The 115,343-nt window shown below is 68.0% G+C and carries 84 protein-coding genes and 1 tRNA gene (1 of these 85 running past the window's edge); 49 read left to right on the top strand and 36 right to left on the bottom strand.

From position 1 onward, the window contains the following. On the bottom strand, window positions 1-1,164 hold the 5' portion of the coding sequence (locus tag G6O54_RS11770) for a proton-conducting transporter transmembrane domain-containing protein (protein WP_165225148.1). 186 nt of this gene lie to the left of the window's left edge; only the first 1,164 of its 1,350 coding nucleotides appear in the window; it begins with the start codon at window positions 1,162-1,164; the stop codon falls past the left edge of the window. 105 nt (window positions 1,165-1,269) lie between these two features. On the opposite strand from G6O54_RS11770, the gene G6O54_RS11765 reads away from it, so the two are divergent. Both G6O54_RS11765 and G6O54_RS11760 read left to right on the top strand, forming a co-directional pair. Then, window positions 1,270-2,127 (top strand): LysR substrate-binding domain-containing protein, encoded by an 858-nt coding sequence (locus G6O54_RS11765; protein ID WP_205678743.1) that lies wholly within the window; start codon window positions 1,270-1,272, stop codon window positions 2,125-2,127. Window positions 2,128-2,688: 561 nt separating this feature from the next. After that, window positions 2,689-4,068, top strand: coding sequence for a tetratricopeptide repeat protein (locus tag G6O54_RS11760; RefSeq protein WP_165225142.1), 1,380 nt, complete (start codon window positions 2,689-2,691; stop codon window positions 4,066-4,068). Between the two features lie 303 nt (window positions 4,069-4,371). On the opposite strand, the gene G6O54_RS11755 is transcribed toward G6O54_RS11760, so the two are convergent. Beyond that, window positions 4,372-4,956 (bottom strand): hypothetical protein, encoded by a 585-nt coding sequence (locus G6O54_RS11755; RefSeq protein ID WP_165225139.1) that lies wholly within the window; start codon window positions 4,954-4,956, stop codon window positions 4,372-4,374. 488 nt (window positions 4,957-5,444) lie between these two features. Between G6O54_RS11755 and G6O54_RS11750 the strand changes: the two genes are divergently transcribed. Genes G6O54_RS11750 through G6O54_RS11740 form a run of 3 tightly spaced genes read left to right on the top strand, consistent with a single transcriptional unit; the run spans window position 5,445 to window position 10,452 of the window. Further along, a complete protein-coding gene (locus G6O54_RS11750) occupies window positions 5,445-6,575 on the top strand; it encodes an HlyD family secretion protein (RefSeq protein WP_165225136.1) in 1,131 nt (376 codons plus the stop codon). Continuing rightward, window positions 6,572-9,328 carry a ribosome-associated ATPase/putative transporter RbbA gene (rbbA, locus tag G6O54_RS11745; RefSeq protein ID WP_165225133.1) on the top strand — a complete coding sequence of 919 codons (2,757 nt, stop codon included), beginning with the start codon at window positions 6,572-6,574 and terminating at the stop codon, window positions 9,326-9,328. The genes G6O54_RS11750 and rbbA overlap by 4 nt, the downstream gene beginning before the upstream one ends. Further along, window positions 9,325-10,452 (top strand): ABC transporter permease, encoded by a 1,128-nt coding sequence (locus tag G6O54_RS11740; RefSeq protein ID WP_165225131.1) that lies wholly within the window; start codon window positions 9,325-9,327, stop codon window positions 10,450-10,452. Before rbbA ends, G6O54_RS11740 begins: the two co-directional genes overlap by 4 nt. Window positions 10,453-10,493: 41 nt before the next feature. Here G6O54_RS11740 and G6O54_RS11735 read toward each other — a convergent pair whose 3' ends face one another. After that, on the bottom strand, window positions 10,494-11,240 hold the full coding sequence (locus G6O54_RS11735; RefSeq protein WP_250846841.1) for a 3-keto-disaccharide hydrolase: 747 nt from the start codon (window positions 11,238-11,240) through the stop codon (window positions 10,494-10,496). 320 nt (window positions 11,241-11,560) lie between these two features. Here G6O54_RS11735 and G6O54_RS11730 point away from each other — a divergent pair, with 320 nt between their 5' ends. Both G6O54_RS11730 and G6O54_RS11725 read left to right on the top strand, forming a co-directional pair. Next, window positions 11,561-11,914, top strand: coding sequence for a hypothetical protein (locus G6O54_RS11730; protein ID WP_165225124.1), 354 nt, complete (start codon window positions 11,561-11,563; stop codon window positions 11,912-11,914). Window positions 11,915-12,102: 188 nt separating this feature from the next. After that, window positions 12,103-12,191: transfer RNA gene (locus G6O54_RS11725), tRNA-Ser, on the top strand. Between the two features lie 149 nt (window positions 12,192-12,340). On the opposite strand, the gene G6O54_RS11720 is transcribed toward G6O54_RS11725, so the two are convergent. The 4 genes from G6O54_RS11720 to G6O54_RS11705 form a co-directional block, all read right to left on the bottom strand. Next, the gene (locus G6O54_RS11720; RefSeq protein ID WP_165225121.1) at window positions 12,341-12,850 is read right to left on the bottom strand and encodes a hypothetical protein; all 510 of its coding nucleotides are present in this window, start codon (window positions 12,848-12,850) and stop codon (window positions 12,341-12,343) included. A gap of 115 nt (window positions 12,851-12,965) precedes the next feature. Next, window positions 12,966-13,529 (bottom strand): helix-turn-helix domain-containing protein, encoded by a 564-nt coding sequence (locus tag G6O54_RS11715; protein ID WP_165225119.1) that lies wholly within the window; start codon window positions 13,527-13,529, stop codon window positions 12,966-12,968. Window positions 13,530-14,042: 513 nt separating this feature from the next. Beyond that, the gene (locus G6O54_RS11710) at window positions 14,043-14,303 is read right to left on the bottom strand and encodes a hypothetical protein (RefSeq protein ID WP_165225117.1); all 261 of its coding nucleotides are present in this window, start codon (window positions 14,301-14,303) and stop codon (window positions 14,043-14,045) included. 162 nt (window positions 14,304-14,465) lie between these two features. Next, window positions 14,466-15,812, bottom strand: coding sequence for a hypothetical protein (locus tag G6O54_RS11705; RefSeq protein WP_165225115.1), 1,347 nt, complete (start codon window positions 15,810-15,812; stop codon window positions 14,466-14,468). 446 nt (window positions 15,813-16,258) lie between these two features. On the opposite strand from G6O54_RS11705, the gene G6O54_RS11700 reads away from it, so the two are divergent. Then, window positions 16,259-17,128 (top strand): hypothetical protein, encoded by an 870-nt coding sequence (locus tag G6O54_RS11700; protein ID WP_165225112.1) that lies wholly within the window; start codon window positions 16,259-16,261, stop codon window positions 17,126-17,128. A gap of 335 nt (window positions 17,129-17,463) precedes the next feature. Here the strand turns inward: G6O54_RS11700 and G6O54_RS11695 are convergent, their stop codons facing one another. Together G6O54_RS11695 and G6O54_RS11690 are read right to left on the bottom strand one after the other, a co-directional pair. Continuing rightward, a complete protein-coding gene (locus G6O54_RS11695; RefSeq protein WP_165225110.1) occupies window positions 17,464-18,384 on the bottom strand; it encodes a sugar phosphate isomerase/epimerase family protein in 921 nt (306 codons plus the stop codon). Between the two features lie 49 nt (window positions 18,385-18,433). Beyond that, window positions 18,434-19,258 carry a sugar phosphate isomerase/epimerase family protein gene (locus G6O54_RS11690; RefSeq protein WP_165225108.1) on the bottom strand — a complete coding sequence of 275 codons (825 nt, stop codon included), beginning with the start codon at window positions 19,256-19,258 and terminating at the stop codon, window positions 18,434-18,436. A gap of 190 nt (window positions 19,259-19,448) precedes the next feature. Here G6O54_RS11690 and G6O54_RS11685 point away from each other — a divergent pair, with 190 nt between their 5' ends. Further along, complete coding sequence (locus tag G6O54_RS11685; protein ID WP_165225106.1) at window positions 19,449-19,931, top strand: hypothetical protein; 483 nt, start codon at window positions 19,449-19,451, stop codon at window positions 19,929-19,931. Window positions 19,932-19,961: 30 nt separating this feature from the next. Here the strand turns inward: G6O54_RS11685 and G6O54_RS11680 are convergent, their stop codons facing one another. The 4 genes from G6O54_RS11680 to G6O54_RS11665 all read right to left on the bottom strand — a co-directional run bounded on the left by G6O54_RS11680 (window position 19,962) and on the right by G6O54_RS11665 (window position 25,552). Then, the gene (locus G6O54_RS11680; protein WP_165225104.1) at window positions 19,962-20,723 is read right to left on the bottom strand and encodes a phosphorylase family protein; all 762 of its coding nucleotides are present in this window, start codon (window positions 20,721-20,723) and stop codon (window positions 19,962-19,964) included. A 55-nt stretch (window positions 20,724-20,778) separates the two neighbouring features. After that, on the bottom strand, window positions 20,779-21,780 hold the full coding sequence (gene hpnH, locus G6O54_RS11675) for an adenosyl-hopene transferase HpnH (RefSeq protein WP_165225101.1): 1,002 nt from the start codon (window positions 21,778-21,780) through the stop codon (window positions 20,779-20,781). A gap of 102 nt (window positions 21,781-21,882) precedes the next feature. After that, entirely contained in the window at window positions 21,883-23,907 is a 2,025-nt protein-coding gene (gene shc / locus G6O54_RS11670) for a squalene--hopene cyclase (RefSeq protein ID WP_165225098.1), read from the bottom strand. Between the two features lie 325 nt (window positions 23,908-24,232). Next, window positions 24,233-25,552 (bottom strand): BON domain-containing protein, encoded by a 1,320-nt coding sequence (locus G6O54_RS11665; RefSeq protein WP_165225095.1) that lies wholly within the window; start codon window positions 25,550-25,552, stop codon window positions 24,233-24,235. Window positions 25,553-25,811: 259 nt separating this feature from the next. On the opposite strand from G6O54_RS11665, the gene G6O54_RS11660 reads away from it, so the two are divergent. After that, entirely contained in the window at window positions 25,812-27,182 is a 1,371-nt protein-coding gene (locus tag G6O54_RS11660; RefSeq protein ID WP_250846840.1) for a peptidylprolyl isomerase, read from the top strand. A gap of 178 nt (window positions 27,183-27,360) precedes the next feature. Next, window positions 27,361-28,173, top strand: coding sequence for a DUF6655 family protein (locus tag G6O54_RS11655; protein WP_250846839.1), 813 nt, complete (start codon window positions 27,361-27,363; stop codon window positions 28,171-28,173). A 40-nt stretch (window positions 28,174-28,213) separates the two neighbouring features. Here the strand turns inward: G6O54_RS11655 and G6O54_RS11650 are convergent, their stop codons facing one another. Beyond that, window positions 28,214-29,815 carry a transporter family protein gene (locus G6O54_RS11650; RefSeq protein WP_165225091.1) on the bottom strand — a complete coding sequence of 534 codons (1,602 nt, stop codon included), beginning with the start codon at window positions 29,813-29,815 and terminating at the stop codon, window positions 28,214-28,216. Between the two features lie 278 nt (window positions 29,816-30,093). On the opposite strand from G6O54_RS11650, the gene G6O54_RS11645 reads away from it, so the two are divergent. Both G6O54_RS11645 and G6O54_RS11640 read left to right on the top strand, forming a co-directional pair. After that, window positions 30,094-30,621, top strand: a complete 528-nt coding sequence (locus tag G6O54_RS11645; RefSeq protein ID WP_165225088.1) for a GNAT family N-acetyltransferase — start codon at window positions 30,094-30,096, stop codon at window positions 30,619-30,621. Window positions 30,622-30,842: 221 nt separating this feature from the next. Next, window positions 30,843-34,877 carry a ThuA domain-containing protein gene (locus G6O54_RS11640; RefSeq protein ID WP_165225086.1) on the top strand — a complete coding sequence of 1,345 codons (4,035 nt, stop codon included), beginning with the start codon at window positions 30,843-30,845 and terminating at the stop codon, window positions 34,875-34,877. Window positions 34,878-34,940: 63 nt separating this feature from the next. Here G6O54_RS11640 and G6O54_RS11635 read toward each other — a convergent pair whose 3' ends face one another. Beyond that, the gene (locus G6O54_RS11635) at window positions 34,941-35,906 is read right to left on the bottom strand and encodes an NAD(P)H-binding protein (RefSeq protein WP_165225083.1); all 966 of its coding nucleotides are present in this window, start codon (window positions 35,904-35,906) and stop codon (window positions 34,941-34,943) included. 103 nt (window positions 35,907-36,009) lie between these two features. Between G6O54_RS11635 and G6O54_RS11630 the strand changes: the two genes are divergently transcribed. Continuing rightward, window positions 36,010-36,624, top strand: coding sequence for a DUF1990 domain-containing protein (locus tag G6O54_RS11630; RefSeq protein WP_165225080.1), 615 nt, complete (start codon window positions 36,010-36,012; stop codon window positions 36,622-36,624). Between the two features lie 287 nt (window positions 36,625-36,911). Further along, window positions 36,912-38,525, top strand: a complete 1,614-nt coding sequence (locus G6O54_RS11625) for a 2-isopropylmalate synthase (protein ID WP_165225077.1) — start codon at window positions 36,912-36,914, stop codon at window positions 38,523-38,525. Between the two features lie 36 nt (window positions 38,526-38,561). Here G6O54_RS11625 and G6O54_RS11620 read toward each other — a convergent pair whose 3' ends face one another. The 4 genes from G6O54_RS11620 to G6O54_RS11605 all read right to left on the bottom strand — a co-directional run bounded on the left by G6O54_RS11620 (window position 38,562) and on the right by G6O54_RS11605 (window position 41,491). Then, complete coding sequence (locus tag G6O54_RS11620; protein ID WP_165225073.1) at window positions 38,562-38,777, bottom strand: hypothetical protein; 216 nt, start codon at window positions 38,775-38,777, stop codon at window positions 38,562-38,564. A 108-nt stretch (window positions 38,778-38,885) separates the two neighbouring features. Further along, window positions 38,886-39,683 carry a glucosamine-6-phosphate deaminase gene (locus G6O54_RS11615; RefSeq protein ID WP_165225070.1) on the bottom strand — a complete coding sequence of 266 codons (798 nt, stop codon included), beginning with the start codon at window positions 39,681-39,683 and terminating at the stop codon, window positions 38,886-38,888. 102 nt (window positions 39,684-39,785) lie between these two features. Beyond that, the gene (locus G6O54_RS11610; protein WP_165225067.1) at window positions 39,786-40,781 is read right to left on the bottom strand and encodes a PIG-L deacetylase family protein; all 996 of its coding nucleotides are present in this window, start codon (window positions 40,779-40,781) and stop codon (window positions 39,786-39,788) included. 173 nt (window positions 40,782-40,954) lie between these two features. Next, entirely contained in the window at window positions 40,955-41,491 is a 537-nt protein-coding gene (locus G6O54_RS11605) for a cyclic nucleotide-binding domain-containing protein (protein ID WP_165225064.1), read from the bottom strand. 258 nt (window positions 41,492-41,749) lie between these two features. Here G6O54_RS11605 and G6O54_RS11600 point away from each other — a divergent pair, with 258 nt between their 5' ends. After that, window positions 41,750-43,789 carry a hypothetical protein gene (locus tag G6O54_RS11600; RefSeq protein ID WP_165225061.1) on the top strand — a complete coding sequence of 680 codons (2,040 nt, stop codon included), beginning with the start codon at window positions 41,750-41,752 and terminating at the stop codon, window positions 43,787-43,789. Here G6O54_RS11600 and G6O54_RS11595 read toward each other — a convergent pair. Continuing rightward, window positions 43,697-45,184: a sulfatase family protein gene (locus tag G6O54_RS11595; RefSeq protein ID WP_165225058.1), complete on the bottom strand. Its 1,488-nt coding sequence runs from the start codon at window positions 45,182-45,184 to the stop codon at window positions 43,697-43,699. The genes G6O54_RS11600 and G6O54_RS11595 overlap by 93 nt on opposite strands. Before the next feature lie 81 nt (window positions 45,185-45,265). Then, window positions 45,266-45,658: a hypothetical protein gene (locus tag G6O54_RS11590; protein WP_165225055.1), complete on the bottom strand. Its 393-nt coding sequence runs from the start codon at window positions 45,656-45,658 to the stop codon at window positions 45,266-45,268. Window positions 45,659-45,878: 220 nt separating this feature from the next. Between G6O54_RS11590 and G6O54_RS11585 the strand changes: the two genes are divergently transcribed. After that, the gene (locus tag G6O54_RS11585) at window positions 45,879-46,904 is read left to right on the top strand and encodes a prenyltransferase/squalene oxidase repeat-containing protein (RefSeq protein WP_165225053.1); all 1,026 of its coding nucleotides are present in this window, start codon (window positions 45,879-45,881) and stop codon (window positions 46,902-46,904) included. 255 nt (window positions 46,905-47,159) lie between these two features. Here G6O54_RS11585 and G6O54_RS11580 read toward each other — a convergent pair whose 3' ends face one another. The 3 genes from G6O54_RS11580 to G6O54_RS11570 form a co-directional block, all read right to left on the bottom strand. After that, complete coding sequence (locus G6O54_RS11580) at window positions 47,160-48,881, bottom strand: S8 family serine peptidase (RefSeq protein WP_165225050.1); 1,722 nt, start codon at window positions 48,879-48,881, stop codon at window positions 47,160-47,162. Between the two features lie 566 nt (window positions 48,882-49,447). Continuing rightward, window positions 49,448-50,536, bottom strand: a complete 1,089-nt coding sequence (locus tag G6O54_RS11575; protein WP_165225047.1) for a hypothetical protein — start codon at window positions 50,534-50,536, stop codon at window positions 49,448-49,450. Continuing rightward, on the bottom strand, window positions 50,533-52,461 hold the full coding sequence (locus G6O54_RS11570) for a DEAD/DEAH box helicase (RefSeq protein ID WP_205678742.1): 1,929 nt from the start codon (window positions 52,459-52,461) through the stop codon (window positions 50,533-50,535). The genes G6O54_RS11575 and G6O54_RS11570 overlap by 4 nt, the downstream gene beginning before the upstream one ends. 504 nt (window positions 52,462-52,965) lie before the next feature. Between G6O54_RS11570 and G6O54_RS11565 the strand changes: the two genes are divergently transcribed. Together G6O54_RS11565 and G6O54_RS11560 are read left to right on the top strand one after the other, a co-directional pair. Continuing rightward, a complete protein-coding gene (locus tag G6O54_RS11565) occupies window positions 52,966-54,330 on the top strand; it encodes an alkaline phosphatase family protein (protein WP_250846838.1) in 1,365 nt (454 codons plus the stop codon). 203 nt (window positions 54,331-54,533) lie between these two features. Continuing rightward, window positions 54,534-55,883 (top strand): alkaline phosphatase family protein, encoded by a 1,350-nt coding sequence (locus G6O54_RS11560; protein WP_165225044.1) that lies wholly within the window; start codon window positions 54,534-54,536, stop codon window positions 55,881-55,883. Window positions 55,884-55,902: 19 nt separating this feature from the next. Here the strand turns inward: G6O54_RS11560 and G6O54_RS11555 are convergent, their stop codons facing one another. Further along, window positions 55,903-56,391, bottom strand: coding sequence for an SRPBCC family protein (locus G6O54_RS11555; RefSeq protein WP_165225041.1), 489 nt, complete (start codon window positions 56,389-56,391; stop codon window positions 55,903-55,905). Between the two features lie 13 nt (window positions 56,392-56,404). Beyond that, window positions 56,405-56,761, bottom strand: coding sequence for an ArsR/SmtB family transcription factor (locus G6O54_RS11550; protein ID WP_165225038.1), 357 nt, complete (start codon window positions 56,759-56,761; stop codon window positions 56,405-56,407). A gap of 760 nt (window positions 56,762-57,521) precedes the next feature. Here G6O54_RS11550 and G6O54_RS11545 point away from each other — a divergent pair. From G6O54_RS11545 to G6O54_RS11520, 6 genes are all read left to right on the top strand, one after another. Beyond that, window positions 57,522-58,211, top strand: coding sequence for a hypothetical protein (locus G6O54_RS11545; protein ID WP_165225035.1), 690 nt, complete (start codon window positions 57,522-57,524; stop codon window positions 58,209-58,211). Between the two features lie 305 nt (window positions 58,212-58,516). Then, the gene (locus tag G6O54_RS11540) at window positions 58,517-60,154 is read left to right on the top strand and encodes an ABC transporter substrate-binding protein (RefSeq protein ID WP_250846842.1); all 1,638 of its coding nucleotides are present in this window, start codon (window positions 58,517-58,519) and stop codon (window positions 60,152-60,154) included. Window positions 60,155-60,169: 15 nt separating this feature from the next. Beyond that, a complete protein-coding gene (locus G6O54_RS11535) occupies window positions 60,170-60,766 on the top strand; it encodes a hypothetical protein (protein ID WP_165225029.1) in 597 nt (198 codons plus the stop codon). A 12-nt stretch (window positions 60,767-60,778) separates the two neighbouring features. Continuing rightward, complete coding sequence (locus G6O54_RS11530) at window positions 60,779-62,269, top strand: alpha/beta hydrolase (protein ID WP_165225025.1); 1,491 nt, start codon at window positions 60,779-60,781, stop codon at window positions 62,267-62,269. A gap of 57 nt (window positions 62,270-62,326) precedes the next feature. Next, window positions 62,327-63,031 carry an HAD family hydrolase gene (locus G6O54_RS11525; RefSeq protein ID WP_439650244.1) on the top strand — a complete coding sequence of 235 codons (705 nt, stop codon included), beginning with the start codon at window positions 62,327-62,329 and terminating at the stop codon, window positions 63,029-63,031. Window positions 63,032-63,358: 327 nt separating this feature from the next. Continuing rightward, the gene (locus G6O54_RS11520) at window positions 63,359-65,848 is read left to right on the top strand and encodes a hybrid sensor histidine kinase/response regulator (RefSeq protein ID WP_165225019.1); all 2,490 of its coding nucleotides are present in this window, start codon (window positions 63,359-63,361) and stop codon (window positions 65,846-65,848) included. A 10-nt stretch (window positions 65,849-65,858) separates the two neighbouring features. Here the strand turns inward: G6O54_RS11520 and G6O54_RS11515 are convergent, their stop codons facing one another. Together G6O54_RS11515 and G6O54_RS11510 are read right to left on the bottom strand one after the other, a co-directional pair. Next, on the bottom strand, window positions 65,859-67,535 hold the full coding sequence (locus G6O54_RS11515; RefSeq protein WP_165225015.1) for a serine/threonine-protein kinase: 1,677 nt from the start codon (window positions 67,533-67,535) through the stop codon (window positions 65,859-65,861). A gap of 27 nt (window positions 67,536-67,562) precedes the next feature. Beyond that, window positions 67,563-68,204, bottom strand: a complete 642-nt coding sequence (locus G6O54_RS11510) for a sigma-70 family RNA polymerase sigma factor (RefSeq protein WP_165225013.1) — start codon at window positions 68,202-68,204, stop codon at window positions 67,563-67,565. Window positions 68,205-68,334: 130 nt separating this feature from the next. On the opposite strand from G6O54_RS11510, the gene G6O54_RS11505 reads away from it, so the two are divergent. From G6O54_RS11505 to G6O54_RS11495, 3 genes are all read left to right on the top strand, one after another. Next, window positions 68,335-68,745, top strand: a complete 411-nt coding sequence (locus G6O54_RS11505; RefSeq protein WP_165225011.1) for a hypothetical protein — start codon at window positions 68,335-68,337, stop codon at window positions 68,743-68,745. A 23-nt stretch (window positions 68,746-68,768) separates the two neighbouring features. Beyond that, on the top strand, window positions 68,769-69,236 hold the full coding sequence (locus G6O54_RS11500) for a DCC1-like thiol-disulfide oxidoreductase family protein (RefSeq protein WP_165225008.1): 468 nt from the start codon (window positions 68,769-68,771) through the stop codon (window positions 69,234-69,236). A gap of 67 nt (window positions 69,237-69,303) precedes the next feature. Next, window positions 69,304-70,257, top strand: coding sequence for a D-2-hydroxyacid dehydrogenase (locus tag G6O54_RS11495; protein WP_165225005.1), 954 nt, complete (start codon window positions 69,304-69,306; stop codon window positions 70,255-70,257). A 198-nt stretch (window positions 70,258-70,455) separates the two neighbouring features. On the opposite strand, the gene G6O54_RS11490 is transcribed toward G6O54_RS11495, so the two are convergent. The 4 genes from G6O54_RS11490 to G6O54_RS11475 form a co-directional block, all read right to left on the bottom strand. Then, window positions 70,456-71,898 (bottom strand): hypothetical protein, encoded by a 1,443-nt coding sequence (locus tag G6O54_RS11490; RefSeq protein ID WP_165225002.1) that lies wholly within the window; start codon window positions 71,896-71,898, stop codon window positions 70,456-70,458. Then, a complete protein-coding gene (locus G6O54_RS11485; protein WP_165224999.1) occupies window positions 71,895-74,375 on the bottom strand; it encodes a hypothetical protein in 2,481 nt (826 codons plus the stop codon). Before G6O54_RS11485 ends, G6O54_RS11490 begins: the two co-directional genes overlap by 4 nt. A gap of 158 nt (window positions 74,376-74,533) precedes the next feature. After that, window positions 74,534-75,460: an ABC transporter ATP-binding protein gene (locus G6O54_RS11480; RefSeq protein ID WP_165225162.1), complete on the bottom strand. Its 927-nt coding sequence runs from the start codon at window positions 75,458-75,460 to the stop codon at window positions 74,534-74,536. A 590-nt stretch (window positions 75,461-76,050) separates the two neighbouring features. After that, window positions 76,051-76,560 (bottom strand): hypothetical protein, encoded by a 510-nt coding sequence (locus G6O54_RS11475; RefSeq protein WP_165224996.1) that lies wholly within the window; start codon window positions 76,558-76,560, stop codon window positions 76,051-76,053. Window positions 76,561-76,809: 249 nt separating this feature from the next. On the opposite strand from G6O54_RS11475, the gene G6O54_RS11470 reads away from it, so the two are divergent. From G6O54_RS11470 to G6O54_RS11440, 7 genes are all read left to right on the top strand, one after another. After that, window positions 76,810-77,379: an anthranilate synthase component II gene (locus G6O54_RS11470; protein WP_165224993.1), complete on the top strand. Its 570-nt coding sequence runs from the start codon at window positions 76,810-76,812 to the stop codon at window positions 77,377-77,379. 47 nt (window positions 77,380-77,426) lie between these two features. Continuing rightward, window positions 77,427-78,650: a molybdopterin molybdotransferase MoeA gene (locus G6O54_RS11465; protein ID WP_165224990.1), complete on the top strand. Its 1,224-nt coding sequence runs from the start codon at window positions 77,427-77,429 to the stop codon at window positions 78,648-78,650. Window positions 78,651-78,747: 97 nt separating this feature from the next. Then, complete coding sequence (gene lnt, locus G6O54_RS11460; RefSeq protein ID WP_165224987.1) at window positions 78,748-80,472, top strand: apolipoprotein N-acyltransferase; 1,725 nt, start codon at window positions 78,748-78,750, stop codon at window positions 80,470-80,472. 47 nt (window positions 80,473-80,519) lie between these two features. Beyond that, entirely contained in the window at window positions 80,520-81,134 is a 615-nt protein-coding gene (locus G6O54_RS11455; RefSeq protein WP_165224984.1) for a Uma2 family endonuclease, read from the top strand. Between the two features lie 144 nt (window positions 81,135-81,278). Next, window positions 81,279-82,553, top strand: a complete 1,275-nt coding sequence (locus G6O54_RS11450) for an efflux RND transporter periplasmic adaptor subunit (protein WP_165224981.1) — start codon at window positions 81,279-81,281, stop codon at window positions 82,551-82,553. Between the two features lie 12 nt (window positions 82,554-82,565). Continuing rightward, window positions 82,566-86,453, top strand: coding sequence for an efflux RND transporter permease subunit (locus tag G6O54_RS11445; protein WP_165224978.1), 3,888 nt, complete (start codon window positions 82,566-82,568; stop codon window positions 86,451-86,453). Then, entirely contained in the window at window positions 86,450-89,725 is a 3,276-nt protein-coding gene (locus G6O54_RS11440; protein ID WP_165224975.1) for an efflux RND transporter permease subunit, read from the top strand. The genes G6O54_RS11445 and G6O54_RS11440 overlap by 4 nt, the downstream gene beginning before the upstream one ends. Before the next feature lie 45 nt (window positions 89,726-89,770). Here the strand turns inward: G6O54_RS11440 and G6O54_RS11435 are convergent, their stop codons facing one another. Continuing rightward, on the bottom strand, window positions 89,771-90,823 hold the full coding sequence (locus G6O54_RS11435) for a cellulase family glycosylhydrolase (RefSeq protein WP_165224972.1): 1,053 nt from the start codon (window positions 90,821-90,823) through the stop codon (window positions 89,771-89,773). After that, window positions 90,820-92,391, bottom strand: coding sequence for a glycoside hydrolase family 172 protein (locus G6O54_RS11430; protein ID WP_165224969.1), 1,572 nt, complete (start codon window positions 92,389-92,391; stop codon window positions 90,820-90,822). Before G6O54_RS11430 ends, G6O54_RS11435 begins: the two co-directional genes overlap by 4 nt. Before the next feature lie 405 nt (window positions 92,392-92,796). Here G6O54_RS11430 and G6O54_RS11425 point away from each other — a divergent pair, with 405 nt between their 5' ends. The 8 genes from G6O54_RS11425 (at window position 92,797) to G6O54_RS11390 (ending at window position 106,153) form a co-directional block, all read left to right on the top strand. Then, window positions 92,797-96,477: a patatin-like phospholipase domain-containing protein gene (locus G6O54_RS11425; protein WP_165224966.1), complete on the top strand. Its 3,681-nt coding sequence runs from the start codon at window positions 92,797-92,799 to the stop codon at window positions 96,475-96,477. A 451-nt stretch (window positions 96,478-96,928) separates the two neighbouring features. Beyond that, window positions 96,929-97,786 (top strand): hypothetical protein, encoded by an 858-nt coding sequence (locus tag G6O54_RS11420; RefSeq protein WP_165224963.1) that lies wholly within the window; start codon window positions 96,929-96,931, stop codon window positions 97,784-97,786. An 85-nt stretch (window positions 97,787-97,871) separates the two neighbouring features. Then, the gene (locus G6O54_RS37850; protein WP_250846836.1) at window positions 97,872-98,057 is read left to right on the top strand and encodes a hypothetical protein; all 186 of its coding nucleotides are present in this window, start codon (window positions 97,872-97,874) and stop codon (window positions 98,055-98,057) included. A 319-nt stretch (window positions 98,058-98,376) separates the two neighbouring features. Next, window positions 98,377-99,321 (top strand): Rad52/Rad22 family DNA repair protein, encoded by a 945-nt coding sequence (locus G6O54_RS11410; protein WP_165224957.1) that lies wholly within the window; start codon window positions 98,377-98,379, stop codon window positions 99,319-99,321. 112 nt (window positions 99,322-99,433) lie between these two features. After that, a complete protein-coding gene (gene glgA / locus G6O54_RS11405; RefSeq protein WP_165224954.1) occupies window positions 99,434-100,915 on the top strand; it encodes a glycogen synthase GlgA in 1,482 nt (493 codons plus the stop codon). Between the two features lie 141 nt (window positions 100,916-101,056). Next, a complete protein-coding gene (locus tag G6O54_RS11400) occupies window positions 101,057-103,246 on the top strand; it encodes a glycoside hydrolase family 57 protein (RefSeq protein WP_165224951.1) in 2,190 nt (729 codons plus the stop codon). A 50-nt stretch (window positions 103,247-103,296) separates the two neighbouring features. Next, a complete protein-coding gene (locus G6O54_RS11395) occupies window positions 103,297-104,370 on the top strand; it encodes a galactose-1-phosphate uridylyltransferase (protein WP_165224948.1) in 1,074 nt (357 codons plus the stop codon). A gap of 31 nt (window positions 104,371-104,401) precedes the next feature. Continuing rightward, on the top strand, window positions 104,402-106,153 hold the full coding sequence (locus G6O54_RS11390; RefSeq protein ID WP_250846835.1) for an RNA polymerase sigma factor: 1,752 nt from the start codon (window positions 104,402-104,404) through the stop codon (window positions 106,151-106,153). Between the two features lie 22 nt (window positions 106,154-106,175). Here the strand turns inward: G6O54_RS11390 and G6O54_RS11385 are convergent, their stop codons facing one another. After that, complete coding sequence (locus G6O54_RS11385; RefSeq protein ID WP_165224944.1) at window positions 106,176-107,090, bottom strand: LysR family transcriptional regulator; 915 nt, start codon at window positions 107,088-107,090, stop codon at window positions 106,176-106,178. 179 nt (window positions 107,091-107,269) lie between these two features. Between G6O54_RS11385 and G6O54_RS11380 the strand changes: the two genes are divergently transcribed. The 3 genes from G6O54_RS11380 (at window position 107,270) to G6O54_RS11370 (ending at window position 110,776) form a co-directional block, all read left to right on the top strand. Beyond that, entirely contained in the window at window positions 107,270-108,256 is a 987-nt protein-coding gene (locus G6O54_RS11380; RefSeq protein ID WP_165224941.1) for a YybH family protein, read from the top strand. Further along, window positions 108,253-109,923, top strand: a complete 1,671-nt coding sequence (locus G6O54_RS11375) for a tetratricopeptide repeat protein (RefSeq protein ID WP_165224926.1) — start codon at window positions 108,253-108,255, stop codon at window positions 109,921-109,923. The genes G6O54_RS11380 and G6O54_RS11375 overlap by 4 nt, the downstream gene beginning before the upstream one ends. Window positions 109,924-110,053: 130 nt before the next feature. Next, on the top strand, window positions 110,054-110,776 hold the full coding sequence (locus G6O54_RS11370; RefSeq protein WP_165224923.1) for a hypothetical protein: 723 nt from the start codon (window positions 110,054-110,056) through the stop codon (window positions 110,774-110,776). A 34-nt stretch (window positions 110,777-110,810) separates the two neighbouring features. Here the strand turns inward: G6O54_RS11370 and G6O54_RS11365 are convergent, their stop codons facing one another. Continuing rightward, the gene (locus tag G6O54_RS11365) at window positions 110,811-111,218 is read right to left on the bottom strand and encodes a hypothetical protein (RefSeq protein WP_165224920.1); all 408 of its coding nucleotides are present in this window, start codon (window positions 111,216-111,218) and stop codon (window positions 110,811-110,813) included. 295 nt (window positions 111,219-111,513) lie between these two features. Between G6O54_RS11365 and G6O54_RS11360 the strand changes: the two genes are divergently transcribed. Genes G6O54_RS11360 through G6O54_RS11350 form a run of 3 tightly spaced genes read left to right on the top strand, consistent with a single transcriptional unit; the run spans window position 111,514 to window position 115,264 of the window. Further along, window positions 111,514-113,724, top strand: a complete 2,211-nt coding sequence (locus G6O54_RS11360; protein ID WP_165224917.1) for an alpha-amylase/4-alpha-glucanotransferase domain-containing protein — start codon at window positions 111,514-111,516, stop codon at window positions 113,722-113,724. An 11-nt stretch (window positions 113,725-113,735) separates the two neighbouring features. Then, window positions 113,736-114,668, top strand: coding sequence for a DUF58 domain-containing protein (locus G6O54_RS11355; protein WP_165224914.1), 933 nt, complete (start codon window positions 113,736-113,738; stop codon window positions 114,666-114,668). Then, complete coding sequence (locus G6O54_RS11350; RefSeq protein WP_165224911.1) at window positions 114,665-115,264, top strand: hypothetical protein; 600 nt, start codon at window positions 114,665-114,667, stop codon at window positions 115,262-115,264. Before G6O54_RS11355 ends, G6O54_RS11350 begins: the two co-directional genes overlap by 4 nt. The last annotated feature ends 79 nt before the right edge of the window (window positions 115,265-115,343 follow it).

The raw sequence follows: 115,343 nt of genomic DNA, 5'->3' as shown, positions 1-115,343 counted from the left end.
CTGCGGGCCGACCGCGGTGCCTGTCGCAAGCGCCATCTCGACGACCCGGACGCTCAGGCCGTACAGCCCGCCGGAGGCCAGGCCGGCGAGCGGAGCGAGGACGGCCCGGTGCCCGGCCAGGGGCTCCGCCAGCATCCCCCACGCCACTTGCGAGGCGGCCAGGAAGGCCAGCGCGGCCATGATGCAGGACGTGTCGGAAAGGCCCAGGCCGATCCCGCTCGCCCGAGTGAACGCCGCGGCGCCCAGCACGCCCGCCAGGCAGGCGATCAGGGCACCCGCGGGCGGCCGGCCGACGACGGAGGCCGGCCTCCGCTTCTCGTGCACCGCCGAGCCTGCCCCCAGGAAGAGGTAGGCCTTGAAGAGGCCGTGCCAGCAGAGGTGAGAGACGGCGGGAGCGAACAGGCCCATACCGCATTGCATGAGCATGAAACCCATCTGCCCCATCGTCGAGCAGGCGAGCATGCGCTTGACGTCGGCCTGGAGGAGCTTCCAGAAGGTGCCGACGACCGCCGCGACGACCCCGGCGAGGAAGATCGCCTGCAGCAGAGCCGGCCGGGCGAGATAGAGCGGGGCGAAGCGCACCAGGAGGAATCCGCCGCCGTTGACCAGCCCGGCATGCATCAACGCCGAGACGGGCGTCGGCGAGTTCAGGGACGACGTCAGCCAGCGGTGGAAGGGCCAGGCGGCGGACTGGATCATCGCCGCCAGCGCGATCAGCACCAGCCCCGCCGTGGCCCGGGGCGAATCGACCGCGGAGGCGGCGATCTCGCGAACTCCCGCGGTGCCCGTGCTCGCCGCGAGCAGCCAGAATCCGCCCCCGAGGAGCAGGAAACCGAGGCCGAAGGATTTCAGTGCGAGCCGCCCGGAGTTGCGTGCGGCGGCCCAGTCGTCCTTGTGGATCATCAGCCGGACCAGCAGCAGGTTGGCGGCCATCCAGGAGGCGAGCAGCACCAGCAGGTGATCGGCGAAGGCCATGCACAGCACGCAGCCGCCGAGCAGCAGCACGCCCCGCCGGTGGCGCCCCTGGTTGCGATCGCCGGCCAGGTAGCGCCCGGAGTAGGCCAGCACGTTGGCCACGACGAAGGCGATCAGCGCCGCCATGACCCAGGACAGGCTGTCTGCCTTGAAGAGACGCGAGACCGATTGCGTAGACTCGAGAATCATGGGCCCTCCTTTCACTTGAGCCGTTGCAGTCTATGCCCCGAAGTGTTATGAGTAAAATTGGTTCTTCTCATAGGACCAATGAGAAAATCAAATAGGAATCTTGCCGTGCCATTCGAGGTCGACAGCCTGCAGCTCAAGGGTTTCATCGCCATCGCCGACACGGGGACATTCGGCCAGGCCGCGGCGACGGTGAACCGGACGCAGTCGGCACTGAGCCTCCAGATCAAGAAGCTCGAGGAGCAGCTCGGCTGCTCGCTCTTCGACCGATCGGGGCGGAGGGTCTCGTTGACCCCGCAGGGGGAGCTCTTCCTGGGCTACGCCAGGCGGATGATCCAGCTCCAGTGGGAGGCGTACAGCCGGCTGCGAGAGCCGGACGTCCGGGGCGAGATCCGCTTCGGGACCCCGGAAGACTTCGCGACTCATTACCTGCCCGACGTCCTGGCGAACTTTCGGCAGCATCACCCCGCCGTCGAGCTCAACGTGTCCTGCGACCTGACGCTCAACCTGATCGAGGGCTTCCGGAGGGGGGACTACGACGTGATCCTGGCCAAGCGTGACCCGCAGCGTGTCAAGGGCGGCACCAGGGTCTGGCGCGAGCCCCTGGTCTGGGCGGCGGCGGACGGCTACCGCGCCGAGCAACCCCTGTCGCTGGTGCTCGCGCCGCAGCCCTGCATCTACCGCGATCGCGCGCTGGCCGCCCTCGACCGCGCCAGGCGGAGCTGGCACATCAGCTACACCAGCCCGAGCCTGGCGGGCACGCTGGCCGCCGTGAGAGCCGGCCTGGGCGTCACCATCCTCCCGAGCAACATGATCCCGGCGGGGATCCACCCGGCCCGCGCGGAGCTGAGGCTCCCCCAACTGGCCGATGCCGAGATCGCCCTCATGAAGCGGGACGAGTTGCCGAAAGCCGGCCTGGTCTTCGCCGAGCACATCGTGCACAGCCTGGAAGGGAAGCTCCGATGATCGAGGGAGCGGGCACGCTACCGTCGGACCGATCTCGAGACGATGGGAGACGACGGACGGGCCCCCATGGTTCGGCGGGCATCGCCTCGGCGCCGCGGGCAGTCGCGTCGGATGCGAGTGCGGTGGCCGGCGGGGCCACGGGCGGCGGCGTTTCCTCCCATGTCGGCTTGCAGACGGAGCCGAGGAAGACCATCACTCGAAGGATTTCAAGGCGGGGCGTCCGGGAGGGGCTGCGTCGCATGGACGTCGATCTCGGGCGATCAGCCCGATCCGGCTGGAAAAAACGACCGACCGGGCCTATCCTTGGCTGCGGAGCATCGGGTCCCTTCAATCCATTCGGGGCGGGACATATCGGCGCGCCATCAGGATCGGAGGATCCTGATCGGGATCCTCACGAGGGGAGGGCGAGGGCGCTTGGACGGCCGCGGCGTGCAAGGCCGGGCGCCGATCGTCACCACCGCTGATCTCGAGGCATTCAGCGATTTTCAATTCCTTGAGCGTCCACGCCTGATAAATGATGGCGTGGAGACGATACGTTCGTCGTCCTGGGGGGGGGTGGTCATGGTGGATCCTGCCTGGCGTGGGCGTCCCCTCGCCGAGGGCGTCGTCGCGGATCCGGTCATGTCGGAAGGGAGGGCCGTCCTCTGGGTCCCCGTGGACGCGGAGGGGGGTCGGGCCTGGGACCGGATCGGCGTGGATGTCCGCTCGGACGTCGGGCAGGACGCGGGGCTTGCGTGGGCCCCGGCCTCCGCCTTCCGGGTGGTCCCGCGGCCGTCGGACGGGTTCTTGCGGGGGATCGCGGCCCGGATCCGGGGGCGGGATGACGGCCCGGGATGGAAGCTTCCCGACGGGACGCCCGTGGAGCGTCAAGGCCATCGCCGGGCCGACCTGATCGCCGCCTGGTCCGCGGCAGGATCACCGCTCGACGAGGCGACGATTCGCGACCGATGGCCGGGCGCGTCCGCGATCCGACGGCTGGGCGAGGCGATCTTCCTCATCGAAGGCGTGGGCGACGCGAAGTCGGACGTGGCGGAGCCGCCGCCGGGCCTGGCCGAGCCACCCGCGGCGGAGTCCGCTCGCCGGATGCTCGACGAGGCGAGGCGTCGCGGGGACGGCCTCGGCGAGGCGGTCGCCCTGTCGGACCTGGGGACCGTCCTGGCCAGCGGCAGCCCCGAGGAGGCTGCTTCGGCCGTCGAGCTGCTCAAGCAGGCGGCGACCCTCTTCCGCACGCAGGGCGACGGCCCACGCGAGGCCGACGCCCTGGCGAGTCTCGGGCTCGCCTACCTGGGTGCCGGTCGTCCGCGTGAGGCCTTGCCCGCGCTGGAGGCAGCCCATGAAATCGCCACGCGGTCCGGCGATGTGTTCTCCCGCAAGTTGATCCTCGAGCGAGCGGCCATGGCTCGGTCGAATCTTGGCGATCCGGCCGGGGCGCTCGGGCTCCTGGACGAGGCGATTCGGTCGACGCGAGAGCTCGGCGACCGCCAGCAGGAGTGGCGGCTCCACTGGATCCGGGCGATCGCCCTGGCGGATCTGGGTCGACAGGACCTGGCGGCAATCGCGGCCGAGGAGTCAGTCTCGACGCTTCGCCATCTCGGCCGCCCGGAGGCGGCCTGGTTCGAGGAGCAACGGCGACAGTTCCGGGAGAAGGGGGCCGCCCTCCAGCCCGTCCCCTTCGGCGGGCCTCAGGGCAATCCGTTCCCCCGCGGAGTCCCGGCCGGGCCCGGCCTGCTCCGCATGGCCATCTCGGCGACGAAGGCGATGTCGGCGTTCATCGCCTCGGGCCTGAAGACCACAACTCCCGACGTGCGGACCGCTCGGCTTGCGACCTGCCGCAACTGCGAACACCACACCGGCCTCCGCTGCCGCATCTGCGGCTGCTTCACCGAGGCCAAGAGCCGGATGGCCCACGAGCGCTGCCCGCTCGGCCGATGGCCCGGATGATCCAGGCCCCACGTCGTGTCGAGCCCCTCCGGGTCGCAAGCTCCGGGGAAAATTCTCCGATTCTTCGAGTTCGGTGAAACTGGCCGGCCTCATTTCGGGATTGTACTGAATAGGCGATCGCGCGATTCCGCGCGCTCCATCCAGTGCACCCACGCGAGGGCGGCCGGCGATGAAGACCAGGGTTCAGGTCTCGGCGAGGGGTCGGAAGGTCAGAGCATTGCCGAAGGCCCGGGGCGTGGATTCCCGGGGCATCGAGCGGAAGACCGCCGACTACCTCAGGGACGCCGGCCTCGGTGCCAGCGATCATGAACGCGAATTGCTGGCAAAAGCCGCCGAACTCTCCTGGAAGATCGAGCAGGCGGAGAAGGCGGAATCCGCCTTCCTCGCAGGTGTTGCGGCGAAACCGAAGGGGCCGCGAAAGCGGTCGCCCGCGACGAACGAACCCAATCGCGACCGGGTCGAGGTCCTCACGAAAAAACTCCTGGCGTGGACCGGCTGGGTCGACGATCCGAGCGAGCAGGCCGCCGCGATCATCGCCGAGCTGGAGACCACCGAGGCGGGCCGGCTGACGCTCCGAGGCCACTGGCGGACACTCCGCGACTGGATCCGGCTGGGGGGCGAGATCGGCCTCGTCGAGCGGCACCAGTTCGTGCGATTCCTCGGCGGCGACTCCTGGGACACGACGATCGATCCCCTGATCAACGCCGTCTTCCGGGCCTGCAATGCGCTCGATCCGAAGGGCATGGCCGGCTGCGAGGCGTACTTCGCCTCGGCCAGGGAGAACGCTCGAGGATCGGAGGCGTTCCTGGTCGAGTCGCTCTCCTGGCGCGAGCTGGGGCTGCCACCGAAGTCGGCTGATGCGGCCTGGACGTTCCTGCTGCGGGTCATCGACGACGAGCTCGGGCGGATCGAGGCCCTGGACGGTCGTGCGGAAGAGTCCGGTGGTGACGAGGCCGCGGCCTTCCTCGCCGAAGCCGAGCTCGAGGGGCCGCGGCGGGAAATCGCGGCGATGAGCCGGGAGTTGATGGTGGTGCTCGACGAGCTCTGCCGGCTTCGAGCGGCGTCCCGGCCGGTGGCAAGCCCCGCGAGCGACGAAAACGCGGCGACGTCCGCACCAGAGAAAGACAACCAAGTCTTTGTTAAACCAGGACTTACGATCGACGCCACGGAACCGCGAGATAACGAACGGAGCCAATTCGGCGGCCTCCTCCAGGAGGACAACGTCACGTCCGATCGCTGCCCTTCCACGACGATCGAGGCGAGGGCCGGCGCCCCGGGCCCCCCTCCCGAGATTCGGGGTGAAGCCCACGCGCCTTCGGAGTGCCTTGTCGGTATCATCGGTGATCCAGATTCCCGGCACGTTCTCGAGAAGTGGCATGCAACAGTCGAAGTTGAGACGAGTCCTCCTGGGCGCGGTCCTGGCTGCGGCGGTGATCGCCGCGTGGCGAGCGTGGGTGGCGCATCAGACGCCGCCGTTGCCGAAGGGGATCGCCGCCGGCAACGGGCGGATCGAGTCCATCCAGGTCGACATCACGGCCAAGTATCCGGGTCGTTTGGTCCAGCTCCTGGTCAACGAGGGGGACCTGGTCCGGCCCGATCAGATCCTGGCCCGGATCGATACCAGGGAGATCGAGGCCCAGCTCGCCGGCGCCAGGGCGCAGGTCTCCCGGGCCGAGGAGTCGCTGGCCAAGGCGAAGGCCGACCTGATCGAGGGGGAGAGCAACCTCCGCTTCAGCGAGGCCGAGTACCAGCGAGGGCAGGTGCTCGTCAGTCGCAACGCGATCTCGCGCGAGGAATGGGACAAGATCCGCTCCAGCCGCGACGCCACCCGGGCGACCGTCGATGCCCGCAAGGCGAGCGTGAACGCGTCCCAGCATTCGATCGAGGAGGCCCTGGCGGAGGTGAGCCGGTTCGAGGTCCAGATCGCCGACTCGACGCTCCGCTCGCCGGTCCGCGGGCGGGTCCTCTACAAGCTCGCGGAGATCGGCGAGGTGCTCGCGTCCGGCGGCAAAGTCCTGACCCTGGTCAACCTCGGCGACATCTACATGGAGATCTATCTCCCGTCGCGCGAGGCGGCGCTGGTGCCCATCGGAGCCGACGCCAAGATCGTCCTCGACGTGGCCCCCCAGTACTCGGCCCCGGCGAAGGTCTCGTTCGTATCGCCCGAGTCGCAGTTCACCCCCAAGCAGGTGGAGACCCCCAGCGAGCGCGACAAGCTGATGTTCCGGGTCAAGCTGAAGATCCCGGAGGAGGTCGTCGACGCCTACATCGAGCGGATCAAGACGGGCGTGCGCGGCGTCGGCTACGTCCGGCTCGACGAGTCGGTCTCCTGGCCGGATCGGCTCAACACGCCGATGCCGCCCCGGCTGGCGGCCTCGAAGGAGGCGAAGCACCCGGAGGTCGAGGCCGCGAAGCCCCCGGTCGCGGAGGCTCCCAAGGGGGCCCACGAACCGAAGAAGGAAAGCCCGGCGCCCACTCCGGACGTCAAGAGCGGACCGAAGTCATGAGCGCCTCCGATGCCGCCGTCGTCTCGATCCGCGGCCTGACCCAGCGCTACGGCAAGACGCTGGCCGTGGACGGCCTGGATCTGGACATCCCGGCCGGCCGGATGGTCGGGCTGATCGGCCCCGACGGCGTGGGCAAGTCCACGCTCATGGGGGTGATCGCGGGCTCGCGGAAGATCCAGACTGGGTCCGTGAATGTCCTGGGGGGAGAGATGGCGGACTCGCGTCATCGCGCCAGGGTCTGCCCCCGGATCGCGTACATGCCGCAAGGGCTGGGGAAGAACCTCTACGGCGAGCTCAGCGTCTTCGAGAACATCGACTTCTTCGCCCGCCTCTTCGGCCAGTCGAAGGGGGAGCGGGTCGACCGGATCGCGAACCTGCTGAAATCGACGGGGCTCGACCCGTTCCCCGACCGGCCGGCCGGCAAGCTCTCCGGCGGCATGAAGCAGAAGGTGAGCCTCTGCTGCTCTCTGGTTCACGACCCCGACCTGCTGATCCTGGACGAGCCGACGACGGGCGTGGACCCGCTGTCCCGGCAGCAGTTCTGGGACCTCATCGACCGGGTCCGCGAATCCCGCCCGGGGATGAGCGTGCTGGTGTCCACGGCCTACATGGACGAGGCCCAGCGGTTCGCCTGGACGATCGCGATGGACGCCGGCCACGTGCTCGAGACCGGCACGCCCGCGGAACTTCAGGAGCGGACCGGGACGGAGGACCTGGAAGCCGCGTTCGTCCGGCTCCTGCCGCCGGAAAAGCGCGGGGCCGACCGTAAGCTGGTGATCCCGCCCCGCGTCGACCCGGCCGGACCTCCGGCCATCACGGCGAAGGGCCTGACCAAGCGGTTCGGGAGCTTCACGGCCGTGGATCACGTGAGCTTCGAGATCGCCCGCGGCGAGATCTTCGGCTTCCTCGGATCCAACGGCTGCGGCAAGTCCACGACCATGAAGATGCTCACCGGGCTGCTGCCGCCGACGGAAGGCGAGGCGAAGCTCTTCGGCGAGGCGGTGGAGGCCGGCAGCATCGCGATCCGCAACCGGGTCGGCTACATGTCGCAGGCGTTCTCGCTCTACGGCGAGCTGACGGTCCGCGAGAACCTGGTCCTGCACGCCCGGTTGTATCACCTTCCGCACGAGACGCGCGGGCCCAGGATCGACGAGCTGGTCCGCCGGTTCGGGCTCGGCCCCTACCTGGATCACGACTCCGAGGGCCTGCCGCTGGGGCTCCGGCAGCGGCTCTCGCTGGCGGTCGCGGTCCTCCACCAGCCGGAGATGCTGATCCTCGACGAGCCGACCTCGGGCGTGGATCCGGTGGCCCGCGACGAGTTCTGGGAGATGCTGATCGACCTCTCGCGCAAGGACGGCATCACGATCTTCGTCTCCACCCACTTCATGAACGAGGCGATGCGATGCGACCGGATCTCGCTGATGCACGCCGGCAAGGTGCTCGCCTGCGACGCCCCCCGGGCCCTGATCGACGCCCGCAAGGCACCCGACCTGGAGACCGCCTTCATCGCCTACATCGCGGAGGCCATCGGCCAGGCCGAGGTCAAGGAGGAGGCCCGCGAAGCGACGGCCTTCGGCACGTCGGACGCGTCCGACGGCCACGGCCGCGAGACTTCGATCGGGATCGTGAACCCGAATCGTCTGCTCGCCTACGCCCACCGCGAGATGCTCGAGATCGTCCGCGACCCGGTCCGGCTGGCCTTCGCCTTCGTCGGCTCCGCGTTGCTGATGCTCATCTTCGGTTACGGCATCACGACCGACGTCGAGAACATCCGCTTCGCCGCCTTCGACGGCGACCGGACCCCGGCGAGCCGGGGCTACGTCGAGGCGTTCGGCGCCCCCCGGCGATCGTTCCGGGAGCTAGAGCCGATCTCCAGCCCCGATTCCGCCAACGAACGACTTCGCGCCAATGACATCTCGATGGCCCTCGAGATCCCCCCGGGTTTCGGGCGGAACATCGAGCGCGGGCAGAATTTCGGGGCCTCCATCCTGGTGGACGGCGCCAATCCGTTCCGCGCCGAGACGATCAAGCAGTATGCCGAGGGGGTCAACCAGGTCTATTACACGGACCAGATCCGCCAGCGGCGAGGGGATGTGCCGTACTCATTCGCCTCGGACATCCGGACGCGGTTCACTTACAACCCGACCTTCGAGAGCGTCTACGCGATCGTCCCGAGCGTGCCGGCGCTCCTCCTGATCCTGATCCCGGCCGTGCTGATGGCGGTGAGCGTGGTCCGCGAGAAGGAGCTGGGCACGATGATCAACTTCTACGTCACGCCGTCCTCCCGGCTCGATTTCCTGCTGGGCAAGCAGCTCCCCTACGTCGCGATCGGCATGGTCAACTTCCTGATCCTCACGGCGATGGCGCTGGTCGTCTTCGGGATCCCGATCAAGGGGAGTGCGCCGATGCTGGCCGTCTGCGCGTTCGCGTACGTCGTGGTGACCACCAGCCTCGGCCTGCTCGTCTCGAGCTTCACGACGAGCCAGGTCGCCGCCGTCTTCGTGACGACGATCCTCACGATGGTGCCGACGATGCAGTTCTCCGGGATGCTCCAGCCGGTCTCCACGCTCCAGGGGAGCGCCCGGATCGTCGGCAGCCTCTGGCCCACGACCTACTACATGCGCTCGAGCGTCGGGGCCTTCACCAAGGGCCTGGGTGCCGGCGCGCTCGCGGTCGAGGCCGCGGCCATCGCCGCGTTCATCCCCGTCCTCCTCCTGGTCGCGGCATCCCTCCTGAGGCGACAGGAGCCATGACGAGGACACTCCTCAATATCCTCTGGCTCGGCATCAAGGAGCTGCGCAGCCTCCAGAGCGACGCCGTGATGTTCGTGTTCCTGATCTACGCCTTCACGGCGAGCGTGTACACCCAGGCGACCGGGACGTCCTCGGAGGTTTCCAACGCGTCGATCGCCTTCGTGGACGAGGACCGGTCGGAGCTCTCGCGCCGCCTCTTCGGCGCCTTCTACCCGCCGCGGTTCCGACACCCCGAGCGGATCGAGGCGAAGGAGGTCTCGGCGGCGATGGATGCGGGCCGGTACATGTTCGTGGTGGCCGTCCCGCCCCGGTACGAGGCGGATCTCCGCGCCGGCCGCCGCGCCGAGCTGCAGGTGAACATCGACGCCACCGCGATGCTCCAGGCCAGCGTGGGCGCCTCCTACATCCAGAACATCATCAACGACCAGGTCACCACGTTCCTGGGCCGCTCCGACCCGGAGGCCGCGGCGATCCCGACCCTGGTCGTCCGCAAGGCGTTCAACCCCAACGGAGAGACCTCCTGGTTCAACAGCATCGTGGCCATCATCAACCAGATCACGATGCTGACGACGATCCTCACCGGCGCCGCCCTGATCCGCGAGCGGGAGCACGGGACGCTCGAGCACCTGATGGTGATGCCCCTCTCGTCGATCGAGATCGCGCTGGCGAAGGTCTGGTCCAATGCCCTGGTCGTGCTGCTGGCGACCGGCCTCTCGCTGTTCCTGGTCGTCCGGATGCTGCTCAGCGTACCGATCGCCGGCTCCCCCCTGCTCTTCCTCTCCGGCGTGGTGCTGTACCTCTTCTTCGCGACCGCGCTGGGGATCTTCCTGGGCACGATCGCGCGGAGCATGGCGCAGTTCGCGCTGCTGATCATCCTGGTGCTGATGGTGCTCCAGCTCCTCTCCGGCGGGCAGACGCCGGTGGAGAGCCAGCCGCCCTGGCTCCAGCGGCTGACGCTCTTCCTGCCGTCGCGGCACTTCGTGAGCTTCTCGCAGGCGATCATCTGCCGGGGGGCCGGGATCGGGTCGGTCTGGCCGGAATTCCTCGCGGTCGCGGGGATCGGCGCGGCGTTCTTCGCCTTCAGCCTGGCGCGGTTCCGCGACTCGATCGCGGCGAGCCGCTGAGCCAGCTCCTCGCCGCGTCGCGGGTGTCATGGCCCTGGGATTTACGGCAGCTCACGAATACGAATGTCCTTGAACTCGACGGGAGAGCCCTCGGACTCCAGGCAGAGATACCCGCTGGCGGGCTCGCAGTGGTTCCCTCCGGAGACCTCCTTGCCGTTGACCCAGAGGCGGATCTCGCCGTTGATCCCCCGGACGTAATAGTGGTTCCACTCGCCGACCCCCTTCGACCGGTTCTCGCGGGGGAAGCTGCGCGAGCCGTCGGGAGAGAGTGGTGGGAAGGGCTTCATCCGGGAGCTGCCCACGGGGAAGACGTCGCCGTTGGTCGTGAACCAGTCGGGCTTCTTGCCGGTCTCCTTCTGGTACTGGTCGGCATACCCATGATCGAGCACCTGGACCTCGATGCCGCCCGGCGGCAGGTGGCCCGGCTTCAGGCCCTCGAGAGCCTTCTCCGGGGCCCAGACGAAGATGCCCGAATTCCCGCCCGGCGCCAGGTGCCGCCATCGCGCCACGAGCTCGAAGTTCGTGACCGGCTTGCGGGTCCGGATGACGCCCACGGGGGTCCCCTTGCAGTGACCGAGTCCCTCCTTCCAGGTCCAGGCTTCGGGCCCGAGGTTGACGTCCGTGAAGTCCTCGGCGGCGAGCGGCCGCCAGCCCGGCCCCTGGCCGTCGATGAGGGCCGGGGGGGGCGACTCCGGGCCGTCGAGGGCGGACGATCCGGGGGGCGCGGCCGTCACCGCAAGCCCCGCGATCAGCCCGAGGAGAATGGTCCGAAACCGTGAAACATGCATGCTCATATCCTTTCGAGAAGATGGCGATCGCTGGTGCTGCGCCGGCGCGACCTCGGAGTGGTTATACCGCGAGGGACGTCCCCGGGCGAGTACGCACCCCGGCCCGGGCCGCTCCCCGCTTGCAACGGCCGCGCGGAGGCTCCAAGATCGGGGGAGGTTGGCCCGCGGTCCCGATGGGCCGGCCGGGCCCGCCCGATTTGTCGCCTACCCGAGTTGAGCCGTCTCCGGCACCGTGCGAGTTCGACGGTCGGTCGGCCCTGTGTCAGGGTCACCGTCGCTCGCGGCCGGGACGACCGAAAGAGCCTGAAGGAGAGTTTTCCATGCAGTCTCGCCGCGGCCTGATCCTGATGCTGAGCGCCGGCCTTGCCGGGATTCTGTTCGTCACCGGCGCGGTCCTCGCCGACGAGCTCCTGGGCACGATCACCAAGGTCGACACCGACGCCAAGATCCTCACGGTCGTCCCCAAGGACTCCGACAAGGAGGTGAAGATCAAGGTCAACGACAAGACCGAGCAGATCAGCAAGAAGGGGGCCCGCAAGGTCGACGTCGCCAAGCTCAAGGAGCGGCTCGAGAAGGTGCAGGACAATGGGCAGAAGGGGATTTCCGCCAAGATCACCCACGAGGACGGCGTCGCCTCGAAGATCGAGTATGCGGCCAAGAAGAAGTCCGAGTGAGGGCGACTCCGCACGCCGACTCCGGCGAGCCTGAGTCGGGGTCGGAGTTCGGTCGCGACGAGCGTGGGGGATTCTCCTCACGCTCGACTCGACGCCGGCCACCCTCGGTTGACTCCCACCGTGCCCGCCTGGTATCCTCTTCGTGACGAACAACTCCCGCCCGGGTCCGGCGTCCTCGCCGAGATCAAGGAGAGGTGGCTGAGTGGTCGATAGCGACGGTTTGCTAAACCGTTAGACTCCGCAAGGGGTCTCGGGGGTTCGAATCCCCCCCTCTCCGCTTTCCTCGCTTCGGCGAGGCTGCCGAATCATCCGCAGTCGTGAGTGAGCCCGGGAATCGCTTCCCGGACCCTGCGGTGCCGGCGAACCAGGTCCGCAAGACGGCTCGAGATTCGGGGGCCCGGAGATCGCTGCGCGGGGGTGCCTCCGTCATCTCTGGTCGATCCAGTGCATGCCGCTCGACCAGGCCGGATTGCTCCGATCCACCCTGGGTCCGTAGTAGTAACTCCCCTGCGTGGGATAGACGACCGGAGAGACACCCGGCAGGTTCGGGGTGGAGCTCGAGGTCGCCCGAGACGCATACACCCGGCCGTCGTAGCCTCTCGTATAGGTCGTGATGGGGGCGGAGGTGGAACGGAGCGGAGACAACGGCCCGTACAGGCTCATCGACTGGTCCCCGGCCAGACCGAGCGGCGAATAGCCGCCGCCGGCGGGCCAGTTGCCGCGGACCATCAGGTAGGGCGTCGGCTCGAATGTCCCCAACGCCGCCGGCTCGCAAGGCTGGCAGGCCGGGGCGGCGGTGTAAGTCGGGACGGGGGCGCGTACGGGCCGCGGCCCGCCCGGTTGCTGACCGTGGGCCGTGCCCGCCGACATGGCCAGGGCTATCAGGGTGATCGCGAGACGACCCGGTCCGATCCCGGGCGGGGCAGGAATTCGCATGGTGCGGCCTCAAGGATGCAAGCTCATGGAGGGGTGGAGGTGACCTCTGTCGTCCTCACACCGAAGATCCTTGAGGAAATCTACCCGACAATCCGGGACCGGGCGGGAATTCTCGTCAACTTCCGTTGCGGTTCCGCTGGATCATGACGTGCAGGTCGTCGAGGATCCGCGCGACGCCGTTCCCCATCCTCGAATGGAGCAGGTCGTGGAGCTTGGACATGAGCTCCCCTTCTCGCATCAGGAGCGGATCATACCCGCGGGTCGTGGTCCGGCGAGAAAGATCCGGATCCAGTCGCCCCATATCGCCCCGGAGCTCGTCGAGGAACGCCGCCGAGTTTCCGGCTGCGTTGTAGTAGCCCCCCGCGGAGGCGGTCAGAGAGGCCCCCTCGGCGGCGATCCAGTTCTCCAGTTCCTCCGCCCTCGCGGAGTTTGCCATCTGCACGGCCGCCGTCCTGACGCCGGCGGTCGCCACCGCCGGGCCTTCGGCGAGGAGTTCATCCATGGGGACATCCAGGGCGACGGCGATCCTCCGGAGCGTTCCCGCCCGGGGCAACCCCGTCTTGCCGCTCTCGATCTGGTAGAGGGCGGTCCGGGAGATCTCCGCCCGGTTCGCCAGCTCATCCGGTCCCCACCCCTTGGAGTAACGCAGGTCTCGCACGCGCTGGGCCAATGACGTCATGGTACCAGTCTCACCGTTGAGTGTCATGACAGGTCCGAAAGACGACGGAGCTGGATGGCAACGAACGACCGTTCGCCATCGTTCATCCGGTCACAAAAAGCGGGCACCCTCGCCATCTCGAATGTACGAAACGCTTGATTGGCGGTCAACCGAACATCTCTGGAAAAAAAAGGCGTTGGATCGAGTCCTTCTCGCCGGCTCAACGGAGAAAGAAGGGCGCACGATCGGCAGAAATGAGCATAACCAGGGCTGTACGGCCTGATATGGCCAGGGTGCCGACGTGATAGAAACCCCGCCCTTGATGGCGCAGATGGCCGTTGGTGGCCTGTTCTCGATGAGGAGGCATGCGCGTGATACGGCCGACGAAACGGATCAGCCGAATTCGATCAGGGAGCCTCGGGATCGGCGCGGGACGCTGCATGGGCGCGAGGGGGCTGGAATGATCCCGCTCAAGCCATCGACCATGCCGCGACGAATGGACACGAATGGATATAAATCGCGCCTCACTCGGCTTCAGGAATGACGATCCAACTCGGCGAGGATGCCGACGAGCAACGATGGATCGCGGGCCTGCATGAGGTGGGCGATCCGGGACTCGGGGAATTCGAGCTTCCTCAGGCTCTCCTCGACGCGCTGCCAGAGGCGATCCTTCTTCTTCCCCTCGGCGAGGTAGAGCTCGGTCGCGAGTTCGGAGAGCTGCTGGTGTTTGATCGCGTCGAAGTTCCTGTAGTAGCGATCGATGATCTTCTTCTGGTAGGGCGTGTGGTCGGCCATGGTGGATGCCTCCGGGTTGGTCCATCCGGGTGGGTGTTCGGGGCGATTCTAGCGTGGGCGGGGAGAGGATGGCCAGGATTGCCTGCGAGGGATTCCCGGGCCGATGGCGGGGGGGCGCCATGGGCCCGGGACGTCGGCTTGGGCTCGAGATGGCGGCCGCGATCACCTCGCCCCGCCGGCCTGGCTCAGGTAGGAGTCCATGCTCGCCTTCAGCCGCCGCGAGACCTTCGACTCCTGAGCCTGGCTGGCGGCCGAGGCCCGGTTCACGGAGACCACGGTGCGGGGCGTGAGGACGGGGGTGGTGGTCCCGGTCCTCGAGACCTGGGTGGCGTAGTTGACCCGGAGCGCCTGGGCCGCCTGCCGCGAGGCCACCCCCACGTTCACCGCGGCCGACGTGGAAGAGGATGCGGTGACCTCGGATTTCGCCGCGGGATTCAGCCGCTTGTAGGCGCTCTCGTATCCCATCCGGGTCCGGAGATATCCCTTGGCACGCTCCGCGGCGTAGGGGATGTTCAGGACTTCCCGGGACGAGGTGATCTTCTGGCCGCTGGTCGTCTCGGCGGTGAAGGTGGCCGTGGTCAGGCCCGCGGGGAGGTTGATGTCCTTGGCGTTGAAGACGTAGGTGACGACCGGGAACTCGCTGTGGGGCCACCTCCGCGTGAAGTAGGTCAGCGGCTTCGCCCCGCTGAGGTCGACGGTGTTCGGGTCGATCGTGTTGACGTCGAACCCGGAGGTCCCGAAGACGTAGACCCGGACGAGGTCGCGATGGGTGGTGTCGAGGATCCGGTGCTCGTGGGGGTTGACCAGGATGGTCGGCGAGATCGGCGGGCAGGGATTCGGCAGCGTGGCCTTATCGATCGAGAACTCCTGCTGCGGGAAGAAGGCCTCGCTGATGCCGATGTCCTGGCCGGAGCCCCCGAACGCCCCCATGCTGATCAGGGACGTGGAGGTCATCGCCGTCCCGGTGACCTGCTGGTAGAGCTTGGAGAAGTCCTTGATGGAGAACTCCAGGCTCGGATGCGAGGTGGAGTTGACCAGGTACAGGTTCCCCTCGTACTGCGGCAGCTCGGTCCCGAACGCCGGCGCCGCGTTGGGTCCGGTGGGGATCGCCTGCGCCACCTGGAACGGCTTGGCGGCGTCGCCGGGCGCGGGGATGGCGGAGAACCCCGCGACGATCTGGGCCTCGCCGGTGCCCAGGAAGTCGAGGAAGATCCCCATGTGTTCGGTGCCGCCCATGTCCGCGACGTCCTGGAATCCCGCAAATCCGGGGGTGGATGTCACAGCGGGGTTGACGGTTCCCGAGTTTCCATTATTGTCAGCGTCGCCCGCGATCACGGTCCCGGGCTGGTTCTGACTCGCAGGCTGGCCGATCCCCACGCTCAGGGTATCATCCGACGCGTCGTAGCTGACCCGCAGCTCCTTCACGTCGAACCCGGAGACCTTCACGATCCCCGAAATCTGGGGAGCGATGGTGGGGTGCTGGACCAGGGCGTTGTCGGGGAGGACCACGACGCCTGGACTCGTTGTAGCGGGAAAATCGATTGGGACGTTTCCCGTGAAGTTAACGCTCAGGAGTTGTCGATGATCAAGCTGTTCCATGGCGATGCCGGCGTATCGGACGGTCTTCGGGCCACCCCGACGGCGGCGCCACGAGCGAACAGCTTGCAGCAGTCTTGCGAATAGCGACATCGCGCCATCGTCCTTTCTGGAAATCCCGCCTTCGCGGGCGGGATACTGGGGCGGCCTCGAGCCTCTCGGCGGAGCCGGGATCGCTGGGACCGTCACGGGGGGTGCGAACCGAATCGTCAACTGGACCATGTCGCGGCGTGTCTGTCGCTCGCCACGCGTTGGTCGCCGGATCTCTCTGGCCTGATCGTCCCGGCTGACGATGCCCTCGTCATGCCACGGCCGGCAACCTCGGGACGAACTAAACCATACGTGGAAGGAGACTCGTCATGGTGCTTCGCCGCTTGTTTTCTCGGACCGCGACGCCGCTCGTCGTCATGGGGCTCTTTTCGGCCGCCGCGACGGCGGCCCCGATTTCCCTGACCGGGAACGTTGCCACGGATTTCAGCCTCAGCGACCCCCTGGTCCGCAAAGCGGCCGTGAGCGACAACCCGCTGACCATCGGGCAATCGGACTGGATTACCAACCGGGGCTGGGTCTCCGGGTGGAGCATCCAGGACATCCGGCTTCGTTACGACCAGGCCACCGATACCCTCCAGGTCGGATTCAATACCTTCAAGAACGCGTCCGGGCAGTACGCCCCGTTCGGCCAGGCCAATGGCGACCCGAGCGGTACGGCGACCCCGTACGACGTGGCGCACCTCGCCGGAGATAAGTCCGTCGCGCTCGCCATCGCGCCGGTCAACACCGCGAACGTGAACTCGCCGGGGACGCCCGTCGTGATCGCCGGCATCCCGGCCGACAAGACCCTGGCGGGGACGGGGACCGATGGTTTCACCGTCAGCCAGTACGACGCCTCCAAGGCCTCGTCCGGGCTGGCCTACCAGTTCGGCAAGCAGCTCGCGGATTACACGGGGACGCTCGCCTACGATCCCTCGCCGACGCATCCCCAGCTCGAGTTCACCATCGCCAATTTCAGCAAGATTCCCGGCATCGACCCCACCCAGGGGATCTGGATCTCCAGCTACGCCGGCTCCAGCCTCGACGGCGTCGCGGGCGAGGCCTACCTCTCCTGGACGAAGATCTCCCCGCTCGCCGAGCAGAACACGCCGGAGCCGACCACCTGGCTGGCCTGGGCGGTCGCATGCGGCGCCGCCGCGATCCACTATCGCGGCCGCCGGAAGGACTCTCAGGCGTGAGGTTTGTTCCATCAAACCGATCATGATTGACGCATCCCTGCGCAACGCGGCGGCCCTGTCCGGGGTCGCCGCTTTGTTCATCGACTCCAGCCCCTGGCGCTGTCCTCCTGTTTTCCCCGGACTCCTTGCCCACGGCCGTCCCTCCTGATGCCTCCGCCCAGGATTACGGGACGCGTAATCTCAACCAGGACTGCCTTCTTTCCCCGATCGCGCGACTCTGCCGACGCGTGGATCCAGGCTTCGAAACGCCCGCGGGCCGGCGACACCCGCCTCGGGGAGTCGCCGGCCCGCCTCGATCTTCATGATGGTCTGCACCGTGGTCGGGCGCGAAATGCTCAGCCCGCGAGGATCTTGTCCAGGAGCTTCTTGGTCGCCCGGATCCCGTCCGGCTCGCTCAACCGTTCGCCCTCGTATTCTATGCCCACGAAGCCGGAATAGCCCGCCTTCTCCACGATCTTCATCAGCCGGGGATAGTCGAGCATCGTCTCGTTCCCCTGCTCGTCGAAATCATGGCTCTTGGCCGAGACTCCCTTGGCGTAGGGCATCATCCGCTCGACGGCGTCGTAGACGTCGATCGCATACTTGCCGTCGTCCCCCTTGGGGAAGTTGCCGAAGTCCGGGAGGGTGCCGAAGTTCTTATCGTTCACGGCTTTCATGAGGGCGATCAGGGCATTAGGGTCGCTGGAGGGGCCGCCGTGGTTCTCGCAGATCACCCCGATCTTGTGTTCGATCCCGTAGGCATTGAGCGCCGAGCAGGCATCGGCCACCGCGCCGACGTCCGACGGGCTGTAGTGCCCGCCCGTGTTGATGCGGATCGAGTGGCAGCCGAGCGCTGCCGCGGCATCGATCCACTTCTTGTGGTTCTCGACCGCCTTCGCGCGCTCCGCCTTGTCGGGATCGCTCATGTCGCCCTCGCCGTCGACCATGATGAGGACGCAGGTGACCCCGTGATCGTTCGCCCTGGTCTTGAGGTCCTTCAGGTAGGCCTCGTCGTGGGCCTTGTCCTTGAAGAACTGATTGACGAACTCCACGCCCGCGATCCCGTAGTCCTCGCGGGCGATCCTGGGAAAGTCGAGGTTCTTGATCGTGCCGGCGAAGAGGGCCTTGTGCAGCGACCACTCGGCGAGCGAGATCTTGAAGCCATCTCCCCTGGCGCCGGCGCGGGCGGCACGCGCCAGGGGCATGCCTCTGGCCAGCAGCCCCGCCGCCATGCCCCCCATGAGGAATCCCCGGCGGCTCGTCTGCGAACTGGACATCTTCGAATCTCCGCGGTTTCGTGTCGGGCCGGCCGGTCTGGCCGATGGGTCATGCGAACTCGATCTCTTGCTCAACCAGGATGGACCGCAGCGCCGTGGCCGCGTCGGCGAATCGCTCCGGGCCCGTGAAGCCGAACGACGCCTCGGCCACCACGAGGTGCGGCTCGAGCACGGCGAAGCCCTCGTAGCCGTCCCGGACGGCCCGGCCGAGGAGCTCCGGGATCAGGCCATCCCCGTGTCCCGCCGGGACATTCTTATGCGACTTCGCATCATAGTCCTTCACGTGAAAATGGCGGACCCTGGGCTGGAGGAGGCTCCATGCCTCGCGGACGTCCTGCCCGACCTCCAAGTAATTGGCCGGGTCGAACGCATGGGAGAGCCAGGGGGAGTCCACGACGTCCAGGATCTGGGACACCCGGGACGCGTGATCGCCGTAGATCCCCTTCTCATTCTCGAGGAAGAGCGAGACCCGACGACCCTCGGCGCGGGCGGCCAGCTCCCTCATCCGCGCGAGGACCTCGGCCCGGTGGATCTCCGGCTCGTCGCCCGGCGGGATGTAGAAGCTGAAGACCCGGACTCGGGGCGTGTCGTAGAAGGCGGCGAGGTCGAGCGCCCGCTCGAACCGATCGAGATGCGGCCCGAACGGCTCGGTGATCCGGATCTTGCCGATCGGCGAGCCGATCGCGCTGAGGCCGAACCCGGCGGCCCGAAGCAGGTCGCGGAACTCCTCATGCTGGGCGTCCGAGAGGTCCAGGACGTTGGTCCCGTGGATGGCGCGGAACTCGATGTGACGGATCCCGTGCCGGGCCAGGGTCTCGATCTGGGCCCTCGGATCCTGGGAGATCTCGTCGGCGAAGGCACTGAGGACGATCATCGGGACACATCCGGTGTTGCGCTGTCGGTTGGGGCGGCCCTCGCCATGATACCACCCCGATCGGAAAGCTCCAGGGGCCGGCGCGGGCGGTCCGTCATTCCGCGATGGTTTCCGCTCGGATACGATACGTGGGCGCGGCGTGGGATCCTATCGTGCGGTCGAGTCATCGCGACGACGTGAGGCGGACGACATGGCGACGTTGTGGGCGTTCCTGATCTACTGGCTGGTCGTCTTCGTCGGCTGCTTCGTGGTCATCGAGATCGCGCAGGACCAGCTCTACGACGAGGTCACGCCGCGAGTCGGCCTCAAGGTCACGGCCGGCTCGTTCCTGATCGCCGCGATGCTCGCGATCTTCTACCACCGCCAGGCCTCGGCCTCTTACGACACGATGTTCACGACGAACTTCATGTGGACAGTCCTGCAGGGGATCGTCTGGTTCGCCGTCTTCACGCTGATCTTCCAGTTCCACCCCTGGCACGCCCTCGGGCTCGGCCTGGCGACGATGCTCCTGATCCAGGGGCTGGCGACGATGGGGGTCAACAGCATCCTCAGCCCGGCCCCGGCGATCGTCAATCGCCCGGCCGCCGCGGTCTCAAAGCCGGTCCGCCAGTCGCTCGCGCCGGCACCCGTCGCGCCGCCCCCCAAGGCCGAGGCCGCGCCGAAGGCGAAGTGAGGATCGTGGGATCGCGAGGTCGATCCGATCCTACGGCAGCGATTCCAGCAGCCGGGTGATCCCCGAGGCGAGGCGATCGGCGCACTCGAGCGCCCTGGCATGCAGGCCCATGAAGTCCTTGATGGCGGCCGGGCGATTCCAGATCGCACGAAGGGCCACGCCAACGCGGTAGCTCCCCGATTTCGTGAGCATCCGGGCGACCTCTGGGGGGAGCTCGGTCGAGGCATCGTCGCTGATCACGCGGATCGAATAGAAAGGGATCGATCGAACGTGGGCCAGCCGGGCCACCGCCGCCGTCTCCATGTCCACGACGTCGGCGCCGTGAGCTCGGCCCAGGTCAGCCTTCTCCGCCGTGCTCGTGATCACGCGGTCCACGGTCAGGAGACGGCCGCCGACGCGGCGGATGCCCGGGATCTCGGGGACGTCCGGGTTCGCCTCGTGGAGCCCGCCCGCCGATCCGGCCACCTCGCGTGGCAGGACCAGGTCGTTCCTCGCCAGTGCCGGATCGAGGGCCCCGCCGAAGCCGGCCGAGATCAACCGCCGCGGGCGATGGCCGGCCACCAGGTGCTCCGTGCCTCGCGTCGCGGCCGCCTCCCCGGGGCCGGTCACGACCACCGCCACGACCTTCCCCGCGAGCTCTCCCTCGACGACGGCGTGCCTCCCCGCCGAGTATTTCCGGACCTTGCTCAGGGCATCGAGAAGATAGCCGGCCTCGATCGGCATGGCCATGACGATGCCGACGTCCGCGGGGGCGGGGGCGGGGGCGATTCGCTGCGTACCGGGGGTTTTCATTCAGGTGAGCGACGACCGGGGTTTCCGGTCGCCGATCTCGATCCTCGGCTCGGGCTCAGGAGAACTGCCATTTCACCATCTTGAGAGTATCCCCGAGCCGGCCGTTGACGCCAAGGGCCGCGGTCGTCTCGAAGCCGGAGTGCATCATGCAGTTCTCGCAGCGAGGGTCCTTGCCCGGCCCGTATTCCTCCCAGTTCGTCCGGTTCAGGAGGTCCGGGAAGGTCTCGTGGTGGGTATCCGTGATCAGGTAGCAAGGGCCCTTCCAGCCCTTGATGTTCCGCGTCGGGTTGGCCCAGGCCGTGCACGAGAGCTCGCGCTTGCCCATCAGGAATTCGAGGTAGACGGGCGAGGAGTAGAACTTGTACTTCCGGAACATCGCCTCGGCGGCGAGGAACTTGGCGCGGATGTCGTTGCGGGTCATGAAGATCTCCTTCGAGCCCACGGCCGCGTAGCTGTAGCCCGGGGAGATCAGGAAGCCGTCGACTCCGAGACCGGTGAGATGGCCGAAGAGCTCGTCGAGCTCGGCCATGTCGGTCTCCTGGAACACCGTGGTGTTCGTGCAGACCATGAAGTCGGACTCCTTGGCGGCCTTGATGCCGTCGATCGCGGCGTCGAAGACCCCCTCGCGCTCGACGGCGATGTCGTGGTTCTTCCGCATCCCGTCCAGGTGGACGTTGAAGAAGAAGCGGCGGTGCGGCTTGAAGTCGCCGATCTTCTTGCGGATGAACATCCCGTTGGTGCAGAGGTAGACGACCTTCTTCCGCTCGAGGATCTTGGCCACGAGCTCGCCGATGCCCGGGTAGATCATCGGCTCGCCGCCGCAGATCGAGACCACCGGGGCGCCGCACTCATCCACCGAGGCGAGGCATTCGTCGATCGAGAGCTTCTGCTTGATCGTCGAGGTGTATTCGCGGATCCGCCCGCAGCCGGTGCAGGTCAGGTTGCAGGCGTGGAGCGGCTCCAGCATCAGCACCATAGGGAACTTCTCGGCCCGCGTCACCTTCTTTCGGGCGATGTAGCCCGCGATGCGAGTGGTCATGGCCAGGGGGAATCGCATGCAGACTTACCTCCGGGAAAGCGGGCCGAGGCCCGTCGCGTCCGCCGCGACGTCCCCTTCCGGGGCCCGGCGGCGGTGAGAATGAGAATCCGTCCGGATCGATCAATCGAAGGGGAGCGGCCGGGCCGGCACGCGCGTCGCCAGGGCGGGCGTGGATTGGTTCGCACGCTCCGAAACGGCCACGCGATAGCGACCGATCGCCATCAGCGGGAAGTAGATCCGGTAGAGGTGGTACTTCAGGTAGAAGACCCGCGGGAAGCCCGTACCGGTGTAAGGCACCTCGTCCCAGGAGCCATCCGCCGCCTGGGTCTCGAGCAGGAAACGAATGCCGCGCCGGGCGGGGTCTCCGCCCTCACGCCCCGCGGCGATGAGGCCGAGCACGGCCCACGCCGTCTGCGAGGCCGTCGGCACCCCCTGCCCCTTCCGCGACGGGTCGTCGTAGCTGTCGCAGCCCTCGCCCCACCCGCCGCAATCCTGCTGCACCGACTCCAGCCAGTCGGCCGCGCGGACGACGGCGGGATGATCGGTCGGGAAGTCGATCGCCGCCAGTCCCTGGAGGACCTGCCAGGTCCCGTAGACGTAGTTCACGCCCCACCGCCCATACCAGCAGCCTTCCGGCTCCTGGGTCCGCCAGAGGTATTCGAGCCCCCGCGCGATCGACGGATGCTCGGCCCTGTGGCCGAGATGACCGAGCATCTCGATCACCCGTGCGGTGATGTCCGCGCAGCTCGGGTCGAGCATCGCGTTGTGGTCGGCGAACGGGACCTTGGTCAGGACCTCGTTGTCGATGTCGGCATCGAAGGCCGCCCAGCCTCCGTCGCGGTTCTGCATGGCCAGGAGCCACGTCGCCGCGCGACGGATGGCCGCCTGGATCGGCGGCGAATCGGCCTCGGGCGACCGCAGCAGGGCCATCACCACCATCGCCGAGTCGTCGATGTCGGGGTAGAACTCGTTGCGATACTCGAACGGCCAGCCGCTGGGCTCGATCCCCGGCCGGCGGACCTGCCAGTCCCCCGCCTTCCGGATCTCTCGGTCCAGGAGCCACTCCCCCGCGCGGGCGAGCGCGGCCTCGTCGCCGAGGTCCGCGTCCGACACGGCGATCGTCGCGATCGCGGTATCCCAGACGGGAGACACGCAGGGCTGCCAGCGGGTCCGATCCCCCTCGTCGATCCGAAGGTCGTTGAGGTCCTTCCACGCCTGGACGACCTCCGGCGCGTCGGCCCCATAGCCCAGGCAATCGAGCGCCAGGATCGCGTAGACCATCGGCGGGAAGATCGCGCCCAGGCCGTCGGAGTTCCTGAAATGGTCCAGCATCCAGTCGTGCGCGGCCTTCACGCCTCGCCGTCGCCATCGGCCCGGCAAGACCCGGTCGACCAACTTCAGCAGCCGATCGCCCGCGAGGAAGAAGCTCGACCAGGAGAGGAAGCCCTCGCTCTGATGCGCATGGCCCTTCTTGCCGTCGACGAAAAGCTCATCGATCCCGCGCCCGGGCTCGATCCGTTTCACCGGCTTGAAGTGCGAGATGATCGAGAGTGGGACGACGATGGTCCGCGTCCAGGAAGACATCGCCGCCAGGCTGAACTTCAGACCCGACGGGATCAGCAGGAGCTCCGGCGGCACGGTCGGGCACTCGTCGTAACTGATCTGGCCCAGGAGCGCCAGGTAGAACCGCGTGAAGCTGTTGCAGTGGCGGGCGCCGCCGGCGCGGAGGATGGCCTCACGGGCCCTGACCATCGCCGGCTCTTCGGGCGAGTGGCCCACCAGCTTGAGCGCGAAGTACGCCTTCACCGACGCGCTGACCTCGAGCGGCCCGCCGGGGTAGATCGCCCAGCCCCCTTCCGGGAGCTGGCGATCGAGCATGTATCGGGCGCAGGCCGCACAGACCGGCTCGTGCTCGCGGCCGAAATAGGCGAGGAGCAGGACATACTCCGATTCGAGGATCGTGTCCCCCTCGAGCTCACCGATCCAGTGTCCGTCGCCCTTCTGCTCGGCGAGCAGCCAGTCCCGGGTCCGCTCCGTGGCCATCTCGAGATCGCCGGGGGTGATCGCCTCTCGTCGCGAGGCCACCCGGCGCAGGATTGGATCCGCGGACCTGGGGGATACGCCTCCCTCCGTGTTGGCGATCATGCGATACCGACCCTCTCCCTCGATCCGAGGACTGGATGGCCCGATCAGGTCTTCATCCGTTCAAGTCAATGCGCCGAGAGGCCAGGGCACCGCCCCCCACGCTCGCGGCACATGGTAAGCCCGCTTCCGAGAAGCGATCAAGATCAAACTCCCCCAGGATCTTGCGCTTCTCCACCCAGCCGATCCCCGAGCCGGCCGGATATCTTCCCTAGATTCATCAGACACCCTGGACACCGCCGTCTCGGGCATTTCGGAGCCGCCAACGACGCAGTCAGGAATCGCGCGCACCGCGATCATGCATGGAGAAACGAGCGGCTCGCCTTGCTCATTCCACGTCGAACGAGGCGTCCACCTTGAAGTCGCGGAGGAGGGGCATGGAGCGGATGGTGGCCTCCGCCCGCTTGCGGTCGTCGGCCCGAAGGAGCGTGCCTTGCAGCTCGAGGCGGTCGCCTCGGACGTGGACACGGTCGATGTGGGCAATCTCGCCGAGGTGGCGACGGATCTGGGAGGTCAGGTAGGGTTCCAGGTCCTCGGGGCGTCCCCTGGCCAGCAGAGGATTGGGGTGATCCTCGTCGGGCACCTGGAACTGGAGCTTGTCGATGAGATCGCGGACGCCCGGGGTCTGCTCCACGGCCCGGTAGACGAGCATGGCTTCATACGCCGACGGCACCTTGCCGGCGATGGTGACCACATCGCCGCTCGAGGTCACGCCGACGGGAAGCGTGGCCAGCGATGGCCGGCGAGCGAGCGATTCCGCGACCCGGCGGGTCAGCCCGTGCGTGTCCCGAGCCATCGCCAGCACCGACGCGGCGGGGGCCGGAGCGGCCGCCCTGTCCACAGGGCCAGCCAGTCCCGGATCGGGGGGCGGTGGCACCGGGGCCGCACCCTTGGCCGAGCCGTCCGGGCCGGGATACGGCGTGGGCGGGGGCGGGGGCGCGTCGGAGGCCCTCCCGGCGACGCGTAGCTCACTGATGACGCGCGTCACGCCGGGCGTGTTGCGGGCCTCGGCCTCGATGATCCGCTTGTCTTCCTCGCTCGCGACCAGGCCGCTGAGGAAAACCTGCCCCGCCGCATCAACGGTCAATCGGAGCCGGCCCTTCTCGGGGCCGGGCCGTCGGACCGGCGCCGCGGCGGCGGCCTGTCCCCGTCCAGGTCCGGGCGTGCCCGCGGCCGCCCCGGCCTGCCACGGCGGCAAGCTCAGGAGCGGAGGCTCCATGCCGTAGAAGGGGTCGTCGACGCGGCCGAAGAGCGGCTCGGGATAGACGAAATAGGGCGACGACGTGGCCGTCACCGGCTCTCCGGGCGGCGCCAGGATCCCGTCGCGGATGGCCTGCTCCATCGCCACCCGGTGGGCCTCACCGGTGTCGATGACCAGGTCGTCGCGGATCGGGTAACCGAGCTCGATGACCGTCCGGACCGCGACGTCGTGGATCACGCTCGTGCCCACCTTCCCGCCCAGGACAATCCGCCCGCTATCCCAGCCTACTCGGATCGCATAGGGAGCCGTCGCCGGATTCGCGCGGAGGGCGGACAGCACGATGGCATCGGGTCGATTCTGCCTGGCCTCATCGGCGCCCGCCGGCATGATCGCCCAGGCGTGGAGGCCCACCAGCAAGATCCAATGGGGTGAACGGGGCCGGCTCATGGATGCGTCCTTCGCAAGGAAGTGCGGCCGGAGACGGGCGAGGTTGCCACCCGGAAGTCTACGGTGGGTGACCGCGGCGGACAAGACGCGGTTCGTCCGGAAGTCGGGCACGCATCGCCAACTCATCACGGGCAACTTCCGAGAACCGCGTCGAGGCTGAGGTTGACAAATCCCGGCCAAACCCTAGAGTCTCGGCCGGATCGTCGGGAAACTTGAGGAAATCTCTTCACGGGTTCAAGGATTGGGGAGACACCACGTGATGATCGCCAAGGATTGCGGTCGCAAGAGGTTCGGTTACGTGCTCGGCCTCGCGGTGGCCGGGCTGGCCGTGGGCGGGCCGGAGGCGATGGGCCAGGCGCAACCGCGACGCTCGCTATTCGGCGGGCAGAAGCCGGCCGCGACGGCCCCGAAGGCCGACGACAAGCCCAAGGCGGCGGACGCCCAGATCGACCCCAATAACAAGCTCACGCTGACGGCCGTCCCGGTCAACCCGACCGACCCGATCGCGATCGTCAACGACCAGGTCATCAGCCGGCAGCAGCTCGCCGATGAGTGCGTCGCCCGCGAGGGGAAGAAGGTCCTCGAGACCCTCATCAACCGGTCGATCGTCGATCAGGCCCTCAAGGCCCAGAAGAAGGAAGTCACGGCGGCGGAGATCGACGCCGAGATCACGATCGTCGCCCGCCGGTTCGGCATCAGCCGCGAGGCCTGGCTCCGCACCCTGGACAAGGAGCGGAACATCAGCCCGGCGCAGTACGCCAAGGACATCATCTACCCGACCCTCGCCCTGCGTAAGCTCTGCGAGGGGAAGGTGGAGCCCTCCAAGAAGGACATCCAGGACGCCTTCGAATCGCAGTACGGCGACAAGCTCCGCTGCCGGATGATCATGGTCGACAAGGTCGGCACGGCCCAGGCCATCTGGGAGGAGCTGCGGAAGAACCCGGGCGGGTTCGAGAAGATCGCCCAGGAGCGCTCGATGGACTCCGGCAGCCGGGCGATGGGGGGCCTGCTCGCCGAGCCGATCACCCGGCACGCCTACCCGCAGACTCTCTCCGACGCGGCCTTCCGCCAGCTCGTCGACGGCGATCCCGCGGACAAGGACCCGAACCACAAGCCCAAGAACGGCGACATCACCGGACCGATCCAGATGGCCGAGTCCACCTGGGTCATCTTCCGTCGCGAGGACGTCATCCCGGCCGTCGCCGGGGTCTCCCTCCAGGATGAGCGGATCAAGAAGAACACGTATGACATGATCTACGAGGTCAAGCTCAAGGAGATGATGGGCATCGTCTTCCAGGAGCTGGTCAAGTCGTCCTCGATCGACAACAAGCTCGTCGGCAGCGTCAAGCTGGCCAACGAGGAGCAGCAGGCGGACTTCAACACGGCCGACCGGAACCCGGCCGGCGCCAAGCCCGCCAATGGCGCGGGCGGCGACGCCGCGACCACGGACCCGAACGCCGTCCGGACCTCCTCGGACGCCGACGCGGCCCCCGGCAAGCTGAAGCTGCCGCCGCCGGTCGCCGCCTCGGCGGAGACGGTCCAGCAGATGGAGAAGATCCAGAAGACCCCGCTCCACACGAGCGACGGCAAGGCCGTGGCCCCGCAGCCGGCGGGCACCGACCCGAAGTGAGCCGAGCCCCGGGAGCCGGCGGCCGGTGCCCTGTTCCCGATCGACCCCATCTTCCGTGAAGAAACGACGGGACGCCCCTTCGGACGGAGGGGCGTCCCGAACCGTTATGGCCGGTCACGATCTCGTCGACGACGTGTCGGCGGCGGCGTGGCCCTCACGTCGAGGCGAGTCCGATCTCATGTCCACGACCCTCGATCGGCCCGGCCCCAAGGCCGTCGCACTGTTGCCGGCCCTGGCACTCTCCCTGGTCGTGTCCGGCTGCGGGACCGTCAAGACATCCGGCACCTCCCGGACGGGGACCGAGCAGCTCCTCCTCACCAACGCCTGGGATACCGCCCTGGCCAAGGTCGATTTCCGCCCGCTCACCGGCGTGCCCGTCTTCCTGGACACCACGAACGTCAGCGCGGTGGATCAGGGATGGGTCGTCTCCAGCCTCCGCCAGGCCCTCCTGACGCAGGGGGTCCTGCTCCGGCCGAAGGCCGAGCAGGCCCAGTGGGTCGTCGAGGCCAGGGTGGGGGCGTTCGGCACCGATGCCTACAGCGCGATGGTGGGCATCCCCCAGACCACCATCCCCCAGACCATCACGGGAATCCCGTCCGGGACGATCCCCGAGATGGCCCTGCTCAAGAAGAGCCACCAGGAAGGCGTGGCCAAGCTCGCCCTCTTCGCCTACGACCGGGCCAGCGGGCAGCTCGTCTGGACGTCCGGGACGTCCATGGCGACCTCGAGCGCCACCGACCGGTACGTCGGGGGCGTGGGGCCGATCCAGGGGGGGACCATCCGGGGTGGGACGAAGTTCATCGGCACCAAGATCCCGGTCCCGTATGACGCCCTGGGCACGTCGGCCCCCATCGTGGACAAGGGCAAGGGGACAGGCTCCGGTGCGGATGGGGAGAAGGACAGGGATCCGTCCACCGTCCCCTTCACGGCATCGCCGGTGCGGCCGGCGTCGACGCCCGCGGATCGCGAGCAGTTCGCCCCCGGCGGTTGACCGTGACCGGATTCCAGTCGAGTCGATCGACCCCGATCGATCAGAGGCTGGGCGGGGGCGTGACCGGCAAGGTCGACCGGGTCCGGCCATAGTAGAAGTTCAGGAACATGGCGAACTCCGAATTGAACGGCTGGGGGCTGCTCACGGGGGTGATCAGGGCCGTGGTCAGCGTGGCCGCCCCGTAGAACTGGAAGTTCAGGCCGTAGGTCAGATTGACCACGTCCGGCGCACCGGCGATGTCGAACCGGTTCTTCCAGTCCCGGTGCGTGAACGGCGTGTTCACGTGGACCTCGAACGTGGGGGCCACCGCGGTCAGGAAGCCGCCGGGATCCTGGGAGCGGAACAGGTAATAGCCGACGCCGAAGTCGTTGTACATCAGGGTCACGTCCTGGACACTGGCGGGGAAGTCGAACGCGCTGAAGCCCTGGAAGTACCACTTGTTGTAGTTGTAGATGTAGCCCAGGAACGGCTGGATCGTGACCGTATTGAGGCCGAAGAGCCAGGGGGCGCCGGCGAACCGGCCGGGGCCGGTCGGCGCGGTCACGGCAAGCCCGACGGAGACGAGGCTTCCCGTCCTCGGGTTCTGCTCCAGGATGTACTTGGTGAAGATGGCCAGGTTCCCCATGGCCGTGCTCGTCGGCACGTTCACCCGGGTGGTCCCGCCGGTCCCCTGGGCGAGGTTGCTGTCCCCCGTGACGTTGTTGATCGGGATCCGCAGGCCGATCGAGCCCTTGCCGTCGTTGAACGTCTGCTCCCACCCGAACAGGTAGCGATACGCCTGGATGTGATTGATGGGCACGCGATCATTCGTGTTGATCGTGTCGTTGACGTTGTTGTAGTAGTTGAAGTCGAAGAAGAAGCGATTCTGGGGCCGGGGCGACATGTTCTCGGCGATCTTGAATCCCCGCATCGAGGGATAGAAGAGCGACGCGGCCCGCGGGCCCGGGACCGGCGGGGGCTGCGGGACCGTGGCGCTCGCGCCGAGGCCCTGATAGGAGCGGAATCGGAACGGGCTCTGGTCGCCGATCATGGCGAAGCTCGATGCCCCGCCCTCACTGCCTCCGCCGAAATCGGGCCCCCCGGCCCCCATCGCCGCGTTGAAGGCATCCGCGGCCCCGCCCGCCCCGGCCGCCGGCTGGCCGGCGGTGGAGGCCGCAGGGGGCGCGGACTGCACCGCCTCGCCCGCGGCACCCGGGCCGGGCATGGCCGCTCCGCCGGGCCCGGAACCCGTCCCTGCCCCGTCGCCGTAACCGGTCGCCGGGGAGCCCGGGTAGGCTCCGGGTCCGGCCTGCATCGCGGATGGTGGGACCGGCGTCTGGGGGCTCGCATGGCCGAACAGGCCCTTCTTCCGCACCGGCGGACCGGACTCGAATGGATTCGAGAGCTTCGCCAGAGAGGCGTTGCCTCCCGTAGCCCGGATATGTCCGGAAGCCTGCCGGCTCGGATAGACCGTGGACGGGTAACCCGCCGGCGGAATTGGCATCTGCCCGCTCGCTCCGGGGATCGTCGACCCCTCAACCCGCTCGAGAGTGATGGCTTGCTGCGCCTGCGGAACCGGCTCCACGGCCTGCCCGCAGCTCGTGGTCGGCCAGAGCGAACAACCGATCAGGATCGGGAGCGAATACAAGAGTGGCCGTGCCATCACCATCGACTCCCCTCCCGCCGCCTGGCGAGGACCCTGAACTCCACGGCAACACCGGCAAGGTCCAGGCTGGACTTGCCCGTTCCCCGGCTCCTTAGTCGAAGACGGGTTCGCTCCTCACCGCAGACACGCAAGCACACATTCACCGCTTGCCGGTCGACTCATGCGAGATTTGCCGTGAAATTTATCGGTTCCGACGATTAATCTGCTTAGAGCAATCTTGCTGATTTGGGGAAAGACGACGGCAAAGCGAAACGGAGGTCGGAACGTCCGACATCATGGCCCTATCGAACTCGACGATCCGCGGCCTGATCGAGGTTGAGGAGGCTCAAATCGATGAGCTCAGCAACCTGCTGATCGACTGCGTCGAGGGGGGTGCGTCGGTCAGCTTCATGCGCCCGTTGGCGCGGGATCGTGCCGTCGACTTCTGGCGACGGGTGGCGACGGCCGTCTCGATGAGACAGCGGGTGCTGCTCGTCGCCGAGGACGGTGGCGGGATCTGCGGCACCGTCCAACTGATCCTGGACATGCCGGAGAACCAGCCTCACCGCGCCGAGGTCGCCAAGATGCTCGTCCACCGCCGCGCTCGCCGGCGGGGACTGGGAGCCATGCTCATGCGGGCCGCGGAGCAAGCCGCGCGCGATCACGGCCGGAGTCTCCTGGTGCTGGACGCCGTGAGCGGCGGCGACGGAGCCCGCCTCTACGAGCGCCTCGGCTGGCGACGCGTCGGCGACATCCCCAATTTCGCCCTGATGCCCGACGGTGCCCCGTGCAGCACGACTTATTACTACCGAGACCTGTCGTGACCGCACATCGAGCGGGACGCCTCAGGATCGGTCCCGGGCCCGCCGCGGCGAGCGGAGTCCCGCGGCAGGTGCTTGCCTACCGGTGACGTCGCCACTATACATCCTGAGATCTGCGCATCGACCTCGATGGCTCGCGGCGCCGTTTCGCCCGGAGTTCCGCCATGATCCTCGCCGGTCGTCTCCCTCGAATGCTTCCGCTCCTGACGCTGGGATTGTCTTGCGTGTCCGCCGCGGCAGGGTCCTCGACGTCTCCGGAGCCCTGGGCCGATCCGGGCCTGAAGGTGACGCGGGGGCTGTCGCTCTGGCTCGATGCGGAGAGGCTGAACGCGGCCCGCAAGGCCCATCATCTCGCCGAGATCGCCGACGGCGGCCGCGTCGAGATCTGGCACGACGCATCCGGCCGCGGACGCGATCTGGTCCAGGCTCGAGAGACCGCGCGGCCGCGACTGGTTGCCGGCGCGATCCGTTTCGACGGAGAGCAAACGTACCTGGAGCGCGGGGGGCCGGGGATGGAGATCCGGGACTGCACCCTGTTCGTCGTCGCCGCGCCGCTCTCCAACGCCGGAGGGTTCCGCGGTTTCGTCTCCTTCCACCAGGACGGGCGGGAGGATTTCACGACGGGCCTGAACGCCGACCTCGGCGCCGGGTACACCAATCGATTCGAGGTCTTCAACGTCGAGGGACCGGGCTTCGGCGGGATGGCCAACCTGATGGGGGAGCCCTCGAAGTTCGGCGTCGTCCGCCGCCTGACCGTCTCGACCAGGTCCGGCCCCGGAGGGACCGCGGTGCGCGTCGACGGGATTCCGGCCGGATCGCGAGCCAGGTCGGCGTCCACGTTGCACGCATATCGGCTGCTCGTCGGCGCCCGCCACTATGGAATCCCCCCCGCGGTCCACGGATTCCTCGACGGCGACATCATCCAGGTCCTGCTCTACGACCGGATCCTCGGCGATGACGAACGGAAGGCCGTGGAGGACTACCTCGCCGCCCGCCTCGGCAAGTCGCCGGCGCCAAGGCCCCTGCCCGCTTCCTCCGGCCATCGCCTCGTCCAGGTGGACAATCCCCCGCCAGTCCAGTTCCTCATCCCCGGATTCTCGACGCGGGAGCTGCCGATCCGGATCGCCAACGTGAACAACGTCCGCTATCGCCCCGATGGCAAGCTCGTCGCGCTCGCCTACGACGGCAACATCCACCTCCTCTCCGATGCCGACGGGGACGGCCTCGAGGAGAAGGACGAGCTCTTCTGGCGGAATGACGGCGGCCTCGTCGCGCCCATCGGCATGGCCCTGACGCCCCCCGGATCCCCGGCCGGAGAGGGGGTCTTCGTCGCCTCCAAGGGGAAACTCTCCCTGTTCCTGGACGCCGATCGCGACGGCAAGGCGGAGAAGGAGGTGGTCGTCGCGGGGGGCTGGAAGCCGCTGAACAACAACGTGGATGCGCTCGGCGTGGCCGTGGGCGGAGACGGGTCGATCTACTTCGGGCTCGGCACGACCGACTTCGGCAATGCCTACCTCGTCGATCCCGCCGGCCAGTCCCACTACGACCTCAAGGATGAACATGGGACCATCCAGAAGGTCTCGCCGGACTTCCGCCGGCGCGAGACGGTCGCCACCGGGATCCGCTTCTCCGTCGGCCTGGCGATCAACCGCCTCGGCGACCTCTTCGCGACCGACCAGGAGGGGGCCACCTGGCTGCCCAACGGCAACCCGTTCGACGAGCTGCTTCAAGTCGTCCCGGGCCGACACTACGGATTCCCGCCGAGGCACCCCAGGCACCTCCCGGGCGTCATCGACGAGCCGAGCGTCTTCGACTATGCACCCCAGCACCAGTCGACGTGCGGGATTGTCTTCAATGAATCGGTCAACGGCGGCCCGGTCTTCGGCCCGCCGTCCTGGGCCGGGGACGCCCTGGTCACGGGTTATTCGCGGGGCAAGCTCTACCGAACCTCGCTCGTGAAGACCCGGGCCGGGTACGTGGCCCGAAACCAGACGATGGCGATCCTGAGCATGCTCACCGCCGACGCCTGCGTGTCGCCTCGGGGCGAGCTGGTTGTCGCCGTCCACAGCGGGCTCCCCGACTGGGGAACCGGCCCGCGCGGTCAGGGGAAGCTCTACAAGGCCGCCTGGAGCGATCGCGACGCCCCCCAGCCCGTGGCGGCCTTCGCGGCCGGCCCGCAGGAAGTCCGCATCGCCTTCGACCGGCCGCTCGATCCGGAGCGGCTCCGCGAGCTCACGCGGAAGGCCTCGATCGAGTATGGCTGGGCCGTCGGCCCCGGAGATCGCTTCGAATCGCTGCGTCCCGGTTATGAGGTGGTCGGCCGTCAGATCGCGGCTCCCCGAAATGAGCTGGCCGTCCTTTCCTCCCGGGTCTCGGCCGATCGACGGACGCTCTCCCTCGCCACGCCCCCGTTACGGGAGACGGTGTCCTACGCCGTCCAGCTCCCGGTGCCGGGAGCGGAGAAGGCCCCGGCCGGATCGCTCCGACAATTCGCCGATCTGGACCTCGCTTTCGACCTCTCGGGCGTGCGCGCGACGTGGAAACCGGCCTCGGGCGACGGGGAGTGGTCGGGATGGCTCCCGCATCCGGATCTGGCGGTCGCCCGCGCCTTCACGGTCGGTAGCGCGGATCACGATCGCCTCTGGGAGGCGATGAGACGCGGGGGGAAGCTGACGCTGGAGACGAAGCTCGACCTCTGGCGAATGCTCCGCCCCGCCGTCCAGCCGGGGGGGGATCCCGGCTACAGCCTTCCGGCCGAGGAGGTCACCCTGGCATTCGAGGGGGCCGGCCTCCTCACCGTGAGGTCTCGATCACCGGGCCCCTCGATCGTGGGCGGAGGGCATCGAGTCCGGATCACGGCGTCGCCGGTGGAGAATCAGCCGTTGCCGCTCGAGATCACCCTGGATACCTCCGAGACAACGACCCTGGACGTATCCTGGTGGACGAAGGAAGATCCAACTCCCCGAGCCCTGCCGCTCCGTCGAGTGCTCCTCCCATGGGCCTTGCCGGGAACCTCGAATGCGGAGATGACCCGTCGCGAGTTCCCCGAGCTGAAGGGGGGCGACTGGTCCCGCGGCCGAGCACTCTTCCTCGGCGAGCAGGCGCGGTGCTCGTCCTGCCACGCGGTCCGCGGCCGAGGCGGGCGGATCGGCCCCGACCTCTCGAACCTGGTCCATCGCGATTACGCCTCCGTATGGCGCGATGTCCATTCCCCGAGCGCCGCGATCAATCCCGACTTCGTCGCGCATGTCGTCGCGCTCAACGACGGCCGCATCCTCCAGGGGACGCTACGCACCGACGGGAACAAGCTCGTGGTGGGAAGCACCGACGGGAAAGTCGTGGTCGTGGATCGTTCGGAGGTCGAGACCGTGGCCGCCTCGGCGGCGTCCATCATGCCGGAGGGCCTGGACACGACCCTCGGGCCGGAGAAGCTGCGTGACCTCCTGACATTCCTCCTCACCGACCCGCTGGCGCCGGCCCCGCTCGAACATGAAGGCGCACCGCCGCCGCGGCGTCGGGCGGAGCTGGATGCGGCCCTGAAGGGGAGCACGCCGCTCGAGAATCCCCGTCGACTCCGGATCGTCCTCTCCTCCGGCCCCAAGGATCACGGACCCGGGGAGCATGATTATCCTCTCTGGCGGACGCGATGGGCCGCCCTGTTCGCGACCGATCCTGGCCTCGGCGTCGAGACGGCCGACGGCTGGCCGAGCCCCGCCCAGCTCCAGACCGCGGACGCGGTCGTGATGTACTCGAACAACCCCGGTTGGGACGCCTCGCGGTCGGCGGATCTGGATCGCTTCCTCGCCCGCGGCGGCGGCCTCGCGATGATCCACTACGCGGTCGACGGCCATGCGGCGGTCCCGGAGCTGTCGGCGCGGATTGGGCTCGCCTGGCAAGGCGGCAAGTCGGCCTTTCGCCACGGCCCGCTGGTGCTCGATTTCGAGGGATCGAGGCACCCGATCGCCCGGGGCCTCGGAAAGCTCTCGCTGATCGACGAGAGCTACTGGAATCTGATCGGCGACCAATCGTCGATCGACCTGCTGGCCTCGGGCGTCGAGGACGGCAATCCCCGTCCCCTCATCTGGACCCGCCAGCTCGGGAAAGGCCGCGTCTTCGTGAGCATCCCCGGCCATTTCACCTGGTCGTTCGACGACCCCCTGTTCCGGCTGGTCCTCCTCCGCGGGATCGCCTGGGCGGCCGGCGAGCCCGTCGATCGCTTCAACGAGCTGTCGACGATCGGGGCCAGGATCGCGGACTGAGCGAGCCTATAGGCCTTACCCTTCCCGCCCGCGTCATTCGCCGGCGGTCTCTCGCCGTGGCCCTCATGACGGCCCGGTCGTCGCATCGGTCGCAGAGAGCGTGGAAGCGGCACCCTGAATCGCCCGACGAATGGCCTCCGCGACGCCGATCGGCCGGATCTTCGGGAAGGTGTCGAGGGCGACGCGCGAGCGGACGACCGTGGGGTTCTTCAGGCCCTCGATCAGGTGCCGGCCGACCTCGGATCTTGTGGGCGTGACCAGAGTCAGCCAGAGGCCGGAGAGATAGGGGGTCAGCACGGGCACCTTGATCAGGACGCGGCGGAGGCCCTTCTGGCGGGCGTACTCGCGGATCAGGTCCCGATAGGCAGAGACGTCCGCGCCGCCGATCTCGATGATCCGGCTATCTCCGGGAGGCAAGTCCTTCGCCGCGAGCAGGTAGGCGAGCAGGTCGTCGATGGCGATCGGCTGGCAGGCCGTCGAGAGCCATAGCGGGCAGAGCATCACGGGGAGTCGGTCGGTCAGCGATTTCACCAGGTCGAACGAGAGGCTACCCGCACCGATCACGATCGAGGCCCGGAACTCGATGGTCTCCACGCCCGAATCGCGGAGGACCTGGCCTACCTCATGTCGGCTTCGGAGATGGGGCGAGAGGCCCGGATCATCGTCGTCGCCAAGGCCGCCGAGGTAGATGATCCGGCGGACCCCCGCCCCGCGTGCCGCGGCGCCGAAGGCCTCTGCCGCCGCCCGGTCTTCCTTCGCGAAGTCCTGCGCGTTCGACATCATGTGGATGAGATAGTACGCCGTCTCGATCCCCGCGAGGGCCCGGTCGAGCGAGGCCCGGTCGGCCACGTCACCGAACACAACCTCGGTGGACGGCCCGACCTTGTCGCGGAGCTGCTCCGGCTTGCGGGCCAGCGCACGCAGCCTCGTCGCGTCCGCTTCGAGCCGCGAGATGAGCCGGCCGCCGACGTACCCGGTCCCCCCCGTCACCAGGATCCGCGGCAACTCCGTGTGCTCACCGTCGGGCATGGTCGAGACTTCCCGGGAGACTCGGAACGGGAATCGCGTTGGTTCGACGTAGAATCGTCTGAAGGCGAAAGCCGGTACGCAGATTTCGAGCCAAGAGGAGACGATGGTCTCATTGACGCAACCGTCCGCCGAGGTCATCCGCGCCTTCCTCGCTTCGCAGGCGAGGGCACCCCTGACGTACGGTGCGGTCGGCGGGACCGTGACCGAGCCACCGCCGGGATACGTCGTGGACCATACGCGGGCCGTCGTCGGCCGCGGCGATCTGGCTTTCGTCCGCGCCCGGACGGCCCTGGAGCGCTGGCGGCAGCTTAGCCTGGGTTGGGTCCAGGCCCGTCCCGATGACACGCCGATCCACCCCGGCGAAGACGTCGCGATCATCGCCCGCCGATGCGGGGTCTGGTGGCTCAGCGCCTGCCGGATCGTGCGGGTCGTGGACGAGCCGGGGCCGATCCGCCGGTTCGGCTTCGCCTACGGGACGCTCCCCGATCACGCGGGCATCGGCGAGGAGCGCTTCCTCGTCGAGCTCGACGAAGCCACGGGCGAGGTGACCTACGATATCCTCGCCTTCTCCCGCCCCAACTGGCTCGTGACCCGGATCTTCTACGGACAGATGCGGCACCTCCAGCGTCGATTCGGCCGGGATTCGGTCGCGGCCATGAAGCGGATCGTTAACGACCAGGGCACGACACTCGATGAGAGCGACGGCCGCCGCCATTGACCTCGCGCCGGTTCAAACGTATGATCGTCTCAACGTCCAAGGCATCCCGCCCGGGAGTTCCCCGAATGCGTTCCGCTCAGACGATCCTTCGACTTCTTATCATCCTCGGCCTTACCGGCCGGGCGAGGGTGGAGTCCTAGGGTTCGTCTTGTCGGTGCCTTGAAGCAGACAACGAAGCCCCGAGACTCGCCCTCACCGGCGGATCTCGGGGCTTTCTTCGTTGACGGGCCCACGAGTCGATCCGATACCATGGAATGAGTCCCCCGAGAGGACCGGAGAAAGTAGCCATGAGCGTCCAGCCCGCGACCACGAGTGATGCCGAGCCCGCCGCGGCCGACCCGAATCGGGTCCGGATCTTCGACACCACGCTCCGCGACGGCGAGCAATCGCCCGGGGCGAGCATGAACCTCGCGGAGAAGCTCGAGGTCGCCCGCGCGCTCGCCGGCCTTGGCGTGGACATCGTGGAGGCCGGTTTCCCGATCGCCTCGCCGGGCGACTTCGAGGCCGTCCGGGCCATCGCCGGGGAGATCACCGGGACCACGGTCTGCGGCCTGGCCCGCTGCAACGAGAAGGACATCACCCGCGCCTGGGAGGCCGTCAAGTACGCCCAGAGGCCGCGGATCCACGTCTTCCTGGCCACCTCGGCCATCCACCGCGAGCACAAGCTGCGGATGACCCCCGCGCAGATCGTCGAGCGGGCGGTGGCCAGCGTGAGGCTCGCCCGGAGCCTCTGCGCCGACATCGAATTCTCCCCCGAGGACGCGGCCAGGACCGAGATCGACTTCCTCTGCGAGGTCGTCGAGGCGGCCATCGAGGCCGGCGCCTCCACGGTGAACATCCCGGACACCGTCGGGTACGCGACCCCCGCCCAGTACGGCCACGTGATCCGGACGATCAAGGAGCGGGTGCCGAACATCGGCCGGGCCGTGATCAGCACCCACTGCCACGACGACCTGGGCATGGCCGTGGCCAACAGCCTGGCGGGCGTCGAGGCCGGCGCCCGCCAGGTCGAGTGCACGCTCAACGGCATCGGCGAGCGGGCCGGCAACGCCGCCCTCGAGGAGATCGTCATGGCGCTCCGGACCCGTCACGACTACTACGGCGTGACCACCGGCATCCGGACCGAGCGGCTCTACCCGGCCAGCCGGATGGTCACCACCATCACCGGGCTGGTCATCCAGCGGAACAAGGCCATCGTCGGACGCAACGCCTTCGCCCACGAGTCCGGCATCCACCAGGACGGGATGCTCAAGGAACGCTCCACGTACGAGATCATGCGCCCGGAGGACGTGGGCGTTCCCAAGACCGACCTGGTCCTGGGCAAGCACTCGGGCCGCCACGCCCTCCGGGACCGGGTCGCGGAGATGGGCTACAGCCTGTCCGAGGAGCAGCTCGAGATCCTGTTCAACGACTTCAAGGCCCTGGCCGACAAGAAGAAGGAAGTCTACGACGAGGACCTCGCGATCCTGGTCGAGAAGCACCTGGGCGACGTCCCCGCGCCCTGGCAGTTGCTCTCGCTGCACACCACCGCCGGCACCGGCGTCCTGCCCACGGCCACGGTCAGCATCCGCCGCCCCGATGGCGAGGTCGTCCAGGATGCCGCGATCGGCGACGGCCCCGTGGATGCCATCTTCAAGGCCGTCGAGCGCGTCACCGGCGTGCACGCGAATCTCCACGAATTCGTCGTCCGGAGCGTCACCCAGGGGAAGGACGCCCAGGGTGAGGTGACCCTGGAGCTCGAGGTCGAGAGCGGCGACCGCAGCTTCCGCGGCCGTGCGGCCTCCACCGACATCATCGAGGCGAGCGCACTGGCCTACATCAACGCGGTCAACGCCATCCAGACCATCACCGACCGCGGGCAGGTCCGAGAGGTCGTCGGCCGCCCCGGTGCGGGAGCCTGAGCATTCGATCGACAGGGGTCAGGGCCCGGCTCGTGCTCAGGGGCCGGGCCGGCGGCGACGCCGGGGCAGGTCCTTGAGCTCGATCCAGGCCCGGTTCGCGGAGAGGGGGGAGCGGGCGGCGACCTCCTCCGCGCGACGACGGGCGAGGTAGCGTTGCTCGGCCAGGGCGTCCGTCGCCGCCTCGACGCGCTCGCCGACAGCCTGGCCGAGGCGGCAGTAGGCGTCTCCCATCCAGCCACTGAACCGCTCCATGGCCCGCCCGACTCTGCGGCAAAGTCTCATGGGAGTACGCCCCTCGGTTCTCTCGGTGGATCGACGGGTACGGAATCGCGGCGCCCGGGGCGCGAGTCCTCGACGCGATCAGGATATCAACGAGGCGGCCAGCTCGTCCACCAGCCAGGTGACCTTCCCGCCCGCCGTCTGGAGCAGCGACGCGGGGAGGCCCGATCGCGGGTCGCCATTCAGCGCCGCGGCCACGGCATCCGCCTTGTGGGCCCCGGTCGCCAGCATCAGGATCGACCCTGCGGAGAGGATCGTCTTCACTCCCATCGTCAGGGCCCGGGGGATGACCTTGTCCGCGCCGCCGAACTCGCGGACGGCATCCGCCCGGGTGACGGGGTGAAGCTCCACCAGCCGGGTCGGCAGGGCGAGCGCCTCCTCGACCGGGAGTTCGGACGGCTCATTGAAGCCGATGTGGCCGTTGCGACCGATCCCCAGGAGCTGCACGTCGAGTCCGCCGTCGGCGGCGATCCAGCGCTCGAACTCGGCGCAATGATCCGCGACGAACGGCTCCGGGACCGTGCCGTCGAGAATGTGGGCCGCCTGCGGGGACAGGTCCACCAGGCTGAACAGGTGCCGGTGCATGTAGCACCGATAACTCTTGGGGTCCAGCGGCTGGATCGGATAATACTCGTCGAGGTTGTAGGTCACCACGTCCCGGAACGAGAGCTCGCCGGCCGCGTGCCATGCGGCGAGGTGCGCGTAGACCTTCTGTGGGGTCGATCCCGTGGCCAGCCCGAGGACGGCGCGGCGATCCGGTTTGGCCCCTCGGATCGCCTCGGCGATCAGGTCCGCGGCGGCCCGGCTCGCCGCCCCGGCGTCGGAGAACACCCGGATCGTCATGCCGGCACGCTGAAACGTTCGGTTCTCGTCGGGCATCGTCGTCTCGATCGGATAGCGAACAGGAGTTTGATCACGGCGGGACGACCCGGATCGCCTCCACCGGGTCGAATCCATCGGATCGGCCCGGTTCAGCTCGGGTCAGAGCGGGGTTGCGGAGCTGGTGCTAAGATTCCGAGCCGGGTCCGCGACGGCTCGCCGCGAGTCGCCCTGGTCGCCGGCCTCGGGCCCGATCGTTCCCCTCGGGATCTGTCCGCCGAGCATGCCGAGGGCGACCTGAATCGGGTCGCACCGGGGACTGTCGCAACGATCGGGGTCGAAGGTCTCGATCTGGTACATCTCCACCCCGACGAACCGGTCGTCGGTCCGGTGTGCCCGGCCGGCCAGGCTATGTCCCTCGGCCCATTCGCGGGCGAGTGCGGCGTAGGCCCGCCCCAGGTGAGAGCAGAACTGCGTGTAATCCGTGAGCAGGACCTGGGACGCATGGCAATGGATCGCCCACTCCTTGGTCCGTTCCGCCTCGCCGTCGTAGCTGAAATAGGCGTTGGTCTCCGGCAGCGGTCCCCAGGGGGTCCAGCCGGTCATGACCAGGGTGTCCGCGAGATTCGCCCCCACAAGGCCGATCGCCCCGAGCGCCCGAGTGACCCGATGGGCGGCGTGGGCATCGGTGGACGGCGGCAGGATGAGCGCCCCGGGCCGCCGCTTGACGAACCACTCCACGACCTTGGCAATGTCGGCCTGGGAGGGGATGTAGCCGGGGGCCCGGTACGCGTCCAGGTTCCAGCAGACGGCCTCCGCCCCCAGGACGCTGCACTCCAGCCGGAACTCGGCCTCTCGCACCGAGATCTTCTTCTGGTCGTTCAACCAGGGTGCCGCCACGTTCCGCTCGCCCGCGAAGACCAGCACCTCGATCACGGGCAGGCCCCGTCGAACCGCGTACTCGTGCAGGAGGCAGGCCGCGGTGATCGCGCCGTCGTCGGCATGCGGGCAGAGCATGACCAGGGGGCGATTCGGGCCCACCGCGTGACGCAGGGTCTCGCGAATGTCCACGACCTGGCCATGGCGCCCGAGGCCCTTGACGGTGTCCAGGATCCGCTCGATGTCGCCGGATGTCGTCTTCAAATCGGAACTGCTCATGATCGCTCGAATCGAGGAATCCAAAGGAATGCGCGAAATCCCGGGAGCTCCATTCTGAGGCCCCGGGCGGCCGGCGTCAACCTGGCGAACCGCGACCCGCGGGGCGACGGCCTCACGACATGCCTCTCCCCTCCGACCCCCAGGATCGGCCCAACTCTTCAGCGGGCAAGCATTCAGATCTTGTGCTGCTCGAAGAGTCGCGACCGGAAGCGGGACCACTCCGAAGCGGAAGCCGCCGGAGCATCGGGGTGCCTGGTGATGTAATCCGTGAACAGCTTGTCGAGCAGATCGAACCGCTCCGAGAGCGCCCGAACGACGGCAAGGGCCAGCGCCTCCGCCGCGTGCGGATGCTCCCGCCTCAATGCCTCATGCGCAGGATGATGCAATGTGAGCATCCAAACATCGGTCTTGGCTCGGACCGTCACCGTCGGGGGCTTCGGCTGGAAGAACGAGGTCGTCCCGAACACGGCCGGGGATGAGAGGGTGGTGAGGATCTCCTTTCGACCGCCCGAAAAAGTTCGATCCAGCTCGACCGTCCCCTCGATCAGGAAGGAGAGGTGATCGTTCGGCTGCCCCTGGGCCAGGAGCGTGCTGCCGGCCCCGGCTTTCTGCTCGTCGAGAGCGTTCAGGACCGCGCGCTTCGCATCCGGGTCCACCTCCGCCAGCCACGGCGCCGACATGAATCGCGCGGCCGCCTCCTCCTGGATCATGAGCCCTGCCCCCCAGCGTAGCGTTGGTGCGGGGCGGGCGACCCGTCCCGTTGACGAGTCCCGCGACCCGACGGCGACTTACCCGATTATACCGAATCTAGGTGCATTCTCGCGCACGCTCGGGGCGACTCCGACGAATTCAGCCCAGTGACCTGCGGGATCGGTCGATGGAAGACGACGGAGGATGTCCGCTCGTCGCCTCGGCGAGGCGAACGCGGCCACGGGCGGAAGTTGCAGGCCCTGGCGGAGGGAGTCGCCATGAAATCGTCGCCAAATCGCCGGTTCGTCTTACCGCTGCTGCTGATCGCGCTGAGCGGCCCCGGCTGTACGGGTATGCAGTCTCGCCTGGCGTGGCGTTCGAAGGGCCAGGACGAGCCCCGGATCGGCCAGCGCACCTCCCTCTTCCGACACATGCCGGACCCGGTTGACGCCGCGGGGGCCATGGCGACGGACGCGACGCCGCGATCGTCGGAGGCTGCCCCGGAAGCCCTGGCGCACGGCAACCGAGATTCGGAGGTCTGGCCGTCCCCCTCGCGACAGGGCCGACTGTCGCGCTGGTTCCCCCAACTCAGCTCGCGGAACTCGGCCCGGACCTCGGTCGAGACTGCCGACCCCTACGGTCGCTTCGCCTCGCCGCTCGCCGCCGCCGCCATCGGCCGTGGCCGCGATTCCGACGTCCGGACAACCGGCGGCGACGACCCCGACTCTCGCGACGTCCCGAGCGGGTCCGGCCTCGTCCTAGGCGATCCCGAGCCGCTCTCGGGAACGACGGCGCCCAGATCGGCGGTCCCGCCTCGACCCCGCCCCATGCCGCACGAGCTCCCCAGGCCGGCCGGCGACGTGGCGCTCGAGGTTCGGCCGGGAGACCTCCCGGCGACCGACGGCCCGGCCCTGGTCGAGACGCCCCCCGAGCTGTCTCCGGCGAACAACGATGAGGCGATCCGCCGGGCCGACGACCGCCAGCCCAGGCTGGAGGAGCACCTCCAGACGGTCTCGATCTCCGAGGTCGCGACGGAGGCCCCGGGCCCTGCCCTCGCAATGCCGGCGATACCGGCCGGTGGGACCACGGAAAGGCCGTTGGCGTCGCCGTCGGCAACTCCTCCCCTGGACGCCAGTGCACCCACGGAAAAGTCAGGCTCCGTTCCGGTGGCAGCTCCGTCCTTGCAGCCCCCGCCACTGACCCCGCGAGGCGATTCGCCTCCGCCGATCCCGGCGCCCCCCAGCGTCACTCCGCCGACGACACCGACGCCGAAGCCGCCCACGACCACGACTCCCAAGCCACCTGCCCCGGCACCGGCCCAGAGCGGACAGAAACCCACGGCCCCCCCTTCGGAGCCCAAGCCCAGCGCAGAGCCCGGCCCGAAACCGATCACTCCCGGGCAGGAGGCAACCACCCCGACGGCGCCGGCTCCGGCTGTACCGACCCCCGCTCCGGCCGCTCCGAATGCCTCGGAGGCGGCGGCCGACGTCGCGCCTCCGCTTCCCGCCATCCAGGTTCCGGCCGCGACGACGGGCCAGGCCACCGAACCGGCCGGTCCGCAGGCCGCGATTTCGCCCTCCAATCAATCACGCTCCATGCCCTACCCGACGACCTGGCGATCCCCGGCGGCCTCGGCTCAGGCTCCGTCGCCGCAGACCAGGCCGACGGCCTCCGCGCAGTCCGCGTCGGCGAAGCCCGCCGGACACGGGCATTCGTTCCTCTCCTGGCTGCACGACCTGAAGCATCCGAAGGGGACACACGCGGCCGCGCCCAGGTCCTCGCCGCAATCCGTGGCCGAGGCCTCACCCAGCCCCCAGCTCCCGGCGATCGTCCTGCCGACCAGCTACGGCAAGGCCCTCAACGCCCCCTGCCCCAGGCCGGCCACGACGGTTCTCGCGTCGCCGCAGTCCCCGCCGCCGGCGCCGGTCGCGAAGACGCCCTCCGCCTCGCCGCAATCGGCCGTCGCGACGTCAGGCCATCATGAAAAGGCCCACCTCTCCTGGTTGCACTGGGGGATCCTGTCGGAGACCGTCCACAAGATGAAGGGCAAACTCGGCGACGGTTGCTCCTGCTCGTGCCACAGCACGCACGGGCCGCTCCCCGGCAAGGGCTGCACCCCATGCAGCGGCCCGGCGGGCTCGTCGAAGTGCCGCGGCATCGCCTACCCGTGGGCATCGCCGCAGGGGAGCATCCGCCCCGCGAGCCCACAAGCGGCCACGGTCGGCTCAGGATCCCCCCAGGCGAGCCGCGTCCCGAAGGCCGGGGAGCTCGTCGATCGCATCGCGTCCAAGGGCCTCGACGAAACGCCGGAGCGCTAGCTCGAGCTGGTCGGCCGTCTCCTGGTACTGCTCGATCACGTCGTTCTGGTCCCAGCGGTCCTCCGGCTTCCGATAGAGCTCCGGCGACCGCGGCTCCTCGGGGTCGGAGACCAGCGGCAGGATGTAATGCCAGTGGTGGGTCCGGATAGCGAACTCCTCCGCGTCCATTCCCATGCAAGCATAATCGCGAACCTTGGTTTGATCGCCGCGAATGATGGGCAGCAGGTCGTGGCCGTGGATCGCGGGCTCGTCGTCCTTGCCGGCGGGGACGCCGAAGGCGCCCAGGATGGTGGGCAGCAGGTCCACCGTCTGGACGATCGGCTGGCGGCGGATCCCGCCGTGCTTGCCGCCGGGCATCCGGACGATCAGGGGCGTGTGCACGAGCTCCTCGTAGAGCCACGGGCGGAACCGGCGGACGTAGCCGTGCTCACCCAGAGGCTCTCCCTGGTCGCTCGTGAAGACGATCAGGGTGTCCTCCATCCGGCCCATCCGCCGGAGGGCGTCGAACAGCTCGCCCAGCCAGCGATCCACGAGCGTGACGGTCCCGGCGTAGGTCCGCCTCAGGCGGAAGAGTTCGGCCTCGTCCAGGACCTCCCCCACCGCGCCGGCGGGGACGTCGATCAGGACGGGTATCTCCTCGACGTCGATCTCCTCGTCCTCGGACTCCTCGACGAGGTCCCCTTCCTCGCCGGCCTCGAACTCGTCGGGCTCCTCGGTGGCGTACTGGTCGCGGTAGGGCTGGGGCGGATCCCACGGCCCGTGCGGGCTGAAGATGTCCAGCCAGAGGAGGAACTCGTCGGACTCCTTCCCGCGCCGCTCCAGCCAGTCGATGGCCGACCGCACGGTCCGGGCGACGCCCGTGTTTTCTTCCGAATCCGTCCCGAGCACGGCTCGGTTGCGTAGCAATTGCTCCCAGCGCGTCTTCCAGCGTTCGCGGTCCGGGTCGTCGTCGGGGGGAAGTCTCAGGCCCGGCTCGTCCTCCAGCCGAACGCCCTTCGCGCGGCGATCTGACGGGGGAATCAGCGGATCATATCCGCTCCCCCGGACCCAGATCACGTCATCGAAGCCCCGGCCGTACCCGAGCCCGATCTCGCGGAGGAGCGGCACGTCCGAGATCAGGGCCGTCCGGATTCCCCGGTCCCAGAGTCGATCCGGCAGGATCAGCTCGTCCGGTCGGAGGGGCGTCCATCCCTCGTCGGCGTCCGGAAACCCGTACCGCCCGGTCCACCAGGTCCGCCGCGTCGGCAGGGTGGTCAGGTTTTCCGGGAAGTGGTGATCGAAGGCCACCCCCTCGGCCGCCAGCCGATCGAGGTTCGGCGTCTCGATCCAGGCATTGCCATATGCACCAAGGAAGCCTAGATGCATGCTATTGCAGACCACGACGATGACGTTCATGGGCAGAGATCATCTCCCGCCGGTCGTCGGGGGCAGTGCCCGCGATGGCCGTCGTATCCCCGGACCGTAGTCCTTACCCGGTCAGCTCCCGGTCCTCTTCCTCGAGGCCCGATGAGTCCGGTTGGGCCGGACGATGCCGACGAGCGGCAGCCCCGCGACATCCCGGAGTTGCGCCGGTGTGACGCTCACCACGAAGGCCTCGGCCGCATCCAGTCGCACCACGTCCCGGGCCAGCCCGAGCGCGCCGAGGGCCTGCTGAAGCTGATCCATGGCCTCCCCGCGCCCCAGGTCCGGTCGCGTGCCGCGGGGAACGACCTCCGACTTTGGTGGCATGGCCCGCGAGGCCGGTCGGGCCGGGACCTTCAGGCCAGCCCCACAGAGCTCGACGATGACGCTCCGGCGCGACGTGCCGGACGCCGCCGCGAAGTCGCGGAGCTCCCCGAGATCGATCTTCGAGGCGTCCGGGTGGCTCATGATCGTCCATCCTATCGGCAAGGCGCCGGTGACGCAAAGCCGATCCTCGATGACCGCGGTCGGCCGGCCTCTCCTCGCCGATTTTCCTTGGACACGAAGGCGTCCCGGCTGTCCAATGTGGGTACGGTCGGCCCGTGTAGGACTCCGGGCGACGAGATCGACATGGCTCTGGGCTACCTCGGCCTTTGAGCTCGAGGCTCGACCCCATCGGAGTCGCCAGGTGAGCATTCGCATGTCTCGCGGATCGTTGGTCGTTGCTCTCCTCCTCGCCGCCCTGGTCGAGCCGTCGGGGGCTCGCGGTGGCACGCCGGGTCCGGAGGAGAACCGCTCGGCGGTCCGGCGGTCACTGCCACTGATCGCGCGGAGCGCGAAGGAGTACACCCGCCATCGCGATTGCTTCTCGTGCCATCACCAGGCCGTCCCGGTCTTCGCGTTGAGGCTGGCAAAGGAGCGGGGCTTCGCGGTGGATTCGTCGCTGATCGAGACCCAGTTGGAGCAGGCCGAGGCCGACCTGAGCTCCGCCGCGGAGAGCTATCGGAAGGGCGAAGGTCAGCCCGGTGGCGTCACCCGCGCGGGCTATGCTCTCTGGACGCTCAAGGCGGGAGGCTGGGAATCCGACGAGACGACCGCGGCGGTCGTCGAATTCCTCCTGAAACACGACGAGAAGCGGGGGTACTGGCACACCACCTCGAATCGTCCTCCCTCCGAAGCCAGCCCGTTCACCTCGACATACCTCGCGATCCGTGGCCTTGTCTCGTTCGGGCTCCCGGATCAGAAAGGGAGAATCACGGCCCGGATCGGGGCGGCCCGCGAATGGCTCTTGAAGGAGCCGGCCAGGGACAACGAGGATCGCGTGTTCCGCCTCTGGGGTCTCGAGGCCGCGGGGGCGACCCGTGACGAGGTGGAGACCGCGGCCAGGGCCCTGCGCGACACCCAGCGCCCGGATGGCGGCTGGTCGCAGCTCGACGGCCAGCCCAGCGATGCGTACGCGACGGGCTCCGCCCTCGTGTCCCTGCATCTGGCGGGGCGACTGGCCACCGACGACGCCAGGTATGTCCGGGGGCTCGCCTACCTCGAGACCACCCAACAATCCGACGGCTCGTGGCACGTGAGGAGCCGGAGCAAGCCCTTCCAGACCTATTTCGAGAGCGGCTTTCCCTACAAGGAAGACCAGTTCATCTCGATGGCCGCGAGTAGCTGGGCGACGGCGGCGATCGCCCTGGCGTGCCCGAAGCCCGAGAGCTGACTCCGGCGCCCGGAACCGACGAGAGCCTGGCGGTTCTTGAAGTCGATCGGCAGGACGTGGAACGACCGGCCTCACCTCCCGGGGCTGACCTTTTCCTCTGTGGTGCAGCCATCCCGCCTGCTCCGCTCATCCTGGCTCGGAGTGATCCGCTTCCAGGAAGTCGGGGACATGGTGCGGAACCGACCCGTGAAGGGTGGCTCCGCCATGGCGATCGGGCGGGACGTGGGCGGCCCGCTCGCCGGGCGAAGCCGGCTTCTACAACGGGGCTGAACCGCCCTGGAGGGAGCCAGGGCGAGGATCAGCCGGAGCGGCCACTCGATGTCGACGACGTCGCGAGGCCGGCCGGCCCATCGCTGTCGACCACTCTGGAGGCCCGTAGCCGAGCTCCACGGCGTAGCCGATGGCACGCAGGACGTCGATCCGGCCGAAGCCATGGCGGTGGTTCTGGCCGGCCTCGCCCAGCTCCTTCACGGTGCTGATCAGGAGCGTCTGCACCAGATTCGAACGAAGTGCCACGGGGACCTCGTGCAGCCCGGGGAGGGCGCCCAGCAGGATGGCCATCGCACCGGCGACGTGCGGCGTGGCCATGGACGTGCCGCTCCAGGTCTCCCAATCTCCGCCGGGGACGGCGGAGAAGATCTCCACGCCCGGCGCGGTGACCTCGGGCTTGGAGTAGACCAGGGGGAGGCTCTCGTCCGCCACATACCGCGAGCTCGTGATGATCTGGGTGCGGCCGCCGCTGAACCCTGCGGCGCGGTCGTCCACGTCCGTCGCGCCGACGGTGAACGCGAAGAAATCGTTACCCGGCGACCCGGTCGTCTGCGAGCCCTCATTGCCCACGGCCACCACCACCGGAATCCCCATCCGGTTCGCCGAGATGATGGTCCGGGTGTAAGTGTCCAGGACGTCGGCAGAGAGCCTCAGGCCGCCGAGCGACATGCTGATCACCTGGGCCCCGCAGCGTAACGCCCATTCCATCCCGGCCAGGATCTGGGCGTCGGTCCCCACCCCGTCCTTGAGGACCAGGCCGGCCAGCACCTGCGCCTCGGGCGCCATGCCGATGCAGCGCCCGGAGGCGCGACCGCCGGTAATCGTGGCGCCGCAATGCGTGCCGTGCTCCCCGCTGTCATACGCCGATGAGAGGTCGTCGGCGATGATCCGTCCGCTCGGATCGAACTCGGCGAATCCCGCCACCCGGCCGGCGAGATCCGGATGCGAGGAATCCACGCCGGTGTCCAGGACCGCAACCTTCACACCTCGGCCTCTCGCCCCGAAGACGCCCCACGCGGCCAGGGCCCCGGTCCTGGCCAGGCCCCATGTGCTCGATTTGTTGTCCCGGACGACGACCGGCAGCTCGGGCGCCTTGGCCACGGGTGGCACCTTCACCGTCCGATTCACGTAGATGTCCAGAGCCTGAGGAAGCTGCCTGGGCAGCGCCGCCAGCTCGTCGCGCGTCACTTCCAGGACGGCGCTGCCCGAGGACAGGAAGTGGACGGGCACCGGCCGGCCCCCGTCGGTCGATCGCGGTGCTTTCGGCTCGCTCCGACCTGCCCGCGTCCTCTCCGCCTTCGCAACGCGGTCGAGCACCCAATCAGACTCCATCAACGGTTGAAGTGCGCTCTTGCCCCGTGCCGCGAGGTCATGCTCCGCGACCTGCCTGGCCCTCACACCCGCCAGGAAGCTCTCGGCGGACGGCGAGGAGGATTGGGCGAGTTCGCGCCTCGCCGACTTCCCCCGCGCGCCGCCTCGCGCCGAACGCTCCAGCAGCTCGAAACGCGGCGGCACCAGGGACCTGGCCGAGGCCACCGAGCGCCTCAGCTCGATCGCCTCGACGCTCGCCTGCAGGTAGCCCTCCATGTCGTCCGCGGTCATCATCTGCACGATCACGCTCACCGTCTTCCGTGCCGAGCCCCCGGCGCCCAGCCGGTGCTCCTCCACGATTTCCTCGATCCTCCTCTTGAGATAACCACCGCTCATGCCCGCCGCCTCCCTTTCTCAGATCCCGCCCCACCTCGGCTTGATGTCCCGGCGAGATCACAGTGTACTATTGTACCCTATTCAGGCGTGGTCCGCACGAGAGAAGTCCCCGGAGGAACGGGATGTCCGCCGCGATCCTGTATCTCACGGACGGGCTGCCCGCGGAATCGGCGGAGACCCCGGACCGCGGCGGGTCGGGCTGCTCGACCTTGACGCCGAAGGTTTCCTGGCCGAGACCTTCCTCACCGAGAGCCTCTTTGGGCCGCTCTCGGGCACGATGATCGAGACCTGTCCCGAGCGGGGATTGTCGCACGACGCGATGGTGGATCTTGCCATTCCTTGTAGCCACGTAGGCCCTCCGGGTGGCGGTGGTGGAACACCACGGGACCGGCTCGGCCCCGGAGAAAAGCCTGTCCAACTACTCGGCCTGCTCTCCGTGGTGTCCCACCACGGCCACCCGCTCCATCTGTCAAGCTCTCTGAGCCCCGAAGCCCCGCAGTTTGCGACAATCCCCTCGAGCGCCGCGTCGACCCACGTCCGGCGCGGTTCCGGCCATCTGGATCTGGCTACGCGGTTTCCGAGCAGGGCGTGCAAAGGAGGTCGACGGTGTCGTTCGTGAATGTCGCGGAGAAGGTCGGCCGGTGGCAACGACTGCAAGAAAGGGGCTCGAGGGCCCGGAGGAGTGGGTTCCAGAACAGGTGGTAGAGGCGGCGGGCCTGTTTCCGCTGGATGGTGATCGGCACGATGAGGACGGGCAGGGTAACGCGAGCCAGTACGATCGGACGGACCTCGGCGCGGAGGGCGTAGTTCTCGCCGAGCTCCGCGAGCTTCCGCCGCAGCTCCAGGTCGACCGCCTTCTTCCTCGAGGCGACCTCCTCCGGCGACGGCGGCTCGGCTCCCCGGCGCTTCGAGCCAAGGGCCTCACGCGAGAGGGCCCGGTAGTATTCCTGGAGCCGCTTGCGGTCGCGATCCATCCGTCCCTCGATCCGGCGGACGAACTCGGACGACGACGCGACCATCCGCCGCTTCGACTCCGCGACGGCCGCGGCGTAGGTCGTCGGCGAGGACGACGGTCCGGGCATCGCGGAAGGCTCTTCCGTGACGTCGCCCGCCAGGCCGGGCTCCTGGAAGATGTCCGGCAGGTCGACCGGTGCGCCCGTCCTCGCGTTCACGGCGACGCGGAAGAGCCGCTCCCAGACGTCCTCCGATCGGATCGAGGCGTGCAGGTTCCAGATGTGATACTCGGCATGGCCCGGCTCCGCGGGCTTGGGCAGAGCTCGAGCGTTCTGCCAGACGAACGTCCGGGCGACCCGCTCCGACAGATCACGACTGGTGAGATAGCGCTCGCCGATCCGGAACGAGCCGTCGCGCGGGATGGCCAGGTCCAGCACCCGGCCGGCGACATCCAGGAAGTCGCTCGCGAGGCTGACGTGAAGCGCCCCTCGCCTCATCACCGTGGAGACCTCGAACTCCTCGCCCGGCAGGTCGGCCTCCTTCGCCAGGGCCGGCGGCACGACCACCGCGCCGGGCGACTCCGGTTCCGGCCAGTCGGCGACGCCTCCGACCCGATCGAAGAGCTCGATGGTGAACGACTGGAGCTCCCGGTCGAGGGACGTGCTGTGCCCCTCCCCTGCCCCCTGGGCCGGCACGCTCACTGGAAGTCCTCCCCGAAGAGTGCCTCGTCGAGCTCCTTCGCCTGGACGTACGTCTCCTGCGCCTCGAGCAGTGTGTCGCCCAGGTCCTCGAACGATCTGGACAGCTCGGTCTCGTCGCGGGACTTCAGCCAGAGGTCGAGGACCAGCGACTCGAACTGGTCACCCTCCTCGAGATTGCCGAGGATCGATCCGACCTCGCCGACGACCAGCTCGAACATCCGGATCTTCTGGTTCAGGACGTTGAGGATCCGTGCCTCGAGTGAGCCGTCGGTGCAGAGGTTGAAGACGAAGACGTCGCGGGTCTGGCCGTACCGATGGATGCGGCCGACGCGCTGCTCGATCCGCATCGGATTCCATGGCAGGTCGTAGTTGATCAAGGTGTCGGCGAACTGGAGGTTGCGGCCCTCGCCGCCGGACTCGGTGCAGAGCATGATCGGCACGACTTCGCGGAAGAGCGCAACGGCCTCGTCCTTCTCGTGCGCCGTCTGCTCTCCGGAGAAGACCGAGAATTCCTGGCCCCGCGCCGCCAGGAGGTCGGCGACGTGGGCGAGCGTCCGGCGGAAGTTCACGAAGATCAGCAGCTTGTGCCCTTCCGACTGCTTCAGGAGCTCGAGCAGCCGGCGATCCTTGGCCGATTCCCCGATCGTCGCGGCCTCGCGGGCGAGCGCCGCGGCTTCCGGATCGAACAGGCCGATCTTCTCCAGGGAGGCCGCGACCGCGACCGGGTTGCTCCCCTGGGCGCTCAGCAGACTGCTCAACTGCAACCGCGAGACCTTCGGCGAGGTGTCGGACGGGGAGGCCTCCTCCGCGGCATCGATCTCGACCTGCCCGGGGTCCGCGTCGTCGGCCGGGGCATCCTTCACGAGTCCGCTCCCGCGGCGACGCAGGTAGGCGGTGAGCCGCCGGTAGAGGTCGGCCTCGACGCCCTCGGGATGGGCGATGACGGTCTGGGCGTAGCGAGGGGGCAGATTGAGCTGCACGAGGCTGCGGGTGTTGCGGATCATGACCTCGCCAAGGAGCGTCCGGAGCCGCTGGCGGTTCAGCGGGTCGCGGGGGTTTCCCCGCTTGACGTAGTGTTTCTTGAAGTCGGCCTCGGTCTTCAGGTGGCCGGGCAGAAGGAGCGTGAGGAGGTTGTAGAGCTCGATCAGGTTGTTCTGCACGGGCGTCGCGGACAGGAGGAACATGTACCGCCGCTGAAGGGCATTGATGAGCTGCCAGTTCTGGGTCGAGCGGTTCTTGCAGTGGTGTGCCTCGTCCACGATCACGAGGTCCCACGGCTGGGCCGCGACCACGGCCGACCGCTTCCGGGCCTTGGCGAAGGCCAGCGAGGTCAGCACGCAGTCGTTCTCCATCCAGAACTCCTCGCGGTCGGCCGCGGCGGTCCTCGGCGGGATGCTGAAATCGAGGTGGAACTTGGCGCCGAGCTCCTCATGCCACTGGGAGACCAGGGGCGCGGGGACGAGGATCAGGACGCGGTGGACCATCCCGCGGAGGAGGTACTCGCGGAGCAGCAGGCAGGCCTCGATGGTCTTCCCCAGCCCGACCTCGTCCGCGAGCAAGACACGGCCGTGGAACTGGCGGAGGACCTTGCGGACGGTCTCGATCTGGTGGGGCAGATGCTCGACCCCGGTTAGGCCCTCCAGGCAGAGTAGCTCGTCGAAGCCGCGGAGCAGGCCGAGCCGGGCAAGCTCCAGGTGGAGGAGCAAATCGCGCGGGTTGGACGTCCGGCCGCCGTCGCGGAACGATTCGGCGTGGAAGGCCACCGGGATCCCGCCGGCCGTCGTCCACCGATCGGCGAACAGCCCTTCGGGGGGGATCGAGGCGGGAGGCTCGGCCGGGGGCGGCGCCACTTCGGCGTTACGTTTCTTTGAGCTCATCCCCTCGAACCCCTCGCCGAACGTGATCTCCTCGCGATCCCGTACCATTCTACAAGGAATTCCCTCGGAGAGGCCCGCCGCGATCTTTTCTGACGCCGGCTCCTCCCGGTTCGGCCCAGGTGTCGCCCGCTGCGATTCCGGAATCTCGCCCCGTTCCCGCTCGGGCCGGGGCCATGTCGCCCCTGGGCCCCGGCTTGGGCTCGCCCAGACGAGTCCATCCAGCCCGGCGGATGAGGAGTGGTCGCGCGGGGGGATGGGCGGAGCCGGCCGATGGCGGCGGCATGGGCTCTCTCGGTCGCCGGGCGGATCCGGCTCCTGACGCAGGTTCGGCGGAAATCCCTCCGGGCCCGAGGCATCATCCGGACTGGTCGCGACGTATGAGATCGCTGGCAAGAGATCACGGGAACTTGGTGCGATCTTCATTCGGCTCGGGTATCCCTGTAGGGGATTCAAGGCGGACGTTGGCCCGCCCCGCCCGCCCGGGTAGAGATGGCGAGCCGGGCGACGCCGGACGAACGTCCGCCGCGGACCTCCAACGATTGAGGAGATGAGATGACCTCGTTTCGAAGCATGGCCCTCGTGGGCCTCGCGGCGGCCTCGTTCGCGACCGCGGCCGACTCCCGGGCCGCGGGGCCGGACCGTCATGTGGTCGTGATCTCGATCGACGGCCTGCCCGGTTACCTGCTGGACGATCCCCACGCCTCGTTGCCGGCGATTCGAGGGCTGAGGGACGACGGGGCCTTCGCCGCGGAGGGGATGCGGGTGTCCAACCCGTCGGTCACCTGGCCGAACCACACCACGATGATGACGGGCGTCCACCCGGAGAAGCACGGCGTCCTGTTCAACGGCCTGCTCGAGCGCCATGGCGTGGGTCAGCCGGTCCGCGTGGTGCCGAAGAAGGACCAGAAGGACCTCGTCCGAGTCCCGATGCTCTTCGATCACCTGAAGGCGGCGGGCCTCGAGTCGGCGGCGATCAACTGGCCGTGCACCAGGGGCTCGACGTCGATCGAGGCGAATTTCCCGGACGTTCCGGATCAGCTCTCGGCCGCCTCGGACGTGGTGAAGTCCACGCTCGAGAAGTTGGGCCGTCATGCCCGATTCCTGGACGGTGGGCCTGTGGTCCGCGACGAGATCTGGACCGACGTCGCCTGCGACGTGATCCGCGAGCGGCGGCCCAGCCTCGTCGCCGTCCACCTCCTGAACCTGGACTCGACCCACCACAAGTACGGCCCGAAGACCAACCCCGGCTACACGTCGGCCGGCCTGCAGGACGCCAACATCAGTCGCATCCTGGCGGCGATCAAGGAGGCGGGCATCCGCGAGAAGACCACCGTCTTCGTCGTGGCGGACCACGGCTTCATCACGGTCAAGAAGACGCTCAACCCCAATTCGCTGCTCCGAAAGGAAGGGCTCCTGACGGTCGACGGCAACGAGGTCAGGTCGGCCCGCGTGCAGGTGGTCCCGGAGGGGGGCATCGGCATGGTCTACTGCAACGATCCGGCGACGGCGGACAAGGACCGCGAGACCGCCAGGTCGCTCTTCCAGGGCGCCGAGGGCGTGGCTTGCGTGCTCTCCGCGGAGGACTTCCCGAGGTATCACCTCCCGCTACCGAAGGCCGATACCCGCATGGCCGACCTCGTCCTGGTGGCCAAGGACGGCTACTCCGTGACCGCCAAGGCGACCGAGGATGCGTTCGTGACCCCCGCAAGGGAACCCTTCGGGGCCCACGGCTACGTGTCGACCGATCCCCAGATGAACGCCATCTTCGTGGCCTCCGGCTACGGGATCCGCACGGGCGTGAAGGTCAAGGACGTCGAGAACACGGACCTCGCCCCGACCATCGCCAGGATCCTTGGCGTGAAGCTCGAAGGTGCCGGCGGGCGCGTGCTGACGGAGATCCTCGACGGCCACGAATGACGGATTGACCGGACGATCCTCCGACGGATCGTTGATCGGGCCGCCGTGCGGCCGAGCATGCCACCGGGGCCTGCCGCCTTCGTTTCCGATTCGCCGCCGGGGTTGCAGGACTGTGCCCGAGATCCTCGTCGGCGGTAGAATCGGCCCCCGACCCGGTCGGCGACGCGCCGGGGGACCGACTCGAAGGGGACGAGGACATTCCCATGCACCTACCGATGGTTCTGGTTGCGATGCTCGCGATGGGGGTCGCGCAGGCGACCGCCGCGCCGGACCGCCACGTGGTGGTCATCACGCTCGACGGCTTCCCGTCCTATCTCCTCGACGATCCGAACGCGTCCTTGCCGACGCTCCGAGGTCTGCGGGACGCCGGCGCCTACGCGGTCGACGGAATGCAGATCTCGAACCCGGCCGTCACCTGGCCCAACCATACCACCCTGATGACGGGCGTCCATCCGGACCGGCACGGCGTGCTGTTCAACGGCATCCTCGAGCGCCACGGGGTCGGCAAGCCGGTCCGTGTGCTCTTCCAGGGGAAGGAGCAACGGGATTTTGTGCGGATCCCACTCCTCTTCGACCACCTGAAGGCCGCCGGCGTGGAATCGGCGGCGATCAACTGGCCGTGCACGCGCGGGTCCACCTCCATCGAGGCGAACTTCCCCGACGTCCCCGAACCGCTCGCCCACACCTCGACCGGCGTCAAGTTGTTCCTGGATCGGGCCGGCCACGTCGCGCGGTTCGCGGGGGGCAACAATGTCGTACGCGACGAGATCTGGACCGAGACGGCCTGCCAGGTGATCCGCGAGCGCAAACCGGGGTTCCTGGCCCTTCACCTGCTGAACGTGGATTCGACGCATCATAAGTACGGCCCGAAAACACTCCCGGGCTACACGGCCACCGCCCTGGCGGATGCCCAGGTGGGCCGGGTGCTCATGGCGCTGGGTGAGGCGGGAATCCGAGAGCGGACCTCCGTACTCGTCGTCGCCGACCATGGCTTCGTGACCGTGAGGAAGACGCTTCGTCCCAATGCGATCCTCCGCAGGGAAGGACTGCTGGTGGTCAAGGGGGCGGAGGTCACGTCCGCGCGGGTCCAGGTCGTGCCCGAAGGAGGGACCGGGATGGTCTACCTGACCAATCCGGAGACCGCCGAGATCGACCGGCAGTCCGTGCGGAGACTTTTCCAGGGAGCCGAGGGCATCGAAGCGATCCTCGGCCCGGAGGAGTATCCTCGATATCATCTCCCGGCGCCTCGCGACGACCCGCAGATGTCGGACCTGGTCCTGGTGGCCCGGGACGGGTACGCATTCACGGCGTCGTCGGCCGGAGAGGCGCTCGTTGTGCCGGTCGACCAGCCCTATGGGGCCCACGGCTACATCTCCACCGACCCCGCCATGAATGCCCTCTTCATCGCCTCCGGCTCGGGCATCAGGCCCGGCACGAAGATCCGGCGGGTGGAGAATGTGGACGTCGCCCCGACGGCGGCGAAGCTCCTGGGCGTCAAGCTCGACGGGACGCTCGGTCGCGTGCTCGGCGAGATCCTTGAGGGCCCGGGATGACGTCTCCGCGGGCCCGCGATCATGCGACGACCCCCCGGACGATCTCATCGAGTCGGTCGTAGCCGATCGCCATGCCCTGCTCCATCCCGCTTGCCAGGGCGCCTTCGCGAGCCTCCGCGGACGGGTACTGGACCGTCAGCTCCATCCGGGTCCTCTCCCCGATCTCGATGAGCGTCATCGTGCAGAGCTGCTCGCCCATCTCCGGCCCGCCCTGCATCTCGAAACGTTCGGTGCGAACCGTGCGCTGAGGCGGGACGATCTCGTGGTAGACGCCGGTCATCTTCAAGACCGCGCCCTCCGGCCCGGACCATTCCCAGCGGAAAGATCCGCCCACGCGTTGGTCTTCCTCGCAGACGGTCATCGCCCAGCCGGGAGGTCCGAACAGCCAGCGTTTGAGCAGCTCGGGCCTGGACATCGATTCCCAGACCAGGCCCCTGGGCGCCTCGAACTCCCGGGTGATCAGGAGCTCTCGATCGCCGACGGTCGTCACCTTGAGCACGTTCTTCATGCCATCGCTCCGGTTAGGATGAACCTTCGCCCTGCTCCGCCCCACGTCCCCTCTTGAGGTCTTCCAGGAGGTCGTCGAGCCGGTTGAAGTTGGCTTCCCAGATCTCCCGGTAGCCTTCCAACCATGCATCGGCCTCCGCCAACGGCCTCGCCTCCAGCCGGCACGGCCGGGACTGCCGGTCCCGTCCTCGCGTGATCAGGCCGGCTCGCTCGAGCACCTTGAGATGCTTGGAGATCGCCGGCTGACTGATTCGAAAGGGCGCGACCAGCTCCTTGACCGTCGCCTCCCCCTTCGCCAACCTCGCCAGTATCGCCCGCCGGGTCGGGTCGGCGAGCGCCATGAACGTGGTGTCCAGACCTGCTGTCGTCATCGGTAAATAACCTCGTTGTTCTATAACCTATTGGAAATATACAGTCCAAGGAGCGGGGCGTCAAGCGGGACTCGCCGCGGGCTTCACCCCGGAAATGACGCGGGACGGGAAGGCAAAGGGCCGTCCAGGGAGGACCTTGGCGAGCCGGAGAAGCTGATGGAATGATGCACCAAGGCGCCCACCTGTAGAGGCCCGGGGACGTTTAAGCGATCTCCCGACTCGGGAAACGTGGCATTTTCGATTTATCGCTTGTGACGGAGATGGAAGCCGTTACAAAATGGGGCCACTCCCGTTGTACGGTTGACTTCTCTCGGCCATCGCTCATATTTCCGAAAACTTGACTCAAGTTTTTGGGAGAGCGGGTCGCAGGACAAATCTTCGGTATACTGAGATGTATGGTATCCGACTTGCTAATTTGTCCGGCGACTGACACACGGGGATTGAGAGGCGACTCAAGGAGGATATAGCGTTTACCTTGCCGGTAACGATCTTGCCGCGGGAGCAACATCAGTAAGTCTGGCAACTTGGGCAGGGTTGGGGTGCCAAGCATGGTATATATACAACTACGGCAGTGAAGCGTTGCCAACGGAAAGGCGACCGTCCCCGGGGTGGGTTTCGACTCCCTTGGGCGCGGTGTCAGGCGAATTCCTGGGATGGTATGACTCGGGGCTCGTTCTCCGAGATCGCCTGGCGCGGTGGCCGAGGACATTCAGCGATCCATTCCCTTTGCACGACGCGGTTTAGGAGGGGAGCCCTTTCCATGAGTTTTATCCAGCGCTTCCTCGAGCGTGTTCTCCGGAACAATCCTACTCGCATGCCCCGCACCACCTTCGACGAACTCAGCCAGGATCAACTGGATGCCCACCTTCGCATCGGGCGCTACGGGAACTTCACGCTGACGGATGCCGTTCGGCCCTCGATCGGGTTGGAAGTGATCCCTCGCGAGGGATACCGGCGCGACATGTATTGCGACCCGGAGTCCGGCAACAGGATGCCGGTGCTGGCGGCGTCGGTTTCCGCCGAGAAGCTCCTCGACGTCTTCATGGACCTTCTCGACCCGCTCGGCGAGGTCGTGGACGTCGTGATGGAGTCGAGCCACGAGTCCGAGCCGGGGCAGCATGCGGACCTGTACCGAGAGCACATGGACACCGTGATCCTCAAGAGCACGCTCTACGATTACGAGTCGTTGCTCCTGAATGATGGTTGCACGGGCCTGGCCGCGCTCAACCCCAACGGGCCCATGGAGGTCCAGTTCGACGAGCACAAGCTGCTCTTCGTCTATGCGAACGACCTGGAGCCGTTCGAGGAGATCCTCCTGGCCCACGGCCTCAAGCGCGACGATTCCCTCAAGTTCATCTCCGAGGCGGAGCATCTCCACTCCACCGACGATGAGCATCGCGAGCAGTTCGACGAGATCCTCTACCGGCTGGGCATCGACCACGACGAGTGAGCCAGCGTCCGCGGGGGCGCACCGTGCTTTCATGGCGAAGCGGGCCGGGGCATCAGACGATGCCCCGGCCCGCTTCGCTTCGTTCCCGTCCCGTCCCTTGCTCGAGTACCCCTGTTGCCCCTGGCCAGGAGTTCGACGGTTAGACATTTCGGTTTCTCCTCGAGCACCGATCCTCCATGAGAACAGGGCACTCGCTTAGCCCGTCTTCGACTCCCCGACCGTTTGACCCCGCGCGACGCGGTCTATTACGATGGCCCTGGTTGTGGCAACGGCGATGGAATCGCGGCCCGAGGGGCGTGGTGGCAATGATATCGGCGAGTGACAGCGGTCTGGGGCGGGTCTTGCATGCCGGCGCCAACAAGGGATGGCGATTCCCTGCGTGCGGGAGGATCGTCCTGCTTTCGACCGTGCTGATCACCGGCTGTTCGGAGTCGGAGGATCGATCCGCGGCCCCCCCCCCGCCCTCATTCCCGGGCGTGAAGCTGACGGTCGGGGCGATCGGCGATCCGCGGATCCTGACGGGTCTGGCGGCCCATCGCGGCGAGTGGGTCGCCTCGCGAGGCGGGGAGATCACCGTCCTGCAGGAGTCGATCCGGGGCGTGGACGGCATCTCGGCGGCGGACGTGCTGATCTTCCCCGGGCAGAGGCTCGGCGATCTGGTGGACGCCCAGGGGTTGGAGGCGATTCCCAACAGTCTGGTGATCCCGGCCCAGAAGAAGCGCGGCGATGAGGAACCGTCGCGGACCGGCGGCGGCCGATCGGAGGCCGCGGAGTCATCGCGGGCGGAGTCTCCGGTGGATTCCTTCCGATACACCGACCTCGTCCCGGCGTTTCGCGAACGGGTGACTCGCTACGGCGAGGACCGCATGGCACTCCCGCTGGGTGGGTCCGCACTGGTCCTGGTCTACCGTCGCGACGCGTTCACGCGTCCGGAGAACGTCGAGGCCGGCCGTGCCGGCGGGCTGAAGCTCGAGCCCCCCGCAACCTGGACGGAACTCGACCGCCTGGCGGCCTTCTTCCAGGGCCGCGACTGGGCGGGGCACGGCGCCAAGGGCCACGGCCTGGCGGCCGTCATCGGGGACGACCGGGAGGGCGTTGGCGATGCGATCTTCATGGCCCGGTCGGCCAGCCTAGGACAGCACCGCGATCATTTCTCGTTCTCCTTCGATGCCGATGCGTTGACACCGCGCGTCGATTCGCCCCCGTTCGTGGAGGCGCTCAAGGCCATCACCGCCTGGAAGTCCGTCGGACCGCCCGGGTGCGAGTCGTTCGACGCCGAGGCCGCCCGCGCGGCCTTCCGCGACGGCAAGGTCGCGATGCTCATCGATCGGGCCGAGCGGGCGGCGGCCTGGTCCTCCGGCTCCCCGCTCGGCGTCGCGCCGCTGCCGGGGTCCGAACGCGTCTTCGAGCCGCTTCGGGGCCAGTGGGACGCCCCGGAAACGCCCAATGCACCGACCTATCTCCCCGAGGGGGGCGGCTGGCTGGTCGGCATCCGTCGCGGCTTGAGCAACCCCCAGCGCGAGGCCGCGCTCGACCTGGCGCGCTACCTCGCCTCCCCGGACATCGCCAATCGGCTTCGGGCCGAGCCGACGTTCCCGATGCTCCCGGTCCGGAGCAGCCAGATCGGCCAGGGACTGCCCGATCCGGCCTCGTCGCCGGACGTGGATCCGCGCCAGTGGTCCGACGCCGTCAGCCGGACGCTGATGGCCGATCGCGTGATTCCGGGGCTGCGGATCCCGGATGCGTCGGGATACCTGAAGGACCTGACCGAGGCTCGACTCGCGGCACTCGGGGGGAAGGATCCGCGGCAGATGCTCCACGACCTTGCCGGCAAGTGGACGGCCCGCTCCGCGGCCCTCGGCAAGGACCGTCAACTCTGGCATTACCGGCGGAGCCTGAATACGCTGACGACGTCCGCCGCCCCCCCCGCTCGAGGCAAGTAGGAGGAGCCGGCCGCGATGAGTTCGACGGACGGCGACGACGAGGAATTCGGGCCGCTCGGCACGGCCGAGCCGGAGCTGAACCAGCTCCTGGGCCTCTTCGATCTCCCCGCCTTCGCGCGGCGGGGCCAGGACATGGAATTCTCGGTGGCCCAGGTCCACGCCCGCTGCCGGTCGCGGCGGGAGGAATACCTGGAGATGGTCCGGATGCGCCTCCGCCAGTGGGCCGCCGTGGCCTCCGGCCCGGACGACTGGGAGGCGAACTTCGCCGGCCCGATCGCCCCCCTCTGGGCGCTCACCCTGACGCCGCCGCCGTCCTGGGCGGCTCGGCCGGGCCTTCCGCGGCAGCGCCGGGGCGCCGCCCGCGACCTGGCCGCGAGCATCCGAAGGTTCAACGACCGCTGGCGTCGGCTCATCCTCTCGCTCAACCTCGAGCCCGCCAATCGCGTCATCGACCACTACAACCGTTATTATCTCCTGGAGAAGGAATGCGTCCTCGGCTCGGCCAGGCTGGCCGCGCGGCACTTCCGGCCGATCCCACTCTTCTCGCACGAGGTGCTCCTGGGCGCGTATCCTCCGCTCCCCGAACCCGAGCCCCTCGACGAGCGTCCCTGACGGAACCCTCTCATGACATCACATACGCGACCCTTGATCGTTGCCCTGGCCGTCCTCTCGACCGTCGCCCCGCGAGCCTCGGCGCAGGCCCCGCCGGCTCGTGAGTCGACGAAGGCCCGCGCCTTCGAGGTGAAGTATCCGTCGATCGCCGACGGCAAGCCGATCACCGGCCGGGTCTATGTGATGCTGGGCCCGGTCGGCTCTCGGATGGAGCCGCGGCTCGGCCCCAACTGGTTCCGCCCGGAGCCGATGTTCTCCAGCGAGGTGAAGGACTGGCGGGCCGGCGATGCGGTCCGGATCGACGCCAAGGCCGTCGGCTACCCGAAGTCGCTCGACGCGATCGAGCCCGGCGAATACGTCGCGCAGGCGGTCGTCCGGATCAACCCGGATTCGGCGAACATCGGGACCGGCGAGGGGAACCTGTACGGCCCCGCCGTCCCGGTCAAGCTCGAGGCGGACGCCGCCGCGCCGATCTCCCTGGAGGTCACTCGCCGCGTGCCGCCGCGGGATTTCAAGGAGACCGGGCGCGTCAAGCTCGCGGAGCTGGAGAGCCCGCTCCTCTCGAGGTTCTTCGGCAGGCCGATCAAGCATCGCGCCGCCGTGATCCTGCCGGAGTCGAATCCCGGGGGCAAGCGGCCGGCGGTCTACATCATCCCGGGCTTCGGGGGCGACCACACCATGGCGACCCGGCTGGCCGGCTCGCCCATGGGCAAGGACCTGATCCGCGTCGTCCTCGATCCGAACTGCTACACGGGCCACCACGTCTTCGCGGACAGCGCCACCAACGGCCCGCGCGGCAAGGCTCTCGTCGAGGAGTTCATCCCCTATCTCGAGTCGAAGTTCCCGATCCTGGCCGAGCCGCGAGCCCGACTGCTGAATGGCCATTCTTCGGGCGGCTGGAGCAGCCTCTGGCTCCAGGTGACCTATCCGGACGTCTTCGGCGGCACCTGGTCCACGAGCCCCGATCCGGTCGACTTCCGCGACTTCCAGCGGGTCGACATCTACGCCAAGAACCAGAACATCTACCGCGATCCGAAGGGGGAGCGGCGAGCCGTGGCACGTCGAGGCGGCAAGCCGATCATCTTCTACGATGACTTCAGCAAGCTGGAGGAGGCCATGGGCCCGGGGGGCCAGCTCGGCTCGTTCGAGGCCGTCTTCAGCCCGGTCAAGGACGGCAAGCCGGCCAGGCTCTGGGACCGCACAACCGGCGCGATCGATCCCGAGGTGGCGAAGGCGTGGGAAGCCTATGATATCCGGCTCGTCCTCGAGCGCAACTGGGCGGAGAAGGGCCCGAAGCTGAAAGGCAAGATCCACGTCATCACCGGCGGCGAGGACACGTTCTTCCTGGAAGGCGCCGTCAAGCTCCTCAAGGAGTCGCTGGCGAAGCTCGGCAGCGACGCGGTCCTCGACGTCATCCCCGGTCGCGATCACAGCACGGTCATGGATCGCGCCCTCGTGGAGCGGATCAACCGGGAGATGAACGCGGCGGTGGACCTCAAGTAGCCGCCGCGGGCCCGCGTGGACGATCCGCGAACATCGAGACGGCGACGGGGGTGTACTGTGGTGGGAAAGCCGAACGCCCCAGCAGGGGCGATCAGAGGCGTGATCTTCGACATGGATGGCGTGCTAGTGGAATCGGAGCCGTTCATCGCCGGGGCGGCTGTGGCGATGTTCGCGGAGAAGGGCGTGGCGGTCCACGCGAAGGAGTTCCGGCCGTTCATCGGCATGGGCGAGGATCGCTTCCTGGGCGGCGTGGCGGAGGCCCGGGGCGTGTCGCTGGACATGCCCGCGGACAAGGTCCGGACCTACGAGATCTACCTCGACCTGATCCGTGGCCGGCTCGAGCCGCTCCCGGGCGTGGCGGCCTTCGTCGGCCGCTGTCGCGATCGAGGGCTCAGGCTGGCGGTCGCCTCGAGCGCCGACCGGATGAAGGTGGAGGGGAACCTCGGGGTCCTCGGCCTCCCTCCCGGGACGTTCGAGGCGGTGGTCGTGGGCGAGGATATCGTCCGGAAGAAGCCGGCCCCGGATATATTCCAGGAGGCGGCCCGACGTCTCGGGCTGGATCCGGCATCGTGCCTGGTCGTGGAGGATGCCGTCTCGGGAGTCCAGGCGGCGAAGGCGGCCGGTTCACTCTGCCTCGGACTGACGACCTCGTTCGCGGCCGACGTGCTCACCGCGGCCGGGGCCGATTGGACGGCGGAGGATCTGGCCTCGGTCCCGCCGGGGATCATCGGGGACGGCCCGTCATCGGCGGATTCCGACTGATCGAGGACCCGAGCCCCTATCACTCACGTGGCATACGGCTTGCATCGGGGAACCTCGTGATATCCACCCCGGTTGCGGTTCGGCAAGGCCCGGTCTCACCCGGGGCGTTCCTCCGCGGGCGGCTTCGGCCGCCGCCGGAGCGAGGAGGCGTCCGTTGCAGGCGTGCGGACCTTCGCACCCTCCAGGGCGAGCGAGATGGGCCAGGGAGCCGAGCCCTCCGAGGAAGACTTGCCGCCCACCGCGCACCGGTTTGCGCACGAGCGTGCGGCCCCCCCTCCCCCGCACGGGCCCGGGCCGCTGGCGGGCCTGCTTCCGTCGTTCGGTTCCTTGCGTAATTCGCTCGCAGGCCTCACCCCACCTTCCCTGCAGCCGATCTCGAGCTACGGCGGCGCCGCGATCCTGGTGGTGCTGGCCGCGTCCGCTCGCGTCGTCATGGGGCCCGCCCTCGGGTCCCAGTTCCCCTTCATGCCCTTCTTCTTCGCGCTCATCATCGCGGCCTGGCTGGGCGGCATGGGGGCTTCGTTCGCGGCCCTGATCCTCAGCCTGGCTGCGGTCCCCCTGGTCGTCGCTCCGCTCGAGAAAGGGGCGGGGAGCGGGACGCGACCCGCGGGCCTGGTGGACGGCGCGTCGGTGGCCATGGGGCTGGTCGCGACCCTGGTCGGCGGCGGCCTTCGCACCTCCCAGTCGCGCGCCGCGGTGAGTCTGCGGCTCTTCGAGGGAGAACAGCGACGGACCAGTGACGAGGTGGAGCGCAGGAGGGTCGCGGAGGAGAAGGTGGAGCTGTTTCGCGGCCTGGCCCAGTCCATGCCGCAGATCGTTTGGATCTGCCGGGGAAGCAAGGTCGAGTTCACGAATCGCCGGTGGGCCGAATACACAGGACGGACCTCGGAGGAGGAGACACTCGCCGACGCCTGGAAGGAGGTCATCCACCCGGATGACCTCGGCCGGGTGGAGGCCGCACTCGCTCGAAGCGAGGCCAGCGGGGCCGAGTTCAACGCGGAGTACCGACTTCGCGACGCCGCTGGCATCTATCGCTGGTTCCAGGGACGATCCATCCTCGGCGACGGCTCCGGCAGGGTCGTGCTTCGATTCGGCAGCGCCCTGGATATCGACGACCGACGGCGGGCCGAGCGCGGGGTGCGATTCCTCGCGGCGGTGGGTGCGGCACTCGCGAACATGCACGAGGAATCGGAGGCGCTCCGAGAGATTGCGCGGCTGTCGGTGCCTGATTTCGCGGACTGGTGCATCGTCCACGTGCGCGACCAGGGCACCCCCCCGACGCGAATCGCGGTGGTTCACTCGGAGCCGCGACGGGCCAGGATGGCGGACGAGTTCCATGGCCGGTCTGGCATCGGCCCGGAAGCGATCGCGGGTACGATGCGGGTCCTCCGAACCGGCCAGCCGGAGCTTGTCGACGAAGTCGACGAGGACCGGCTCGCGGCGGTCGTCGACCTCGCGGGAATCGACCCAGCCGGGCGCGAAGCGGCCCTCGGCGACATCCGGCGGCTCGGCTTGCGTTCCTCGATCGCGGTTCCCCTGCGCGGTCGGGAGGGGCCGCTTGGCGTGATGACGTTCCTGGCGACGGAGTCGCGCAGGCCATACGACGACGTCGACTTGCGGCTGGCCCTCGACGTGTCGGACCGCGCCGCGAAGGCCCTGGAGAATGCCCGCCTCGTCGCGCGCATTGAGCTGGCCGATCGTCGCAAGGACGAGTTTCTCGCCATCCTGGCGCATGAGCTTCGCAACCCGCTGGCTCCGATCCACAACGCCCTCATGTTGATGGGCAGCCCGGGGATCGACCTCGACGCCGAGCGATCGCTGGCGATGCGGATGGTCTCTCATCTCGCTCGGCTGGTGGAGGACCTGGTCGATGTCTCCCGGCTGACGCGGGGCCGGATCGTCCTGAGGCGTCAGGTCGCGGACCTTCGTCCGATCATCGAGGGGGCCGTCGAGGCGGCCACGGGCTCGGATCGGGAGTGGCAGACCGGCGTCTCCGTCTCGCTCCCGCGCCGCCCGATCCTGGTGAACGTCGATCCCGAACGGATCGGGCAGATCCTCTGGAACCTCCTGGATAACGCCATCAAGTACACCGGCGCCGGCGGCCGGGTCGCACTGAAGGCGGAAGTCCGGGGCGGCGAGGTGGCCATCCGGGTCGCCGATACGGGGGTCGGCATCCCGGAGGAGATCCTGCCGAATATCTTCGAGATGTTCTACCGCGCCGAGGCTCCGCGAGGCGTCGCGCAGGGGGGGCTCGGCATCGGACTCTGCCTGGTGAAGAGTCTGGCCGAGCTACACGGGGGGACCATCGAGGCTCGGAGCGAAGGCGCCGGCCGCGGGAGCGAGTTCCTCCTGACCCTCCCCCTCGCACCGGTCCGGTCGGATCGCATCAAGGGCGACCCTCCCCGTGAGCCGGCGGCGGTCGCGACCGAACCGACCGACGGCCGCCGGCGGATCCTCGTGGTTGACGACAACCGTGACGCGGGGATCAGCCTGGCCCGCCTGCTCGAGGCGATGGACGGGCACGATGTCCGGGTTGCCCATGACGGCCCCACGGCCCTGGACATCGCCCGGGACTTTCGCCCCGAGATCGCGATCCTGGACATCGGCATGCCCGTGATGGACGGCCTCGAGCTCGCCCGGCGGTTCCGCGCCGACGCCAACCTCGGGCGCACCCGTCTACTCGCCCTCTCCGGCTGGGGTCAGGAGCAGGACCGCGAGCGATCCCATCAGGCCGGATTCGACCGCCACCTGGTCAAGCCGGTGAACCTGGATGAGCTGCGTGAAGCCCTCGCCCGCAAGCCTGGCGAACTGCACTGATTCCTTGGAATCAGGCCCCTTGCCGTCGTCGCAAGCGGTACTTCATTCCCGTGATCCAGAAACACGCGGCAGCCACCACGCCGAAGATCATCGGCCCAAACCGCGGGAACCAGACGATCGGGAAGATCGACAGGATGAGCGCCGCGGCCTGGAGGTAGTAGACGCCGGAGAGGATGCCGGCCTTGACCATGAAGAGCATGCTGTTGGTCACGGCCACCATCGGGAAGAGCGAGAGGACCGGGACGCCCAGCAGCGTCTCGACCAGGAACACGAGATTGATGGCGACGATCCCCGATCCCCAGACGTGGACGAGCTGACGCTCCACGAAACTGATCGGACCGCCCCGGCGGCGGAGGCCCCAGAAGATCGCCGCCCAGGCCCCCAGGCCAATCGTGAAGAGGGCGACGTAAGGCCAGCGCGAGACGACTCCGGCCAGGTGCATGGCGTTGGTCGCCGCGAAGAAGACGATCAGCGCGATGCTGTGATAGATCCAGAGCTGGCCCCAGTTCTCCAGGACCGACGCATTGTGGCTTTCTCCCAGGAGCCGGGAGGCCAGGGACCGAAGGCTCGTCGAGCGGGCCGAGACGGGCTCGCCGCGGAGGTAAGATTCGAGGTCGTCCGCCAGGGCCCCGGCGCTCGCGTACCGCATCTCGGGCTGTTTCTGCAGGCAGCGCAGCACGATCATCTCCAGGTCCGGGCTGACCCGCGGATTCAGCACCCGCGGCGGCACGGGGTCCTGCTCGAGGACCAGGAGCAGGGTCTCCACCGGCCCCGCCCCCTGGAACGGCGGTCGACCCGTGATCATGTGATAGAGGATCGCTCCGAGGCTGTAGACGTCGAGCGACGCGGTCAAGGGCTGGCGCCGGGACGAGCCGCGGGCCTGCTCCGGCGGCATGTACGAGGGCGTCCCCACGTGGGTGCCGGTCGGCGTCAGCGACGCGTCGCGCCCGGCGTCGATCCGCTTCGCCAGCCCGAAGTCGCCGACGTAAGGATGACCCGACCGGTCGATCAGGATGTTGGACGGCTTGAGATCGCGATGGAGCACCCCGCGGCCGTGGGCGTGGTGGACCGCCCGGCAGATGGGGACGAGCAACCGGGCGGCCTCGAGGCCGGTTAGCGGCCCCTCCACCAGCCGCCGGGAGAGCGTGGTCCCGTCCACATAGGGCATGGTGAAGAAGGGCTGGCCGTCGTGCTCGCCGACGCGGAGGACGGGCACGATGTGGGGATGGGCCAGTCGAGCCGCGGCCGAGGACTCGACCCGGAATCGCTCCAGGTCCGTCGAGGAGGCACCAGGCCCGCCGATCAGCCTCTTGAGCGCGACCAGGCGGTCCCGGTCCGTCTCGCGTGCCAGGTGGACGATTCCCATGCCCCCTCGACCGAGCTCCCGGAGGAGGACGTAGTCGCCGAACTCGACGCCGCGGTCCGGAGCCGGTTCGTCCGTCTCTGCCGCGAGCGGGAAGGGTCGGGGAAGCGGCTCTTCATCGGCCGCGGAGAGCCGCTCGGCGAGGCGGATCGTCTCCCAGAGGGAAATCAGCTCGTCCCCGACCCGAGGGTTATCCTGGGCGAGGGACTCGACATCCGGGACTTCTCCCCGCCTGAGGGACGCCGTCAGCCCCTCGACCAGGCGGACCAGGCAAGCGTCGTCCTCGTCGCGGGGGTCGTGAGCGTCGTTCCGGGCTTCAGGCATCGGCGCACCGTGGGAGACCGAGGAGTTTCATGGACGCGACGAGTCGTCGCCGAGGATCGCTCGCAGTCGTCGGAGCGCCCGCAGGTGTCGCATGCCGGCCGCGGCCTCGCTGAGCCCCAGGGCCCGGGCGGCCTCGGAGTTCGTGAGCTGCTCGAAGTGACGGAGCAGGACGACCTCGCGATCGGGCTCGTCCAGGCATGCCAGCGCCTCGCGGAAGCGGCCCTTCAGCTCCTCGAGCATGGCCTGCGCGGCCGGGGTCGGGGCGTCGTCGCGGATCCGGGCCGCGAGGTCGAATGTCGAGCCGACGGAATCCGATCCCGGGCCGCCCCGCGGCGCGAGCGGCTGCTCCCGATCGAGGCTTCGCCGACCGGCCGCGCGATGCCGACGGTGGGCGTCGATCACGTTATCGCGGGCGAGGGATCGGAGCCAGAGATGGAAGGGCATCGCCGGATCGCGGAGGTAATCATCGAGCCTCCGGCTGGCCTTGAGCAGGACGTCCTGCACGACGTCGCTGGCATCCAGCCGACGGCCGAGCGCCCGGTCGAGCCGGACGCCGATCATCCTCCGAAGGGCGGGCCGATGCCGTTCCCAGAGCTCGTCCGCGGCCCCCGGCGCGCCTCGCTCCACCTGGTCGAGCAACCGTTGCGTCTCTTCCTCGTCCGGCCACATGCCCGATCTGGCTCCGACTCGCTGGCGGGGAAAATCGTCACGGTTGCCGTTAATCCCCGAGAATCCCCGCGGTTCACTCCACGAGGAGCCGCGGGCTCCGCCGGTCCATCGTCACCAAGAGGAGATTGCCATGTACACGGTCTATGCCCATCTCACCTACCTGTTCCTGAGCGTCGCGACGACCATCTGGGTGGCGAGGACCCTGGCCCGCAACGGCCGGGTCTTCCTGTCCGACACCTTCGGCCACAACGAGGCGCTCGCCGACGCCGTCAACAACCTGCTGGTCGTGGGATTTTACCTGATCAACGTGGGCTACGTCGCCCTGGCGCTCCGGTATGGCACCCAGCCGCATGACCTCGCGGAGAGCATCGAGGTGATCAGCACCAAGGTCGGCCTGGTGCTCCTGGTCCTGGGCGGGATGCATTTCTTCAACCTCTATGTTTTCGCCCGAATGCGCCGCAAGGCCCTGCTTCGGAGCCAGAAGCCGCCGGTCTCGCCGGAGCAGTTCGTCACCCCTGTCGGGACGTGGGCGGCGGAATGAATGCCTAAACCGGAGGCCCTCCCATGGAAAAGCTCTTCGTCCTCTACGACTCGCGATGCGGGCTGTGTAGCTGGGCCCGCCGCTGGCTGGCTTCGCAGCCGGCGATCATCCCCCTCACGTTCATCCCGGCGGGCTCCCCCCTGGCGGCGCGCCTCTTCCCGGGCCTGACGCCGCCCGATGAGGACCCTGACGAGCTCGTCGTCGTCAGCGACGACGGCGCCGTCTATCGCGAGGGGAGCGCCTGGATCATGTGCCTCTTCGCCCTGGAGGATTACCGCGAGTGGAGCAACCGGCTGGCCCACCCCCTGCTCTTGCCGCTAGCCCGGCAGGGCTTCGCGCTCCTCTCGCGGCGGCGGGCCAGCGTCTCCCGCTGGCTCCGCCTCGCCAGTGAGGCCGAGATCGCCGGGACCCTGCACCAGGTCGGCGAAGCGGCCTGCGTCCGAGCGATTCAGCCGGTTCGGAATCCCAAGGCCGGGCGGGATGCATCATAATGGCCCGGATATCGGGGGGATCATACGCTCCCCCCTCCGCTCCAAGGCTCCCGGAGGATTCCGTACCGTGAAGATCGTCATCCTGGATGGCCGGACTCTCGCCCCCGAGAGGGGCGCCTGGGCGGGGCTCGAGCGTCTCGGCGAGGTGATCTACCACGACGTGAGCACCGCCGATCAGGTCCTCGAACGGGCCGCGGGCGCCACCGTCGTTGCGACCAACAAGACGCCCATCCGGGAGGAAGCCCTTGCCGGCCTGCCCGATCTGAAGTTCATCACCGTGCTGGCGACGGGCTTCGACTGCGTGGACCTGAAGGCCGCCCGGAACCGCGGGATCCCGGTCTCGAACGTCCCGGTATACGGGACGCCGACCGTTGCCCAGTACGTCTTCGCACTGCTCCTCGAGCTCTGCCATCACGTGGCGCTCCACGCCCAGGCCGTACGCGACGGCGAGTGGACCGACCAGCCCGATTTCTCGCTCCGCAAGACCCGGCTGATCGAGCTGGCCGGCAAGACGATGGGGATCGTCGGCTACGGCCGGATCGGCCGGCGGACGGCCGAGCTGGCGAGTGCATTCGGGATGAAGGTCCTGGCCTTCGACCCGACCAGTACGGTCGAGTCGACGGAGGCCTTGCGATTCTGCGGCCTCGACGAGCTATTCGCCGCCTCCGACGTGATCAGCCTGCACTGTCCGATGACCGAGCAGACGGCCGGCCTGATCAACCGGGACCGGCTGGCCGGGGTCAAGCCCGGCGCTTTCCTCATCAATACGGCCCGTGGCGGACTGATCGTCGAGGAGGACCTGGCGGAGGCGCTCAACGCCGGCAAGCTCGGCGCCGCGGCGCTCGATGTCGTCTCGAAGGAGCCGATCCGCCCCGACAATCCACTCCTGAAGGCCCGGAATTGCCTGATCACCCCTCATATCGCCTGGGCCACGGATGAGGCTCGCGGCAGACTGATGGAGACGACCGTGGCCAACGTGGAGGCGTTCCTCCGCGGCAAGCCGATCAACGTGGTGAACTGAAGACCGGACCAACCACAGAGGCACAGAGGCACGGAGAAGAGGATGTAAGAGAAAGGGAGAGCATGGGGAGAGAGAAAGGGAGATAATAGGGAGAGGAAGTGAGTCGACGGGAAGGAAGGTCAACACGAACGGCCCCGGCACTTCTTGAGGAGAGGTGCCGGGGCCGTTTCGCGAAAGACGTCGGGAGGTATCGGGCGATCAACGACCGCCTGGCCGAGCGGGTGCCGGCCCTCCGGTGGTCTCGGCGCCAACGCCGAGCATCTCGATGGCGTCGAACGGGTCGACCGTGGTATCGGCCTTGGCCGCTTCCAGCAGATCCTTGAACGGCAGGTCGTCGGGGACCTTCTGCTGGAGCTGCTGGAGGACGCGCTCGTAGCGCTTGACGATCAGGCCCGTCTCCTTCTTGTTGATGTCGTCATCCGTGAAGACGGGGAAGCCCTTGAGGTTTTCCTTCCAGGCTAGGAGCCCCTGCTTGAACTTGGCCGCGGCCTGGGGGAAGTCGGCGGACTTGTACGCCTTGGTCCCCTCGTAGAAGAGCTGGCGGGCCTGGACACCCAGGGGGGTCTTTTCGGCCTCGCAGCGCTGCTTCCAGTAGCGGTAGTTCATCTGGCTGGCCCAGCGGTCGGCCCAGTACTTCTGGTTCTCGTTCAGCTCCTTGCCCTCGTACTTCGGGAGCGTCCGGTCGTCGATCCGGACCATGTCCCGCTCGAGCTTGCCGTTGCGATTGATGACGTTGGGCGCCTCGAACGGGTGCTCGCCGAACCTGACCCACTGTTTCAGGGCCTTGTCCCACTCGTTCATCGCGACCTCGCCGAAGGTGGCCTCGATGCCGGCGATGCTCATCTTCTCCAGGCCGGCGGCGTAGTGGGTCTGGGCGTGGGCCGGCATCGACCGGAAGGCGATGTCGTCGGGCCGCCCCTTGCGCTGGGGGGTGGGGTCGACGAACTGGACCTGCTGGACGTCCTTCGTGGTCCCCTCGGTCAGTCGCGAGGCGCCGGCGTCCACCTTGTCGACGGCCTTGCGGAACCAGCCGTAGCCGAGCTGGAAGTTGTCGTGCTTGACGACGTTCAGGCCCGCGTCGGGGTCGTAGTAGGTCTTGAACTCCTCGTCCTCGTCGTCGCGGAAGAGGCGGCGGAGGATGATCGATTCATCGGCGAAGCCGAGCTTGTGGTAGTAGTACCACGCGGTGTCCCACATCAGGTCCGGAGAGTTCTGGTTGTAGTCCACGCCGCGCTGGACGAACTTGATCCCCTGCTTGATCCACTCGTACTTGTCCTCGGGGGCGTCCCATTCCACGGAGACGTTGTACGCGAGGTTCCAGCTCTGGAAGGTCCAGATTGCCAGGAAGTGGGGCTGGAGCCGGGTGATCATGTCGACGTTGGTCTTGAGGCGGTCCCAGTCGTGGTCCCGCTTGTTCTCCTCGGCCTGCTGCCAGAGGTAGTTGGCGACGATGCCGCGGAAGCCGCCCAGGAGGAAGAGCTTCATCATGAAGCTGCCGGTGTCGATCTGGCCGATGGCCGCCTCGCCCAGGTCCTGCCGCTTCTTCTCCTCGGTGAGCCACTCGCCGTAGGGCCACATGAGCCCGAAGAGGAAGACGATGAGGACGCCGTAGACCATCTTCTTGATCTGGTTGTTTCTCATGCCGCCACCTCACGGTTCTTGAGGATGAAGTATCCGACGATCGAGAACGGCAAGGCGTAGGCGATCGCGAGCAGCGTGTTCGCGAGGATGGTCCCCCAGCTCACCCCGAAGCCGTCGGCGACGGTGTTGCTGACGTCCAGGGCCTGGAAATTGGGGACCAGGTAGACCAGCGGCGACATCAGCGGCATCACCAGCGAGTCGAGGGTCTTGGCGATGAGGGCGCCGGCGGTGGGCGCCAGGTCGCTCATCTGGTTGTCGTGGGTGAGCAGCCGGACGAGGGACTCGAACGGGCCGCCGCCGAGGATCGACTGCCGCGTGAAGTCGATGAGGAAGCTGTAGGCGAGCTGGCCGGCGAAGAAGAAGGCGATGGTCGTGAGCAGGGCCACGGGCCAGCTCAGGAAGGTGCCGGCGAAGACGCCGATGGCGGTGAGCACCATGGCCTGGAGCCACACGCCGAAGAGGCCCTTCATGTAATTGACGCCGAAGAGGCCGTTGCTGGAGAGGAGATAGAGGTCGCTCTCCGCCATCCCCAGGTACTGGGTGGACGGGATGCAGCGGATCTCGACGCGGAGGTCCCCCTCGCCGCCGGCGAGGATGGCCGCGGGGATGAACTGGCGGTTGGTGTAGTATTCCTTGACGGGGAAGATGGACGTGTTATCCGCGCCGGTGCGGGGATTGACCACGTGCATCTCCGCCAGGACCGGCTCGCCCACCTTCCCCTTCGTGGTCCGGTAGACGTTGAAGGTCATCTCGATGGGGATCGCCGGGGAGTGGAGCGCCTGGAGTTGCTCCTTGAGCGATTTGACTCGCGCCTCGTCGCCGCCGGCCGTGGCAATCTCGGCCTCGAGGTCGGCGGACTTCTTCTGAAGGGCCTCATACTCGCCGCGGACGCGCTCGATCTCCTTCTGGTTCCGATCCAGGCTGCTTTCCAGCTTGGTGACCTCCGCGGGCGGAAGCGCGGCCTGGCCGCGGGCCTTCTGCGCCTGGACGACCAGGGCCTGGAGCTCGTAGAGGCGGTTCAGCTCCCCCTCGACGGTGTTGTCCCTGAGGAAGTCCTTGACCGGGATCCGACGGTCGATCGGCCGGGGGCGGGTGGCCGGCGAGAACGGGTCGGGCACGATGCCGAAGCTCCAGATCGCGGTGGCCGCCGTGGCCCCCTCGATGTGGCTCCGCGGCTCCTTCATGTTCTGCTCCTGGCCGACGTCGATCCCGAGGGCGTGGGGCGTGCCTCTCGAGTCCAGGAACGAGAGCGAGCCCTTCACGGGCACGCGGGCCTTCATCCGGGAGCGGAGCTGGTCCGCCTGATCGCCCAGGATCCGGAAGTCGCGGGTGCGGTTCTCGTCCTTGGCCTTGAGGGCCGCCTTTTCGGTGTTCTCGATGGTGGCACCCACCGTCCGCCTCAGGTAGATGAGGCTGATCCCGCCGAAGGCGACGATCAGGATCGTGACCAGGAACATGAACCCGATCATCCGGCCCCAGATCAGCTCCAGCCGGCGCACCGGCTTGGTGACGACCGTGTAGATCGTCTGCTGCTGGATATCGGTGGGCAGGCTCAGGGGGGTGAGCAGCGTCACCATGGCCGTCAGCAGGAGCGAGCAGAGCAGGGTCAGCGTGCCGACGAAGAGGCGTCCCATCTCGGCCGGCCGCGGCGGCACGAGGAACCAGTGCGTGAAGGCCAGGACCAGGCCGAAGACCGTGATCACGACCCAGGGGGCCCACATCCGGCGATTGGCCTCGTGCACGGTCAGCCGGGCGATGGCGAAGAGGCGGCGGCCTCGGACCGAGAAGACCTCGCGGAGCACCGAGACGATCAGCCGGAGCAGGACCACGTATCCCATGTAAGTCGCGCTCAGCCGGGCGCCGTAGACGAGCCCGTCGACCGTCGTGGACTGCCGTTGTCCCAGCGTCACGTTCGAGAGGAACCCGAGGCTGTGCATGAGGTAGCCGACGCCCAGGCCGAACAGGAGCGCGACGTGCACCCCGACCAGGACCAGTATGTCCGCGGCCGAGCCGAACCGTCGGATCGTCCGCCAGAGCCCGAGCTCGGCCCAGAGGATGAGGACGGCGACGACCAGATAGGCCAGCAGCGAGGTGAAGCCGATGGGTCCGATCTTGTAGGTCGGGATCTGCTTGGCGTCCTCCAGGGTCCGGAGCAGGACCGTGACGAAGATCATCACGAAGGCGCCCAGGGCTGCGTAGTCGTACCAACGGTTGCGGACCAGGTAGCGTTCCTTGATGGCGGTCACCAGCCAGGAGCCCACCCAGCCGATCAGGCAGAGGAGGCTGATCGACCGGATCCAGACGAGCCAGCCGTTGAGGAGGCTGATGCCGCCGGTGTTCTCGGGGATGATTCCCGGCTCACCGTAGAGGAACGCCCAGAAGACGAAGTTCCTGAGCCATCTGGGTATCTCCCGGGCGACCTGATTGGTGGCCGCCTCCTGGGCCCAGAGTAAGGGCAACGCGAGAAGCGAGGACATGGATGAAGAAGCTCCGGGAATAGCGACGGAATGAAGGCGCGGCGAGTGCTAAGGATGCGGTGACTTCGGCCCGAGCCGACGGCCGACTCCGGGGTCTCGACGGCGAGACGGCCGGGCGGCGGGTCGGGCCGCTGGCGATGCGGAGGTCCGTCGCGGTCTCAGGATGAGGAGCGGGACTCCGCCAGCTCCGGGGTCATCGCGGCCTCTCCGGCCACCTTGCGCCGGCCCGGGTGCAGCTCGCTCTCGCGGACGATCCGGAGGAAGAGCTCCTCCAGCGTGGTCGTCGGGTGATCGACCGTGATGTCCTCGCCGCCGTGGCGCTGGATCACCTGGCGGACCTCCTCGAGCGCGGCCGGCGGGAGGTTGCGGACCTTGACCTGGGTCACGTCCTGGACGGTCAGAAGGTCGGTGACCTTGCCCAGCTCCTTGAGCTCGCCACGGTGGAGGATGGCGATCCGGTCGCAGATGTCCTGCATGTCGGCCAGCAGGTGGCCCGAGAGGACGACGGTCTTCCCCTGCTCCCGGAGGTCGCGGATCAGCTCCTTGATCTCCGCGGTCCCGATCGGGTCGAGGCCCGAGGTCGGCTCGTCCAGCAGGATCAACTCGGGGTTATTGATCAGCGCCTGGGCCAGGCCGATCCGGCGCTGCATGCCCTTGGAATACTCGCGGAGCTGGCGGTGCTTGGCTCCGGAGAGCCCGACCATGTCGATCAACTGGCCGACCCGCTTGTTCCGCTCCGCGGCCGGGATCTTGAAGAGGCGGCCGTAGAACTGGAGCGTCTCCTCGGCGTTGAGGAACTTGTAGAGGTACGACTCCTCGGGCAGGTAGCCGATCCGCTCGTTCTTCGTGACGTTCGAGGTCGGCTCGTTGAAGATCAGCGCGTCCCCTTCGGTGGGGAAGAGCAGCCCGAGCAGGAGCTTGATGGTGGTGGTCTTGCCCGAGCCGTTGGGCCCGAGCAGCCCGAAGATCTCGCCTCGATGGACCTGGAGGTCCAGGGCCTTGAGGGCCTGGACCTTCTTGCGTCCCCAGAAATCGCGGTAGACCTTGGTCAGGTTCCGCGTCTCGATGATCACCTCAGGAGTCATAGTCATCAGATGAGGCCTTCTCTCGCGATGGATCAGGTCAGGAAGGAAGCGGGCGCGTCGGGCGCCGAGGGGCCTTTCGCGATCGGGAAGATGCGGGCCGCCAACGATCGGTCGGGGGCAATCAATAAGGATGATGTACGCGACAAGGGCGCCGTCTCGACCGAGCGATCATCGGCTACGCCGGCAACCGCGGGGCCCGCATCCACCCGTCGTGGAGGCCGGGCGAAGGCCGCCGTCCGGCAGTTCGTCCGGCCAGGATGGCCCCGGGGTTTGGCTCTGCTACGAACGCCCGGCCGGCAAGGTTCGAATCGCGTCGGGACGATTCCCTCACATCGACCGGAGCGTCCCGCCCACGGGCCTGCCTGCGGGCACGACGGGGCCGTTGGCGAGACCAAATCATGCTAACGCAAGCCCGGCAGGCTTGGCAAGGACTGCGACCGCCGCGGGTCCCGGGGGACTCGGCAATTGCCTCGTCCTCCGGTCCGGAGAAGAACCGCTCCGGGCCCGGGGGGACAAGGTCGCCACCGAGCCGGGCGATCGCGCCCAGGCCTGACTCCCGGGCGCACGTCCGTTCGTACGCGGCGCCATCCTCAGGGCGTCAACCCGGTCTTGCCGGACGAGGTTTCCGGCGTGGCCTCCACCTTCCCGCCGAGTCGGGGGACCGGGGTGACCGGCTTCGCGCTGTTCAGCATGCTGTACGGACGAACCGGCGTCAGGGCGGAGTCAAGTGGCGGGCCTCCGGCAGGGTGGCAGCCGCCGCCGCCTGAGTATGGCAGGTAGCGCTGGCCGGCCATCAGGTAGGGGTTGTGATACGTCCCCATGAAGAGCTGCTCGGGGGGATGGGCAAAGTAGCGGGGGAAGAAGTAGGCGTCGGTGCGATTCCCCCCCAGCGGCAGGTGCGGGGCGGGGTCGAACCAGCCGATGCCGTCCGGATTGCCGTTGGGGAAGCCCCAGCCGTCGCCGGGCCCGTCCGGGAGGATCCAACCGCCCGACCCGTGGCGATGGGACGCGTGGCCGTGCGGGCAGCGGCCCGCCCCGGGGCACTGCGAGGCGCTTCCCAGGGCCAAGGCGAGCGTGAGGGTCAGGATCGTCGTGGACATTGGGGAACCTCCGTGTCGATGCCTTGGCGGCGGCCGCGAGCCGGGGGGAGCCTCGCCGCGGGGCCCGCGCGTGGCGTGGCCGGGCGAGGATCCAGACGGTCTCAATCTAGCACGCTCCGCACTCCGCGAGGGGGGTTCACACGCGGATTCTCTTCCGGAGCGGCGGCAGGGACGTTACGATCGCATCGTCCCGGCAACTCGGCGGCGAGCACCGCCCCGAGCCCCCTCCGGCTGGTCCTGGGTTTCGTCATGATCCTCCTGATCGACAACTACGATTCCTTCACCTACAACCTGGTCCAGCGCCTGGGCGAGATCGACCCGACCGTGGACTTGAAGGTCATTCGCAACGACAGGACGTCGCTCCAGGAGGTGGAGGCGCTCGCCCCGTCCCGACTGATCATCTCGCCCGGCCCGTGTACGCCCAGGGAGGCCGGGATCTCCAACGACCTGATCGCCAGGCTGGCTCCGCGGATCCCGATCCTGGGGGTCTGCCTCGGCCACCAGTGCATCGGCCATACGTTCGGGGCCAACGTCGTCCGCGCCGACCGGATCATGCACGGCAAGACCTCGTGGATCCATCACGACGGCAAGGGTGTCTACCGGGACCTGGCCAATCCGTTCGAGGCGACCCGCTATCACAGCCTGGTGATCCAGCCGGGGACGCTGCCTCCGGAGATCGAGGTCGTGGCCTGGACCGACCAGGGAGAGATCATGGGCGTCCGGCACCGGACCTATCCCCTGGAAGGCGTCCAGTACCATCCCGAGAGCTTCCTGACGGCCGAGGGCATCAAGCTACTCAGGAACTTCCTCCAGGGATGAGGCCCAACGAGCCCGTCGATCGAGAGATCAACCGGGATGGACGATCCATGCTGACCGTCGACGAGGCCATGGCACTCGTACTGAAACGGGCCAGTCCCCTGCCCTCGACCGGGCTTGCCCTGATGGACGCCGCCCGCCTCGTCCTGGCGGAGGACGTGGCGGCGGACGCGGACCAGCCTCCCTTCGACAAGTCGCTCATGGACGGGTATGCGATCCGGGCCGCGGACATGCCGGGTTCGGCAAGTCGCTTCCGCCTGGCCGAGACCATCCACGCCGGCGAGTCCTCCGCACGGACCCTCGGGCCCGGCGAGGCCGCGGCGATCATGACGGGTGCTCCCATGCCCGCCGGCGCGGACGCCGTGGTCATCGTCGAGCACGCGGAGGAAAGCGACGGCGAGGTCACCCTGCATCCTCCCGCCGCGGTCAAGGTCGGCCAGCACATCCTGCCGCAGGGGAGGGTCTACCGCCGCGGGGACGAGCTGCTCAAGGCCGGCAACGAGCTGACACCCGCGCGCATCGGGCTGCTCGCCGCGGTCGGGTACGCGACTGTCCGCGTCATCCCCCGCCCCGAGCTGACGATCGTGCCGACGGGGGACGAGTTGGTGGAGCCCGGCGAGATCCCCGCCCCGGGCCAGATCCGCAACTCGAACGCGGCGATGCTGGCGGCGCTGGCCATCGACCGCGGACTCGCCCCGCGGATCAGGCCGATCGCTCCCGACGAGCCGAAGGCCCTGGCGGCTGCCCTGGCGACGGGGCTGGAGTCCGACGTCCTGCTCGTGACCGGCGGCGTCTCGGCCGGGCGCCGCGACCTGGTGCCGGGGGTCCTCGAATCGCTGGGCGTCCGCCAGGTCTTCCACCGAGTCCGGATGAAGCCGGGCAAGCCGCTCTGGTTCGGCGTCGGGCCGACGCGAGGCAGTCGGCCCGGGACGCTCGTCTTCGGCCTCCCCGGCAATCCCCTCAGCGGGCTCCTCGGATTCGTGCTCTTCGTCGCCCCCGCGCTGGAAAGGCTCGCCGGCCGACCGCACGCGACGCGGGGGATGATCTCGGGCCGACTGGCCCGCGACTGCAATCATCGGAGTGATCTGGAGACGTATCGCCTGGCAACCAGGTCCTCCTCCGTGGTTGAGGGCCCCTTCGAGGTCGACATCCTGGATTCGATCGGCTCGGCGGACGTGCTGGCGGCGGCGACGGCGGACGGATTCGCGGTCTTCTCTCCGGGAGATCGGGTTTTCGCCCGGGGAGAAATTGTTCGATTCCTGCCCATGCGATAGGATCGACTCGAACCCCCGGACGGGCTGGCCCCACGGAAGGTCGTGCGATCGACCCGGGTGTTCGTTCCTCGATCGCCTCAGGAGAATTGAGGCCGCCATGACGACTCCACAAATCCTCGAGGCCGAATCGTCGGCAGAGTCCGCGGCGGGCGAAGGCCGTTTCGGGGATCGATTGGCCAGTCACCCGCTGGCCGCCGGCACCCTCTCCGGCCTCCTCCTCTGGACCGCCTTCCCGCCACTGGAATGGAACTGGCTGGCCTGGGTTGCCCTCGTTCCTCTTTTCTGGCTGGCCGTCCAGCCCGCCCGGCGCTGGCTCTACTACGCCTCGGCCTGGCTCGGCGGCCTGGCCTTCTGGCTCCCCTCGGTGCAGTGGATCCGGCTGACCGACCCGACCGCCTGGCTCGCCTGGCTGGCGATGGCGACCTTCCTGTCGCTCTGGTGGCCGACCGTCCTGGGCCTTTGCCGGCTGGCGGTCTTCCGCCTCCGGATCCCGCTCCTGATCGCGGCCCCCATCGTCTGGGTGGCCCTGGAGTATTTCCGCGCCCACGTCCTGACCGGCTTCCCGTGGTATTACCTGGGCCACAGCCAGTACCGGTTCCTGACCCTGATCCAGATCGCCGACACGACGAGCGCCCTGGGGATCAGCTTCCTGGTCGTCATGGTGAATGCCTGCGTGGTCGACCTGATGACGCTGCCTCTGCTGTACGCCACCCCGCGCGGGCCGAGACTCAGGCCCAGGCAGTCGATTCGGGTCTGGATCACCCTGGGCCTGGTCGTCGCGACGCTCGGCTACGGGACGCTCCGGATCGCGACGGCCCGGTTCCGACCGGGTCCGCGGATGGCACTCCTGCAGACGAATTTCGAGCAGCGGTACAAGATGGGGGGCGACGGCCTGTCGATCCTCGAGGCGATCGAACGCCTGATCGAGAAAGCCGCCGCCGCGACGCCCCGTCCCGACCTGATCGTCTGGCCGGAGACCGCGTATCCGTACCGGTTCATCATGCTCGACCCGGGGGTGGCGGCCGACGAGCTGAAACGGCAGGTGGCCCAGATCTCGAAGACGGAGCCGGTCGAGGACTGGCTGGAGAACCGACGGCGGACGCTCGCCTACCTCCACGGCCTGACCGATTCGACGGGGATCGCCATGCTCGTGGGCGCGACCTACACCGACCACACGCCGACGAAGATGAGCAAGTACAACTCCGCGATCCTGCTCGAGCCCAATTCCCAGGAGGTCCGCGCGTACCACAAGATTCACCTGGTCCCGTTCGGGGAGTACATCCCCTTCTTCGAATCGATGCCCTGGTTGAAGGCCCTCACTCCCTATGGCGACGACTACGTGCCGACGCTGACCTTCGGTCGCGACGCCACGATCCTCCCCTTCGGCGCCTACCGGCTGGCGGTGGGCATCTGCTTCGAGGACACCGTCCCGCACGTCATCCGTCGGTTCTTCGCCGAGGCGAGCGGCCCGGAGCCCGACGTGCTCGTGAACATCTCCAACGACGGCTGGTTCCACGGTTCCGCCGAGCTGGACATGCACCTGGCCGTCAGCGTCTTCCGGGCGATCGAGCACCGAGTGCCCCTGGTCCGGGCCGTGAACACGGGCATCTCCGCACTCGTCGACGGCAACGGCGAGATCCGCCAGACCCTCCCGCGCGATACCGACGGCGTCCTCAACGCCGAGGTTCCCCTCGACGATCGCACGAGTAACTTCACCATCCTGGGCGACTGGCTGGGGCTGTCCTGCCTTGCAGTCAGCATCGGGCTGGTGCCGATGGGGTTCTTGATGAAGTTCCGATCCGCGCGACGAAACGTGGCTTAGAGCGGTAGAATCGAATTAGCCCCTCAAGCCAATCGGAGAAACGGAACATGGCCACAGCCGTCGCCCTCGAGGCCCTGTATACGCCGGACCAGTTCCTGGACTTGCCCGACCAGAAGGGCCATGAGCTCGTTCGAGGCCGGCTGCGGGAGATGAACATGGGGGCGGAATCATCGTGGGTCTCCGGAGAACTCTTCCTTCGCCTTGGCCAGTTCAACAAGCATCACGCCGCGGGCTGGCTATTCCCGTCGGAGGCCGGCTATCAGTGCTTCCCTCATGACCCCAGGATGGTCCGCAAGCCCGACATCTCGTTCATCAAGAGAAACCGGCTCCCCGACGATGTGGTGCCCACGGGCTGGATCACCATCGCTCCCGACCTCGCCGTTGAAGTGGTCTCCCCGAAGGATCGGGCTTCCGAACTCGAGGAGAAGCTGGCGGACTACCGAATCGCGGGGATTCCCCTGATCTGGGTGATCTATCCCGAATCCCGGTCCGTCATGATCTACCGTGGCGATGGCTCGGTGGCCCGCCTCCTCGAGGCCGACAGCCTGTCCGGCGAGAATGCGCTTCCCGGCTTCACCTGCCCGATTCGCGGCATCCTCCCGCCCGCCCGGCCAGCCGAGAAGACCCGTCACGATGAAGCCAGCCCCGAGCCGCCTCGGTAAGGGCTCGAAACACGTCGGGGCGTCTCCCTGCCCCTGGAAGCCGACCGATCTCCCGTGGACAATGGCACGGCCCTTGCAGTCCGTCGTTACGGCGACCTCTCGACACGCCGGAACCGCGTCCCTGGCCCCGAGACGACACTCACGATGATCTGGAACGCCCCCGTCGCGCGCCGCGGCCTCTGCGTCCTCCTCGCGACACTGGCGGCCGGCTGCGCCCGCCGGACGCCGCAGGCCGCCCCGGCGGAGCCGCCGTCGATCCCCGTCAGCAGGCCGGTGACTCGGAAGATCACGGACTACGTCGAATTCACGGGCCGAACCGAGGCCGTGCAGTCGGTGGACATCCGACCCCGGTCCACGGGTTATCTCGTCGAGATGCCGTTCAAGGAAGGCACGGAGGTCAAGGCCGGCGATCTGCTCTTCGTCATCGATCCCCGGCCGTACAAGGCCCAGCTCGACCAGGCGGCCGGTCAGGTGAACCTCTACCAGGCCCAGCTCAAGCTGGCCAAGTCCACGCTCGCCCGCGACGTGGCGATCAACCGGATCACCCCCAACGCCGTCAGCCGCCAGCAGCTCGACCAGGAGGAGGCGGCCGTCGAGGAGGCCCAGGCGCGGGTGAACGCCTATGAGAAGAACATGGAGGTCTACCGCCTCAACCAGGAGTTCACTCGCGTCATCTCGCCCATCGACGGGATGGTGAGCCGGTACTTCCTGACCCTCGGCAACCTCGTCAACCAGGACCAGACGCTGCTCACGACGGTCGTCTCGCTGGACCCGATGTTTGCCTACTTCGACGTCGATGAACCGACCATCCTCCGGATCCGCCGCGCAATCAACGAGGGCCGGATCCAGCCCCGGAGCAGCGGCCGCAGGATCGTCGTCTTCATGGGCCTTCAGGGCGAGACGGGGTTCCCACACGAAGGCGAGATCGATTTCGTCAACAATCAGGTCAACCCGACGACCGGGAGCATCCTGCTTCGCGGCGTGTTTGCCAACCCGAAGCCGGACAAGGGCGTCCGAGTGCTCTCGCCGGGGATGTTCGTCCGGATCCGCCTGCCGATCGGCGAGCCCCACGACGCGGCGCTCGTGATCGACCGGGCGATCCTCTCGGACCAGGGCATCCGCTATGTCTTCGTCGTCGGGCCGGATCACAAGGCGGAGTACCGCCGCGTCTCCACGGGGGCCCTCCAGGAGGATGGCCTGAGAGTGATCACCGAGGGCTTGAAGGGGGACGAGCAGGTCGTCGTCGGCGGCCTCCAGCAGGTGAGCGCGAAGGCCGCGATCGTCCCGGAGGAGACTCCCATGCCGACCCTCGCCCAGCCGGCCGCGGAGGCGGGGGGGCCGACGCAAGCCCCGGCGCGGGGATCGCAGGGCACCGAGAAGCCGGCCTCGGCCCAGCCGGCTGGCCGACCGTCACCCTGAGAACGGCCATCCATGATCTCCCATTTCTTCATCGATCGACCGATCTTCGCCACGGTCCTCTCGGTCGTGATGACCCTGGCCGGCGGGCTCGCGCTGCTGGCGCTGCCGGTCGCGCAGTACCCGCCGATCACGCCGCCGACAGTGCAGGTCTCGATCAACTATCCCGGCGCCAGCGCGCTGGTCGTGGCGGATACCGTGGCGGCGCCCATCGAGCAGCAGGTCAACGGCGTGGAGAACATGCTCTACATGTCCTCGCGGATGGGGAACGACGGCTCCTACACGCTGACCGTCACTTTCGAGCTGGGCACCGACCTGAACACCGCTCTCGTGATGGTCCAGAACCGCGTCTCGCTGGCCATGCCGCTGCTGCCCAATTCGGTCCAGAATCAGGGCATCACCATCAAGAAGAAGACCCCCGACATCCTGATGGTGATGGCGATCTTCTCCCCCGACGGCCGCTATGACGACATCTACCTGAGCAACTACGCGATGGTGAACCTCCGGGACGAGATCCTCCGCGTCCCCGGGGTCTCGGACATCAACTTCATCGGCCAGCGCGACTACAGCATCCGGGCCTGGCTCGACCCTCAGAAGCTGGCGGCACGCAACATGACCGCCATGGACGTGGCCGCGGCGGTCCGGCAGCAGAACCTCGCGGCCGCGCCCGGTCAGATCGGCCAGCCTCCGATCGCGCCGGGGCAGGCCTGGCAGCTCCCGCTCGACACGCTGGGACGGCTCTCCACGCCGGAGCAGTTCGGCGAGATCATCGTCCGCGCGGAGTCCGCCAGCCCGATCCCCGGCGCGACGATGGCCGGGATCGCGGGCGCGTCGGCGTCGACCTCCAACGGAAATTCGGCGGGGGGGGCCACGGGTACGCCCCCCGGGCCCGCCGGCTCGCCTCCGGTGGAGGACTCGGCCCCCAGCCTGGTGACCCAGCTTCAGAACGGGACCTTGCCGGGGATGACCTCGATCGACATGACCCGGACCGCCCCGCCGGTCGCGGTCACGTCGTCCACGACCGGCACCGCCAGCGTCTTCACCCCGGCGGGAGCCACGGGACTGACGGGGACGGTCAGCGTCTTCGCCGGCGCCTCGTCGACCGGCGGCGGGGGCACGACCGGCGGCGGGGCGACCGCGACGACGAGCCAGTCGACCCAGGGGGCGGACGCCGATGACTCCTCCGCCGCCAGCGGCCGCCGGGTCGGCTCCGCACTCGGCTCCGGCCAGGTCCACGGCTCCTCGACGATCTCGGGACCGAGGCGGCCATCCGACGCGATCATCCGGCTTCGCGACGTCGCCCGGATCGAGATGGGGGCCCAGAACTACAATCAGTCCTGCACCTTCGACGGTCGGCAGGCGGTCGGTCTGGCGATCTACCAGCTCCCCGGGACCAATGCGCTCGACGTGGCGGATGCGGTCAAACTCCGGGTGAAACAGCTCTCGACCCGGTTTCCCGAGGGCGTCGACTACGCCATCCCCTACGACACCACGCCGTTCATCCGGGAGTCGGTCGCGGAGGTCGTCCGCACGCTCTTCGAGGCGATCGTCCTGGTCGCCCTGGTCGTGCTGGCCTTCCTCCAGAACTGGCGGGCGGTGCTGATCCCGCTCGCGGCCGTGCCGGTCGCCATCGTCGGCACCTTCTCCGTCATGGCGGCGCTGAGGTTCAGCCTCAATAACATATCCCTCTTCGGCCTGGTGCTGGCGATCGGGATCGTGGTCGACGACGCCATCGTCGTCGTCGAGAACGTCGAGCGCTGGCTCGAGGAGGGCCTCTCCCCTCGCGACGCCGCCAGGAAGGCCATGGACGAGGTCACCGGACCGGTCATCGCCGTCGCACTCGTCCTCTGCGCCGTCTTCGTGCCCTGCGCCTTCATCTCCGGCATCACCGGGCAGTTCTTCCGCCAGTTCGCCGTCACCATCGCCGTCTCCACCGTCATCTCGGCCTTCAACTCCCTCACCCTCAGCCCCGCTCTCGCCGCCATCCTCCTCAAGCCGCACTCGGCGAAGCCGGACATCCTCGCCCGAGTGCTCGCCTTCGCGCTCGGCTGGTTCTTCCGCCTCTTCAACGCCACCTTCGGGCGTGCGACGGCGGGATACGCCTGGGCCGTCGGCCGGCTGGCCCGTGGTGCCCTGGTCGTTGGGCTGGTCTATGGCGGGCTCCTCTTCCTGACCTTTCGCGTCTTCGGCTCGGCGCCGACGGGCTTCGTCCCGGAGCAGGACCAGGGCCGCCTGATCGTGAACGTGCAACTCCCGGACTCGGCCTCGCTCGAGTGGACGCAGCAGGCGATGTCGAAGGTCAGCGAGATCACCCGCAACACGCCGGGGGTGGCGCACGCGATCGCGATCTCCGGGATCTCGTTCGTGCAATCGGCCAACAGCTCGAACTTCGGCTCGATGTTCGTGATCCTGAAACCGTTCGACGAACGGCGGAGCCCAGACTTGAAGGACACGGCGATCATGGCCCGGCTCCGCCGCGCCTGGCGGACTCAGGTCGAGGACGCCCAGGTCGTCGTCTTCGGCGCCCCGGCGATCCCGGGCCTGAGCGTGGCCGGCGGCTTCCGCCTGATGGTCGAAGACAGGGCCGGCATGGGACCGGACAACCTCCAGCGGCATACCGACGGCCTGACCGCCGGGATTGCCAAGATGTCCGGCCTGAGTGGCGTCTCCACCCAGTTCCGTTCCAACACTCCCCAGCTCTTCATGGACATCGACCGGACCAAGGTCCAGGCGATGGGGATCTCGCTGGACGATGTGAACCAGACTCTCCAGATCTTCCTCGGCTCGCTCTACGTCAACAGCTTCAACGCCTTCGGCCGCTACTGGCAGGTGAACCTCCAGGCCGAGGGGGTCTATCGCGACCGGGTGGATAAGATCAACCTGCTGGAGGTCCGCAACCGCTGGGGAGGCATGGTCCCCCTGGGCACCCTGACGAGGGTCCGCCAGATCGGCGGGCCCGTCTTCCTGACGCGATACAACCTGGCGGTCGCCGCGCCCATCACCGGCAACGTGTTGCCGCAACTGAGCACGGGGACCGCCATCGATCAGATCGAGGCACTGGCCGAGCGAGAGCTGCCGCGGTCGATGCTGACGGAGTGGACCGAGCTGATGTTCATGCAGATCCGCGCCGGCAACACGGCGATCTACGTCTTCGCCTTCGCCGTCGCCTGCGTCTTCCTGGCCCTGGCGGCCCTGTACGAGAGCTGGTCGCTGCCCCTGGCCGTGATCCTGGTCGTGCCCCTCTGCCTGCTCTGCTCGGTGGTCGGCGTGCTCTATTCCGGGTCGTCGGTGAACATTTTCGTGCAGATCGGCCTGGTCGTGCTGGTGGGCCTCGCCTGCAAGAACGCAATCCTGATCGTCGAGTTCGCGCGCGAGCTGCGGGGCCGCGGCCAGCCCGTCTACGAGGCCACGGTGGAGGCATCCCGGCTGCGACTGCGGCCGATCCTGATGACCTCGTTCGCGTTCATCCTGGGCGTGGTCCCGCTGGTCACCGCCCAAGGCGCCGGGGCGGAGATGCGGCGTTCGCTGGGGACGGCCGTCTTCAGCGGGATGCTCGGGGTGACGCTCTTCGGCATCTTCCTCACACCGGTGTTCTTCTACGTGATCCAGGGGCTGAGCGAGGCGAGCCTCTTCTCGGCGCGGAGCGTCCGCTGGGTCGGCTCGCTGGCAATCGCCGGCGGGCTGGCCATGGCCCTGGGCTGGCTGGTGACGCGGGTCCGGCCGGGCACGCCGGCCTGGCTCCCCCTGGCCACGGCGCCGGTCGGGATCTTCGTCGGAGCACTGGCCATTGGCCGCATGGAATCCCGCAAGGCCCGCATCGCCGGCACGGTCGACCGGGGCCCCTCGCCCGACCGACCCGAACACCCCGCCGAGGCCCTACCGCCGGGAGGCGAACCGAAGTGATCTCGCACTTCTTCATCGACAGGCCGATCTTCGCCTCGGTCCTCTCGATCGTCTTCGTCCTGGCGGGGGGCGTGGCGGCCTGGACGCTCCCGGTGGCCCAGTATCCCGAGGTCGCTCCGCCGACGGTCCAGGTGACGGCTCTCTATCCCGGGGCCAACTCCCGGACCGTGGAGGACACGGTCGCCGCGCCCATCGAGGCCCAGGTCAGCGGCGTCGAGGGCATGATCTACATGTCCTCGCAATCCACGAATGACGGTGCCTACAACCTGACGGTCACCTTCCAGGCCGGCGTCGATTCCGACATGGCCCAGGTCCTGGTGCAGAACCGCGTCTCGCTGGCGCTCCCGGTCATCCCCGCACTGGTCCAGAGCGAGGGCATCAACGTGCGGAAGATGTCCCCCAGCACGATGATGATCATCAACCTGGTCTCCCCCGACGGCCGCTACGACAACCTCTTCCTGAGCAATTACGCGACGATCTACCTCAAGGACGAGATCGGCCGGCTGCCGGGCGTGGCCGGGATCAACTACATCGGCCAGCGGGACTACAGCCTCCGCGCCTGGCTCGACCCGGACAAGCTCGCCTCGCTCGGACTCTCGGCGACGGACGTCGCGACGGCGATCGCCCAGCAAAACGTCCAGGTCGCCGCCGGCCAGATCGGCCAGCAGCCGGTGCCCAAGGGGCAGCAGTACCAGCTCACGATCAACACCCTGGGCCGGCTGACGGATCCGGATCAATTCGCCGACATCATCCTCAAGGCCGGGACCGACACGCCCCTGACCCAGGACCTTCCCGTCGGCGCGGCCGCGGGAGGAGGGGCGACGAGCGGCTCCGGCGGGTCCTCGGCCGCCGTGGCGACGGCCGCCACGGCCGGGTCCTCCACGGCCCCGCCCCAGGCCGTGGGGATCGTCCGACTCCGCGACGTCGCCCGCGTCGAGCTCGGCTCGCAGCAATACAACCAGTCCTGTACGCTCGACGGCAAGCCGTCGGTCGCCCTGTCGATCTTCCAGCTCCCCGGCTCCAATGCGCTCGAGACGGCGCGCGGGATCTACGCCCGGATGGAGGAGCTGAAGCAGCGGTTCCCCGACGGGCTGGATTACCGGATCGTCTACGACACCACACCGTTCATCCGCGACTCGATCGCGGAGGTCTACAAGACCCTCCGCGACGCCATCATCCTCGTCGCCATCGTGGTGCTGGCGTTCCTCCAGAACTGGCGGGCGACGGTCATCCCTCTGGTGGCCGTGCCGGTCGCCATCATCGGCACCTTCCCGGTAATGTCCGCGCTCGGGTTCTCGCTCAACAACCTGTCGCTGTTCGGCCTGGTCCTGGCGATCGGGATCGTGGTCGACGACGCCATCGTCGTCGTCGAGAACGTCGAGCGCTGGCTCGAGGAGGGCCTCTCCCCTCGCGACGCCGCCAGGAAGGCCATGGACGAGGTCACCGGACCGGTCATCGCCGTCGCACTCGTCCTCTGCGCCGTCTTCGTTCCCTGCGCCTTCATCTCCGGCATCACCGGGCAGTTCTTCCGACAGTTCGCCGTCACCATCGCCGTCTCCACCGTCATCTCGGCCTTCAACTCGCTCACTCTCAGCCCCGCTCTCGCCGCCATCCTCCTCAAGCCCCGGCACGCGAAGCCGGACCTGATCGCCCGGGGCCTGAACCTGGCCCTGGGCTGGTTCTTCAGGCTCTTCAACAGGACCTTCGAGGCGGGAACGACCCTCTACACGAAGGTGGTTTCCGGCCTGATCCGCGCCAGCCTGATCGCCCTCCTCGTCTACGCCGGCCTGCTGGTGCTGACCTACTTCGAGTTCGTCCGGATCCCCACGGGCTTCATCCCGCAGCAGGATAAGGGCTACCTGCTGCTCAGCGTCCAGCTCCCGGATTCCGCCTCGATGGAGCGGACCGAGCGCGCCATCGGCCGGATCGAGTCGATCGCCGGATCGACCCGCGGCGTGGCCCACACCGTGGGCGTGGCCGGGCAGTCGCTGATCCTCAACGCCAACTCCGCGAATCTCGGCTCGCTGTACGTCATCCTCGACGAATTCGAGCGCCGCCCCGGATTGTCTGCCGACGCGATCGCCGCCGACATCCTGAGGCGGTGCCGCCGCGAGGTCCGGGGCGCGATCGTGACGCCCTTCCTGCCGCCCCCGATCGAAGGCCTCGGAACCACCGGCGGCTTCAAGATGATCGTCGAGGACCGCGGCCACCTCGGGACCGAGGAGCTCGCCCGGGTCGTCGACCGCGTGACCTCGCGCGGGAACCGGACCGAGGGCCTCCGCGACCTCGCCGGCAGCGTGCGGTCGAATACGCCCTGGCTGCACCTCGAGATCGACCGCACCAAGTGCGTGGCGCTGGGCGTGTCCGTGAGCGAGCTGTTCAACACCCTCCAGCTTTTTGTCGGATCGTACTACGTGAACAACTTCAACGAGTTCGGCCGGACCTGGCAGGTGAACATCCAGGCCGACCAGTCCTTCCGCGCCAGCCCGGCGGACATAGAGCGGCTTCGGGTCCGGAACCGTCGCGGGGACATGATCCTGCTGGGAACCCTGCTTTCGGTCCGGAACACGAGCGGCCCGGTGATGGTCCTCCGCTACAACATGTATCCCGCCGTGGCCATCACGGGCTCCCCCGCGCCCGGGACGAGTTCCGGAGAGGCGAACGCCCTGATGGACCAGATCGCAGCCCAGGAGTTGCCCCGATCGATGGCCACCGAATGGACCGAGCTGACCTACCTGGAGCGCGCCGCGGGGAACACGGCCATCTACGTCTTCGCCCTGGCGGTGGTCTTCGTCTTCCTCGTGCTCGCCGCCCAGTACGAGAGCTGGTCCTTGCCCATGGCGGTGATCCTGGTCGTGCCGATGTGCCTCCTGAGCGCGATCATCGGCCTGAATCTCGCCGGCGCGGAGATGAACCTGTTCACGCAGATCGGCTTCGTGGTCCTGGTCGGCCTCTCGAGCAAGAACGCGATCCTGATCGTCGAGTTCGCCAAGCAGCGTGAGGAAGAGGGCGAGGATCCCTACAAGGCGTCGCTCGACGCCTCGCGCCTGCGGCTCCGCCCGATCCTGATGACCTCGTTCGCCTTCATCTTCGGCGTCGTCCCCCTGGTCGTCTCCCACGGCGCCGGCGCCGAGATGCGGCGGGCGCTCGGCCTGGCCGTGTTCAGCGGCATGCTCGGGGTCACGATCTTCGGTATCTTTCTGACGCCGATCTTCTTCTATGCGATTCGGAGGCTGAGGGGACCTTCCGCGAACACCGAGAGGCCCTCGTGAAGGAGCCCCGGGCGAGTGGAAATTGCCGCGTCCGGAACGCCGCGGTCATCCCCAAGGCGGCCGGCGGGCAGGCGGCTCGGTGAGAAACTCGAGGCCGCCCCGAAGATTGCCGGCGGCCGTAACGAAGGGATGAAATCCCTGGCCGTTCAGGCCGTTGCCGTCGTACCGATCGCGGCGGGTCGAGATCGCCCGGCCTTCGCGGAGGGCCCAGCCCATCCAGCCGACTCCGGCCGCCGCGAGCATCTCGGTCGAGAAGCGAATCATCGCCGCTCGGGCCATGTCGTCGAGACTCCCCGGCAGGCACTCGTTGACCAGGAACGGCTTCTTCCATGCCTTTCGCTGCGTCTCGATTTCATCGAGACGGGCACGCAGGGCCGCCCGATCATGAGCGTAGGGATGGCCGCAGAGGACGTCCACCAACGGGGCATACACTTCGACATTCCGACCCGACATCGTGCCGATCAGGATCGGCTGACGAGCCCCTCCGGCGCGAACCGCCGCGGCCACGGCCGTCAGCCATTCGTGCTCCTTGCGATCCACGGGCGACTCCAGCCCCTGGGCCTGGGGCTCGTTGCAGAGGTCCCAGGCGAGCACCCGGTCGTCGGCCGCCAGGGGCTTCACGAGCGATCGCACGTAGTCGAGCTGCGGGGTCCAGTCCCGGAAGAGGGTCTCGGTATAGGTCCCCCCGTAGTCATACCGGTCGTCGTGCCAGCGGTTGAAGAGGCAGGGCATCGCCTTCATGCCGGCCTCGGCGATGGCGGCCACCGCGTCCAGGAAGGCGGCCGTAACCTTCTCCGGGTCGCGCATCCAGGCCGTGAATTCGATCCAGAGGCGGATGCAATTGGCATGCATCCGGGTCGCCGGGGCAAGCTCCGCGCGCATCCGGCCGGGGTCGTAGAACCACCAGGCGTCCTCGATCCTGGCCCCCCAGGACGGGACCACATTGAAGCCCCGGAGCCAGCCGTAATCCTCATACCGGTGCAGCTTCGCCGGCCCCTCGGCGCACGAGGCCGCCGACCGGAGGCCCGACGCCATGGCGATGATCCCCGCGGCCGCCCGGAGGGCATCTCGGCGAGAAGCGCTGGAATGTGCTTTCATCTTGAATTCTTCCCTTCCACCCATTCCGCGATCGAGAGCACTGCATTGCCGACATCGCGTGCATTCTCCACGCGGATCGTCACGGCGCCGGCGGCGGTGTCGGCGGGGGAGACGGGAACCTCGATCCAGCGGCCATCGACGAATCCCTCGAAGGTGCCGACCGACCTGCCGGCGACGAGGATCGTCTGCTTTCGTCCCCCCTGGAACCGGTCGGGGTCGAGGAAGTGGAGACGCACCATCCCGCGAGCGCCGGGCGGGACGCGGAGGGTCATCTCCAGGGCCTTCACGCCGGACCGGCAGTAGTAGACCGAACCCGGCCAGCCGGCGAACGTCTCGCCTTTCGCATCGGCCAGGGCGAAGCCGGGCTCGGCAAGGATCACCTCTCCCTTCGGGCGGCCGCAGCAGACGTATAATTTCACGCCCCGTTCCCTCAGCTCGCGGGGCGTCGGCAACGGCTCGATCTCCGGCCAGAACGGTTCCTCGGGGCCGGGTTTCCGCTCGGCCGAGGGGGGTAATGCGGGCAGCGGGGCGTGCGGCTCAACCTGATACCAGTAGCAGGTGCTCGAGAGCTGGAGAGCGGTCCCGAACTTCGAGAATTCGCGGCGGAACATGGGATCCTCATGCTCCCCGAATCCGATCGTCACCCGAAGGCCCTTCTCGAATGAGATCGCATCCTGGACGAAGAAGCGATAGGCCGCGGCCCCCTTCAAGAACGGGAAGTACCCGGTGAGCGGGAACTCGTTCTCGGCCGGCGGGAAGCCCCAGGAGAAGCCGAACGAGTCCTCGATCCCCTGGAGCTCGACGGAAGGCACGTCTTCGCCATCGACCTGGAACTTCTCATTCATGTCCACGGGATAGCCATCCCGGCCCGGGAGCCGCAGGCTGACGTTCCAGCCGACGAACTTGCCCCTCCCCTTCGCCTCGAGCGCGAGGTAGTCCTTCGTGCCCAGCTTGAGGGCCTCCTGGCGCCACGAGGCGTGGAAGTAGCCGCGATCGCTCGGGACCGATTCCAGGGCCCGATACATGACGTAGCTGTAGCAGGGCATGATCCGCCAGAGCTCGTCGCCGGGAGGGATCGGGCCGTCGTAGACGAGCTCAACCCTCGCCGACTTGCGGAAGGGCATGGGGAAGTAGGCGTTGAAGCCTCGTTTCTTGTTCACGACGGCGGTGTTCACCCGGTCTCGCAGGCCGGCCGGGTCGCAGAAGAAGTCCACCAGCGGCACGTCGACGCTCGGCGTCGTCTCGCCGTCCCAGTAGATCCGCAGGACGGCGTCCCGATCGAGGCGGCGGATCGGGGCCCCGACCTCGCTGGCGGGCAAGGCGAAGTGAATCATCGTGATCTGGGCGGGACCGGCGATCTCGGCGACGGTCACGTGATTCGCGGCGTTGAACCGAGCCGACAGCGGATTCTCGATCCAGAGTGAATTCACGGCCGCCGTCCGCCCCGGCTCCAGGCGCGACAGATCCGACAGGTCCCCGGGCGACTGTCCCCTGGCGAGAGCGGTCGCGGCGAGCAACCCCACGGTGAAGACCACCGGTCTGGCCATGACGCGTGCGGAAAGGCCCATGTCGTCCTCCCCGGGGAACCGCCCCGCGATCGACCTCTCGTCGCCCGCCGGGACGGCCCTTGATGGTGGATTCGGAGGATCGCGGCGCGCCGAGCGGGTCGGCCTCATCGCCGCCTCGCCGTCAACCTACCCGGCGCAGGTGCGGCCCGCAACGCCACGGCGGGTCGAAGCGCGACGGATAACCAGACCTCCCCGAGTAGCACGGCATGCGTCGCGACAGGACGGAGAGACGGCAAGTCGGGCCCGGCCAGCTTCATGCGGACAGGGGAAATCCGTGATTAGGCGGCCTGGCGGCATCTTATCAAATTTTTGCTGGAACCCCAGGAGCCATGGATGCGAGAATAGGCGACCTCATGTGCCTTGTCATGGCCGTTGCGTTCTCCACATCCGGATACGAGGGTGGCGATGAGTTCGGACGATCCCGTGGATTTCCGACGATTCCAGGCGGCGGAGGCGGAGGAGATCGTCGATCGCCGACAGGCGAGGGGTGGAGCGGGATTCGAGCCCGCGTCGCGGGTGACGGGAGAGGACTCGATCCTCGAAACGACGGGCCTGAGCCTTTCCGGCGGGGGGATCCGTTCCGCCTGCTTCAATCTCGGCCTCCTCGAGGGGCTGGATCGCGTGGCCCATGAGCCGCCCGGCAAGCCCATGCACCCGGCCAGGGACGCGAGCCTGGATCGGAGCTGCCTCGAGTGCTTCGACTACGTCTCGAGCGTGTCCGGCGGTAGTTACGTGGCCGGGCACTTCGCGATGTCCATGATGCCCGCCCGGCCGTGGGACGAGGGCGACCGGGCCGCCTGGCTCGGGAGGGTCGACCTGTCGTCGAAGACGGTCCCCGGATGGCTCTGGGGGATCGGGGCGTGGTTCCTCGGCGTGGCGTTCCAGCTCCTCAAGACCGGGGCCCTGATCGTCGGGCTCCTGGCCACGATCGCGTTCGTCCTGCGGATCCTCGACGCGCCGACGTCGAACCGATTCTGGTACGTCGTGGGGCTCCGAACCGATCTGACGAGGGGATTCGTCCCGTTCTGGATCTCGCTGGTGATCTTCCTGACGGGCTATGGGTTCCACACATCGAGCCTGCTTAAACACAGGCGAGGGCTCTGGTTCGTCTACACGGCGCTGGCCGTGATCGGATACGTGGCGGCCGTCTGGATGTGTTACGAGGAGGTCCCCGACGAGAATAGGCATGCACTTCCATTCTGGTTCCAGTATGCGTTCCTGATCGCCCTCTTCGTCCCCATCCTCGTCTTCTGCCTGAGGGTCCTGGCGTCCCGGGTGGTCCGTAGCCTCCGGGCTATTGGTCCTCCCCGGTCGGGAGTCGGGGGAGAATCGGCGACCGCGAGCCTGGAGGAATCTGAGCACTCGAAGGGCCTCCAGAACGTCCTGCTCGTGCCGATGCTCGTCGCCCTCTTCTGCTTCGCGGGGCTGGTCGCAACCAACGATATCAAGTTCGATTCGTACGGTGATACGCCGGAGGAGCTCCAGGGCCTGCTCGAGAAGGGGCAGCGATACGGCCATCTCGGCGACCAGCTCTATCGCGTGGCGGTCGCGGCCCTGGGCCTGATCTCGGCCGTCTTCCTCTTCCCGAGGAAGCTCTTCCAGAGTGCGCGTGCGATCGAGGGCCACGAGTGCAAGCAGGGGGAATCGTTCCTCCGCCGATGGGGGCTGGAGCCGGTCTTCCGCGTGGTGATCTTCCTCTGCAGTTACGGGTTCATCCTGCTCCTGATCTTCGTCCTGTACAGCACGGTGGCGAGGGAGAACGTGTCGGGCTACTACGAGTGGCGCGATTCCCTGCCCGCGGCGGCCCTGCACCCGTCGGAGTTCCGGAACTGGGAGCGGGCCTGGGATCAGATCGCCCTGGACGCGCAGGATCCCGGGGCCCCGGGATGGGGAGAGTTCGCCGCCGCGCTGATGTCGGCCCGCGACGCGACGGCACGCCCGATGGTCGAGGACGGGGCGGCCGGCCCAGGCGCGGATTCCTCGTGGCTCGAGGATGAGCATCAGGTCCCCTTCCCGCTCCATCGGGAGAAGGCCGAGACGGCGGAGATCCGGATCCTCGATTCGATGCCCTGGATCGTACGCCTGGCCCCCTACCTCATGCGGCTCGGGCCGGAGACGCCGTGGCGCCGGAACGGGATCGATCCGAGCAGGGCCCCCTCGAGGCTGTACGACCTTTTGTCGCACGCCGATCAGGTCCAGCTCGCGATCTCCCGGGGGGTCTCCGACAGGGTCCTGAACCGTCCCAATCTCTACACGAAGCTTGAGTCGGTCGAGGGGCCCGCACCCATCGACATCGATCGGCAGAGGGAGTTCACGCCCGAGATGTTGCTGGCCTGGAAGGCCGGCCTGGAGGCCTATCGCGTCAACGCCCGGAGACTTGCCGGCGCCATCGAGGGCGCGAGCGAAGGCCGGAGGACGATCCTCGCCGCCGCCGTCCGAAACAACAACCGCGAGGCGCTGCGGCTCTACCTCCCGAACCTCATCCTGGATCGTCACGCCAAGGAAAAGCAGATCTTCGCCTGGGCCGTGTGGAGCGAGGACCAGTGGACGAGGGCTCGGGTCGCGGCCATCGCTCTCGCCCTCTGGGTGCTCTGCTGTGCGGTCGACCCGAATACCTTCGGGCTCCAGAAATTCTACCGCAGGCATGTCGTCGATGGCTGGATCAAGACACCCAGGATGCGCCGCGACGAGTCGTGCTACTGGCTCCATGCGGCGGGCCGGACCTACCGAGGCCACGAGTTCGGAGCCGGCGGCGCTTCCCGGGACGGATCCCAGGAGCGGCGAGCGCCGATCTTGCTCATCAACGCGACCCTGGAGGGGAATCGTTCGCTCGGGGATGAGCCGAGCCTCACGGAGGACATTTTCACGTTCTCGCCGCTGGGTGCGGGCTCCGGAGAGACCGGCTACTGGCTCAACGGCGATGCCCCCGCGACCTCGTTCACCCGCCGCAACAATCTGGACCTCGGCAACATGGTGGCCACCTCCGGGGCCTTCCTTTCCCCCGGGACCATGGCGAATCCGGCCCTCTCCGCCATCCTCCACCTCCTCAATATCCAGACCGGATACTGGGTGCACGACCCCGGACGTTACAGGCGGCGGAGCCTCTGGGAGAGCCTGCGATTCCATGTGGGTCAATCGCTGGGCATCGACTGCGGAGGCGACAGCCGCTACATGCTGACCGACGGTGCGCACGTGGAGAACCTGGGCCTCTACGCGCTCCTGCAGCGCCGGTGCTCGCTGATCGTGGCGTCGGATTGCAGCCAGGGAGAGCGGACCGAGAGTGCGGAGCATCGCTTCGATGCGCTCGTCCAGGTCCTCCAGCAGGCGGGGGTACACGGCATCGAATTCGGACCCTTCCTCAATTCGAACGGCTATCGCCACTGGCTGCAGAGGAAGCAGCTTGCCGCGAGGGGAGGCCGAGAGGGCTGCGACCGCGGGGGGGCCATCGGACTCGACCTCGTTCGCCCCGTGAACCGCTCGAAAGGCCGCAAGCGGATCTCGTCAGACCCTGGCACGTGTCCCCCGTCGAACGGAGACGGGGCCTCCGCTCGAAATCTGGCGTTCGGGCTCGGGTCGGACGCGTCGGGGCGGCAAGAGGCCGCGGGAAAGGACCAGTCTCAGTCGGCCCATCCGTTCGCCCAGGAACATTATCTCTTCTCGCGGATCTTCTATCCCGACGGGACCGAAGGGCTGCTGGTCTATCTCCGCCCGACCCTGACCGGTGATGAGGGAGACGGCCTCCTCCACGCCGCCGCGGACTCCACGTTCCCCGATGACGATCCCCTCGATCAGTTCTACGCCCCCGCGAAGATGAACACCTACCGACTCCTCGGCCGGCACATCGCGACGGAGCTGATGCACGATCCGGTCATGCGAACGTCGCTCCATGACCTCACACGAGGAGAGGCGGCTCCGAGCGGGTGGTCCACCGACCCGGACTCGGCCGGCGATTGCTGCGACATCGGCTGTGCCATCGAGTGCGAATGGCGGCGCCAGTCCCGGTTCCGATCAGGATCTTCGGCGAGAGACCCACAAGCTGCCGGACAGGCGACGGATGTCGCCAAGCCACGGCAGTCCGCATGCTAGCACGACTCAACCTCCAACTTCGGACCGATCGTATCGAGAACACCGCAGGAAGATCTTGACGAAAATAGTGATCGTACGTATAGTACATAAGATCTGAATGGTTACCCGGATATGAAGGTAGGGGATGCAGCGACCTTTCCGACGATGGGGTAACTTGCCATCGTCTCGGCAGTGGGGTAAATTTGGGCAAGCCGGAGTCGGGAGGCGCGCGGGGAAGGGTTCTTTCTCGTTGCGGGTGCTCACGTTCCGACGTGGAAATGACTTGCCGCTGGAGGTTTGGCGAAGTTACATTCAATCAAGGGTCGCAAACCTTGCGGGGTACAACCGCCAGAGGCATCCCCGACTCATCTCCGGGAATTTACGGTCCGGGCCGGAACTATCCTCGACTCGTGGCGGCGATGTCGCACGGGAGCACGGCAGGCCGTCTTACTTTGAATGGTAGGATCGAACCATGACATTCGTAGGCAAGATCCTCGTCATGCTCATCATGGCGCTGTCGCTGCTCTTCCTGGGCATCTCGACGGTCGTCTTCACGACCGCCAGGGACTGGAAGAAGACCAGCGAGGCCCAGAAGGCCGTCGCCACCAAGCTCCAGACCGAGCTGGATTCCGCGAAAGCGGCGGTCGCCGCGGCGGAGAAGGACCTCGAGGCGGAGAAGGGCAAGTTCCAGACGCTGACGAAGCAGCTCGAGGACCAGGTCAAGTCGCTGGAGACGGAGAACACGGGGAAGACCCAGGAGATCACCCGGGTCGGAAACCAGGTCGCCAGCGCCGAGACCACGGCGAAGACCGCCCTGGCCGAGGCCGAGGCGAGCCGCAACGAGGCCATCCAGCTCCGCGAGAAGCGGGCGGCGGTGGAGAAGCAGGCCAATGAGTACAAGCTCAAGCAGGCCGAGCTCTTCGACCGCATCCGCGAGCTCGAGCGGATCCTGGAGACGGCCAACAAGAACAACGCGGACCTGAAGGATCGCGTGGCAAAGTTCACGTCGCTGCTGACCCAGCACGGGATCTCCACCGACATCAGCACGGTGAAGGGGACCGAGGCCGCACCGCCGGTCACCGGCCAGGTCAAGCGGGTGGACGCGTCGAACCGGAGCGTGGAGATCAGCATCGGCTCGGATGACGGCCTGTCGATCGGCCACGAGCTGTACATGTTCCGCGAGACCCCTCGCCCCGAATACCTCGGCAAGATCAGCGTGATTTCGGTCGATCCGGACCAGGCCGTCGGCCGGGTGATCGGCACCACCTACCAGGGCAAGAAATTGCGGGAGGGCGACATTGTCTCGTCTACGATCAAGCCGCGGAGCTAAGGCCGCGCCCGCCGGTCGCGGCGGTGCCGCCGCCGCGAGCCGTCGTCCGGGGGTCCTTGTCCCGGCCGCCAAGAGCGACATCTTCGTGGCGATGCTGGGAGTGGCCCTGGCCGCCATCCTCATCGCCTGCCTGCTGATGCTGCTGATCCTCTGGAGGTATGACTTCAAGGTGAACGGCAAGTTCGCCTCCCTGGATCGGCCCGCCGCGGCCACGGCGACAGCCCTCGCCAGCCTCTCGCCCCCCGGCCCCGCCGGTTCGGGATTGAGCTGACCTCCAAGGCCGCTGGACCTTCATTCGTCCGTTCGACCGGAGGGAATACCCGCCGTCTCGAACGGACGCTTCGTTCCCGGCCTCGCCTTCGAGGCCCGATCGTCGTCCGTCGGTAGGGACGAGTCGACCGAAGCTGACCCGTCCCGCTTCTCTCCAGCCCCGTTTCATCTCATTTCGAGGGACGATGGACCCGGACCTGCGGTGGCAAGGTCCTCTCGACCGGGACGGATCCTACACTTTCAACGGAATGAACGCGGGAGATGGAATCCTCCGCGAGACTCCCAGGCGACGCCTGGTCCTGTGTCCGTTGCGAACCACCATGGAACAGCATCTCGATCTCTTCGCCGCCCTCGCCGCTCCCTTCGAGCACGAGGACGTCCGCGTCCGCCCCCAGGGCAACCAGAAGCTACAATACGTCACGGCGCGGGCGGTCATGAACCGACTCGACGACGTGGTCGGTCCCGCCAACTGGTGGGACGAGTACAGCCCCCAGGAGAACTCCGTCATCTGCCGGCTGACCATCCGCCTGCCGGACGGCACCACGCTGACCAAGTCGGACGCCGGGGGGTACGCCGGCATGTCCGACCACGGCGACGATGACAAGAGCGGATTCTCCGATGCGTTCAAACGCGCCGCGGTGAAATTCGGCATCGGCCGCTATCTCTACCGCGACGGCATCCCCCGGTTCGTCCGCGACTGGCTGCACGCGAATGCCCCGCAGGCCAAGGATCGGCCCCACGCTCCGCATCCTTCGGCCCCGGCCCCGGCATCGCCTTCCGTCCCTCACGCGGGAGAGGAAGCCAGGACGCCCCCTTCGCCGGCCGCTGCGGCCGAGGCTAACGGCCCGGTCGTCCGCCCGGCGGCGGAGGGGCCCACGGCCCCTCAGACCGGCAAGGCGCTCTTCGCCTGGCTCAAGCAGCAGGACGAGAAGCACGACCTTGGCCTCCTCCGTCTGGTGAGCGACTGGGGCAAGCGGGAGGACCTCCCCACCCGGATGCTCGATTGGGACGCCGACCAGGTGCAGCGGGGTTATGCCGAGGCTCGGATTGCGCTCCAGGCTTCGCGGCCCGCGTCCAGGCCGGGCCCCGAGGCTCCCCGGAAGGAGGCGACGGCCCAGACAACCCCGGCCGAACGGCCCGCGAAGCCCGGCAGGGAAACGGCCGCTGCGCCCCAGACCGACCCTGCCGGCCCCCCTGCCCGGTCGTCGACCTCGCCTCGCCGCGAACGGGAGCCCGCTCAACCTCGCGCCGGCCGGAGCCGATGAGAGATACCGTCGAGCCGAGGCCGGACCGGGCCCTTGCCAACGGCCCGGCCGGCCTTTACGGTCGTCTGGCACCGTACTGGCCGACCATCCTCTCCGTGCGAGGCGAATCGCCATGAACATCGTCTGCGTCGCCTCGGAAGCCGTTCCGTTCGCCAAGACGGGGGGGCTCGCCGACGTCGCCGCCGCCCTGCCTCGCGCCCTCCGGTTGCTCGGCCATGACGTCCGCCTCTTCATCCCGTGCTATCGCCGCGTCTGGAACGCCGGACCGGAGATCCGGGGCACGGGACTGACCCTCGAGGTCCCCGTCGGATCCCAGGTCGTCCGGGCGTTCCTCCACGAGAGCCGACTGCCGGGCTCTGAAGTCCCGGTCTACCTGGTGGACCGGCCGGAGTACTTCGACCGCGACGATCTCTATCAGGTGGGCGGCAGGGACTTCGACGACAACTGCGAGAGGTTCGTCTTCTTCGATCGCGCCGTGCTCGAGTCGATCCGCCTCCTGGGAATCCGCCCGGACATCGTCCATTGCAACGACTGGCAGACCGGGCTGATCCCCCTCTATCTCAAGACCCTCTATCGGAGATATCCGGAGCTGGCCGACGCCGGAAGTCTCCTGACCATCCACAACCTCGCCTACCTGGGCCTCTTCTGGCACTGGGACATGCCGCTCACCGGCCTCGACTGGAAGTACTTCAACCATCGCGCGATGGAGTTCTACGGCCGGCTGAGCTTCATGAAGACGGGATTGGTCTTCTCGGACATCCTCACCACCGTAAGCCCGACCTACGCCCGAGAGATCCAGACCCCCGCGCTCGGATGTGGCCTCGACGGACTCCTCCGCGACCGTGCGGCGGACCTCCACGGGATCGTCAACGGGATCGAGCCACAACTCTGGAGCCCCGCCCGCGAGACCATGCTCGCCCGCAACTACGACGCCGCCACCGTCCGCGAGGGGAAGGCCGCCTGCAAGGCCTGGCTCCAGGAACGCGCAGGGCTGCCGAGGCGTCCCGAAGTCCCCTTACTGGCACAGATCGGACGCCTCGACCCGCAGAAGGGATGGGACCTCCTCGCGGAGGTTGCCGACCGGCTGCTCGACCGCGACGTCCAGCTCGTCGTCCTCGGCACCGGTCATCCCAAGTATCACGACCTCCTCGGCCAGCTTGCGAGCCGCCACGAGGGCAAGGTGTGGGCGTACCTCGGGTTTTCCGACGACCTGGCCCATCAGATCGAGGCGGGTGCGGACCTCTTCCTGATGCCCAGCCTCTTCGAGCCGTGCGGCCTGAACCAGCTCTATAGCCTGACGCACGGTACGGTCCCCCTGGTCCGGGCCACCGGAGGACTCGCGGACACGGTGGTCAATCTCGACCCGTGGACCCTCGGCAACGGTACAGCCACCGGCTTCTCGTTCGTCGAGCCCACCGCCGGCTCGCTCTGGAATGCGATCGAGACCGCGCTGGCAACTTGGGAAAACCGCTCCGTCTGGGAAGCCCTCGTTCGAAATGGGATGAAGGCGGATTGGTCGTGGGAACACAGCGCCCGCGACTATGTCCGGCTCTATGAGGAGATTGCCCGGCGCGTCCGCCGCCCGGCGGCTTGATTCTTCGTCATCTCGCCCACATCCCCGTCAACCGCTCACTTCGCCTTAAGTTGCCGCTCCCGCATTCCGAGCATAATCCGTGTGGTCCCGGTGCCTCTCGCCGGAGGACTGCTCGTTTCCTGCTCGAGATCGAGTGAGCCCATGCCCGGTGTATTTCTGAACCTGATGTGGCATCAGCATCAGCCCTACTATCCCGACGACGTCGCGGGAGAAAACCCGATGCCCTGGGTCCGGCTTCACGCCACGAAGGACTACCTCGGCATGGCGATGCACCTGGACGAGGTCCCCGAGTTCCATTGCACGATCAACCTTGTCCCCAGCCTGCTGACGCAACTCGAGTCCTATGTGAACGGAGCCACGGACAGGCACCTGACGATCTCGCGACGGCCGGCGGAGGGGCTGGACCATGAGGAGGTCTGCTACCTCCTGGACAACTTCTTCATGGCCTTCGCGGACTCGATGATTCGACCTCATGCGCGGTATCACGAGCTCTACATGCTTCGCGCTTCGTGGGCCGGGCCGGCAGATCAGGCGCGAGGTCGATTCCGCGCGAGAGACCTGCGCGATCTCCAGGTCTGGTCGAACCTGGCGTGGTTTCATCCCCTGCTCTTCGAGAAGAACCCGGATCTCGCCGAGTTCCGGGACAAGGGCCGGAATTACAGCGAGGAGGAGAAGCAATGGCTGCTCGACCGCCAGCGTGATCTCCTCGCCGAGGTGATCCCGCTCCACCGCAAGCTCGCCGAGCGCGGGCAGGTCGAGCTGACGACCACGCCCTACTATCACCCGATCCTGCCGCTCCTGCTGGACAAGAAGCTGGCGAAGGAGGCGATGCCCGACGTCGCATTGCCGGCCTACCGCGAGGGATATCCCGAGGACGCCGAGATTCACGTCCGGCGCGCCGTGGAGAGCCATATTGAGAGATTCGGCTCGCCGCCGCGGGGCATGTGGCCGAGCGAGGGCTCGGTCTGCCAGGCGATCGTCCCCCTGCTCGCGCGTCACGGGATCGAGTGGATCGCGACCGACGAGGAGATCCTGGGCTGCTCGACGGGCGGCATGGTCGGTCGGGACAGTCGGGGATACGTCCGGCATCCGGAGCTGCTCTATCGGGCGTGGAAGGTCCGCGAGGGGGACCACGAGGTCGGGATCGTCTTCCGCGACCATTCGATGTCCGACCAGGTCGGCTTCCATTACCAGCGGAGCCCGGGGCCGACGGCGGCCGGCGACTTCATCGGCAAGCTGCACGCGATCGGCGATGCCTGTCGCCACAACCCGGCGACGCTGGTCTCGGTGATCCTCGACGGCGAGAACTGCTGGGAATACTACCCCGACGGGGGCGTTTCGTTCCTCCGGTCGCTCTACCAGGGGCTGGCGAGGGACTCTCGAATCCGGCCGGTGAAGGCGGGCGAGTTCCTCCGCGAACATCCCCCCCAGGACACGGTGCCAAGGCTCTTCGCGGGGAGCTGGATCAACCACAATTTCGCCATCTGGATCGGCCATCCCGAGGACAACCGGGGGTGGGATGCCGTCCACGCCACCCGCCAGTTCCTCGTGGCCGAGGAGGCGAGCGGACGTCACGAGCCGGCGACCCTGGCGAGGGCCTGGGAGGAGATCTACATCGCCGAGGGCTCGGACTGGTTCTGGTGGTACGGCGACGACCATTCGAGCCCCCAGGACGGCCTCTTCGACCACCTCTTCCGCAAGCACCTGCGGAACGTCTATGCGCTCCTGGGCTGCGACCCGCCCGGCTCCCTGTTCACGCCGATCTCCGAGTCCGGCGGCCACCGGCCGATGAACGACCAGCCGACGAGCTTCCTGAACGTGAAGGTGGACGGCCGGGCCACCTACTTCGAGTGGATCGACGGCGTCCGCTATCTCTGCGGCAACGACCGCGGCACCATGACGCTCGTCGCCAAGGGCCTGATGCACGCCGTCTGGTTCGGCTTCGACGCCGAGCGCTTCCTCGTCCGGATCGACACCGAGGGCACACCGGCCGCGGAGCGGCTGGCGGAGGTGGACCGGCTGCGGATCGGCTTCGTGGACCCGGCCGAGCGGGAAATCATCGTGTTCCAGCCGTCGGAGTCTCGCCCGGTAGCTTATGTAAACCAGGCGGGCAAGCCGATCGCCAACGGGACGACCGTGAGCGTGGCCACCGGCAAGATCCTCGAGCTGGCCGTGCCGTTCAGCCGCCTCGATCGACGCCCCGGCGACCCTGTCCGGTTCTACGTCGAGCTCTTGCGGGGGGATTCCAGCCTCGATCGGGCCCCGCGCGAGGGGATCTTCGAGATCACAACCCCCTGCCCGGACTTCGAGCGGATCCTCTGGCAGGTTTGATCGATCGCGAGTAGGATTCGCCGCGGCCCGGCAGGGCCAGGGAGGGACCGATGCCCGAGCTGAGGAAGGATCCGATCGTCGGCCGGTGGGTCATCATCGCGGACGAGCGGGCCAAGCGGCCCGACGACTTCCGCTCCGCCGCCTCCCCCGGCACCGACCCCGCGATCTGCCCCTTCTGCGAGGGGCACGAGGACAGGACCCCGCCGGAGATCCTCGCCTACCGGGACCACGGCTCGCGACCCAACGGGACGGGCTGGCGGATTCGGGTCGTCCCCAATCGCTTCCCGGCGCTCAAGATCGAGGGGAACCTGAACAAGCGCGGGGACGGCATCTACGACATGATGGCCGGCATCGGCGCCCACGAGGTCATCATCGAGAGCCCCCGTCACGAGGTCAGCATGGCCACGTTGCCGGAGGAGAACATCCGCGAGGTCCTCTGGGTCTACCGCGACCGCCTGGTCGACCTGAAGAAGGACAACCGACTCGTCTACGGCATGCTCTTCAAGAACGTCCGCGAAGGCGGCGGCGCCAGCCTCGAGCACACCCACAGCCAGCTAATCGTCACGCCGATCGTGCCGATCTCGGTCTGGGAAGAGATGACCGGCGCGCTCGAGTTCTTCAACTATCGCGGCCGCTGCATCTACTGCGACATGAACCAGCAGGAGATCGCCGTCGAGAAGCGGATCGTGCTGGACTCTCCGCACTTCACCGCGTTCTGCCCCTACGCCAGCCGGTTCCCGTTCGAGACCTGGATCGTCCCGAAGTCCCACGCCAGCCACTTCGAGAACATCCCCAAGCCGGGGGTCGACGACCTCGGCCACGTGCTCCACCAGGTCCTCAACAAGCTCGAGCTGGCGCTCGACAATCCGTCCTACAATTACATCATCCACACGGCCCCGTTCGACCAACCCGAGCTGCCTCATTACCACTGGCACATCGAGGTGATCCCGCGCCTGACGCGGATCGCCGGCTTCGAGTGGGGCTCGGGCTTCTACATCAACCCCGTGCCCCCGGAACACGCCGCGGCCTTCCTCCGCGAGGTTGAGGTGGATACGCCGGCGCCGGCGCATCCGGCGTTCCATCGTACGGGGGGGAGAGTGACGGCCGAGGCGAGCAAGGCTTGACGAGAAGAAGTCGTCGCGTCTTGGCGATCGGGTGCGTCCAGGCTCCGCTCGACACTCCCTTCAGGAAATAAAACGGGCCCGCGCCGGCCGTTCCTCGCATAGTAGTCCTGATGACTGCCAAATGCGGGGACCGACGATCATGCGAAACGGCCAGCCTGGTTCGGCGCTGAGACAACTGCGGGCGCTCTTTGCGGCGGGGACCGCGACGGCGAGGACCGATGGCGAATTGCTCGCGACCTACGTGATCTGCCGTCAGCACGCGGCGGAGGCCGCGATCTCAGCGGAGTCGGCGTTCGCGGCCCTCGTGGATCGTCACGGGCCCATGGTCTGGGGGGTCTGTCGCCGAATCCTGGGCGACGTGCACGAGGCTGAAGACGCGTTCCAGGCCACGTTCCTGGTGCTCGTCCGCAAGGCCGGATCCATCCGTGTGGACGACTCGCTCGGCCGCTGGCTTTACGGGGTTGCCCATCGCGTCGCGGGCCGGGCGCGAGCCGAGAGGGTGCGTCGTGAAGCAGACATCGACCGACCTGCGGCCGGGTCATCCGACGATCCGGCCGAGGCGGCGGAGCTCGTCGAGCTCCGCGCCGTGGTCAGCGATGAGCTCGATCGTCTCCCCGCAAAATACCGCTGCCCGCTGGAACTCTTCCAGCTCCAGGGCCTGACCTACGAGCAGGCCGCGAGCCGGCTTGCCTGGCCCGTTGCGACCGTCAAGAGTCGGCTGGCCAGGGGCCGCGCGAAGTTGCGAGGGAACCTCGTGAAGCGGGGCCTCGCGCCGGCCGCGAGCGGAGTCGCTTCATCACTTGCCGCCAGCGCCCGCGCGGACGTCCCGCCGAAGCTCATTCGGGCCACGGTCTGGACGGGCACGAATCCCGCCTCCGGTGCGTTGCCGGCGGCGATCACCGGCCTTTCCGAAGGAGTCTTGAAGATGATGATGTGGGAGAAGATCCGGGTCATCGCCGCCGGCGCCTTCCTGGCAATCGGCCTCTCGGCACACGCCGTGTCGCAGGTCACACGCGAAGAAAAACCCAGCGAGCCAGCATCGCCTCAGGCTGCGGCTATCCCGGATGCGACGAAGACCGCAGATGCGATTCCCGTTGATCCACTCTGGACGAGGACGCTCCCCTGCGGGGCCAGAATTGAGATCCTCGGCGTCTCCGATTATCCCACCAAACCCAATACCTGGTGGCGCCCGGACGGTACTCCCCAGCCTCCCCTTTGCAGTCCGGCCGATCATCAGATCGTCGGCGACTCAGGCAGGCCCGTGGCCTTCCTCGCGCGAGTGACCAATATCCCCGAAGGATCCGAGTCCGACTGGAAGATTGAGCCGGCGGGAAGCACCATCCATCTGCGGGCACGCCAGGGCAAGACGATCCTCCCGAATCTCCTTGAAATGGTGACGCTCACACCCTTGGAGGCGACGCATGGGACGGCCCATTTCAGGGTCGCCGCGGGTCCATGGAATACCTGCCAGACGTGGGGTCCTTCTCAGGGCGCCGTTGGAGGAATCAGCGTGTCGTACATCTTCAGCGCCCCCATCGCGACCCAGGAAGGGACGGTCCTTTCCGTCACCCATAACATCCAGGACAAGTCTGTCCGGGTGATCGCGATCGATCTCAACGGTCAGCAAGTCGAAGGCAAGACCCGATCCGGCTCGGGCGTCAGAGACTTCCACCAGCTTTCCGTCGAGTTCGGTTTGCCTCCCGCACGCATCAAGGAATTTTGCGTCCAGTCCCGATCGTTCGAACAGGTGGATATCCCGGGCATCGCCCTGCGACGAAAATGACGCGGGGCGACGATCCCGCCATTCATATCGAATACGCCCCCGGCTCCAACCCCACCTCCGCCAGCAGCTCGCGGACGAAGGCCGTCGCGGCCGGGGACAGGCTGCGGTCGGCCAGCCAGACAACGCCGGCGCGGAAGACGAGCGGCGGGGCGTCGAATTCGAGCGTCACGAACTCGCCGGACCGGAGCTCGGCCCGGACGCTGGCCGGCGGGAGGAGAGAGACCGCATCCCCATCTCGGATCATCGCCTTGATCATCGTCATCGAGGCCGTGTCGATCTTGCGGGCCAGAACCGACGGGAGGTCCTTCGTCCCCGTCTCGAGCCAGCTCCGAATCGTCTCCGGAAGCTGCGGCCCAACGATGGGGTGCGGCAAGAGCGCCGCCCGCCCCGGCTTCTCCCGGGAAGCCAGGCAATGGCCGGCCCGGCAGACCCAGATGCCCGGCTCGGGAGGGAACTCGAGCACGCGGAACTCGGACCGTTCGCGCACGTGCTCGATGCTCGCGACGAAGAGCTCGATGAGGCCCGCGCGGAGGGCATCGGGCTGCCGCTCCCACGACTCGACGTGGAGGTTGATCCGGAGGCCCGGGTACATGCGAAGGAGGCGGGCGATCACCGGCCCGAACCAGACGTCCGCGACATAGGGGCCGGCGCCAACCGACAGCTTGCCCGTGTCCAGGCACTTCGACTCCTCGATGGCCCGGTTCAGCCCGTCGATGGCCGCCACGACCTGCCGCCCGGCCGTCGCCGCCAGCTCGCCGAAGACGGTGGGGACCACCGTCTTGCCATGACGGTCGAAAAGGCGAACACCCAGCTCGCGCTCGATGGCCTGGATGCTCTTCGTCAGCGCCGGCTGCGTCACCCGGAGCGACTCCGCGGCCTTGTGGAAGTTCCTGAACTCGATCAGCGCCAGCACGTGACGAAGCTGCCTCGTCTCCACGCCGATTCCCCCGAATCATCGCTTCGATAACTCTCACGACTCCGCAATCGCGTTCCTGGCATTCCCGCAACGATTGAGTATAACGGAACGCCGCAAGCGCATCGATTCACCCAACAGCACCTGGTCGCAACCGGTCGCGACGATGCGAACTCGACTCCGATCCTCGGCGAGTCCCCAACATGAGAGACGATCATTCCGGCCGTCGGTCACCAATCCGGCTCGTGCCGCTCGCGGCGGCATTCGCCGCCCTCGCCTGGAGCCCGCCCGGGGCCGCCGGTGGCGACAATCCGCCGGCCAATGAGGAGGCCGCCATTCGCGCGGTCGATGAGGCGTTCGTCCGCGAGTTCAACAGGGGTGATGCGAAGGCCGTCGCCGCCCTTCACACGGCCGACGCCGAGGCGATAGAGGCCGACGGCGCCCGCTATCAAGGCCGCGACCTGATCGAGCGGAGCTACGCGGAGACCTTCGCGAATGAGAAGGGTGTGAAGCTCAAAATCGAGGTCGCCTCGATCCAGTTCCTCTCGCCGACCGTGGCGAAGGAGGAGGGCCGGACGATCGTCACTCCGACGAATGGGTCGCCGATCTCTCGGTTCTACACGGTCCTCTTCGTCAAGCAGGGGGACCGCTGGCTGATGGCCAACGTCCGCGAGGAGGCCGATACACACGTGCCGCCTCGCGAGCGGCTCAAGGAGCTGGAATGGATGGTCGGCGAATGGGTCGACAACGCGCCGGACTCGCAGACGAAGCTGACCTGCCGGATGTCCGACGACGGCAACTTCTTGCTCCGCGACCTGACGGTCCGGCGCGAGGGGAAGGTCATGCTCACCGCGACCCAGCGGGTGGCTTGGGATCCGGTCGGCAACGAGTTTCGCTCCTGGGAGTTCGATTCCGAAGGGGGATTCGGAGAGGCCACTTGGAGCCGGGATGGCGAGAAATGGATCGTCAAGGAGAGGGGCGTCAGGCCCGAAGGGGCCACGGCTTCCTCGACCCGGATCCTGACGCGCGTTCGACCCGACATGGTGAAATGGACGCTCCTGGACCGGGTGGTCTCGGGCCAGTCCATAGCGGGCGAGATCAGCTCCGTGTTAACGCGTGTCGCCCCTGCCCCGAGCCTCGGCGGCCAGCCGGCAACGACGACCCCCACCAGCGAGAGAGGTGACCGATGAACCGCGGACGATTGACGATTCTCGGGACGATCGCGCTGGGTGCGGCCCTCGCCGGCGGATCTGCCCACGGTCGCGGCTTCGGCGGCGGCGGCCGGGGCTTCGGCGGCGGCATGGGCGGCGGGTACCGCGGAGGCATGGGAGGCTATGGGGGGATGGCCGGCGGCTACCACCCCAGCTATGGCGGCATGGGCGGCATGGGCGGCGGATACCGCGGCGGCTCGATGGGCTACGGCGGCTCCGGTGAGCGGTCCGGCGGCGGATACCGCGGCTACAACCCGTACTCCGGCGTCAGCCAGGCCGGCGGCTACCGGGCCGGCGATTATACCGGTTCCAGAGGCGGGAGCGTCCAGTACGCCGGGGCGGGCCGGGCCGCGGAGGGGCCGGCCGGCGGAGAGGCCGCCCGCGGAGCCGGGGCCGTGCGAGTGACCACGCCGGGGGGGCGGACGTTCACGGACGCGGGCCGGGCCGGTGGCGTCGAGGGTCCGGGCGGGAATGCCGCCGTGGGTCGATCGAACATGGCGGCGGTATCGGGACCGCGTGGGACCGCTGTCGAGGGCTCACGTTCCGCGGCGGCCGGTTACAACGGCTACCGGCCGTATGGCTACAACGCGTACGGCGGCTACCACTCAGGCTGGGTCAACGGCTACTGGAACGGCCATGGCGCGGCGGCCTGGGGCTGGCGCGATCCCTACTGGGGGGCCTGGGGCCTGGGCACGGGCATGGGCTGGGGCCTGCCGGGCTGGGGCTTCGGGTCATCCCTATATGGCATGGGCTACATGCCCTATTCCGATCCATACTATGCAGCCGGCGCAGGGGGCGGAGGCTACGACTATTCGCAGCCGATCGATACGACCAGCCCGCCCGCGGCCCAGGACGTCACCAGCCAGTCGGTTTCCACCTTCGACACGGCCCGCCAGACCTTCCGCCAGGGGGACTATGCCGGGGCACTCCAGCAGACCGACGCGGCCCTGGCGCTGACGCCATCGGACACGGCCCTCCACGAGTTCCGGGCCGTCTGTCTGTTTGCCCTGGGCCGCTACGACGAGGCGGCCGCGTCCCTCTACGCGGTGCTCTCGGTCGGCCCCGGATGGGACTGGGCCACGATGGTCGGGCTCTATCCCAACGTGGACGTCTACACCACCCAGCTTCGCGCCCTGGAGGCCGCCTGCAAGGCCGCCCCGGGCTCGGCCTCGGACCGCTTCGTCCTCGCCTATCATTACTTGACCCAGGGGTTCACCGACGCGGCCGTGAACATGCTCCGCCAGGTGGTCAAGCTCAAGCCCGACGATGCCCTGTCCGCGAAGCTCGTGGCCCTGTTGTCGCCGACTCCGGCGCCGGCGAACTCGACGGCCGCCCCGTCCGCAACCCCGCCGGAGGCTCCGCCGGCCGGCGCGACGATCGTCGGGACGTGGACGGCCCAGCCCGTTCCGGACACGACGATCTCCCTCGACGTCAAGGATGGCGGCCCGTTCACCTGGAACGTGGCGAAGGGAGGACAGACACGGGCCTTCTCCGGCCAGTCCACCTTCGGTTCGGGAATCCTGACCCTGACCCAGGACAAGGGCCCGGCGCTCGTCGGCCGAGTGAGCTGGACCGACCCGTCGCACATGACCTTCCGGATCGCGGGCGACGGGCCGAGCGACCCGGGCCTGAGCTTCGCGAAGTGATCGGCGCCCCCGTCTTCGGCGAGGCGACCTCGGCCATGAGTTGCATTGAGCGGCGAACTGTCGAATGGCCCCGGGACGTGGGCGCCACGAGGTCTTCGATCGTTCGCCGCCCCGTCCTGCGGAGTCCTTGATGCGGTTCCTGGACTTGTTCCGTCGGCTGCACGCCACCATCGGTAAATTCGGGATCCTCTTCCTCGCGATCGTCGTCCTGTTCCTGGTGACGCCGGCGATCGTCGGCGGACTGGGTAATCTCGCCATCCTCTCGATTTCCACCGGGGCGGTCCTCGTGGCGAGCCTCTACGCGGCTCGCCCCGAGCGATCGGCGATCGTGCTCGGGCTGGTCCTGGCCGTGGCCGACTTCCTGGTCGGCCGCCTCGCCCTCTACTTCGATTTGAAGTGGCTGGTGTTCCTCCAGAGTCTCGTCTGGCTGGTGACGCTGATCTACGTCGTGATCACGATCCTGGGCGTCGTCTTCCGGAGCCGATCGGTGACGGAAGAAACCCTGGGCGCGGCGCTTTGCGTCTACCTGCTGATCGGCATGATCGCGGCCTTCGCCTTCAGCGTCCTCGAGATCGCCCTGCCCGGATCGTTCGCCTCGCCCGACGGCACCATCTTCACGTGGACGGACGCCAGGTCGCGAGCGGCGGAATTCCTCCACCTGTTCGTCATGAGCTTCGGGATCCTCTCCGGCTCCGGCTTCTCCGCCGTCGCGCCGGCCACCGAGTTCGCCCGCAACATCGCCTCCCTCGAGGCGATGATTGGCCAGATCTACCTGGCCGTGGTCATCGCCCGGCTCGTCGGGATCCAGGTGGCCGGCGAGGTCGAGCCGCCGGGAGGGAAGGGTTCGGGCTGATCCTGTCGCGATCGACGCCACCCGACCGTCCGACCTATCCCTGGGCGGGTGGATCGGCCGACACCGGGAGTAGAGGGTAGAGGGCCGCGCGTTCGTACTTCTTCCTCAGCTCCTCGTGGTAATCGAGTCGACGCTTCTGGCTCGCGCGCCAGCTCTTGATCTCGGGGGAATCGTCGGGCGCGGCCGGGGCCCATCCCGGGGGGTGGAACTTCCGCCGGACTGGCTTACGATCGGTATCGTTCAGGAGCCATTCGTCTTCCCAGTCCGGATCAGGGGCGATCTCGTCCTCGATCCCAAAGATCTCCTCGGCGTGCTGCCTCGCCCTTTGTCGGAACGCCTCACGACGTCGGGCCGCGATCACGGATAGTCCCACACCGATTCCGACGACCGCCACCAAGATCAGGCTCATCCCGACCGTCAATCGCGGCTTCCAGCGTCGCATCGCGGGGATCTCCGTAACCATGAGGCGGCCGACGGTCATTGTCAGCCGGGACTCATCCCCAATCAATTGCCCGATCGGGTGTTTTTACCCAGCCCCTCCGGTCGAACCTCATCCCGCGTCCGGCGTCAAAGCGGCCTTGCGCCGACGCCCGCAATCCGACAGAATGGGACGGATGCGGATCCCGGCGAACCGGTCAGCTCGTCCGGCGATGGCGGCCATGCCGGGGGATCACGCCCGTTTCGTTCCTCGCCACCCGCACCCGCGGCCCGGCCAGAGGCACCACGCGAGGCAGCTTATGTCCACGGTCCGACTGATCCTCACCCTGCACAACCACCAGCCGGTGGGGAACTTCGACGGGGTGTTCGAGGCCGCCTACAAGGAGAGCTACCTCCCCTTCCTGGAGGTGCTGGAAGGCTATCCCGAGATCCCCTTCGCGCTCCACACCTCCGGGCCGCTCATGGAATGGCTGGTGGACCGGCGGCCCGAGTACATCTCCCGGATCCGCGCGCTCGTCGAGGCCGGCCGGGTGGAGATCCTCGGCGGCGGCTTCTACGAGCCGATCATGACGATGATCCCCCACCGTGACCGCGTGGGGCAGATCCGCGACTACTCGGCGTATCTCGAGGAGATCTTCCCGACCCGGATCCGGGGCATGTGGGTGCCGGAGCGAGTCTGGGAGCAACACCTCGTCTCGGCCATCTCCGAGGCAGGCATCGAGTACACGATCCTGGACGATTTCCACTTCCAGCGGGCGGGCATCTCCGGCGACGACCTCTTCGGCTATTACCTCACCGAGGACGAGGGCCGGCTCCTCAAGGTCTTCCCCGGCTCGGAGACGCTCCGCTACACGATCCCGTTCCAGGAGCCGCACGCCACCTATGAATTCCTCCGCCGCCTTGGCGAGCGGCGGCCGGGCTCCACGGTGGTCTTCGCGGACGACGGCGAGAAGTTCGGCTGCTGGCCGAACACGTATGACCACGTCTACCGCAACGGCTGGCTGAATCGCTTCTGCGACATGATCCTGGGGAATCGCGACTGGCTGGAGGCCACCACCTTCGGCCGCGCGGTGGACTCCACGATCCCGCTGGGGAAGGTCTACATCCCGGACGGCTCGTATCGCGAGATGACCGAGTGGGTCCTGCCCCCGGCCATGCACGAGGACTACCTGAAGGCGAGCAAGCAGCTCGAGGCGGGGCCGATCGAGGGCGTGGCCCGTCCCTTCTTCCGCGCGGGGGGCTACTGGCGGAACTTCAAGTCGAGATACCCGGAGAGCGACGAGATGTACGCGCGGATGCTCGGCATCTCCCGCCGCCTTCGTGAGCTCGAGGCGGCCGGCTCCGCCGATCCGGACTACCTGGACGTCGCCCGCCGCGAGCTCTACCGCGGCCAGTGCAACTGCCCCTACTGGCACGGCGCCTTCGGCGGGCTCTATCTCCCGCACCTCAGGAACGCCATCTACCGGTCCCTGATCGCCGCCCACAACGCCCTGGATGAGGCCGCCGGGGCGGACGGCCCGCGGGTCTCGCTGGAGGTCGCCGATTTCAACCTCGACGCCCGCCAAGAGGTGAAGCTGGAGAATGAGAGCCTGGTGGCGATGGTCCGCCCCGCGCTCGGGGGCCACCTCTACGAGCTCGACGCCCGGCGTGCCGGCGTGAACGTGCTGGCCACGCTCGAGCGGCGGCCCGAGGCGTACCACCACGCCATCCTGGAGGCGATCCACCGCGGGACGACCGCCCGCGACGGCGAGGCCCACGGCGAATCCCCCGCGAGCATCCACGACCGGGTCGTCCTGAAGCAGGAAGGGCTTGACCGCCTGCTCATGTACGACACGTACCCGCGCAAGGCACTCGTGGATCACTTCTATCCCGTGGATGTCACGCTCGACGAGCTGGTCGCCTGCCGCGACGTGGAGCGCGGGGACTTCGCGACGGGAACATACCTGTCCAGGGTCCAGCGGGACGGCAAGCGAGTGGTCCTGATCATGGAGCGTCCGGGCCACGCCGAGGGCCGCGACGTCCGGATCCGCAAGACGGTCGAGATGAGCGCCGGGTCTCCGATCCTCGATGTTCGGTACGAGCTCTCCGAGATCCCCCGGGATGCCTGCCTGCATTTTGCCGTCGAGTTGAACCTGGCCGCGATGGCCGGCCATGCCGACGACCGCTATTTCGCGGACCTCCGCGGTGCACGGCTCGGGATGCTCGACGCCCGGCTCGACCTGGCGCACGCCGAGGGGATCTCGCTCTCCGACGAGTGGCTCGACCTTTCGGTCGGCCTGAGCTGGTCGCGGCCGGGCGGCCTCTGGTGCCATGCGGTGGAGACCGTGAGTCAGAGCGAGGCGGGCTTCGAGGGGGTCTATCAATCCTCGGCCGTGATCCCCCACTGGCACGTCACCGCCGACGACGAGGGTCGATGGGAGGTCCTCATCCGGATGAATGTCGGGACCTGCCGCCCGGCCCCCGCGGCCAAGGACCTCCCCGTGCGTGACTCGACCCTGGCCGGCGTGTAGACTCGTCCTCCATGATCTGGCCCTTCCGACGAAAGAAGCCGAACGAGGCCGCCAAACCGGCGGTGGACGCCGCCCAGATCGTCCGCCGCGCCCGGCGGTTGCGCTACCGAGTGCGGCCGGAGGCCGTGGCGCAGCTTGCCGGCGCCTACCATGGCGCGAGGCCCGGCATCGGGCTGACCTTCGCGGAGCTCCGCGCCTACGAGCCGGGCGACGACGTGCGGCATCTGGACTGGAACGTCACCGCCCGTCAGGGTCGGCCGTTCGTCCGGCGGTTCGTCGAGGAGCGGTCGCTGACGGTCTGGCTCGTGCTGGACGTCTCCGCCAGCATGCGATTCGGCCCCGAGGGACGGACCAAGGCCGACCGCGGGGCGCAGGCCGCGGCGCTCCTGGCCACGGCGGCGATCTACAACGGCGATCGCGTGGGCCTGGCGATGGTCAGCGACCGGATCGAGATCGAGCTCCTTCCCAACGGCGGGATCCGCCACCTCTCGCAGATCGTCCGGGCGCTCGTCGCCACGCCGACGTCCTCCGCGAAGACCCAGCTCGCGGTCGGGCTCTCCCGCGTCCGGCGGACGGCGAGGCGGGCCCTGATCGTCGTCCTGGGCGACTTCCAGTCCGAAGAGCCGATCAATCTGTGGCGACGCGCGGCCCGCCGCCACGATACGATCGCGATCCGGATCGTCCACCCGCTCGAGGAGGAGCTCCCCGCCGCCGGGCTCCTCTCGCTGGAGGACGCGGAAACCGGCCAGCGATTGCTCGTCGATTCGTCGTCGAAGCGGCAGCGGGCCGTCTATTCCCGAGCGGCCGCGGAGCGAAAACAATCGTTCCCCCGCTGGTGCGGTAGCGCCGGGGTCGACGGCTTCACGCTCTCCACCGAGGTCGACCCGATCCGCGGCCTCATCGAGCTGTTCTCCCGGCGCTCGGCGCGGCGAGGCCCGTCGTGAACCCGGACGAATCGCCCCCCGCGAAGGCCCTGGTCCCGCCGCGTCCTAACCTCGGGCCGGAGCTCCTGATCGAGCCCGCCATCGGCCTGCCCGAGCTGACCGCCTTCGCGGTCGTGTTGCTCGCCGTCGCCTTCGTCGGGACCTGGGTCTTCCGCCGTCGCACCCGGGGAACAAGGAGCGGTCTGGGCATCGAGGCCGCCGCCGCGTTCGACGAGTCTCCTGCCGGGCAGGTCGCGGTCCTCGCCCATCGCGTCCGCGAGACCCTCGCGGCCCGCTTCGGCCCCCAGTTCCGGGCACGGACGACGGAGGAGATCGGCCAGGATGATCGGCTGCGCGAAGCCCTGGGAACCGAGCGGATGGAAAGCCTGGCCCTCCTGCTGCAAGCGGCCGATCGATGCAAGTTCGCTCCGTCGCGCTTGCCCGACGACGACGCAACTCTGGAATCGAACCTGGCCACATGGTCTGCCCTGCCGAAGAGCCTTGCGGACGATCCGGCGGCCCGCCCGGGGCTCGGCCTGAGCCTCGCCCTCCCGAAGGACTCGCGTACCCAATCCCCCCGGGAGGGCGAGGCTGGGATGTTGGAAAGTTGGTCTTGACCGTGCTCATCGAGGTCCAGGAACGATCGCCGTTTTGTTGCGCCATCCCTGGGTAGGCGTTGACCCTCCTGGGCGGACG

Origin of the sequence: Aquisphaera insulae (assembly GCF_011064615.1) — a bacterium.
GTDB lineage: Bacteria > Planctomycetota > Planctomycetia > Isosphaerales > Isosphaeraceae > Aquisphaera > Aquisphaera insulae.
This window is presented reverse-complemented; position numbering and strand designations above follow the sequence as displayed.

Excerpts from the sequence above, each read along its gene's own strand:
- G6O54_RS11475 (WP_165224996.1), bottom strand. The coding sequence starts at position 76,560 with ATGTCCACGACGATCCTGACCCTCACGCTCGCCTTGGCCCTGGGAAGC.
- G6O54_RS11400 (WP_165224951.1), top strand. The coding sequence starts at position 101,057 with ATGCCCGGTGTATTTCTGAACCTGATGTGGCATCAGCATCAGCCCTAC.
- hpnH (WP_165225101.1), bottom strand. The coding sequence starts at position 21,780 with ATGCGATTCCCCCTGGCCATGACCACTCGCATCGCGGGCTACATCGCC.
- G6O54_RS11695 (WP_165225110.1), bottom strand. The coding sequence starts at position 18,384 with ATGTCCAGTTCGCAGACGAGCCGCCGGGGATTCCTCATGGGGGGCATG.
- G6O54_RS11625 (WP_165225077.1), top strand. The coding sequence starts at position 36,912 with ATGAGCGTCCAGCCCGCGACCACGAGTGATGCCGAGCCCGCCGCGGCC.
- G6O54_RS11690 (WP_165225108.1), bottom strand. The coding sequence starts at position 19,258 with ATGATCGTCCTCAGTGCCTTCGCCGACGAGATCTCCCAGGATCCGAGG.
- G6O54_RS11410 (WP_165224957.1), top strand. The coding sequence starts at position 98,377 with ATGGAACAGCATCTCGATCTCTTCGCCGCCCTCGCCGCTCCCTTCGAG.
- G6O54_RS11655 (WP_250846839.1), top strand. The coding sequence starts at position 27,361 with ATGTCCACGACCCTCGATCGGCCCGGCCCCAAGGCCGTCGCACTGTTG.
- lnt (WP_165224987.1), top strand. The coding sequence starts at position 78,748 with ATGACGACTCCACAAATCCTCGAGGCCGAATCGTCGGCAGAGTCCGCG.
- G6O54_RS11660 (WP_250846840.1), top strand. The coding sequence starts at position 25,812 with ATGATCGCCAAGGATTGCGGTCGCAAGAGGTTCGGTTACGTGCTCGGC.
- G6O54_RS11510 (WP_165225013.1), bottom strand. The coding sequence starts at position 68,204 with ATGTGGCCGGACGAGGAAGAGACGCAACGGTTGCTCGACCAGGTGGAG.
- G6O54_RS11480 (WP_165225162.1), bottom strand. The coding sequence starts at position 75,460 with ATGACTCCTGAGGTGATCATCGAGACGCGGAACCTGACCAAGGTCTAC.
- G6O54_RS11605 (WP_165225064.1), bottom strand. The coding sequence starts at position 41,491 with ATGATCCAGGAGGAGGCGGCCGCGCGATTCATGTCGGCGCCGTGGCTG.
- G6O54_RS11730 (WP_165225124.1), top strand. The coding sequence starts at position 11,561 with ATGCAGTCTCGCCGCGGCCTGATCCTGATGCTGAGCGCCGGCCTTGCC.
- G6O54_RS11395 (WP_165224948.1), top strand. The coding sequence starts at position 103,297 with ATGCCCGAGCTGAGGAAGGATCCGATCGTCGGCCGGTGGGTCATCATC.
- G6O54_RS11560 (WP_165225044.1), top strand. The coding sequence starts at position 54,534 with ATGCACCTACCGATGGTTCTGGTTGCGATGCTCGCGATGGGGGTCGCG.
- G6O54_RS11420 (WP_165224963.1), top strand. The coding sequence starts at position 96,929 with ATGACATTCGTAGGCAAGATCCTCGTCATGCTCATCATGGCGCTGTCG.
- G6O54_RS11715 (WP_165225119.1), bottom strand. The coding sequence starts at position 13,529 with ATGACGTCATTGGCCCAGCGCGTGCGAGACCTGCGTTACTCCAAGGGG.
- G6O54_RS11680 (WP_165225104.1), bottom strand. The coding sequence starts at position 20,723 with ATGAAAACCCCCGGTACGCAGCGAATCGCCCCCGCCCCCGCCCCCGCG.
- G6O54_RS11545 (WP_165225035.1), top strand. The coding sequence starts at position 57,522 with ATGAGTTTTATCCAGCGCTTCCTCGAGCGTGTTCTCCGGAACAATCCT.
- G6O54_RS11515 (WP_165225015.1), bottom strand. The coding sequence starts at position 67,535 with ATGCCTGAAGCCCGGAACGACGCTCACGACCCCCGCGACGAGGACGAC.
- G6O54_RS11720 (WP_165225121.1), bottom strand. The coding sequence starts at position 12,850 with ATGCGAATTCCTGCCCCGCCCGGGATCGGACCGGGTCGTCTCGCGATC.
- G6O54_RS11595 (WP_165225058.1), bottom strand. The coding sequence starts at position 45,184 with ATGAACGTCATCGTCGTGGTCTGCAATAGCATGCATCTAGGCTTCCTT.
- G6O54_RS11685 (WP_165225106.1), top strand. The coding sequence starts at position 19,449 with ATGGCGACGTTGTGGGCGTTCCTGATCTACTGGCTGGTCGTCTTCGTC.
- G6O54_RS11550 (WP_165225038.1), bottom strand. The coding sequence starts at position 56,761 with ATGACGACAGCAGGTCTGGACACCACGTTCATGGCGCTCGCCGACCCG.
- G6O54_RS11760 (WP_165225142.1), top strand. The coding sequence starts at position 2,689 with ATGGTGGATCCTGCCTGGCGTGGGCGTCCCCTCGCCGAGGGCGTCGTC.
- G6O54_RS11505 (WP_165225011.1), top strand. The coding sequence starts at position 68,335 with ATGTACACGGTCTATGCCCATCTCACCTACCTGTTCCTGAGCGTCGCG.
- G6O54_RS11425 (WP_165224966.1), top strand. The coding sequence starts at position 92,797 with ATGAGTTCGGACGATCCCGTGGATTTCCGACGATTCCAGGCGGCGGAG.
- G6O54_RS11665 (WP_165225095.1), bottom strand. The coding sequence starts at position 25,552 with ATGAGCCGGCCCCGTTCACCCCATTGGATCTTGCTGGTGGGCCTCCAC.
- G6O54_RS11465 (WP_165224990.1), top strand. The coding sequence starts at position 77,427 with ATGCTGACCGTCGACGAGGCCATGGCACTCGTACTGAAACGGGCCAGT.
- G6O54_RS11455 (WP_165224984.1), top strand. The coding sequence starts at position 80,520 with ATGGCCACAGCCGTCGCCCTCGAGGCCCTGTATACGCCGGACCAGTTC.
- G6O54_RS11470 (WP_165224993.1), top strand. The coding sequence starts at position 76,810 with ATGATCCTCCTGATCGACAACTACGATTCCTTCACCTACAACCTGGTC.
- G6O54_RS11500 (WP_165225008.1), top strand. The coding sequence starts at position 68,769 with ATGGAAAAGCTCTTCGTCCTCTACGACTCGCGATGCGGGCTGTGTAGC.
- G6O54_RS11750 (WP_165225136.1), top strand. The coding sequence starts at position 5,445 with ATGCAACAGTCGAAGTTGAGACGAGTCCTCCTGGGCGCGGTCCTGGCT.
- G6O54_RS11450 (WP_165224981.1), top strand. The coding sequence starts at position 81,279 with ATGATCTGGAACGCCCCCGTCGCGCGCCGCGGCCTCTGCGTCCTCCTC.
- G6O54_RS11590 (WP_165225055.1), bottom strand. The coding sequence starts at position 45,658 with ATGAGCCACCCGGACGCCTCGAAGATCGATCTCGGGGAGCTCCGCGAC.
- G6O54_RS11580 (WP_165225050.1), bottom strand. The coding sequence starts at position 48,881 with ATGAGCGGTGGTTATCTCAAGAGGAGGATCGAGGAAATCGTGGAGGAG.
- G6O54_RS11435 (WP_165224972.1), bottom strand. The coding sequence starts at position 90,823 with ATGAAAGCACATTCCAGCGCTTCTCGCCGAGATGCCCTCCGGGCGGCC.
- G6O54_RS11355 (WP_165224914.1), top strand. The coding sequence starts at position 113,736 with ATGATCTGGCCCTTCCGACGAAAGAAGCCGAACGAGGCCGCCAAACCG.
- G6O54_RS11555 (WP_165225041.1), bottom strand. The coding sequence starts at position 56,391 with ATGAAGAACGTGCTCAAGGTGACGACCGTCGGCGATCGAGAGCTCCTG.
- G6O54_RS11380 (WP_165224941.1), top strand. The coding sequence starts at position 107,270 with ATGAGAGACGATCATTCCGGCCGTCGGTCACCAATCCGGCTCGTGCCG.
- G6O54_RS11370 (WP_165224923.1), top strand. The coding sequence starts at position 110,054 with ATGCGGTTCCTGGACTTGTTCCGTCGGCTGCACGCCACCATCGGTAAA.
- G6O54_RS11540 (WP_250846842.1), top strand. The coding sequence starts at position 58,517 with ATGATATCGGCGAGTGACAGCGGTCTGGGGCGGGTCTTGCATGCCGGC.
- G6O54_RS11645 (WP_165225088.1), top strand. The coding sequence starts at position 30,094 with ATGGCCCTATCGAACTCGACGATCCGCGGCCTGATCGAGGTTGAGGAG.
- G6O54_RS11755 (WP_165225139.1), bottom strand. The coding sequence starts at position 4,956 with ATGACCCGCAGCAGGAACGTCCAGGCCGCATCAGCCGACTTCGGTGGC.
- G6O54_RS11630 (WP_165225080.1), top strand. The coding sequence starts at position 36,010 with ATGGTCTCATTGACGCAACCGTCCGCCGAGGTCATCCGCGCCTTCCTC.
- G6O54_RS11485 (WP_165224999.1), bottom strand. The coding sequence starts at position 74,375 with ATGTCCTCGCTTCTCGCGTTGCCCTTACTCTGGGCCCAGGAGGCGGCC.
- G6O54_RS11610 (WP_165225067.1), bottom strand. The coding sequence starts at position 40,781 with ATGAGCAGTTCCGATTTGAAGACGACATCCGGCGACATCGAGCGGATC.
- G6O54_RS11535 (WP_165225029.1), top strand. The coding sequence starts at position 60,170 with ATGAGTTCGACGGACGGCGACGACGAGGAATTCGGGCCGCTCGGCACG.
- G6O54_RS11365 (WP_165224920.1), bottom strand. The coding sequence starts at position 111,218 with ATGCGACGCTGGAAGCCGCGATTGACGGTCGGGATGAGCCTGATCTTG.
- glgA (WP_165224954.1), top strand. The coding sequence starts at position 99,434 with ATGAACATCGTCTGCGTCGCCTCGGAAGCCGTTCCGTTCGCCAAGACG.
- G6O54_RS11445 (WP_165224978.1), top strand. The coding sequence starts at position 82,566 with ATGATCTCCCATTTCTTCATCGATCGACCGATCTTCGCCACGGTCCTC.
- G6O54_RS11710 (WP_165225117.1), bottom strand. The coding sequence starts at position 14,303 with ATGGCCGACCACACGCCCTACCAGAAGAAGATCATCGATCGCTACTAC.
- G6O54_RS11740 (WP_165225131.1), top strand. The coding sequence starts at position 9,325 with ATGACGAGGACACTCCTCAATATCCTCTGGCTCGGCATCAAGGAGCTG.
- G6O54_RS11565 (WP_250846838.1), top strand. The coding sequence starts at position 52,966 with ATGACCTCGTTTCGAAGCATGGCCCTCGTGGGCCTCGCGGCGGCCTCG.
- G6O54_RS11570 (WP_205678742.1), bottom strand. The coding sequence starts at position 52,461 with ATGGTACGGGATCGCGAGGAGATCACGTTCGGCGAGGGGTTCGAGGGG.
- G6O54_RS11620 (WP_165225073.1), bottom strand. The coding sequence starts at position 38,777 with ATGGAGCGGTTCAGTGGCTGGATGGGAGACGCCTACTGCCGCCTCGGC.
- G6O54_RS11615 (WP_165225070.1), bottom strand. The coding sequence starts at position 39,683 with ATGCCCGACGAGAACCGAACGTTTCAGCGTGCCGGCATGACGATCCGG.
- G6O54_RS11490 (WP_165225002.1), bottom strand. The coding sequence starts at position 71,898 with ATGAGAAACAACCAGATCAAGAAGATGGTCTACGGCGTCCTCATCGTC.
- shc (WP_165225098.1), bottom strand. The coding sequence starts at position 23,907 with ATGATCGCCAACACGGAGGGAGGCGTATCCCCCAGGTCCGCGGATCCA.
- G6O54_RS11530 (WP_165225025.1), top strand. The coding sequence starts at position 60,779 with ATGACATCACATACGCGACCCTTGATCGTTGCCCTGGCCGTCCTCTCG.
- G6O54_RS11635 (WP_165225083.1), bottom strand. The coding sequence starts at position 35,906 with ATGCCCGACGGTGAGCACACGGAGTTGCCGCGGATCCTGGTGACGGGG.
- G6O54_RS11650 (WP_165225091.1), bottom strand. The coding sequence starts at position 29,815 with ATGGCACGGCCACTCTTGTATTCGCTCCCGATCCTGATCGGTTGTTCG.
- G6O54_RS11735 (WP_250846841.1), bottom strand. The coding sequence starts at position 11,240 with ATGCATGTTTCACGGTTTCGGACCATTCTCCTCGGGCTGATCGCGGGG.
- G6O54_RS11430 (WP_165224969.1), bottom strand. The coding sequence starts at position 92,391 with ATGGGCCTTTCCGCACGCGTCATGGCCAGACCGGTGGTCTTCACCGTG.
- G6O54_RS11375 (WP_165224926.1), top strand. The coding sequence starts at position 108,253 with ATGAACCGCGGACGATTGACGATTCTCGGGACGATCGCGCTGGGTGCG.
- rbbA (WP_165225133.1), top strand. The coding sequence starts at position 6,572 with ATGAGCGCCTCCGATGCCGCCGTCGTCTCGATCCGCGGCCTGACCCAG.
- G6O54_RS11700 (WP_165225112.1), top strand. The coding sequence starts at position 16,259 with ATGGTGCTTCGCCGCTTGTTTTCTCGGACCGCGACGCCGCTCGTCGTC.
- G6O54_RS11360 (WP_165224917.1), top strand. The coding sequence starts at position 111,514 with ATGTCCACGGTCCGACTGATCCTCACCCTGCACAACCACCAGCCGGTG.
- G6O54_RS11600 (WP_165225061.1), top strand. The coding sequence starts at position 41,750 with ATGAAATCGTCGCCAAATCGCCGGTTCGTCTTACCGCTGCTGCTGATC.